At 53.0% G+C, this 113,221-nt stretch carries 113 protein-coding genes (1 of these 113 cut by a window edge); 67 read left to right on the top strand and 46 right to left on the bottom strand.

Going from position 1 to position 113,221, the window contains the following annotated elements; genetic code table 11:
• Nucleotides 1-63 precede the first annotated feature (63 nt).
• The 18 genes from rpmH (at nt 64) to H2508_RS11030 (ending at nt 16,161) form a co-directional block, all read left to right on the top strand.
• Nucleotides 64-198, top strand: a complete 135-nt coding sequence (gene rpmH, locus H2508_RS11115) for a 50S ribosomal protein L34 (protein WP_182173285.1) — start codon at nt 64-66, stop codon at nt 196-198.
• A gap of 19 nt (nt 199-217) precedes the next feature.
• Nucleotides 218-625 (top strand): ribonuclease P protein component, encoded by a 408-nt coding sequence (gene rnpA / locus H2508_RS11110; RefSeq protein ID WP_182173282.1) that lies wholly within the window; start codon nt 218-220, stop codon nt 623-625.
• On the top strand, nt 625-852 hold the full coding sequence (yidD, locus tag H2508_RS11105; protein WP_182173279.1) for a membrane protein insertion efficiency factor YidD: 228 nt from the start codon (nt 625-627) through the stop codon (nt 850-852). The genes rnpA and yidD overlap by 1 nt, the downstream gene beginning before the upstream one ends.
• 13 nt (nt 853-865) lie before the next feature.
• On the top strand, nt 866-2,557 hold the full coding sequence (yidC, locus tag H2508_RS11100) for a membrane protein insertase YidC (RefSeq protein WP_182173276.1): 1,692 nt from the start codon (nt 866-868) through the stop codon (nt 2,555-2,557).
• Between the two features lie 8 nt (nt 2,558-2,565).
• Nucleotides 2,566-3,951, top strand: a complete 1,386-nt coding sequence (mnmE, locus tag H2508_RS11095) for a tRNA uridine-5-carboxymethylaminomethyl(34) synthesis GTPase MnmE (RefSeq protein WP_182173273.1) — start codon at nt 2,566-2,568, stop codon at nt 3,949-3,951.
• A gap of 601 nt (nt 3,952-4,552) precedes the next feature.
• A complete protein-coding gene (mnmG, locus tag H2508_RS11090; protein ID WP_182173477.1) occupies nt 4,553-6,454 on the top strand; it encodes a tRNA uridine-5-carboxymethylaminomethyl(34) synthesis enzyme MnmG in 1,902 nt (633 codons plus the stop codon).
• The gene (gene rsmG / locus H2508_RS11085; protein WP_235965188.1) at nt 6,429-7,121 is read left to right on the top strand and encodes a 16S rRNA (guanine(527)-N(7))-methyltransferase RsmG; all 693 of its coding nucleotides are present in this window, start codon (nt 6,429-6,431) and stop codon (nt 7,119-7,121) included. Before mnmG ends, rsmG begins: the two co-directional genes overlap by 26 nt.
• A gap of 36 nt (nt 7,122-7,157) precedes the next feature.
• Nucleotides 7,158-7,979 carry a ParA family protein gene (locus H2508_RS11080; protein ID WP_182173270.1) on the top strand — a complete coding sequence of 274 codons (822 nt, stop codon included), beginning with the start codon at nt 7,158-7,160 and terminating at the stop codon, nt 7,977-7,979.
• On the top strand, nt 7,976-8,878 hold the full coding sequence (locus H2508_RS11075; RefSeq protein WP_182173267.1) for a ParB/RepB/Spo0J family partition protein: 903 nt from the start codon (nt 7,976-7,978) through the stop codon (nt 8,876-8,878). Before H2508_RS11080 ends, H2508_RS11075 begins: the two co-directional genes overlap by 4 nt.
• Before the next feature lie 252 nt (nt 8,879-9,130).
• Nucleotides 9,131-9,535 (top strand): ATP synthase subunit I, encoded by a 405-nt coding sequence (locus tag H2508_RS11070; protein ID WP_182173264.1) that lies wholly within the window; start codon nt 9,131-9,133, stop codon nt 9,533-9,535.
• Between the two features lie 12 nt (nt 9,536-9,547).
• A complete protein-coding gene (gene atpB, locus H2508_RS11065) occupies nt 9,548-10,426 on the top strand; it encodes a F0F1 ATP synthase subunit A (protein ID WP_182173261.1) in 879 nt (292 codons plus the stop codon).
• Nucleotides 10,427-10,473: 47 nt separating this feature from the next.
• Nucleotides 10,474-10,713 carry a F0F1 ATP synthase subunit C gene (atpE, locus tag H2508_RS11060; RefSeq protein ID WP_182173258.1) on the top strand — a complete coding sequence of 80 codons (240 nt, stop codon included), beginning with the start codon at nt 10,474-10,476 and terminating at the stop codon, nt 10,711-10,713.
• A gap of 66 nt (nt 10,714-10,779) precedes the next feature.
• The gene (locus tag H2508_RS11055) at nt 10,780-11,250 is read left to right on the top strand and encodes a F0F1 ATP synthase subunit B (protein WP_182173255.1); all 471 of its coding nucleotides are present in this window, start codon (nt 10,780-10,782) and stop codon (nt 11,248-11,250) included.
• A gap of 12 nt (nt 11,251-11,262) precedes the next feature.
• A complete protein-coding gene (locus H2508_RS11050; RefSeq protein ID WP_182173252.1) occupies nt 11,263-11,799 on the top strand; it encodes a F0F1 ATP synthase subunit delta in 537 nt (178 codons plus the stop codon).
• Nucleotides 11,800-11,815: 16 nt separating this feature from the next.
• The gene (atpA, locus tag H2508_RS11045; RefSeq protein WP_182173249.1) at nt 11,816-13,360 is read left to right on the top strand and encodes a F0F1 ATP synthase subunit alpha; all 1,545 of its coding nucleotides are present in this window, start codon (nt 11,816-11,818) and stop codon (nt 13,358-13,360) included.
• A gap of 16 nt (nt 13,361-13,376) precedes the next feature.
• Nucleotides 13,377-14,240, top strand: a complete 864-nt coding sequence (gene atpG / locus H2508_RS11040) for a F0F1 ATP synthase subunit gamma (protein WP_182173246.1) — start codon at nt 13,377-13,379, stop codon at nt 14,238-14,240.
• A gap of 72 nt (nt 14,241-14,312) precedes the next feature.
• On the top strand, nt 14,313-15,710 hold the full coding sequence (gene atpD, locus H2508_RS11035; protein WP_182173243.1) for a F0F1 ATP synthase subunit beta: 1,398 nt from the start codon (nt 14,313-14,315) through the stop codon (nt 15,708-15,710).
• 22 nt (nt 15,711-15,732) lie between these two features.
• Nucleotides 15,733-16,161, top strand: a complete 429-nt coding sequence (locus H2508_RS11030; protein ID WP_182173240.1) for a F0F1 ATP synthase subunit epsilon — start codon at nt 15,733-15,735, stop codon at nt 16,159-16,161.
• A 170-nt stretch (nt 16,162-16,331) separates the two neighbouring features.
• On the opposite strand, the gene H2508_RS11025 is transcribed toward H2508_RS11030, so the two are convergent.
• Complete coding sequence (locus H2508_RS11025; RefSeq protein WP_182173237.1) at nt 16,332-17,081, bottom strand: TrmB family transcriptional regulator; 750 nt, start codon at nt 17,079-17,081, stop codon at nt 16,332-16,334.
• A 132-nt stretch (nt 17,082-17,213) separates the two neighbouring features.
• Here H2508_RS11025 and glmU point away from each other — a divergent pair, with 132 nt between their 5' ends.
• The 5 genes from glmU to H2508_RS11000 all read left to right on the top strand — a co-directional run bounded on the left by glmU (nt 17,214) and on the right by H2508_RS11000 (nt 22,931).
• Entirely contained in the window at nt 17,214-18,584 is a 1,371-nt protein-coding gene (gene glmU, locus H2508_RS11020) for a bifunctional UDP-N-acetylglucosamine diphosphorylase/glucosamine-1-phosphate N-acetyltransferase GlmU (protein ID WP_182173234.1), read from the top strand.
• Nucleotide 18,585: 1 nt separating this feature from the next.
• A complete protein-coding gene (gene glmS / locus H2508_RS11015) occupies nt 18,586-20,415 on the top strand; it encodes a glutamine--fructose-6-phosphate transaminase (isomerizing) (protein ID WP_182173231.1) in 1,830 nt (609 codons plus the stop codon).
• A gap of 101 nt (nt 20,416-20,516) precedes the next feature.
• Nucleotides 20,517-21,263, top strand: a complete 747-nt coding sequence (locus H2508_RS11010; RefSeq protein ID WP_182173228.1) for an AraC family transcriptional regulator — start codon at nt 20,517-20,519, stop codon at nt 21,261-21,263.
• Between the two features lie 184 nt (nt 21,264-21,447).
• The gene (locus tag H2508_RS11005) at nt 21,448-21,780 is read left to right on the top strand and encodes a tRNA-binding protein (RefSeq protein ID WP_182173225.1); all 333 of its coding nucleotides are present in this window, start codon (nt 21,448-21,450) and stop codon (nt 21,778-21,780) included.
• Between the two features lie 137 nt (nt 21,781-21,917).
• Nucleotides 21,918-22,931: a zinc-dependent alcohol dehydrogenase family protein gene (locus H2508_RS11000; protein ID WP_182173222.1), complete on the top strand. Its 1,014-nt coding sequence runs from the start codon at nt 21,918-21,920 to the stop codon at nt 22,929-22,931.
• Between the two features lie 72 nt (nt 22,932-23,003).
• On the opposite strand, the gene H2508_RS10995 is transcribed toward H2508_RS11000, so the two are convergent.
• Together H2508_RS10995 and H2508_RS10990 are read right to left on the bottom strand one after the other, a co-directional pair.
• Nucleotides 23,004-23,711, bottom strand: a complete 708-nt coding sequence (locus H2508_RS10995) for a TetR/AcrR family transcriptional regulator (protein WP_182173219.1) — start codon at nt 23,709-23,711, stop codon at nt 23,004-23,006.
• 129 nt (nt 23,712-23,840) lie between these two features.
• Complete coding sequence (locus H2508_RS10990) at nt 23,841-26,129, bottom strand: TonB-dependent receptor (RefSeq protein ID WP_182173216.1); 2,289 nt, start codon at nt 26,127-26,129, stop codon at nt 23,841-23,843.
• Between the two features lie 479 nt (nt 26,130-26,608).
• Between H2508_RS10990 and H2508_RS10985 the strand changes: the two genes are divergently transcribed.
• Together H2508_RS10985 and H2508_RS10980 are read left to right on the top strand one after the other, a co-directional pair.
• Nucleotides 26,609-27,475: a TIGR03619 family F420-dependent LLM class oxidoreductase gene (locus tag H2508_RS10985; RefSeq protein ID WP_182173213.1), complete on the top strand. Its 867-nt coding sequence runs from the start codon at nt 26,609-26,611 to the stop codon at nt 27,473-27,475.
• A 70-nt stretch (nt 27,476-27,545) separates the two neighbouring features.
• A complete protein-coding gene (locus H2508_RS10980; RefSeq protein ID WP_182173211.1) occupies nt 27,546-28,037 on the top strand; it encodes a VOC family protein in 492 nt (163 codons plus the stop codon).
• A gap of 53 nt (nt 28,038-28,090) precedes the next feature.
• On the opposite strand, the gene H2508_RS10975 is transcribed toward H2508_RS10980, so the two are convergent.
• Entirely contained in the window at nt 28,091-29,473 is a 1,383-nt protein-coding gene (locus H2508_RS10975; RefSeq protein ID WP_182173208.1) for a class II fumarate hydratase, read from the bottom strand.
• Nucleotides 29,474-29,760: 287 nt separating this feature from the next.
• On the opposite strand from H2508_RS10975, the gene H2508_RS10970 reads away from it, so the two are divergent.
• Entirely contained in the window at nt 29,761-30,132 is a 372-nt protein-coding gene (locus H2508_RS10970; RefSeq protein WP_182173205.1) for a DUF805 domain-containing protein, read from the top strand.
• A gap of 48 nt (nt 30,133-30,180) precedes the next feature.
• Here H2508_RS10970 and H2508_RS10965 read toward each other — a convergent pair whose 3' ends face one another.
• From H2508_RS10965 to H2508_RS10955, 3 genes are all read right to left on the bottom strand, one after another.
• Nucleotides 30,181-30,555 carry a hypothetical protein gene (locus tag H2508_RS10965; RefSeq protein ID WP_182173202.1) on the bottom strand — a complete coding sequence of 125 codons (375 nt, stop codon included), beginning with the start codon at nt 30,553-30,555 and terminating at the stop codon, nt 30,181-30,183.
• A gap of 62 nt (nt 30,556-30,617) precedes the next feature.
• Entirely contained in the window at nt 30,618-31,502 is an 885-nt protein-coding gene (locus H2508_RS10960; RefSeq protein WP_182173199.1) for an SPOR domain-containing protein, read from the bottom strand.
• Nucleotides 31,503-31,598: 96 nt separating this feature from the next.
• The gene (locus tag H2508_RS10955; protein WP_182173196.1) at nt 31,599-32,459 is read right to left on the bottom strand and encodes an SIS domain-containing protein; all 861 of its coding nucleotides are present in this window, start codon (nt 32,457-32,459) and stop codon (nt 31,599-31,601) included.
• A 103-nt stretch (nt 32,460-32,562) separates the two neighbouring features.
• Here H2508_RS10955 and uvrD point away from each other — a divergent pair, with 103 nt between their 5' ends.
• Both uvrD and H2508_RS10945 read left to right on the top strand, forming a co-directional pair.
• Nucleotides 32,563-34,713 carry a DNA helicase II gene (gene uvrD / locus H2508_RS10950; protein ID WP_182173193.1) on the top strand — a complete coding sequence of 717 codons (2,151 nt, stop codon included), beginning with the start codon at nt 32,563-32,565 and terminating at the stop codon, nt 34,711-34,713.
• Nucleotides 34,714-34,783: 70 nt separating this feature from the next.
• Nucleotides 34,784-35,965, top strand: coding sequence for a TRAP transporter substrate-binding protein (locus H2508_RS10945; RefSeq protein ID WP_182173190.1), 1,182 nt, complete (start codon nt 34,784-34,786; stop codon nt 35,963-35,965).
• Here H2508_RS10945 and H2508_RS10940 read toward each other — a convergent pair whose 3' ends face one another.
• The 3 genes from H2508_RS10940 to H2508_RS10930 are packed head-to-tail and all read right to left on the bottom strand — an operon-like array spanning nt 35,966 to nt 38,268.
• On the bottom strand, nt 35,966-36,358 hold the full coding sequence (locus tag H2508_RS10940; RefSeq protein ID WP_182173187.1) for an acyl-CoA thioesterase: 393 nt from the start codon (nt 36,356-36,358) through the stop codon (nt 35,966-35,968).
• A 33-nt stretch (nt 36,359-36,391) separates the two neighbouring features.
• Nucleotides 36,392-37,756 carry a TRAP transporter large permease gene (locus H2508_RS10935; RefSeq protein WP_182173184.1) on the bottom strand — a complete coding sequence of 455 codons (1,365 nt, stop codon included), beginning with the start codon at nt 37,754-37,756 and terminating at the stop codon, nt 36,392-36,394.
• Nucleotides 37,753-38,268 (bottom strand): TRAP transporter small permease subunit, encoded by a 516-nt coding sequence (locus H2508_RS10930; protein WP_182173181.1) that lies wholly within the window; start codon nt 38,266-38,268, stop codon nt 37,753-37,755. The genes H2508_RS10935 and H2508_RS10930 overlap by 4 nt, the downstream gene beginning before the upstream one ends.
• Nucleotides 38,269-38,374: 106 nt before the next feature.
• Here H2508_RS10930 and yaaA point away from each other — a divergent pair, with 106 nt between their 5' ends.
• Genes yaaA through H2508_RS10915 form a run of 3 tightly spaced genes read left to right on the top strand, consistent with a single transcriptional unit; the run spans nt 38,375 to nt 41,276 of the window.
• Nucleotides 38,375-39,154 carry a peroxide stress protein YaaA gene (yaaA, locus tag H2508_RS10925; RefSeq protein ID WP_182173178.1) on the top strand — a complete coding sequence of 260 codons (780 nt, stop codon included), beginning with the start codon at nt 38,375-38,377 and terminating at the stop codon, nt 39,152-39,154.
• Between the two features lie 42 nt (nt 39,155-39,196).
• Nucleotides 39,197-40,663, top strand: coding sequence for a flavin-containing monooxygenase (locus H2508_RS10920; protein ID WP_182173175.1), 1,467 nt, complete (start codon nt 39,197-39,199; stop codon nt 40,661-40,663).
• A gap of 13 nt (nt 40,664-40,676) precedes the next feature.
• Entirely contained in the window at nt 40,677-41,276 is a 600-nt protein-coding gene (locus H2508_RS10915; protein WP_182173172.1) for a DUF938 domain-containing protein, read from the top strand.
• On the opposite strand, the gene H2508_RS10910 is transcribed toward H2508_RS10915, so the two are convergent.
• From H2508_RS10910 to H2508_RS10900, 3 genes are read right to left on the bottom strand one after another with little or no spacing between them, the layout of a single operon-like run.
• Nucleotides 41,273-42,433 (bottom strand): GNAT family N-acetyltransferase, encoded by a 1,161-nt coding sequence (locus tag H2508_RS10910; RefSeq protein ID WP_220463691.1) that lies wholly within the window; start codon nt 42,431-42,433, stop codon nt 41,273-41,275. The two genes, H2508_RS10915 and H2508_RS10910, sit on opposite strands and share 4 nt — an antisense overlap.
• A 5-nt stretch (nt 42,434-42,438) precedes the next feature.
• Complete coding sequence (gene ubiA / locus H2508_RS10905; protein WP_182173169.1) at nt 42,439-43,305, bottom strand: 4-hydroxybenzoate octaprenyltransferase; 867 nt, start codon at nt 43,303-43,305, stop codon at nt 42,439-42,441.
• Between the two features lie 37 nt (nt 43,306-43,342).
• Nucleotides 43,343-43,966: a chorismate--pyruvate lyase family protein gene (locus tag H2508_RS10900; protein ID WP_182173166.1), complete on the bottom strand. Its 624-nt coding sequence runs from the start codon at nt 43,964-43,966 to the stop codon at nt 43,343-43,345.
• A 264-nt stretch (nt 43,967-44,230) separates the two neighbouring features.
• Between H2508_RS10900 and H2508_RS10895 the strand changes: the two genes are divergently transcribed.
• Together H2508_RS10895 and H2508_RS10890 are read left to right on the top strand one after the other, a co-directional pair.
• The gene (locus H2508_RS10895) at nt 44,231-45,601 is read left to right on the top strand and encodes an FAD-dependent oxidoreductase (RefSeq protein WP_182173163.1); all 1,371 of its coding nucleotides are present in this window, start codon (nt 44,231-44,233) and stop codon (nt 45,599-45,601) included.
• Nucleotides 45,601-46,176 carry a DUF1415 domain-containing protein gene (locus H2508_RS10890; protein WP_182173160.1) on the top strand — a complete coding sequence of 192 codons (576 nt, stop codon included), beginning with the start codon at nt 45,601-45,603 and terminating at the stop codon, nt 46,174-46,176. Before H2508_RS10895 ends, H2508_RS10890 begins: the two co-directional genes overlap by 1 nt.
• Nucleotides 46,177-46,216: 40 nt before the next feature.
• On the opposite strand, the gene H2508_RS10885 is transcribed toward H2508_RS10890, so the two are convergent.
• A complete protein-coding gene (locus H2508_RS10885; protein WP_182173157.1) occupies nt 46,217-48,151 on the bottom strand; it encodes a sulfatase-like hydrolase/transferase in 1,935 nt (644 codons plus the stop codon).
• Between the two features lie 80 nt (nt 48,152-48,231).
• A complete protein-coding gene (recG, locus tag H2508_RS10880) occupies nt 48,232-50,301 on the bottom strand; it encodes an ATP-dependent DNA helicase RecG (protein WP_182173154.1) in 2,070 nt (689 codons plus the stop codon).
• A gap of 196 nt (nt 50,302-50,497) precedes the next feature.
• On the opposite strand from recG, the gene H2508_RS10875 reads away from it, so the two are divergent.
• Entirely contained in the window at nt 50,498-51,382 is an 885-nt protein-coding gene (locus H2508_RS10875; protein WP_182173151.1) for a Rossmann-fold NAD(P)-binding domain-containing protein, read from the top strand.
• 4 nt (nt 51,383-51,386) lie between these two features.
• On the opposite strand, the gene H2508_RS10870 is transcribed toward H2508_RS10875, so the two are convergent.
• The 4 genes from H2508_RS10870 to gmk all read right to left on the bottom strand — a co-directional run bounded on the left by H2508_RS10870 (nt 51,387) and on the right by gmk (nt 55,068).
• The gene (locus tag H2508_RS10870; RefSeq protein WP_182173148.1) at nt 51,387-51,770 is read right to left on the bottom strand and encodes a RidA family protein; all 384 of its coding nucleotides are present in this window, start codon (nt 51,768-51,770) and stop codon (nt 51,387-51,389) included.
• A 26-nt stretch (nt 51,771-51,796) separates the two neighbouring features.
• Nucleotides 51,797-53,911, bottom strand: a complete 2,115-nt coding sequence (gene spoT / locus H2508_RS10865) for a bifunctional GTP diphosphokinase/guanosine-3',5'-bis pyrophosphate 3'-pyrophosphohydrolase (protein ID WP_182173145.1) — start codon at nt 53,909-53,911, stop codon at nt 51,797-51,799.
• Between the two features lie 39 nt (nt 53,912-53,950).
• Complete coding sequence (rpoZ, locus tag H2508_RS10860) at nt 53,951-54,211, bottom strand: DNA-directed RNA polymerase subunit omega (protein ID WP_182173142.1); 261 nt, start codon at nt 54,209-54,211, stop codon at nt 53,951-53,953.
• 239 nt (nt 54,212-54,450) lie between these two features.
• The gene (gmk, locus tag H2508_RS10855) at nt 54,451-55,068 is read right to left on the bottom strand and encodes a guanylate kinase (RefSeq protein ID WP_182173140.1); all 618 of its coding nucleotides are present in this window, start codon (nt 55,066-55,068) and stop codon (nt 54,451-54,453) included.
• Between the two features lie 387 nt (nt 55,069-55,455).
• On the opposite strand from gmk, the gene rnk reads away from it, so the two are divergent.
• A complete protein-coding gene (gene rnk / locus H2508_RS10850) occupies nt 55,456-55,845 on the top strand; it encodes a nucleoside diphosphate kinase regulator (protein ID WP_182173137.1) in 390 nt (129 codons plus the stop codon).
• 272 nt (nt 55,846-56,117) lie between these two features.
• On the opposite strand, the gene H2508_RS10845 is transcribed toward rnk, so the two are convergent.
• Entirely contained in the window at nt 56,118-56,339 is a 222-nt protein-coding gene (locus H2508_RS10845) for a hypothetical protein (protein WP_182173134.1), read from the bottom strand.
• Nucleotides 56,340-56,526: 187 nt separating this feature from the next.
• On the opposite strand from H2508_RS10845, the gene H2508_RS10840 reads away from it, so the two are divergent.
• The 6 genes from H2508_RS10840 (at nt 56,527) to H2508_RS15340 (ending at nt 59,657) form a co-directional block, all read left to right on the top strand.
• On the top strand, nt 56,527-57,372 hold the full coding sequence (locus H2508_RS10840) for a hypothetical protein (RefSeq protein WP_182173131.1): 846 nt from the start codon (nt 56,527-56,529) through the stop codon (nt 57,370-57,372).
• Nucleotides 57,369-57,782 (top strand): hypothetical protein, encoded by a 414-nt coding sequence (locus H2508_RS10835; protein WP_182173128.1) that lies wholly within the window; start codon nt 57,369-57,371, stop codon nt 57,780-57,782. Before H2508_RS10840 ends, H2508_RS10835 begins: the two co-directional genes overlap by 4 nt.
• A gap of 70 nt (nt 57,783-57,852) precedes the next feature.
• On the top strand, nt 57,853-58,242 hold the full coding sequence (locus H2508_RS10830) for a hypothetical protein (protein WP_182173125.1): 390 nt from the start codon (nt 57,853-57,855) through the stop codon (nt 58,240-58,242).
• A gap of 120 nt (nt 58,243-58,362) precedes the next feature.
• Nucleotides 58,363-58,995: a recombinase family protein gene (locus tag H2508_RS10825; protein ID WP_182173122.1), complete on the top strand. Its 633-nt coding sequence runs from the start codon at nt 58,363-58,365 to the stop codon at nt 58,993-58,995.
• 48 nt (nt 58,996-59,043) lie between these two features.
• Nucleotides 59,044-59,202, top strand: a complete 159-nt coding sequence (locus H2508_RS10820) for a hypothetical protein (RefSeq protein WP_182173120.1) — start codon at nt 59,044-59,046, stop codon at nt 59,200-59,202.
• Nucleotides 59,203-59,390: 188 nt separating this feature from the next.
• Nucleotides 59,391-59,657, top strand: a complete 267-nt coding sequence (locus H2508_RS15340) for a DUF7673 family protein (RefSeq protein WP_456238868.1) — start codon at nt 59,391-59,393, stop codon at nt 59,655-59,657.
• On the opposite strand, the gene H2508_RS10815 is transcribed toward H2508_RS15340, so the two are convergent.
• Complete coding sequence (locus H2508_RS10815; RefSeq protein ID WP_182173117.1) at nt 59,624-59,782, bottom strand: hypothetical protein; 159 nt, start codon at nt 59,780-59,782, stop codon at nt 59,624-59,626. The genes H2508_RS15340 and H2508_RS10815 overlap by 34 nt on opposite strands.
• A 220-nt stretch (nt 59,783-60,002) precedes the next feature.
• Here H2508_RS10815 and H2508_RS10810 point away from each other — a divergent pair, with 220 nt between their 5' ends.
• From H2508_RS10810 to H2508_RS10780, 7 genes are read left to right on the top strand one after another with little or no spacing between them, the layout of a single operon-like run.
• Nucleotides 60,003-60,953, top strand: coding sequence for a helix-turn-helix transcriptional regulator (locus tag H2508_RS10810; protein ID WP_182173114.1), 951 nt, complete (start codon nt 60,003-60,005; stop codon nt 60,951-60,953).
• Complete coding sequence (locus H2508_RS10805; RefSeq protein WP_182173111.1) at nt 60,950-64,522, top strand: helicase-related protein; 3,573 nt, start codon at nt 60,950-60,952, stop codon at nt 64,520-64,522. The genes H2508_RS10810 and H2508_RS10805 overlap by 4 nt, the downstream gene beginning before the upstream one ends.
• Nucleotides 64,519-66,195: an AAA family ATPase gene (locus tag H2508_RS10800; protein WP_182173108.1), complete on the top strand. Its 1,677-nt coding sequence runs from the start codon at nt 64,519-64,521 to the stop codon at nt 66,193-66,195. The genes H2508_RS10805 and H2508_RS10800 overlap by 4 nt, the downstream gene beginning before the upstream one ends.
• On the top strand, nt 66,195-69,086 hold the full coding sequence (locus tag H2508_RS10795) for a DUF1156 domain-containing protein (RefSeq protein WP_182173104.1): 2,892 nt from the start codon (nt 66,195-66,197) through the stop codon (nt 69,084-69,086). The genes H2508_RS10800 and H2508_RS10795 overlap by 1 nt, the downstream gene beginning before the upstream one ends.
• A gap of 11 nt (nt 69,087-69,097) precedes the next feature.
• Nucleotides 69,098-71,878 (top strand): TrlF family AAA-like ATPase, encoded by a 2,781-nt coding sequence (locus H2508_RS10790; RefSeq protein ID WP_182173101.1) that lies wholly within the window; start codon nt 69,098-69,100, stop codon nt 71,876-71,878.
• Nucleotide 71,879: 1 nt separating this feature from the next.
• Nucleotides 71,880-73,151 (top strand): ATP-binding protein, encoded by a 1,272-nt coding sequence (locus H2508_RS10785; protein ID WP_182173098.1) that lies wholly within the window; start codon nt 71,880-71,882, stop codon nt 73,149-73,151.
• A complete protein-coding gene (locus H2508_RS10780) occupies nt 73,148-76,003 on the top strand; it encodes an ATP-binding protein (protein WP_182173095.1) in 2,856 nt (951 codons plus the stop codon). Before H2508_RS10785 ends, H2508_RS10780 begins: the two co-directional genes overlap by 4 nt.
• 61 nt (nt 76,004-76,064) lie before the next feature.
• Here the strand turns inward: H2508_RS10780 and mobI are convergent, their stop codons facing one another.
• Nucleotides 76,065-76,667: a conjugative transfer protein MobI(A/C) gene (gene mobI / locus H2508_RS10775; RefSeq protein ID WP_182173092.1), complete on the bottom strand. Its 603-nt coding sequence runs from the start codon at nt 76,665-76,667 to the stop codon at nt 76,065-76,067.
• Between the two features lie 751 nt (nt 76,668-77,418).
• On the opposite strand from mobI, the gene H2508_RS10770 reads away from it, so the two are divergent.
• Genes H2508_RS10770 through H2508_RS10760 form a run of 3 tightly spaced genes read left to right on the top strand, consistent with a single transcriptional unit; the run spans nt 77,419 to nt 79,590 of the window.
• The gene (locus H2508_RS10770) at nt 77,419-77,619 is read left to right on the top strand and encodes a helix-turn-helix transcriptional regulator (RefSeq protein WP_328799354.1); all 201 of its coding nucleotides are present in this window, start codon (nt 77,419-77,421) and stop codon (nt 77,617-77,619) included.
• Nucleotides 77,619-79,355 carry a DUF927 domain-containing protein gene (locus H2508_RS10765; RefSeq protein ID WP_328799353.1) on the top strand — a complete coding sequence of 579 codons (1,737 nt, stop codon included), beginning with the start codon at nt 77,619-77,621 and terminating at the stop codon, nt 79,353-79,355. Before H2508_RS10770 ends, H2508_RS10765 begins: the two co-directional genes overlap by 1 nt.
• Nucleotides 79,348-79,590 (top strand): helix-turn-helix transcriptional regulator, encoded by a 243-nt coding sequence (locus tag H2508_RS10760; protein ID WP_182173086.1) that lies wholly within the window; start codon nt 79,348-79,350, stop codon nt 79,588-79,590. The genes H2508_RS10765 and H2508_RS10760 overlap by 8 nt, the downstream gene beginning before the upstream one ends.
• Nucleotides 79,591-79,599: 9 nt before the next feature.
• Here H2508_RS10760 and H2508_RS15255 read toward each other — a convergent pair whose 3' ends face one another.
• Nucleotides 79,600-80,841, bottom strand: a complete 1,242-nt coding sequence (locus H2508_RS15255; RefSeq protein ID WP_182173083.1) for a tyrosine-type recombinase/integrase — start codon at nt 80,839-80,841, stop codon at nt 79,600-79,602.
• A 186-nt stretch (nt 80,842-81,027) separates the two neighbouring features.
• On the bottom strand, nt 81,028-81,885 hold the full coding sequence (locus tag H2508_RS10750) for a YicC/YloC family endoribonuclease (protein WP_220463689.1): 858 nt from the start codon (nt 81,883-81,885) through the stop codon (nt 81,028-81,030).
• 156 nt (nt 81,886-82,041) lie between these two features.
• On the opposite strand from H2508_RS10750, the gene rph reads away from it, so the two are divergent.
• Nucleotides 82,042-82,764: a ribonuclease PH gene (gene rph / locus H2508_RS10745; RefSeq protein ID WP_182173081.1), complete on the top strand. Its 723-nt coding sequence runs from the start codon at nt 82,042-82,044 to the stop codon at nt 82,762-82,764.
• A 4-nt stretch (nt 82,765-82,768) separates the two neighbouring features.
• Here rph and H2508_RS10740 read toward each other — a convergent pair whose 3' ends face one another.
• Nucleotides 82,769-83,536 carry an exodeoxyribonuclease III gene (locus H2508_RS10740; protein WP_182173078.1) on the bottom strand — a complete coding sequence of 256 codons (768 nt, stop codon included), beginning with the start codon at nt 83,534-83,536 and terminating at the stop codon, nt 82,769-82,771.
• 226 nt (nt 83,537-83,762) lie between these two features.
• Here H2508_RS10740 and pyrE point away from each other — a divergent pair, with 226 nt between their 5' ends.
• Together pyrE and H2508_RS10730 are read left to right on the top strand one after the other, a co-directional pair.
• The gene (pyrE, locus tag H2508_RS10735) at nt 83,763-84,407 is read left to right on the top strand and encodes an orotate phosphoribosyltransferase (RefSeq protein ID WP_182173075.1); all 645 of its coding nucleotides are present in this window, start codon (nt 83,763-83,765) and stop codon (nt 84,405-84,407) included.
• A gap of 74 nt (nt 84,408-84,481) precedes the next feature.
• Nucleotides 84,482-85,153 carry a hypothetical protein gene (locus H2508_RS10730; RefSeq protein WP_182173072.1) on the top strand — a complete coding sequence of 224 codons (672 nt, stop codon included), beginning with the start codon at nt 84,482-84,484 and terminating at the stop codon, nt 85,151-85,153.
• Between the two features lie 11 nt (nt 85,154-85,164).
• Here the strand turns inward: H2508_RS10730 and slmA are convergent, their stop codons facing one another.
• The 4 genes from slmA to coaBC all read right to left on the bottom strand — a co-directional run bounded on the left by slmA (nt 85,165) and on the right by coaBC (nt 90,782).
• Entirely contained in the window at nt 85,165-85,800 is a 636-nt protein-coding gene (gene slmA, locus H2508_RS10725; RefSeq protein WP_182173069.1) for a nucleoid occlusion factor SlmA, read from the bottom strand.
• Between the two features lie 97 nt (nt 85,801-85,897).
• A complete protein-coding gene (argB, locus tag H2508_RS10720; RefSeq protein ID WP_182173066.1) occupies nt 85,898-86,800 on the bottom strand; it encodes an acetylglutamate kinase in 903 nt (300 codons plus the stop codon).
• Between the two features lie 42 nt (nt 86,801-86,842).
• Complete coding sequence (locus H2508_RS15025) at nt 86,843-89,416, bottom strand: phosphomannomutase/phosphoglucomutase (protein ID WP_182173063.1); 2,574 nt, start codon at nt 89,414-89,416, stop codon at nt 86,843-86,845.
• A gap of 163 nt (nt 89,417-89,579) precedes the next feature.
• Nucleotides 89,580-90,782: a bifunctional phosphopantothenoylcysteine decarboxylase/phosphopantothenate--cysteine ligase CoaBC gene (gene coaBC / locus H2508_RS10710; protein ID WP_182173060.1), complete on the bottom strand. Its 1,203-nt coding sequence runs from the start codon at nt 90,780-90,782 to the stop codon at nt 89,580-89,582.
• A gap of 130 nt (nt 90,783-90,912) precedes the next feature.
• On the opposite strand from coaBC, the gene radC reads away from it, so the two are divergent.
• The 5 genes from radC to H2508_RS10685 all read left to right on the top strand — a co-directional run bounded on the left by radC (nt 90,913) and on the right by H2508_RS10685 (nt 93,672).
• The gene (gene radC, locus H2508_RS10705) at nt 90,913-91,587 is read left to right on the top strand and encodes a RadC family protein (RefSeq protein ID WP_182173057.1); all 675 of its coding nucleotides are present in this window, start codon (nt 90,913-90,915) and stop codon (nt 91,585-91,587) included.
• Nucleotides 91,588-91,877: 290 nt separating this feature from the next.
• On the top strand, nt 91,878-92,114 hold the full coding sequence (gene rpmB, locus H2508_RS10700; protein ID WP_182173054.1) for a 50S ribosomal protein L28: 237 nt from the start codon (nt 91,878-91,880) through the stop codon (nt 92,112-92,114).
• A 26-nt stretch (nt 92,115-92,140) separates the two neighbouring features.
• Nucleotides 92,141-92,296, top strand: coding sequence for a 50S ribosomal protein L33 (gene rpmG / locus H2508_RS10695; RefSeq protein ID WP_182173051.1), 156 nt, complete (start codon nt 92,141-92,143; stop codon nt 92,294-92,296).
• Nucleotides 92,297-92,429: 133 nt separating this feature from the next.
• Nucleotides 92,430-93,245: a bifunctional DNA-formamidopyrimidine glycosylase/DNA-(apurinic or apyrimidinic site) lyase gene (mutM, locus tag H2508_RS10690; protein ID WP_182173048.1), complete on the top strand. Its 816-nt coding sequence runs from the start codon at nt 92,430-92,432 to the stop codon at nt 93,243-93,245.
• Between the two features lie 64 nt (nt 93,246-93,309).
• Nucleotides 93,310-93,672, top strand: a complete 363-nt coding sequence (locus tag H2508_RS10685; protein WP_182173045.1) for a hypothetical protein — start codon at nt 93,310-93,312, stop codon at nt 93,670-93,672.
• 18 nt (nt 93,673-93,690) lie between these two features.
• On the opposite strand, the gene coaD is transcribed toward H2508_RS10685, so the two are convergent.
• Together coaD and rsmD are read right to left on the bottom strand one after the other, a co-directional pair.
• Entirely contained in the window at nt 93,691-94,182 is a 492-nt protein-coding gene (gene coaD / locus H2508_RS10680) for a pantetheine-phosphate adenylyltransferase (RefSeq protein WP_182173042.1), read from the bottom strand.
• Between the two features lie 80 nt (nt 94,183-94,262).
• Entirely contained in the window at nt 94,263-94,862 is a 600-nt protein-coding gene (gene rsmD / locus H2508_RS10675) for a 16S rRNA (guanine(966)-N(2))-methyltransferase RsmD (protein ID WP_182173039.1), read from the bottom strand.
• Nucleotides 94,863-94,938: 76 nt separating this feature from the next.
• Between rsmD and ftsY the strand changes: the two genes are divergently transcribed.
• The 6 genes from ftsY to trmB all read left to right on the top strand — a co-directional run bounded on the left by ftsY (nt 94,939) and on the right by trmB (nt 99,913).
• The gene (gene ftsY / locus H2508_RS10670) at nt 94,939-96,141 is read left to right on the top strand and encodes a signal recognition particle-docking protein FtsY (RefSeq protein WP_182173036.1); all 1,203 of its coding nucleotides are present in this window, start codon (nt 94,939-94,941) and stop codon (nt 96,139-96,141) included.
• On the top strand, nt 96,138-96,800 hold the full coding sequence (ftsE, locus tag H2508_RS10665) for a cell division ATP-binding protein FtsE (RefSeq protein WP_182173033.1): 663 nt from the start codon (nt 96,138-96,140) through the stop codon (nt 96,798-96,800). The genes ftsY and ftsE overlap by 4 nt, the downstream gene beginning before the upstream one ends.
• Nucleotides 96,797-97,774, top strand: a complete 978-nt coding sequence (ftsX, locus tag H2508_RS10660; protein WP_182173030.1) for a permease-like cell division protein FtsX — start codon at nt 96,797-96,799, stop codon at nt 97,772-97,774. The genes ftsE and ftsX overlap by 4 nt, the downstream gene beginning before the upstream one ends.
• A gap of 135 nt (nt 97,775-97,909) precedes the next feature.
• Complete coding sequence (gene rpoH, locus H2508_RS10655; RefSeq protein ID WP_182173027.1) at nt 97,910-98,764, top strand: RNA polymerase sigma factor RpoH; 855 nt, start codon at nt 97,910-97,912, stop codon at nt 98,762-98,764.
• A 49-nt stretch (nt 98,765-98,813) separates the two neighbouring features.
• Nucleotides 98,814-99,191 (top strand): DUF423 domain-containing protein, encoded by a 378-nt coding sequence (locus tag H2508_RS10650; protein WP_182173024.1) that lies wholly within the window; start codon nt 98,814-98,816, stop codon nt 99,189-99,191.
• 83 nt (nt 99,192-99,274) lie between these two features.
• Nucleotides 99,275-99,913 carry a tRNA (guanosine(46)-N7)-methyltransferase TrmB gene (gene trmB / locus H2508_RS10645; protein WP_220463745.1) on the top strand — a complete coding sequence of 213 codons (639 nt, stop codon included), beginning with the start codon at nt 99,275-99,277 and terminating at the stop codon, nt 99,911-99,913.
• 11 nt (nt 99,914-99,924) lie between these two features.
• Here trmB and hemW read toward each other — a convergent pair whose 3' ends face one another.
• From hemW to H2508_RS10605, 8 genes are all read right to left on the bottom strand, one after another.
• Nucleotides 99,925-101,064, bottom strand: coding sequence for a radical SAM family heme chaperone HemW (gene hemW / locus H2508_RS10640; RefSeq protein WP_182173021.1), 1,140 nt, complete (start codon nt 101,062-101,064; stop codon nt 99,925-99,927).
• Nucleotides 101,064-101,675, bottom strand: a complete 612-nt coding sequence (gene rdgB / locus H2508_RS10635) for an RdgB/HAM1 family non-canonical purine NTP pyrophosphatase (protein ID WP_182173018.1) — start codon at nt 101,673-101,675, stop codon at nt 101,064-101,066. Before rdgB ends, hemW begins: the two co-directional genes overlap by 1 nt.
• A gap of 3 nt (nt 101,676-101,678) precedes the next feature.
• Nucleotides 101,679-102,122 (bottom strand): DUF4426 domain-containing protein, encoded by a 444-nt coding sequence (locus tag H2508_RS10630; RefSeq protein ID WP_182173015.1) that lies wholly within the window; start codon nt 102,120-102,122, stop codon nt 101,679-101,681.
• 1 nt (nt 102,123) lies between these two features.
• Entirely contained in the window at nt 102,124-102,714 is a 591-nt protein-coding gene (gene metW / locus H2508_RS10625) for a methionine biosynthesis protein MetW (protein ID WP_182173012.1), read from the bottom strand.
• Nucleotides 102,714-103,862 carry a homoserine O-succinyltransferase MetX gene (gene metX / locus H2508_RS10620; protein ID WP_182173009.1) on the bottom strand — a complete coding sequence of 383 codons (1,149 nt, stop codon included), beginning with the start codon at nt 103,860-103,862 and terminating at the stop codon, nt 102,714-102,716. Before metX ends, metW begins: the two co-directional genes overlap by 1 nt.
• Before the next feature lie 11 nt (nt 103,863-103,873).
• Nucleotides 103,874-104,461 carry a YggT family protein gene (locus H2508_RS10615; RefSeq protein ID WP_182173006.1) on the bottom strand — a complete coding sequence of 196 codons (588 nt, stop codon included), beginning with the start codon at nt 104,459-104,461 and terminating at the stop codon, nt 103,874-103,876.
• Between the two features lie 14 nt (nt 104,462-104,475).
• Nucleotides 104,476-105,297 carry a pyrroline-5-carboxylate reductase gene (gene proC / locus H2508_RS10610; RefSeq protein WP_182173003.1) on the bottom strand — a complete coding sequence of 274 codons (822 nt, stop codon included), beginning with the start codon at nt 105,295-105,297 and terminating at the stop codon, nt 104,476-104,478.
• A 104-nt stretch (nt 105,298-105,401) separates the two neighbouring features.
• Nucleotides 105,402-106,085, bottom strand: a complete 684-nt coding sequence (locus tag H2508_RS10605) for a YggS family pyridoxal phosphate-dependent enzyme (RefSeq protein WP_182173001.1) — start codon at nt 106,083-106,085, stop codon at nt 105,402-105,404.
• A 159-nt stretch (nt 106,086-106,244) separates the two neighbouring features.
• On the opposite strand from H2508_RS10605, the gene H2508_RS10600 reads away from it, so the two are divergent.
• Together H2508_RS10600 and H2508_RS10595 are read left to right on the top strand one after the other, a co-directional pair.
• On the top strand, nt 106,245-107,279 hold the full coding sequence (locus H2508_RS10600; RefSeq protein ID WP_182172998.1) for a type IV pilus twitching motility protein PilT: 1,035 nt from the start codon (nt 106,245-106,247) through the stop codon (nt 107,277-107,279).
• Between the two features lie 53 nt (nt 107,280-107,332).
• On the top strand, nt 107,333-108,439 hold the full coding sequence (locus tag H2508_RS10595; protein ID WP_182172995.1) for a PilT/PilU family type 4a pilus ATPase: 1,107 nt from the start codon (nt 107,333-107,335) through the stop codon (nt 108,437-108,439).
• A gap of 31 nt (nt 108,440-108,470) precedes the next feature.
• Here H2508_RS10595 and ruvX read toward each other — a convergent pair whose 3' ends face one another.
• The 7 genes from ruvX to metF form a co-directional block, all read right to left on the bottom strand.
• Complete coding sequence (gene ruvX / locus H2508_RS10590; protein WP_182172992.1) at nt 108,471-108,914, bottom strand: Holliday junction resolvase RuvX; 444 nt, start codon at nt 108,912-108,914, stop codon at nt 108,471-108,473.
• 5 nt (nt 108,915-108,919) lie between these two features.
• On the bottom strand, nt 108,920-109,510 hold the full coding sequence (locus H2508_RS10585) for a YqgE/AlgH family protein (protein WP_182172989.1): 591 nt from the start codon (nt 109,508-109,510) through the stop codon (nt 108,920-108,922).
• A 49-nt stretch (nt 109,511-109,559) separates the two neighbouring features.
• Complete coding sequence (locus tag H2508_RS10580) at nt 109,560-110,372, bottom strand: energy transducer TonB (RefSeq protein WP_182172986.1); 813 nt, start codon at nt 110,370-110,372, stop codon at nt 109,560-109,562.
• 68 nt (nt 110,373-110,440) lie between these two features.
• Entirely contained in the window at nt 110,441-111,394 is a 954-nt protein-coding gene (gene gshB, locus H2508_RS10575; RefSeq protein ID WP_182172983.1) for a glutathione synthase, read from the bottom strand.
• Between the two features lie 78 nt (nt 111,395-111,472).
• Nucleotides 111,473-111,934, bottom strand: coding sequence for a PaaI family thioesterase (locus tag H2508_RS10570; protein ID WP_182172980.1), 462 nt, complete (start codon nt 111,932-111,934; stop codon nt 111,473-111,475).
• A 14-nt stretch (nt 111,935-111,948) separates the two neighbouring features.
• Complete coding sequence (locus tag H2508_RS10565) at nt 111,949-112,686, bottom strand: 16S rRNA (uracil(1498)-N(3))-methyltransferase (RefSeq protein ID WP_182172977.1); 738 nt, start codon at nt 112,684-112,686, stop codon at nt 111,949-111,951.
• A gap of 15 nt (nt 112,687-112,701) precedes the next feature.
• Nucleotides 112,702-113,221 carry the 3' portion of a methylenetetrahydrofolate reductase [NAD(P)H] gene (gene metF / locus H2508_RS10560; protein WP_182172974.1) on the bottom strand. The gene runs 320 nt beyond the window's last position, so only the last 520 of its 840 coding nucleotides appear in the window; its start codon lies off the right edge, out of view; the stop codon is at nt 112,702-112,704.

Raw genomic sequence — 113,221 nt, 5'->3', positions numbered from 1 at the left:
ACTAAGGTGCGTTGGCGCAGCCGGCTTGCCGAAGTCGTTTACTATCATTATGGAATCATTGTCATGAAAAGAACTTTTCAGCCCAGTGTTATCAAGCGCAAGCGTACTCACGGTTTCCGTGCGCGCATGGCAACCAAAGGTGGCCGTCACGTCCTGAATCGCCGTCGCGCTAAAGGTCGCAAGCGTCTGGCAGCTTAATCGGTGGGTTGCCACCGCGATGGTAGACGTAGAGCAAGCACCGCCGGATTACCGCTTTAGCAAAGCTAGTCGACTACTCACCGCGGTAGATTACAGCCGGGTTTTCGACGGCTCAGAGGCTAGAGCCTCACACAAACATGTTTTGCTCCTAGCAAAACCGACTAATGAACCCAGGCATCGCCTGGGTTTAGTCGTGGCTAAAAAAAATGTTCGTTTAGCTGTTCAGCGCAACCGGGTAAAACGATTGGCACGAGAAATGTTTCGCCACGCTGATCCCTCAACGCCAGCCATGGATGTTGTGCTACTAGCTAGACGAGGTATCGACCAGTTGGATAATGCACAACTATCCTCTATATTGCGCGAGCAATGGCGGAAACTGGCAAAGCGTGTTTCCAACCAAGCAAACCGTAGCAGCCAGGAATCCTAATGCGTCGCATATTGATACTGTTGATCTCTGTCTATCAGGCTTGTTTGAGCCCATTTCTGGGTAATCGCTGCCGTTTTTTTCCCAGCTGCTCATCCTACGCCCAGCAGGCTATTGCCGAACACGGCGTAATAAAGGGTACTGGTTTAACATTGCGCCGCTTGTCCAAATGCCACCCTTGGCACGAAGGTGGTCTGGACCCTGTCCCTCCCTGTAAGCACACACACTAAAACGACCTTACTTATGGATTTCCAACGCTCACTGCTCATAGGCGCCTTCGCCGTACTATCTTTCATGCTACTCAGCGAATGGGTGGCCTTTAAAGATCAACGTAGCCAGGCCACAGCCCAAGTCACCACACGATTGACTGAAAACGCTGCGCCCCAAGTTCTTGAACTACCAGAGGTCGCAGGAACAACAGCGTCTGACTTGGCAGAAGATATTCCCGCAGCGCCCTCTACCGGCCCGCAAATACAACCTGAATCACCCACCGAAAGCACTCACAGTGGGCGAATCGTGCAGGTCTTTACCGACGAGCTACAGCTCGCAATTGACTTACAAGGCGGTGATATTGTTGAGCTTGCTCTGGTCAAGCACTTAGAAAAGCTAGAGGGTGCCCCCTTTGTCTTGCTGGAGCAGAATAGCAACAGAGTATATGTAGCACAGAGCGGCCTCATTGGCAGCGATGGTATCGACAGCCAAGGCCGCGCCACCTTTACTAGTAAACAGGCGCGCTACACCCTAGAAGAGGGCCAAGATAGTCTGCAAGTAGATCTGCACTGGTCTAATGACAATGGCGTCAATATTATCAAGCGCTTCACATTTCATCGTGAAGAATACCTGATCTACGTCGATTACTTAGTCGAAAACCGCAGTGAGCAGCGCTGGCAAGCCAACTTCTTTGGCCAACTGAAGCGCGATAGCAGCCCAGCACCCAACGCTGATACCACCGGCATGGGGCTAAAACCCTTCCTCGGCTCAGCCATTACTCAGCCAGATGAGCGTTTTACCAAATTCGACTTTGGCGATATGAAGAAAGAGCCCTTTAAGAAGAACCTGCCAGGTGGTTGGATAGCAATGATTCAGCACTACTTCCTCAGTGCTTGGATACCCAACCCAGATTTGAGCCACACCTACAGCACAAGAGTGACCTCAAGTGGCTTTAATATTGCCGGTTTTACCAGTCCAGCACTGGTGCTCGACCCGGGCCAAAGTGGCCAAGTGGGCGCCCGTTTTTATGCCGGCCCTAAAGATCAATACCGCCTAGAAAAAATATCTCCTTATTTGGATCTCAGCGTTGATTACGGCTGGTTATGGTGGATTGCACAGCCATTGTTCTGGCTGCTGACTAAAATTCATGCACTCGTTGGCAACTGGGGTGTCGCAATTATCTTGTTAACCGTTTTGATTAAAGCGGCATTCTTTAAGCTATCAGCCACTAGTTACCGTTCAATGGCCAATATGCGGCGAGTTCAACCCAAAATGGTTGAAATACGTGAGCAATATGCGGATGACAAACAAAAACAGTCTCAAGCCATGATGGAGCTGTACCGCAAAGAAAAAATTAACCCCATGGGGGGCTGCCTACCGATTCTGGTACAGATGCCCGTTTTCATCTCACTTTACTGGGTGCTGATGGAGAGTGTTGAGCTGCGCCACGCGCCCTTTATGTTGTGGATTAACGACCTTTCCGTTATGGACCCCTACTTTGTGCTACCCGTATTAATGGGTGCAAGTATGTGGTTTATGCAGAAGCTTAACCCGCCGCCACCGGATCCAATGCAAGCCAAAATCATGCAGTGGCTACCCATTGTCTTTACCTTCTTCTTCCTGTGGTTCCCAGCAGGTCTAGTACTATACTGGGTAGTGAACAACCTGTTGTCCATGGCGCAGCAGTACGTCATCACACGGCAAATTGAGAAGGGCGCTAGCTGAGCAGTGCTGTGATAAGCGCAGGGCTCTCAAAGCTAGACAATGACACCATCGTGGCCATCGCTACCGCGCCTGGCCGCGGTGGGGTGGGCATCATCAGGTTATCCGGCAAAGACGCTAAAGCGATTGGCGAGCGTATCAGCGGACGATCGCTAAAGCCACGCTATGCCCATTTCTGCCAATTCTCCGACCACTCTAAAAACATCATCGACAGCGGTATCGCGCTGTATTTCCCAGGCCCCAACTCCTTTACCGGTGAAGATGTGGTGGAACTACAAGGCCATGGCGGCCCGGTAGTTTTAGATCTATTAGTCAAAGCCGCCTGTGCAGTAGGGGCACGACCCGCTAGAGCTGGCGAATTCTCCGAGCGAGCCTTTCTCAACGACAAGATCGATTTAGCACAGGCTGAAGCCATTGCCGACCTTATCAATAGCACCACTGAGCAAGCTGCCCGCAGCGCCAGTCGCTCATTACAGGGTGCCTTTTCTAAAGAAGTCGACGAACTGGTCAATGCTATTACTCGTCTGCGGGTCTATGTCGAAGCAGCAATCGACTTTCCAGAAGAAGAAATTGATTTCTTGGCCGATGGCAAAGTCGCCCAGGAACTCGATGCGCTAGAACAACGCCTGCAGTCTGTTTTACAGCAAGCTCGACATGGAAGCCTACTGCAAGAAGGGATGAAACTGGTGATTGCCGGCAAACCCAACGCTGGTAAATCAAGCCTACTCAACGCCCTCTCCGGCCAAGATCGCGCAATTGTGACTGCCATAGAAGGCACTACTCGAGATGTCTTACACGAACATATTCAACTCGATGGCATGCCGCTGCATATCGTTGATACAGCAGGCCTACGCGACAGTAGTGATGAAGTCGAGCAGGAAGGTATTCGCCGTGCTTGGAACGAGATAGCCACTGCAGACAGGATTTTACTCGTAGTTGATAGCACTTCAGCAGACGTGAAGCTCAGCATTGAGCAGCTATGGCCAGAGAAAGAAGAGCGTCTTGGTCCCGACACCCCAGTCACCGTGATTCACAATAAAATAGATATCTCAGGTCGCAAGCCTGGACTGCATGCCCAAGGCAATGATGTAAGGGTAGCACTGTCAGCCCGCAGCGGCGCAGGTATGGATGCACTGCGCGAGCACCTTAAAGAATGTATGGGTTACCAAGTGGCTAATGAAAACACCTTCAGTGCCCGCCGCAGACATATCACCGCACTGCAACAAGCCGCCGAATATTTAGCTGCTGGGCAAGCTCAATTGCTTGATGCTGGCGCTGGCGAGCTGCTTGCTGAAGACCTCCGCCAGTGCCACAACACACTTGGTACTATTACCGGTGCTCTGAGTAGTGACGAATTACTCGGTGAAATTTTCTCCAGTTTCTGCATCGGCAAATAGCACTCGCAAAATAAGTGGCTTAGCTAAGCCTACTCCCCCGCCTTGTAACAAGCTCTGCACAACTTAAACAAAGACCTATCCACAGCCAAAAGCCGCGCACAGCTTAGGCATTACTTATCCACAAAAAACCCACAAGAAAACGCAAAGCAATCAGATACAAAAACCCTCATGTAGACAAAATCTGCATATAAGCTGTACGAAAGTGGGACAGAAACTGGATAAGTCAGCACTTATTGGCTCGAGCCGATTTGATCCACAATTCCTCCCAGCTCCAAACACCGCTTGTCACGCTTAGGAACAGTGCTTGTATCCATAGTTTGCTCATCTCTAAGTCATTGAAAAAAAGGTATTTTTAAGACTTATCAACAGCGAAGTGCTTGCTATATAACAATAACTACAATAAACATATCTATATATAAGTATTTAATTAAAACTATTTAATAGAGATAAAAATAAAAAAGCTTAGTGCACGAAACACTTTTGAAGCCTGACCGGCTTCTGGGTAAAAATGGCACGATCATTTTTTGTACAACGGCGCCCAGCCACGTATAATCGCCGCCCATTTCATGCTCTGCCCACTTGGGCACAAGAGGCTTACTCCGTGGAGTACCAACAACAGTTTGACGTCATTGTGATCGGTGGTGGCCATGCCGGTACGGAAGCCTGTTTGGCAGCCGCACGTATGGGCTGTCGCACACTGCTGCTAACTCACAGTGTTGATACTCTGGGGCAGATGTCCTGTAATCCCGCTATTGGGGGTATTGGTAAGAGCCATTTAGTGAAAGAAGTGGATGCTCTTGGTGGAGCCATGGCTCGCGCTACTGACCGTGCCGGAATCCAGTGGCGGGTACTCAACGCTCGCAAGGGCCCGGCAGTAAGAGCAACCCGAGCGCAAGCAGATCGGGTGTTATACCGCAACGCAATTCGAGAAATTCTGGAATCCCAGGAAAATCTGAGCATTTTTCAGCAAGGCGTAGATGACCTGCTCATCGAAGGTGGGCGAGTTGCTGGCGCCGTTACTCAGATGGGGCTGATTTTTCGGGCGCCGCAGGTTGTGTTAACCACCGGTACATTCCTAGGTGGCAAGATACATATCGGATTAGAAAATAGTGCCGGCGGCCGAGCCGGTGATCCACCCGCGATAGCATTGGCTAATCGACTGCGGGAACTGCCTTTTCGAGTTGAGCGCCTGAAAACAGGCACTCCGCCACGCATCGATGCACGCAGCGTAGATTTTTCCCAACTTGAAGAGCAGTGGGGCGATGAGCCGGTGCCGGTGATGTCCTATTTGGGCCGTGCTGAGGAACACCCTGAGCAGCGTTGTTGCTGGATTACCTATACCAACGAGCGCACCCACGAAATAATACGCGGTGGATTAGATCGCTCTCCGATGTACTCAGGCGTAATTGAAGGAATTGGGCCACGTTACTGCCCCAGTATTGAAGATAAAATTCATCGCTTTGCCGATAAAAGCTCCCACCAAGTGTTTATCGAGCCAGAAGGGCTTAACACCAGTGAGCTATACCCCAATGGTATTTCCACTAGCTTGCCCTTCGATGTGCAGTACGAATTAGTGCGCTCGATCGTCGGTTTTGAAAATGCGCATATTACGCGTCCGGGCTATGCCATTGAGTACGATTTCTTTGATCCAAGAGACCTCAAATACTCGCTAGAAACACGCGCGGTACCCGGCTTGTATTTTGCCGGCCAGATCAATGGTACGACCGGTTACGAAGAAGCCGCAGCTCAAGGTATATTGGCTGGCCTCAATGCGGCACTGGCCTCACGTGGTGAAGCAGCTTGGTGCCCGCGCCGCGATGAAGCTTACATTGGTGTGTTGATTGATGATCTCATCACGATGGGTACCTTAGAGCCCTACCGTATGTTTACCTCGCGGGCTGAATACCGTCTGCTGTTGCGGGAAGATAACGCCGATTTGCGACTCACCGAACAGGGCCGTAAATTGGGCTTGGTGGACGATCAACGCTGGCAGCGCTTTCAAGAAAAATGTGAAGCTATCGAATTGGAAAGTGCACGTTTGGCAAGTACTTTCGTCCACCCGACAACGCCAGAGGCCGAAGCGCTCAACAGCAAACTGAAAACGCCTTTGAGCCGTGAATACTCTCTGGCAGATTTGTTGAAGAGACCAGAACTTAGCTATCAGGATGTTGCCGCAGTCAAAGGTCAGGCCCTTGCTGACTCACAGGCTGCTGAACAGGTTGAAATACAGGCTAAGTACTCTGGTTATATCGCGCGGCAGCAGGAAGATATTGAGCGTTTGCGTCGCTATGAAAATGCCCAGCTACCTAAAGATCTGGATTATGCAACAGTCGATGGTTTGTCCAATGAGGTGACACTGAAGCTCAACGAGGCTCGTCCCGAGACTCTTGCTCGCGCTAGCCGTATTCCGGGTGTCACAGCGGCAGCTATTTCACTGCTATTGGTCTACCTGAAAAAACGTGGCGCGCTGGAACGACATGCGCAAGACCGACAAACTGCCTGAGCCGAAAAAGATGTCGACTATTTTGCGTGACGAGCTATCTTCTGAACTCTCAGCTGGCTGTGCTGAACTAAAGCTCGAGGTATCTGAGCAGCAAGTGGAGGCGCTTTGTGACTACTTGGAATTACTGGCGAAGTGGAACAAAGCTTACAATTTAACCGCAGTGCGTGAACCTAGTGCTATGCTGCGCAAGCACCTACTCGATAGTTTGGCCATTGCCCCTTTGCTTGTCGGTGAGCGCTTGATCGATGTTGGCACTGGCGCGGGTTTACCTGGCGTACCACTGGCCATTTTGTACCCCGAGCGCGAGTTTCACCTGCTCGATAGCAATAGCAAAAAGACCCGTTTTCTTTTTCAGGTGAAAACTGCACTGGGCTTGGATAACATGAGCGTGCATCACGCGCGGGTCGAGAGTTTCCAAGCAGCCCAAAAATTTGATGCCGTGCTGTCACGAGCTTTTGCTTCCTTGGATGATATGGTCAGTGGATGTCGCCACTTACTGGCACCCAAAGGGCAATTCTTGGCGATGAAAGGTATTTGGCCAGAAGAGGAGCTAGCGGCAGTAGCCAAGGTGTGCGACATTCTTTCGGTCACAGCAGTAGCTGTTCCCGGTCTGCCGGACCAGCGTCACCTGGTTGCTATGGTTTTGCGCGATCAGCCAGCCGCCTAAGAGGGGCTGTTTAATACAACACCAGGGGCAAGTTTAGTGGTAAAAATAATAGCGATTGCGAATCAGAAAGGCGGCGTCGGTAAAACAACCACCAGCGTTAATCTCGCGGCATCGCTAGCAGCAATGAATAAGCGTGTTTTGCTGGTGGATTTAGACCCACAAGGCAATGCCACCATGGGCAGCGGCGTTGATAAGCACAACATCGAACGCAGTATCTACGATGTGCTAATTAACCAAGAATCGGTGTCAGCAGTGGCTATCGCTGTTTCGGAAAGTGGCTTTTCGGTGTTGCCCGCAAATGCCGACCTCACTGCTGCTGAAGTCGAGTTGCTGGATATAGATAATCGCGAACGGCGCTTAGCTACAGCTTTGGCTAAGGTAGCTAATAGCTATGATTTTATCTTAATTGACTGCCCCCCCTCACTGAACATGTTAACGCTCAACGCACTGGTTGCCGCGACCGGCGTTATTATTGCTATGCAGTGTGAATACTATGCACTTGAGGGTTTATCGGCTTTGCTCGATACCATTGCCAGCGTGCGCGAGGCAGTGAACCCAGATCTTGAGCTGCAGGGTATCCTTCGCACCATGTATGACCCGCGCAATAGTTTGACTAACCAAGTATCGAATCAATTACACCAACACTTTGGTGAAAAAGTATACCGCACGGTTATTCCGCGTAATGTGCGATTGGCAGAAGCGCCAAGTCACGGCCTGCCGGTTATGCATTACGATCGCTATTCCAGAGGTTCTAAGGCCTATATGGCTTTAGCAGGCGAAATTATTCGTCGTGAAGAGCAGCTGGCAAATTTAGATCAGGCTGCTCATTTAGTTGAGAAAAACGGTGAAACACAATGACGGCCAGAAAACGCGGACTCGGTCGAGGCTTAGATGCTTTACTTGGTGCTTCAGCGAGCGCCAAACAAGCAGTGACAGAAGCAGAGCAGAGTGCTTCGCTTGCTAGTGACGATTCTGAACGCCAACAGTTAAAAGTAATACCCGTAGACCGCATTCAGCGGGGTAAATATCAGCCGCGGCGTGATATGGACCCAGAGTCGCTGCAAGAATTGGCGGATAGCATCACTGCCCAGGGTGTTATGCAGCCGATCGTCGTGCGGCCAATATCAGATCGTAAGTTTGAAATTATTGCCGGTGAGCGCCGTTGGCGAGCCACCCAGTTGGCGGGGCTAGATAGCATTCCTGCTGTGGTGCGCGATGTTTCGGACGAGGCAGCCATCGCGATGGCGCTGATTGAGAATATTCAGCGCGAAGACTTAAGCCCGATGGAAGAGGCCATGGCCTTGCAGCGACTGCAGCAGGAGTTTGAACTCACTCAACAAGAAGTTGCAACTGCGGTCGGTAAGTCGCGCACTACCGTGACCAACTTATTGCGTTTGATGAGCTTGGAGGATGATGTTCGGGTACTGTTGGAGCGCGGTGATCTAGAAATGGGCCATGCTCGAGCACTCTTGGGCTTGAACGGTGCAGACCAATCGCAAGCTGGCCGCACAGTAGTGGGTAAGGGTTTATCAGTTCGCCAGACAGAAGCCCTAGTACGTCATATTTTAGCCAGCAAAGATCGTAAGCCCGCCGATAAAACAAGCATGGATCCAAATATCCGCCAGTTGCAGGATGATTTATCGGAGAAGCTCGGTGCTAAAGTGCAGATCCAGCACACTGCTAAAGGCCGCGGTAAACTAGTACTCAGTTATAGCAGCCTCGATGAATTGGACGGAATTCTCAGCCACATTAAATGATTGCCTTGAGCTCAAACCCGCTATCTAGTGCTGAAATAAATGCTTGCTACCAGATAGAGTATAAGCAAAGCTGTTGGCATGGGATCGCGCAGTATTTGCTGCGATCGTGTCCACAACTTGTGGAGTATCACCATGTCGATAGTCGGTTTGCGCGGTTGAACCCCATCCCTAATGACCCTATAATGCGCGCGCCCAAAAGGATGAAACAATCCTTGTGGCGCAAAGTGCAGGATGCGATGGTGTGGGCCTGAAATGAAGGGCGTAGCAAACATTGCTAAACCTCCAGTGTTCCGAATTACTCTGGCACAATTCATCGTGCTGCTGCCATTGAGTCTTTTACTTGGCGCATGGAACATCAATCTGGGATATTCTGCCCTCTGTGGTGGCTTAGTCGCCATATTGCCGCAAGCATATTTTGCGGCACAGACTTTTCGCTACAGTGGTGCTAGATCAGCGCGAGTAATCGCACGATCAAGCTATACTGGCGAAGTGGTCAAATTTCTGCTGAATGCAGTGGGCTTTGCCGCAATTTTTATCCTGCTGCAGCCCGTTTCAGGCGCAGCCGTGTTCGCCATGTATCTATTGATGATGGCAATACAAATAACTGGAAGTTGGTGGTTGCTACGGCGAGCATCAACAAAAAGTGTACTGACTTAAGAGTTGGATTAGATGGCAGGCGAAAACCAGACCGTTTCTGAATACATTGTCCACCACCTGACAAACATGACCTATGGTGAGCTCCCTGGCGGTTTTGAACGTCATGATGGCTCGATAATTAGTGAGGGTGGAGCCTGGGTTTTAGCTCGCAGTGGCGAAGAAGTCGCTGCCATGGGCTTCAACGCTATTCACGTTGACTCTATGCTGTGGTCGGTTGGCTTGGGCATACTGTTTTGCTGGTTCTTCCGCCGCATGGCCCTGAAAGCGAGCACTGATGTACCGACAGGCTGGTTAAACGCTGTAGAAGTGATTGTTAGCTTTGTCGATAACACGGTCCGCGATACCTTCCATGGCCACAATAAAATGATCGCCCCCTTGGCCCTGACGATTTTTGTCTGGGTGTTCTTGATGAACTTGATGGACTTGCTACCGGTGGATTTGATTCCCTACACCCTGTCTTTGATGGGTGTGGAATACCACAAGATTGTTGCCTCCACTGACCCCAACATTACCATGGGTATGGCCCTGGGCGTCTTCATCTTGATGTTGTACTACTCAATTAAAGTTAAGGGTTTTGGTTTTGCTAAGGAATTGAGCATGACCCCCTTCAATCACTGGCTGTTTATTCCAGTGAACCTGTTTATGGAAGTGGTTGGTCTGTTGGCTAAGCCCTTCTCTCTTGGCCTGCGTTTGTTTGGCAACATGTACGCTGGCGAGATGATTTTTATCCTGATTGCAGCCTTGTTTAGTGCTGGTCTGGTCTGGGCTATTCCCGCCGGATTGCTGCAGATGGCCTGGGCGATATTCCATATTCTGATTATCACCCTGCAAGCATTTATCTTCATGGTGTTGACCATTGTGTATCTCAGCATGGCCCACGAAGACCATTAATTTACCTTTAACTTTAACCTCTAGTTCGAAACGTTAGGAGAAAAATCATGGGATTAATTCTAGTTGCTGCCGCCATTATGATGGGCTTAGGTGGTCTGGGTGCTGCCATCGGTGTTGGTTTGCTGGGTGGCAAACTGATCGAAGGTTCTGCTCGTCAGCCTGAGCTGGCACCAAAACTGCAGGTAACCTTCTTCTTGGGCGCTGGCCTGGTAGACGCGATTCCCATCATCGGTGTAGGTATTGCTATGTACCTGATCTTCGTTGTGGCACCGGGCGTGGCAGTATAAGAAAGCAAACAGCAAGAATAGGGGCTGCATTAACGCGGCCCCCAAGTAAATTGCGAGGAGCACGGCGTGAATTTTAATCTTACGCTCATCGGACAGATGATCGCATTTGTCTGTTTTGTTGTTTTCTGTATGAAGTTTGTGTGGCCACCCTTGTTGGCCGCGATGCAGGAACGCGAAAAGAAAATTGCTGATGGCTTGGCTGCTGCCGACCGCGCCAATCACGATCTGGAATTGGCCAAGGAAAAGGCAGTCGAACGCCTCCGTGAAGCCAAGAATGAGGCGGCCGGCATTGTCGATTCAGCCAATAAGCGCGCGAGTCAGATAGTCGAGGAAGCTAAAGCAGCTGCCACCGTTGAGGCGGATCGTGTTAAAGCGGCTGCTCAAGCGGAGATTGAGCAGGAAACCAACCGTGCTAGAGAACAGTTGCGCGGCCAGGTTGCAGCCCTGTCATTGGCCGGAGCAGAAAAGGTATTGGGCAAAGCAATCGACCGACAAGCCCATTCCGAGTTGGTTGATAAGCTGGCTTCAGAGCTTTAAAGCGAGGATCCAATGGCTGAATTGAGCACACTGGCACGGCCCTACGCAAAGGCGGCTTTCGAGTATGCCCGAGAGCACAACGCTCTTGATGCGTGGGCACAGCAACTCGCCACAGCGGCGGCAGTCAGTGCTGCCGACGGTATGGAAGCAGTGCTGAACAACCCTGCCTTGACGAATGAACAGCAGGCTAAGACCCTGACTGATGTCTGTGGCGATACACTCGATGAGCCGGCGCGCAATTTTATTGCCATTCTGGCCAGTAATAAGCGCATTAGCTTGTTGCCTGAGATTTATTCGCAGTTTGCACTGTATAAAGCCAACCAGGAAAAATCGGTAGAGGTTGAAGTGATATCGGCCTTCGACATGGCTGATGATGTTCGCGATAAGCTGGCTGGCGCACTGGGCAAGAGACTTGAGCGTGACGTAAAGGTCACCACATCCACCGATGAAAATCTTCTGGGTGGCGTATTAATCAGGGCCGGCGATCTGGTGATCGACGGGTCCGTGCGCGGCAGGCTGAACAAGCTAGCCGAAGCAATGAATTTGTAGGATTGAGGAACAGAGCATGCAGCAACTGAATCCATCAGAAATTAGCGAGATTATCAAGCAGCGCATCGACCAGCTCGACGTGTCCTCTGAAGCTCGTAACGAAGGTACCGTAGTCTCAGTTAGTGACGGTATTATCCGTATCCACGGTCTCAATGACGTGATGTACGGCGAGATGATCGAATTTGACGGCGGTGTCTACGGTATGGCGCTGAACCTTGAGCGCGACTCAGTGGGTGCCGTTGTTCTGGGTGACTACAAGAGCTTGGCCGAAGGTCAATCTTGCCGCTGCACCGGCCGTATTCTGGAGGTACCGGTTGGTCCGGAACTGCAGGGTCGTGTGGTAGATGCGCTGGGTAATCCCATCGATGGTAAGGGCCCGGTCAACACTAAACTGACCGACGCACTGGAAAAAGTAGCGCCGGGTGTTATCGCCCGTCAATCGGTTGATCAGCCAGTACAAATTGGTATGAAGGCGATTGACTCGATGGTGCCAATCGGCCGCGGACAGCGCGAATTGATCATTGGTGACCGTCAGGTAGGTAAAACAGCGATTGCTGTTGATGCCATCATCAACCAGAAAGGTAGTGGCATTAAGTGTATCTACGTAGCCATTGGCCAGAAAGCTTCTTCAGTTGCTTCCGTAGTTCGTAAACTGGAAGAGCACGGCGCAATGGAGCACACCATTGTTGTTGCAGCGACTGCTGCTGATCCCGCTGCGATGCAGTACCTGGCACCTTTTGCGGGTTGTACCATGGGTGAGTACTACCGTGACCGCGGTGAAGATGCTCTGATCATTTACGATGACTTGACCAAGCAAGCTTGGGCATACCGTCAAATCTCACTGTTGTTGAAGCGTCCTCCCGGCCGTGAAGCTTATCCCGGTGACGTGTTCTACTTGCACTCTCGTTTACTAGAGCGTGCGGCACGTGTTAATGCCGATCACGTTGAAAAGATCACTAATGGTGAAGTTAAAGGTAAAACAGGCTCATTGACGGCGCTGCCAGTGATTGAAACTCAGGCGGGTGACGTATCAGCTTTCGTTCCGACCAACGTGATTTCTATTACCGATGGTCAGATCTTCTTGGAAGCGGATATGTTTAACGCGGGTATTCGCCCTGCGATGAACGCCGGTATCTCTGTATCGCGTGTTGGTGGTGCGGCGCAAACCAAGATCATGAAGAAGCTGTCCGGTGGTGTTCGTACCGCACTGGCACAGTATCGTGAGTTGGCTGCATTCTCCCAGTTTGCTTCCGATTTAGATGATGCTACTAAGGCACAGCTAGACCACGGTGAGCGCGTTACTGAGCTGATGAAGCAGAAACAGTATTCTCCCCAAAGTGTGGCGGAAATGGGTGTTACCCTGTTCGCTGCTAACGAGGGTTATTTAAACGACGTCGAAGTGAACAAGATCAGCGACTTTGAATCCGCTCTCTTGTCTTACATGCATGCTGAACACGGCGAGCTGATGAAGAGCATTGTCGAAACCGGCAAGTATGATGACGAAGTTGAGTCCACCTTTAAGGCGGCGCTTGAGAAATTCAAAGCCACCCAAACCTGGTAGGGCCGAGGACCACTAGATGGCAGTCGGAAAAGAAATACGGACCAAGATCTCGAGCATCCAGAGTACGCAGAAGATCACCAGCGCCATGGAAATGGTTGCGGCGAGTAAAATGCGTAAAGCTCAGGAGCGTATGCAGCGTGGTAAGCCCTACGCTCATCGTATGCGTGCAGTAGTTGGTCACATTGCCAATGCGGCGCCTGAATATCGCCATATGTATATGGTGGAGCGGGAAGTTAAGCGCGTTGGCTATATTGTGGTGTCTACCGATCGCGGACTTTGCGGCGGCCTAAACATTAACCTGTTTAAGTCCACCGTAAAATCGATGAAGCAGTGGGCTGATCAAGGCATCGAGATTGAGTTAAGTCTAATTGGTGCTAAGGCAGCTAGTTTCTTCGGTAGTCACGGCGGTAATGTTACAGCGGCGATACGCGATATCGGCGAAGAGCCTAGCCTGTCCGATTTGATCGGCGGTGTAAAAGCCATGCTAGATGCTTACGCAGATGGCCGAATCGATCGCTTGTTCTTGGTTAGCAATGAATTTGTTAACACCATGACGCAATCCCCAGAAGTGCAGCAATTGCTGCCTCTAGTGGCAGAAGACTCTAGTGACATGTCCCATCACTGGGATTACATCTACGAGCCCGACGCCAAGGAATTGCTGGAAGGACTGCTGACTCGTTATATCGAGTCTCAGGTCTACCAAGCCGTGGTAGAAAATGGTGCCTGTGAACAGGCCGCACGGATGCTGGCGATGAAGAACGCCACAGACAACGCCGGCGAATTAATCGATGACCTGCAGCTGATCTACAACAAGGCGCGGCAGGCTGCGATTACGCAAGAATTGTCAGAAATTGTCAGCGGTGCAGCTGCGATTAGCTAAAGCACTAACCAGATTCGGCAGGGCGCGATGCGCCTGCCAGCCAGAATTGATTATGAAACTGAGGATCCGAACATGAGCAGCGGACGAATCGTACAAATTATCGGAGCGGTAATCGACGTGGAATTTCCACGTGATTCCGTGCCGCGCGTTTACGATGCCCTGATAGTGACAGAGAAAGACCTGACCCTGGAAGTGCAGCAGCAGTTAGGTGATGGTGTAGTTCGTACCATTGCTATGGGTTCTTCCGAAGGTCTGAGCCGCGGCTTGGCTGTTAGCAATACTGGTGCGCCGATTTCTGTGCCAGTGGGTGTTGAAACCCTGGGCCGTATCATGGACGTATTGGGTAACCCAATTGATGAGCGTGGCCCAATTGGTGAAAAAGAGCGTGCCTCTATTCACCGTAAAGCTCCCACCTACGAGGAACTGGCAGCATCGGAAGAGCTGCTCGAAACAGGCATCAAGGTTATCGACTTGGTTTGCCCCTTCGCTAAGGGTGGTAAGGTTGGTCTGTTCGGTGGTGCCGGTGTCGGTAAGACCGTAAACATGATGGAACTGATTAACAACATCGCCACCGAGCACAGCGGTCTGTCCGTATTTGCCGGTGTGGGTGAGCGTACTCGTGAAGGTAACGACTTCTACTACGAGATGCAGGAATCCAATGTTGTAGATATCGAAAACCTAAGTAACTCTAAAGTAGCGATGGTTTACGGCCAGATGAACGAGCCGCCAGGTAACCGTCTGCGTGTAGCGTTGACCGGTTTGACCATGGCTGAGAAGTTCCGTGACGAAGGTCGTGACGTGTTGCTGTTTATCGACAACATCTACCGTTACACCCTAGCGGGAACCGAAGTATCGGCTCTCTTGGGTCGTATGCCTTCTGCGGTGGGTTACCAGCCAACACTGGCCGAGGAAATGGGTGTACTTCAGGAGCGTATTACGTCGACTAAAGTCGGATCTATTACCTCTATCCAAGCGGTATACGTACCAGCGGATGACTTGACTGACCCATCGCCAGCTACCACCTTTGCTCACCTCGACTCAACGGTAGTACTGAGCCGTGATATTGCTTCTAAAGGTATTTACCCTGCGGTAGATCCTCTGGATTCGACTTCACGTCAGCTGGACCCGCTGATCATTGGTAACGAGCACTATGAAGTTGCCCGTGGTGTGCAGACGGTACTGCAGCGCTACAAAGAGCTGAAAGATATTATTGCCATCCTCGGTATGGATGAGCTGTCTGAAGAAGACAAGCAAACCGTAAACCGAGCACGTAAAATTGAACGCTTCCTGTCACAGCCTTTCCACGTGGCGGAAGTATTTACCGGCTCACCGGGTAAGTATGTTTCTTTGAAAGATACTATCGCAGGCTTTAACGGTATCTTGGCGGGCGAGTATGACCACCTGCCAGAGCAGGCGTTCTATATGGTTGGCAGCATCGACGAAGCTGTTGAGAAAGCCAAGAACCTGTAATACCGGGACGAGGGCCCCATAAATGGCTATGACAATTCATTGCGACATCGTCAGTGCGGAAGAAGAAATCTACTCTGGTTTGGTAGAGCTCTTGGTCGCCACCGGTGAAATGGGCGAGCTCGGTATTAACTACGGGCACGCCCCCTTGTTGACGGCACTGAAGCCGGGTCCTGTGCGTATTGTGACCCAGAACGGTGAAGAGCAAGTGTATTACGTCTCTGGTGGTTTTCTAGAAGTACAGCCAGGGGTGGTTTCAATTCTGGCCGACACCGCGCTGCGCGCCGACGACGTCGACGAAGCCGCTGCGGAAGAAGCACGTAAAGAAGCTGAGCAGGCACTGGCCAACCAGTCAGGAGATTTCGATTACGGTCGAGCTTCCTCACAATTGGCGGAAGCTGCCGCTCAACTGGCGACCCTTCGCAAGATGAGAAACCGCGCAGGTCGCGGTTAATCACAGAGAACTTTTTCTGCTCTATCTTCGACTGAGTGATCCCTGGGCACAGGGATCACTCTAGTCTTCAAGCATCCCTTCTCTCAATCACAAGCTATCCAAAGAGCCCAATGTCAGGAACTAGCCTTAGACAGTGGGGCGCTTTTTCACAGTATTTAATGATTTGAGGCCTAAATTAAGCCCCACAAAGTATCAAACAGTAGCTGCTGAGTGTAGGCAATTGCTGCGGAGTCGATAATCACTACCACCGGGTAGTTTTGCGCGGCCAGGCTGATCATGGCGACTTTAGGTGGATAGATGGCAATGTAAGAGGCATCAGAAGCTGTACCAGCAGGTAGCCATTTACGTTCAGCTAATTCTGCTTCATCACCGCCCTCTCCCATCGCTAATACCCGTACTTTAATGCCCCGTTTAATGCGTTCTCGAGTAAAGTTCGGGAAGGGACGGTAGAGGTGCTCACGCAGTGATTTGGTGGAAATTACCGAGTAGCCTCGCTCGGGATCTTTAGCCGTGCTTTCCAGTAGATCGCGCAGGACTAACTCAATGCCATCATCTCCTTCATAGAAGCGCACGTTGCCAGGGCTGAGGGGACTTTGCGTTTGTTTGAGGCTTGGGATGATCTCGCTGCGCAATTGATCGACAGCCTGCTTAAGAGCTTGCTGCTTGCTCTCGGCAAGGTTTAGTAAGCGGTCTGGGTCTTCGGCTTGAAATACCCGGCGTTTGCCTTTTGGAAAATAGCTCACCACACCTTTTGTAGCTAATTGCTTCAGTGTTTCGTAGGTACTGCCGCGATTGATGCCCGATTCAGCGGCTATATCGCGGATTGAAGCCGGTCCTAACTTTAGCAGTGCTAAGTAGGTTTTTACTTGGCGCTCATCTAGGTCAAGATGGCGCAGTGCTGCTATTGCTTTTGTTGTCATTTATTCTATGACAATTACTGTTGTGTTGAGAAATGTGAACACTAATATGTGCCCCCCCTAATTCAATATGTCAAAATTATAGTGACAGTAAGCTGTATGGTAGCAGTGGCTGCGGCCAAGGAAACCCTTAACATGAATCTCGAAGTAATTATTTTAGCTGCTGGCCAAGGCAGCCGTATGCAATCCGATTTACCTAAAGTATTGCACCAGGTAGCAGGGAAAGCGATGCTGAGCCATGTACTCGATACTGCTACTGGCCTCGGTGCTTCGCAATTGCATGTGGTGGTCGGTCACGGCTCTGAGCAGGTGCAGGAAGCGCTGGCAGACAGAGAGGTAAATTGGGTACTGCAGGAGCAGCAGCTCGGCACAGGACACGCGGTTCTTCAGGCCCTGCCCCAGGTGGCTGAAGACGCAGTGGTGCTAGTACTGTATGGCGATGTGCCTTTAATCACGGTCGATAGCTTGAAACCACTAGTGGCCGCAGCAAGGTCTGGACCGGCTTTGTTAACAGCAGTGCTGCCTGATGCGACTGGCTATGGACGGGTGGTTCGAAATGCCGCTGGAGATTTGCAGGCAGTAGTAGAAGACCGCGATGCCAGCGCTGAACAGCGCCTTATCTGTGAGATTAATACCGGCGTGTTAGCTGCACCAGCAAGTTTCCTGCGCGATTTTCTGCCGCGAGTGCGCAATGAGAATAGCCAGAATGAATACTACCTTCCGGATGTGCTCTCTATGCAGGTAGAGGCTGGCGCTAAGGTGGCTACTTGTGAATCACAGACAGCCGTAGAAATTGAAGGTGTCAATAACCGCTTGCAGCTCAGTCGTGTAGAGCGGGAGTTCCAGCAGCGACTCGCACAGCAACTCTTGCTTCAAGGTGTGGGCATTGCTGACCCAGCACGGCTGGATGTGCGCGGTTCACTGCGCTGTGGGCGCAATGTATTTATCGATGTGAATGTGGTGATTGAGGGTGATGTGGTGTTGGGTGATAACGTCAGCATCGGCCCTAACTGCGTAATAATCGATTCAGTCATCGAAGCAGGCAGTACGATTCATGCCATGAGTCACCTACAAGAAGCCAAGATCGGCAGTGATTGTAATGTTGGCCCCTATGCGCGTTTGCGTAGCGGCACAGACTTATCGACTGGCGCCAAAGTGGGTAATTTCGTGGAAACGAAAAAAGCTAAAATCGGCCAGGGCAGTAAAGTAAATCACCTCTCCTATATTGGCGATTGCAACATGGGCGCAGGGGTGAACGTGGGTGCCGGAACCATCACCTGCAATTACGATGGCGTCAATAAATACCAAACAGAGCTAGGCGATGGGGTTTTTATTGGTTCAAACTCGACCTTAGTCGCGCCATTAACCGTCCAGGCACAAGGCTTCGTAGCGGCTGGATCGACCATTACTAAAACAGTAGAGGAAGACGAGCTCGCGGTGGGACGCGGTCGACAGCGCAATATTCAGGGTTGGCAGCGCCCACAAGCTAACAAAGGACAGTCATAATATGTGTGGAATTGTAGCGGTAACAGCCCGGCGCGAAGTGTCGGAAATTTTGCTAGAGGGCCTGCGTCGATTAGAGTACCGCGGCTATGATTCCTCGGGTATGGCACTGATTGATAATGAAAAACGCCTGCTGCTACACAAGCAGTTAGGTAAGGTGGCGGAACTGGAAAAAGCCCAAGCGATGTCACCGCATTACGGTTGCGTGGGTATTGCTCATACACGCTGGGCAACCCACGGAAAGCCTTCGGCAGCGAATGCCCATCCACACACCTCGAGCGATCGTATTGCCTTGGTACACAACGGCATTATTGAAAACCATGCCAGTCTGCGTAAACAGTTAGCCGAGCAGGGCTATGTATTTTACTCCCAGACAGATACCGAAGTGATAGTGCATTTGCTGCACTCTAAGCTTGAGCAAGGTTTGAGTCTGAGCGATGCTTTGCGTGAGACGGTTGCTCAGTTAGAGGGTGCCTACGCATTAGCGGCAGTCGATAAAGAATCGCCAGATGAGGTGGTAGCGGCACGGGCTGGCAGTCCTCTAGTGGTCGGCGTGGGTATTGGTGAAAATTTTCTAGCCTCCGATCAGCTCGCTTTGCGTCAGGTCACTGACCGCTTCATCTTCCTGGAAGAAGGTGATTTGGTGAGAATGACCGCCATGACACTGGAGATCTGGGATCAATCAGGCAATGTGGTTGAGCGCCCGCGCAGAGATGTAGCAGAAGCTGTTGAAAGCGTAGACTTAGGTCAGTTTGAGCACTATATGCTCAAGGAAATCTACGAGCAGCCAAAGGCCCTAGCGGATACTTTCAAAATTGCCGACGAAACAGAACTTAGCGATGAGCGCTTCGGTGCAGAAGCTGCGGCAGTTTTTGATCAAGTTAAATCAGTGCAAATTGTTGCCTGCGGTACCAGTTTTCATGCAGGCTTGGTGGCGCGTTATTGGCTGGAAGAGCTGGCGGGTATTCCCTGTGAGGTAGAGGTGGCTTCCGAATTTCGCTATCGCAAGCGCGCTCCGCAGCCTGGCACCCTGTTAGTGACAGTATCCCAATCTGGTGAAACAGCCGATTCCTTGGCAGCTCTGCGGGGGCAAAAGGATGGTGAGTTTATCGCCAGTTTGGTAATAGCCAATGTCGATCACAGCTCTCTGGTGCGAGAATCCGATCTGGTTTTTCTTACACGGGCTGGTGCTGAGGTCGGTGTTGCGTCGACTAAGGCATTCACCACTCAGCTCGTCGCTTTCTTGATGTTGACCTTGCTACTTGGGCGTCGTCACGGAATGAGCGAGCAAGATCAGGACAAGATCACTGATGCTTTGCACGCTTTGCCGAGCCATGTTGAGCAAACCTTAGCTCTGGACGCATCGATTAAGAAACTGTCCGAGCACTTTATTCAAAAACAGCACGCACTGTTTTTAGGTCGCGGTATTCAATACCCCATTGCGATGGAGGGTGCTCTGAAGCTCAAAGAAATCTCCTACATTCACGCCGAGGCCTATCCCGCGGGTGAGTTGAAGCACGGCCCACTGGCCTTAGTCGATGCAGATATGCCAGTGGTCGCGGTAGCACCGGGTGATGAGCTCTTAGAAAAACTCAAATCCAACCTAGAGGAAGTGCGCTCTCGCGGCGGCGAACTCTATGTTTTCGCCGACAAAAAAGCGGGGTTTGTCGATGAGCCTCTGTTACATGTACTGCAAATGCCCAGCTGTCCAGAAATGCTCAAGCCGGTGATTTACACCGTGGCGCTGCAACTACTGGCTTATCATGTAGCTGTACAAAAAGGCACGGATGTCGATAAACCTCGAAACTTAGCTAAGTCGGTCACGGTGGAGTAAGTCGTTGTACATCTTTGGGTAGCGATGACTGCGAGTACAATGAGTAAGCACTAGAGGCTGTCATAAAGTCGGGCGATTCTTTTCAGGAATCTAAGGAATGTATGGATACATCCGAGCTTAAGCTCGACCTGAGAAGCTATGGTGATGAAAGGACACATCACTCCCATACTCATCACCAACTGGTGTTGCCTCTGCAAGGTAAGCTTTCGCTGGTCGTAGAGCAAACAGAGGGCGCTGTTGAGGGGAACTGGGCCGCTACAATTCCATCTGGCAGTCTTCATGGCTATTTCGCAAGCGATGAAAATCGATTCCTGGTAGCTGATGTACCAGAGGCTCTTAGCCCTGCATTTGAGCGACTCCCTTGCTTTGTTGAGCTGGATTCAGCATTACTTCATTTTATCCAGTTTCTGCATGCTCAATTGGCAAAGGGAGCTAGCTCATCTCGCACAAAATATCAGATGTTGCTACTGTTGATTCAACTTCTACAGGAACACCACGGTGACAAACTGAAGCTGGACCGAAGGGTATCGGCAGCGAAACAATTCATTGACGATAACTTTCGCAAGAAAATCACTACTGCTGAACTCGCGACGGTTGCCCACTTGAGCGCTAGGCAGCTTAACGAGTTGTTTCGCACTCAGGTGGGTATGACACCACACCAATATCTGATCGATCTACGCATGCAGGAGTCTTGGCGCTTACTGGAACAGTCGGAGCTCAATATCCAGCGAATTGCTGATGCTGTTGGATACGCTTCACTATCGTCTTTCAGTGATCGTTTTGCGCGCCACTTCGGAAAATCACCCAGTTATTTTCGCCGAAAATCGAAAGGACTCTGCCGTCATTAGAAAGCAGACGACTCCCGACTGATCATAAACTTCCTCTTCCATAGCTGATGAGCTGCTTATTTTCAGGGGGATAAGTCATGGCAACATTCACTAGCTTGGTACTCTGTCTTGTAGCACTGTGCGCATCTCGCTGCCCGAAGCTGAAGGCGCTGATTAATTAATCTTTGTTTTGGAGCAAGTGAATATGATTACTTGGGATGACTTTGAAAAGGTAGAACTAAGGGTTGGTACGATCATCGAGGTAGAGGACTTTCCTGAAGCACGAAAGCCTGCCTACAAGTTAAAAGTAGATTTCGGCGCAGAAATTGGCGTTCGTAAATCCAGCGCACAAATCACCGAGCTATATGACAAGGAAACACTTAAAGGCAAACAGGTGCTAGCTGTTACCAATTTTCCTCCCAAACAGATCGGTCCATTTATGTCTGAATGCTTGGTTACCGGAGTGCAAACTGAGGCGGGTGCTGTAGCATTACTAAGGCCAGATATTCCGGTTGAAAATGGTAAGCGGCTGTATTGAACATCGGCAGATTGCTGAGCCCATGGAGTTGGCGTTTGAGACAGCACAAGCCTTGCTGGGCTTGAATAAGCACTAGCTGATAAAATTTTAAGTAAAGCTTAGTTGGCCGGTCTATTAAATAAAGTAGAGGAATCATTATGAAAGCAGCTATTCTTCGGGCCCCAGGTGGACTGGATCAATTGGAGATCAGTGATCTGCCCGATCCCGGTGCACCTGGACCGGGACAGATACGTGTGGCAATACATGCCAGCTCCCTAAATTACCACGACCTATTGGTCGCTAATGGCAGTATCCCTACCGCTGATGGGCGGGTTTTGATGTCTGACGGTGCAGGCGTAGTCGAGGCTGTTGGTGAAGGGGTGACTGAGTTCGCCGTTGGCGATAGTGTGGTGTCTGGTTTTTTCCCGCAATGGCAGGATGGTTTAGCCTTTTCTGCTGTGGGCAATTTCCGCGGAACACCAGGTGATGGAGTCGATGGCTATGCTGCTGAGTATGTTGTGTGCTCAGCCAACAACTTTAGCCATGCGCCTTCGGGTTGGAGCCATTGTGAAGCGGCGACTATCACTACAGCTGGCCTGACCGCTTGGCGTGCACTGGTCGTTGAGGGCGGGCTTAAGGCCGGTGATAGCGTGCTTTTGCTTGGCACAGGCGGAGTATCCATTGCGGCCTTGCAGATTGCTAGAGCTATGGGTGCGCGTGTCATCGTTACCTCTTCCTCTGACAAGAAACTTGAAAGGGCTCGGTCTCTTGGTGCCAACGATACTATTAACTATCGGACTACTCCGGACTGGGGCAAGGAAGTCCTCGCATTGACCAATGGGCGAGGTGTTGACCACGTTGTTGAGGTGGGTGGACCTGGTACCCTCGCTCAGTCCTTGCAGGCTGTTCGCGTTGGCGGCTTGGTCGCATTGATTGGTGTATTGACTGGGCGCGGTGGCCAAGTTCCCACTTCTTTGTTGATGGCTAAACAAGTTCGTTTGCAAGGCTTAGTTGTCGGCAGCCGTCGCCAGCAGCAGGAATACATTGCTGCGCTGGAGCAAAATAATCTTCGCCCGGTGATTGACCAAAGTTTCCCTCTGGATCAGTTAGCGGAAGCTTTCCGCTTGCAGGAAAGTGGCGGCCACTTTGGAAAAATCGTGGTTGAGTGGTGATAGGAGTGGACCCTAATTGTAGGGTCCACTGCTGTATTTCGCTGCACACAAGGCTCGGAGAAGCTGATTGGGCTACTCGCTAGCGGGTTGATTCGAGCTGCTCACTGGGGCAGACAGCAGTGCGAGAATGCCATCTTCTAGTGTGCGAAGGAAAAGCTCGGTGTTCACCACTTGCTCGCTTGTGTTAACGCTTTTACGCATCTTGGTATGATCTGAAAGGCCGTGAAATAACAACACTGCAGCGAGCATGGTGCGTTGTTTTAGTATGGCCTCTGGCAAACCAAGTGGTGCCATAGCGTCGTGGAGTGCTTTGCTGAGTCGATCTGGACGCGGTAGGTTTAGCGGCATAGGGCCCATATTTTGAGCCGATGCCGTGTGCAAGGCCACAAGTTGGGCGTTGATGCGGATAAAGTCTTCGCCGCCATCTTTATCCAATAACTTTTCAGCGACTGGGTAAATAAAGGCGCGTACGACTTCACTGAGCTGCAAGTTCTCCGAGTGTTCTAGCTGGTCTAGCATAGTGTGGCGCCGCGCTGCGATGCCGGGAACATGCTTGTCCATAACCGCCTGTAGCAACATTTCTTTATCACCAAAATGGTATTGGCATACCGCTGCATTACGCTGTCCAGCGGCTTTGCCAATCTCATTGAGTGTCACGCCATCGATACCTTTTTCAGCAAATAGACGTTCGGCAACGGAAATTATTTTGGCGCGGGTTGCAGCACTACGGGTGCTAATTCGTTTTGAGCTGGCCTTCTTAAGTGAGCTAGTGCTCGACATAACTTGTAACCTATCTGTAATAAAAGTGGAGCAGCCTAACTATCGCTGACCCGAGAAAGTAACTCCTTATTATATAGACATAAAAAAAAGCTGGGTGCCTACTCTGTGGCACCCAGCTTACTTGGAACGTTAAAATTGGTAACTGAGATCTACGCCATAGGTTCTAGGGTCGCCAAAATAACTCGCGGTCCATAAACCGAAGGGGATGGTGTTGACGCGGTAGTCCTCGTTAGTCAGGTTTTTGCCCCAGATAGACAACTGCAGGTTTTGTCCCTCACTGCTGAGAGGAATCTCAGCAAGGCTTAAGCGTGCATTAAGCAGTTCATAACTAGCTGTCTTGGATACCCGGTTTTGATCAGGATTTACGTAGGGAACATAGCTGCCTTGGTAGCTCCAATCGAGGCGTGCCGTGACTTCACCCCAAGCAAAAGAGCCCATAAAGTACTCTAAGCTAGCGCTGGTATTATTTCGCGCGGCATAAGGGAAGTCCCGTTCTTTTTTGAAGTCAGTGAGCTGGTTAGTGGCTGGGTCAACCTCCAAGAATTCATCGTACTTTGGATCTAGGTGGCCATAGTTCAGACTGATAGTGAGGTTGTCGCTAGGACGGGCGAGCAGTTCTAACTCGAGTCCGCGGATGGTGGCTTCACCCGCATTGTCCACAGTGGACACAGCAGTAGCTCCCCCTTGGAACACACTAAATTGCATTTCTTCCAGATCGTTTTGGAATATTGCAGCGTTAATTTGCAAACGGTTATCAAGCCAACGGGACTTGATGCCTAGCTCATAAGAGGTGACTTCTTCAGGGTCATAGGACTGATAAAAAGATTCTTGTGTTGCTGCTTCGCCATTAAAACCACCGGATTTCCAGCCGTTGGCAATTTTTCCATATATATTGGTGTCATCGTTTAATTCCCAGCTCGCAGTAAATGATGGAGACACGTTGGTCCATGACTTATCTGCTTCGGTGTAGGGAAGAACAGGTGAGGAATCGGGGTGGTAGATGTACTGCTCTTTTTCTTCTTTAGTCCAGCGCAAGCCCAAGCTAAGGGTTAGACGGTCATTAAACAGGGCAGCTTCAGGCCGCCAATCGACGTTGGCAAAGGCCGCTACTGTTTTATTCTCCATGCCAAATTCACTATTAGTGGTAGGGAAACCATAAATAGGCATAAAGCTATTGATGTTTAATACATCGCCTTCTTCACTAAAGTAATACAGACCCAGTACATAATCTGTGCGTTCGGTTTGACCCACTATTTGGAACTCTTGAGAGAACTGGTCGTAGGTGATGTCTCTGCCTGAATGGAAAAAATCCAGTGGCGAGCCATCGATATCGATGCGATCTGAAAAATCGAGTTTGCGGTAGGCGGTGATAGATTTTGCTGTCACCTCACCGAATGTAGCAAGCTCACCGAGATTCCAGTCAAGGTGTAAGGCATGACCGCGAGTTTCAGAGTCTTCATAAAAAGACTTGTCGTTGCTGATCGCGCGGGCGCGTTTTTTATCACTGCTTAGGTAGTCGCTTAAGACGCCATCAACGGGTAAAAACACGCCGCCACCGATATCGAGGCCAGAGCCCGCCGGTACATCAGTGAGTTGCGCAGCAGTAGGTGTGGCCTTGGTATCACTGTGGTCGTAGCTGTAGTGGAGGTCAACATCAGAGCCTTCCCAAAGTAAGGAGAGACGAGCAACCTTACTGTCTTTAGACTTAAACTCTTTGCTAGAACGGGGGTTGGCTAAAGGGTTAACAAAGGGGTCAGGCTGGTTCTTGGTAAAGCCGTCTCGCTCTTGTTGAAATGCAGAAATGTTGGCGCTTAGGCTGCCACCTGCCAAGTCCACAGCAGGTGTATCGATGCTGGCTGACACTGAGTACATATCAAAGTTACCAGCGGAGGCCTTTAGTTTTCCACCAAACTCGCCACTGGGTTTGCGAGTAATCATGTTAACCGCCCCACCAATGGTGTTTTTACCGTAGAGAGTGCCTTGAGGGCCGCGCAAAACTTCGACGCGCTCAAGCTCGACGATATCAAAAATACTGCCGATATTTTTGCCAATGAATACACCGTCTAGGTACATCCCGACCGGTGATTCCCAGGTGATAGTTGGGTTGAATGTCACGGAACCGCGAATGGCAATAGTCGCCTGGGTGCCACCACTGGGTGATTCAACAACTTGGACGTTAGGCGTAAAGGGGCCTATGTCAGAAATATCGCTAATACCTTGTTGCTCGATCGCAGATGCGTCAAATACAGAGGTGGCAATAGGCACTTCTTGCAGTGATTGAGCACGTTTTTGCGCGGTAACCACTACCTCTTCAAGTGCGGCGCCTTGAGCCAAGGCTGTAGATGCTGCAAGGATATTGGCTGCCGCAAATGTAGAAACAAGTCGGCGCTTTCTAAACACAGGCGTCTTTATTGTCATCGAAGTGAGTCCTTTTAAACTTATGGATTATTGAATGTTATTGCATTGCTTATTTGAATTGGTCCGCTGTGCCAAAGTATTTCGATAAGAGCAGCACTTGTCCTAGCCGTACATGCCTGCCCGCATAGCTCGCTTTCTTATTAGCTATAAATACCGAAAATCGGGCTCAAAATTGATACAGATAGCTAGAGCACTAAGTGCAGATACAGTGGATTGCTGGCGGCTTGTTGTTGCTGGCCAAGGGCTTTGTTTTTATTCCTCGAAAAGCAAATAATAATTAATGAGTTGTCATTGAATCAGTCTTGGGTTAGCTTTTCAATCTATTGTGATAAGCATTTCTATACCATAAAACATGATATATATAAGCATACCGCTTGCTTATTAATTAAAACCTAATAGACAAATAGTATTTCAAATAGTAATTCTTGTGGGCAATCTAGGCTTTTAGTACAGAGTGTTGTTACAACACAGAGGTGTTTATGAAGTTCTGGCAGTCGGTTTCTTGGATGGAAGCAGAGCAATTGGTTCCCGTTGCAGCTTTTGCTGAGGAGATGGGTTTTGAAGGAGTGCTAAACGCTGATCATGCGGTGTTCCCGGAGCAAGTGGAGGCGCGCTATCCCTACTCTGAAGACGGCAAACCACCGATGACAGCCGACTCGCCCTATCCGGATTGCTGGGTCAGCATAGCGTTTATGGCAGCGGCTACCACACGTTTAAAGTTTTCTACCTCGGTCTATGTCTTGCCACTGCGCAACCCTTTCGAAGTTGCTAAGGCTGCCGGCTCCCTATCCATTTTCAGTGGCAATCGTTTTGCGCTTGGTATTGGCGCCGGTTGGATGAAAGATGAGTTTGATATCTATGGTGTTGAGTTCCGTGAACGCGGTAAGCGCATGGACGATATGATTGATGTGATGCACAAACTCTGGGATGGCGGTATGGTTGAGCACCATGGGCCATTTTATGATTTTCCCCGACTTCAGATTGAGCCTGCGCCAGAACAGCGGGTACCTATCTATGTTGGAGGGGGCAATTTGGCGGCACTAAAGCGCGCCACCTTACGCGGTGACGGCTGGATTGGTGCTGGTAATAGTGCTGATGAGGTGCCCGGAATTATGTCTACCATTCAGCAGCTGCGCAAAGAAGCTGGGAGAGAGAAAGAAGCATTTGAGACTATCGTCGGCCTGAATGAGCCGCTAAAACTAGACACACTAAAGCGCCTGCATGATCAGGGTATGAGCGCAGGTGTCAGTCTGCCATTTTACTTTACGCTGGGTAAAACCTCGTCACTGGACGATAAAAAACGCGCTATGGAGCAATTTGCCAAGCAGTTTATTAATCACTTTTAGTTTGTTGGGCTAATTAGCCCAGGATGTTCGCATCCCTTAGCACAAGGGACTATTTAATAAGGAGAAAGCGATGCATAAGGAAACAGTAGAGCGTTTGGGATTACCTCCCATAGACCAAATAGGCTTTGTGGTAAAGGATTTAGAAGAGTGGACACGTCGTTACGATGCGGTATTTGGCCCTTTTGTACTGATGGAGGAGTCAGTGGTAAGCGACGCCACCTTTCGTGGTAAGCAAGCCGATACCTCATTAAAGCTGGCCTTTGGCAGCAGTGGTGACATGGAGATTGAGTTCATTGAGTGCTGCAGTGGCGAAGGCCCACACAGCGAGTTCATCCAGTCAGGCCGAGAAGGCTTACATCACTTGCGTTTTCGGGTTGATGATACCGATCACTGGATAGAGAAACTGCGCAGCGCCGGCTATGAGCCAATCTGGTATAAAAGATGGAACAAGGACACCGTTTTCGCTTACTTAGAAAACCCAGATGATCCGGTTATTTTAGAGTTGTTACAGATGCCTGCAGAGTCCGATGGGCGCAGCAAAATCGAGCAGGATACTGACTAAGCAGTGTTTGCTAGGCAGGCAGTGGTACTTGTAAGCTGCCTGCCAGTTGGGTCTCAGTGTCTACTGCCGTCAGCTAGTGTGGCGGGGTCTAGTAAGTGCTTGAGCTGATCCCGCGATAGTCCGCTGTGTTCTTCTGCCACATCAATGATTGGCCGGCCTTCTTGATAAGCCTGTTTAGCGATGGCCGCAGCCTTCTGGTAACCGATGACCGGGTTGAGAGCGGTGACCAAAATGGGGTTGCGCGCGAGGGCCCGTTTCAGTGTCTCATCGTTGACAGTGAAGGTGGCGATGGCTTTATCGGCAAGCAGTACACTGGTGTTGGCTAAAAGCTCAATACTGTCCATGAGCCGATCTGCAATAAGTGGCAACATCACATTCAGCTCAAAGTTGCCGGACTGACCCGCTATGGCAATGCTGGCATCGTTTCCAATAACTTGAGCGGCCACCATTGCTGCGGCTTCGGGTAGTACTGGATTGACTTTGCCCGGCATGATGGATGAACCAGGTTGAAGAGCTTGTAGTTCGATTTCCCCAATACCAGCAAGAGGGCCAGAGTTCATCCAGCGCAAATCATTGGCGATTTTAGTCAAGGATACTGCAGTGCAGCGCAGTTGACCTGATAGCGCAACAGCGGCATCTTGCGAGCTAATAGCGGCAAAAAAATCATCACTGGGACTGAGCTTTGTCTGGCATAGCTCTGATAGCTCTAGACAGAACTGCTGGGCAAATTGCGGGTGTGCGTTAATGCCGCTGCCTACCGCTGTGCCGCCCTGTGCCAGTTGGCGTAAATCACCTTCTGCTTGCTTGATCCGCGCTATATTCTGCTGCATCTGCGTTGCCCAGGCAGACAAACTATCGCTCATGCGCACGGGCATGGCATCCATTAGGTGGGTGCGGCCGGTTTTTATTGAGCTGTGGACAGTCTGAGCTTTGTCCTCAATAACCCTTACTAAGTGCTCTAAGGCGGGTTTAAGTAAGTCCTCTAATGCCAGAATAGCGCTCAGGTGAATAGCGGTGGGAATCACATCGTTGCTGCTCTGCCCGCGATTGACGTGATCGTTAGGGTGAACCGCTGCGCCCCGCTGTTGGCTAGCTAGGCTGGCGATGACTTCGTTGGCATTCATATTTGAGCTGGTGCCTGAGCCTGTTTGAAATACATCTACAGGAAAATGCGACATCAACTCAGGGTCTTGTTGTAAGTGCTGTACAGCTTTGACGATAGCGCTGCCGATTTCACTGTCGAGTTCCCCGAGCTTCACGTTGGCTGTGGCAGCAGCTTGTTTAATCAATAACAGGGCGCGAATAAAGCGCTGGGGCAGGCGTCGACCACTGATAGGAAAATTATTAACAGCGCGCTGGGTTTGGGCGCCGTATAGCGCAGCTTCAGGCACCTCTAGCTGGCCCATGCTGTCGGTTTCAATGCGAGTATTGCTCATAGCTAGCTCCTGTGATGCCTCACTCAGAATATAGCTGCTATCGTAGAAAAGCGCCTGAGAAGGACTATCGACAGTAGAACAATGCTGCGCTTACAACAAGAGGATATACACTAGCAGTGCTGCTGTTGTGGATATATGCCTACTGGCTTTGACCAGTATAGCGGCTTGGTCTAGTGTTTAATCGCTAGTCCGGCTGGCTTACATTAGTACTAGGTTTAAGTACTGTCTTTTGTCATTATACTTGGTAGCAGTTTACTGCAGATAAATAAATAAAAGAGGATTTTGCTATGGAGTGGTACCTAAAAGTTCTTAAAAATTACCTAGGCTTTTCGGGGCGGGCACGACGTGTTGAGTTTTGGATGTTCGTGCTGATTAACTTTTTGATCTCGGTGGTCTTGAGTTTTGTCGACGGAGTACTTGGCCTGAGGGGAGCTGAGGGCGCTACGGGAGTACTACAAGGTTTGTATATGCTGGGCGTGTTCTTACCTAGTATAGCGGTGGCCTTCCGTCGTCTACACGACACAGGGCGCAGTGGCTGGTGGCTACTGATAGGTTTAGTACCAGTAATCGGCTGGATAGTTCTGCTGGTGTTTTACTGCTTCGACAGTGAAGAAGGGGACAACGCTTACGGACCCAACCCTAAATTAGAGGAAGCCTAAGCGGCAAAGAAGGGCAGCGCGCAACTCTGTAGTTGCGCGCTGTAGCTATTAATTGGGGTTAGCAGCTTTGAATTCGCGAACTTCAGTATTGAATTGTCCGGCAACGGCTTCTTCGGAGGATACCGCTGCGTTGTAGGCTTCGACAGCTTCAGCGTAACTCTTCTTAGCCGCTTCAATAGTGGCTTTGTCTGCTTTACCTTCCTTCACTGTTGCTTCGGCACTAGAGAAAGCTTCTTCTAAGCACTTCATGTACTCAACGTTGCTGGCCTGGAAGGTTTTGACAGCTTGCTGTCCAGCTAGCATGTCTTCCATTTTAGCAGTAGCACCATCGGGCAACTGAGGTTGTTCTGGCTTAGTGCACTCGGCCATTGCCGCGGTGCTCGAGAGTAGCAGTGCTGCGATTGCACAGGAAAGTTTGTTCATAACACAGTCCTTTTTAAAATTAGGATAGCGCACATTAACAGCCCTGCTGCGTGCTGCCAAGCCTACTGTTGACCCACCCAAAGCTTAGATAAGCCGAACTCGGATTCTAGCTTAGTAGCTACGCTTTGGGCTGCGCTTTTGTCTCCTAGGCCAATAATGCGCACTCGAAATAGCTCGCCACCAGGTGCCGCAATAACGACAACTTTACCGGCTGAGGGCTTGAGCCGTCCGGCCCAGCGCTCGGCGTCTGAGCGCTGGCGATAGGAGCCAAAGTTCACAAACCAGTCACCCTCAGAGCTGCTGCTTGCTAAGGGTTGTTTTGCCGGTTTTTGGACCGCGGCCGCAGTGCTGCTTTCAGCTTGGCTGGCCGCTTTACTAGCGGCGGCTTGTTGGGCTTCAAGTTGTTGCTCAAAGCCGCGAACCGTATCCTCAAGGCGGCGGTTTTCCAGTTCAAGTTGCTGAATCTGACGATTTAGCTCGCGTTGCTTTTCTAGCGATTCAAGTCGCGCCTCGCGCTCTGTTTCCAGTTGCTTGGGGTCGGCGGCCAGTGCGAGCTGTGATTGCAGGTCGTCAATTCGGTCCTGCAGTGAGGCGCGCTCCTGCATAACCCCTAAGCCACCAATCGCTAAGAGCAGTACCGCGACAGCTGCAATGGCTAAAAGGCCGACAGGCCAAGAGTCAAAAAACTTGGATTCTTCGTCGCTGTCCTCTTCGTCCTCTTCCCAGTCAGAGAGCAGACCTTCATCATCATCCTGCAAAGACTCAGAGTCATAGTCGAATTCATCATCCTCATCGTCATAAGAGTCAAAGCTAGGATCCCTGCGCTCGTCCGCAGAAAACTCGTCTTCTGGGATAGGGTCGCCAAGTTCCCAGGGTGTTTTTTCTTCAGCTTGGGGCGTGTTGCGCGAAGCAAAAGGGTTGGTATTATCGCTGCGGTCGTTGTGCATAGTCTGCGCCTAAAAATGCCCTGAAATATGTTTGAGATACTATCAAAGGAAGGCAGTGCTGTCCGAAATCGGCCAGCTTTGCTATTGGCTAGCGCTTTAGTCGTGGCTGCGCAGTGATTGCAGACCGCGGTTGAGCTTGTTTAAGTGCCGGTTTACTTCATCGCCTTTCATTTTCGATACTCCCACTGCGAGTATATCGATTACCGTCAGGTGGGCAATGCGTGAGGGCAGTGGTGTATAACTGTCTTCATGCGGCGACTCAACATCAATAGGAATTGGAATGGTCGCGCGAGCTATTACTGGGGTGTCTGCTGGTGCGAGGCCGATAATGACAGCGCCCGATTCGCGCGCATAATCCATAGCTTCAAGTAGCGCTGTACTGCGTCCAGACTGTGAGATTGCCACAACCACATCATCAGGTGTTAAGGACATCGCAGACATCGCTTGAATATGGGGGTCTGAGAGAGCAGCGCTGGCAATTTGTAGGCGGAAGAATTTGTGCTGGGCGTCAATTGCGACAGGGCTGGAGGCGCCAAAACCATAAAACTCCACCCGCCGTGCATTGCACAGCGCATCTACCGCCACTTCAATAGCGTCGGGGTCGAGGGTGTGTCGCACCTGTGCCAAAGTTTCCATGGTGGCGTCGAAAACTTTATAGGTGTAGTCACGAGCAGTATCGAGCTCGCTGAGCACAAAGGGCTCTTGATTGGGACTTTGGGCCAGGGATTGGGCCAGTGCTAGTTTGAAGTTTTGGAAGCCTTTGCAGCCAATCGCGCGACAGAAGCGCACCACGGTAGGTTCACTGACCTCGGCGGCAGCGGCCAGATCAACGATGCGCATATGAATAACCCGCTGAGGATCGGCGAGTACTAGCTCAGCCACTTTGCGCTCGGAGCGCCGCAGCTGCTCGAGTTCAGAGTCGATGTCGCGAAGAACTGATCTGCTTGTATTGGTCACCAATAGCGCCACATTCGTTGCAAGGGTGCCCACATTATACAGCTCGCGAGAAGATCGCACAGACAACGGTGAGCTAGGGCGGGAATTTAGGTAGAATGCGGCGATGGACGTATCAGATATTCTTTCCCCCCTAAATGACGCCCAACGCGAAGCCGTGGCCTCTGAAAGCCCCAACCTATTGGTATTGGCTGGAGCAGGTAGCGGCAAGACACGCGTGTTGGTGCATCGTATCGCCTGGCTAATCAAGGCCCAGGCTTACTCCCCCTATTCCATTTTGGCAGTGACTTTTACCAATAAAGCGGCCAAAGAGATGCGGCAGCGTATTGAAGATATGCTGCATATCCCGGCACATGGGATGTGGGTGGGGACTTTTCATGGCCTAGCCCACCGGCTGCTTAAGGCGCATTGGAAAGAGTCCGGCCTGCCGCAGAACTTTCAGATTTTAGATTCGGATGATCAGCTGCGCTTGGTGAAGCGGGTCTGTCGTGAATTGGCCCTGGATGAGTCTCGCTGGCCTCCCAAACAGGCGCTGTATTACATCAATGCTCAGAAAGATGAAGGTCTGCGTGCGGCCCATATCGAGGCGCCTTATGGCGACCTGTATGCCCAGACCATGCTGCGAGTCTATCGCGCCTATGAAGAGGCCTGTGAGCGCTCCGGCCTAGTCGATTTTGCCGAGCTCTTACTGCGTGCCCATGAGTTGTGGTTGAAGAGCCCTTCGGTATTGGCGCACTACCAAGGGCGCTTTCGTCAAATATTGGTCGATGAGTTTCAGGATACCAACACGATTCAGTATGCCTGGTTGCAGGTTTTGGCCGGCAAGCAGATTCCAGTAGTGGCGGTGGGTGATGACGACCAGTCCATCTACGGCTGGCGCGGCGCTAAAATTGAGAATATTCAGCGCTTTAGCGAAGATTTCAGCGGCTGCCAAACGGTGCGCCTAGAGCAAAACTACCGCTCTACACAGACGATTTTGCAAGCTGCCAATGGCGTCATAGCCAATAACTTCGGCCGTTTGGGCAAAGAGTTGTGGAGTGACGGTGATGCGGGGGAGCCCATTACCCTCTATGCCGCCTTTAATGAGCAAGATGAGGCGCGCTTTATTGTCGAACAGGCTCAGTCTTGGATAGATGAAGGTAACGAGCGGCGCTCAGTGGCTATTTTGTATCGCTCTAATGCTCAGTCGCGAGTACTAGAAGAGGCCTTGATTCGCAGCGGGATTCCCTATCGTATTTATGGCGGGCAACGTTTCTATGAGCGCTTGGAGATTCGCAACGCGCTGGCGTACCTGCGCCTGCTGGTCAATCGCAGTGATGATGCGGCAGCCGAACGGGTGATCAACACGCCACCCCGGGGCATTGGTAGCAAAACCTTAGAGACCGTGCGGGAGGTGGCCCGTAGCCGGGAGGTCTCTCTGTGGCAAGCGATTGCAATGGCCTGTGAGGAAAAACTCCTGCCAGCTAGAGCAACGACGGCTTTGCAGGGTTTTACCAGCTTAATTGATGAGCTGGATTCTGGTACCGACGATATGGCGCTGGAAGAGCTGGTTGAGCATGTCCAGCACGGCTCGGGAGTCCTTGAGTTTCATAAAAAAGAAAAAGGGGAAAAAGGTCAGGCAAGAGTAGAGAACCTTGAGGAGCTGGTGTCAGCGGCCAAGCAGTTTTCAGCTCAGGGCGATGAATTGTCACCTTTGCAACAGTTTTTGGATAACGCGGCGCTCGATGCCGGCGATGCTCAAGCAGATCCCCACGAAGATGGCATTCAGTTAATGACTCTGCACTCGGCCAAGGGTTTGGAGTTTCCTCTGGTGTTTTTAGCGGGCATGGAAGAGAACCTCTTTCCACATCGTATGTCCCTAGAAGAGCCCGGCCGTCTAGAGGAGGAGCGGCGCCTGTGTTACGTAGGCATTACCCGCGCCATGCAGCGCTTAGTTATCACCTATGCCGAGACTCGCCGTATCCATGGCAGTGAGTCCTACAATAGCCCTTCGCGCTTTATTCGAGAAATACCTGCTGAGCTGCTACAGGAAGTGCGGTTGAATAATACTATCAGTCAACCGGTGAGCAGCCTGTCTCAAACCTCGGTGCCCGATACAGGAATTGTGCTTGGTCAGCGGGTTTACCACCAGATTTTTGGCGAAGGTGTGGTGTTAAATTTTGAGGGTAGAGGCAATAATGCCCGGGTCGAAGTTAATTTTGATACCGAGGGCAGTAAGTGGCTGGTGTTGCAGTATGCCAACTTACAGCTCATGTGAGCACTATCCACTAAAAATCTTCTGCTGACGCGAACAGCAGCCTGGGGCAAGCAGGACAATAAGCAAAACTATGAGCAGTCATTATTCTACTACCCGTTACTCAAACCTGTGTATTTTGTTGTTGGTTAGCGCTCTTGTAGTGGTGATTGGCCTATGGGCCACAGAGCGAGGCCGAGAAGCGGGTGTGCAACATGCCTACTCGGATGATGGCGCTGTGCAGCAGGCGCAATATCATTGGAAAATTGTCACCACCTGGCCCAAAAATTTTCCGGCTCTAGGCTCAGGCCCAGAGAATTTTGCACGCATGGTCAGCGAGATGAGTGGCGGAAGGCTCACCGCCCGTGTCTATGGCGCCGGAGAAATTGTGCCTGCTTTTGAGGTCTTTGATGCCGTATCCCAGGGGGTGGCCGATATGGGGCACGGTGCATCCTACTACTGGAAGGGTAAAGTCCCTGCTGCGGTGTTTTTCGCTGCTATTCCTTTTGGCATGACCGCTCAAGAAGTTAATGGCTGGTTGCATTACGGCGGCGGCTTAGAGTTGTGGCGTGAAATATACGCCCCATCCAATGTTATTCCTTTTGCTGGCGGTAACTCAGGCGTACAAATGGCGGGTTGGTTCAGGCATGAAATCAACTCGGCGGATGATATAAAAGGCTTGAAAATGCGTATCCCGGGCCTAGCGGGTGAGGTCTTTACGCGGGCAGGGGGCACCTCGGTACGTATTCCCGGTGGCGAGGTATACACCTCTTTGCAAACAGGTGTAATCGATGCTGCAGAATGGGTGGGGCCCTATAACGACTTAGCACTCGGACTCTATGAAGTAGCGCCTTACTACTATTACCCGGGTTGGAATGAGCCCGGCGCAGTGCTGGAGTTTTTAGTTAATAAGTCCTCTCTGGAAGCACTGCCACCGGACCTGCAAGCGATTGTGAAATACGCTACACGGGTAGTGAACCAAGATATGCTCGATGAGTTCACTGCGCGTAACAATACGGCGCTGCAAGAGCTGGTGAATGAGCATGGAGTACAGCTGCGACGCCTACCAGATGACGTATTGCAGGTACTTTTTGAAGCCAGCGAAGAGGTGATGCAGGAGCTGATAGCCGGAAATCCTTTAGCGGCTAAAGTGCATGCCTCGTTTAAAGCTTTCTACGATGATGTGCGGGCCTACCATAAGATTTCAGAGCAGGCCTACATCAATGCTCGAGAAGTGGTACTGCCCGCGGTGCTTACCTCGGAAGGTAAAGACTGATTAGGTATTGATGGTACGGGTGCGGCCTTTTTCATCAATCGCAACGAAGACAAATTCACCTTCGGTGACTTTTATCGGCTCACCATCGTGTTTGGAGTTAATCCACACCTCAACCACTATGCGAATTGAGCTGCGGCCAATTTCCAGCACATCACAATAGCAGGTCACTACGGCGCCGACGTGCACCGGAGTCAAAAAGGCCATGCCGTCAACAGCAACAGTGGCCACGCGGCCACCGGCTACGTCAGCGGCAGTTATCGCGCCTGCAAGATCCATTTGAGAGAGAAGCCAGCCACCATAAATATCGCCAGTGGCGTTAGTGTCTTTGGGCATGGCAATAGTTTGTAAAGCAAGTTCACCTTGCGGAATTGGTGCTGAATCAATGTCACTCATGGCATGGGCCTGATCGGAAATTATATTAATGTGTTAATGGTTTAGTTGGGCTGGCAGCCAGGTGGCTAGCGGAGGCCATATCCATAGCGCTGTCAGCACCAGCAACTGAATGATTATAAAGGGTATAACCCCTCGGTAGATAGCACTGGTAGCTAAGGAGTCCGGGGCCACGCCGCGCAAGTAAAACAAGGCAAACCCAAAAGGCGGCGTGAGGAAGGAGGTTTGCAGGTTAATAGCGATCATGATGCCGAGCCAGATCGGGTCGAGGCCCATGGCTAGCAAGATGGGGCCCACGATAGGCACTACCACAAAGGTTATTTCGATAAAATCGAGAATAAATCCCAACAAGAAAATCAGCAGCATCACGACTAGCGTGGCGGCAAAGACTCCGCCAGGAAGCTGATTGAAGAAACTGTGGATCAGCTCTTCACCACCAAAACCGCGAAATACTAATGAGAATACTGCCGCGCCGATCAAAATCATAAAGACCATGGAAGTGACCTTCATGGTATCTAGCGCAACTTCGCGCAGGCGCTCTAGGTTCATTTGGCTTTTACTGTAAGCCAGGATCAAGGCGCCAACTGCGCCCACACCGGCAGCTTCGGTGGGGGTCGCGGCACCGGCGAGAATCGAGCCGAGCACTACAGCGATCAGTAATAGAGGCGGTAGCAGGCCACTAAGCACTTGGGCAAGAGGCAGTGGTGCTTCATCGGATGGCGGTGCGCTAGAGGGCTTGAGCCAAGCGTAGAGCAGCACGTAGGCGGTATAGAGCGCTACTAGCAGTAAGCCAGGGATCAGTGCGGCAACGAATAAATCGCCCACTGAAACCGTTTTAGGGTTAAAGATATTGAGGTTTAACTGGGCTTGCTGGTAAGCATTAGAAAGCACATCGCCCAGTAGCACCAGTGCTATCGATGGGGGAATAATTTGGCCTAGAGTGCCTGTCGCACATATGGTCCCTGCGGCGAGAGAGGGGCTATAGCCACCGCGCAGCATACTTGGCAGAGACAGTAGGCCCATCGTGACCACGGTGGCACCGACAATACCGGTACTGGCGGCCAATAACATACCCACTACGATAACCGATACGCCCAAGCCTCCACGTGTTCGGCCAAAGACACGGGACATACTCGATAGTAGCTCTTCGGCTATCTTCGACTTTTCTAGTACCACTCCCATTAGCACAAATAGCGGCACCGCAATCAGAGTAGTATTACTGATCGTGCCAAAGAGTCGCCCGGGTAAGGCCGATAGAAAAGATGGGTCAAATACGCCGGCAATAATGCCTCCGGCAGCGAAAGCCAGGGCTGTGCCAGCGAGGGTAAAAGCGACGGGATAGCCCAGCATCAGTGTTAAGCACACCACAGCAAACATCAGCAGCGCAATATAGCCGGTCACTCTGAGCGTCCTTTGATGAGCTGTTCGGCGCTGCGCAGGGTTTCAGCTAGGCCTTGTAAAAATAGGCAGGCGGCCATAAGAGGCAATAAGCTTTTCAATAAGAATATCGCAGGTATTCCGCCGGTCTCCGCTGAGCTTTCTCGAATGCTCCAAGACTCAACAACATAATTCCAACTGATGGCAAAGAGAAAGGCGCAAAGCGGCAGTAAAAAGATGATGCCACCGAGGCTGTTGATCCAAGCTTGGCTTTGCGCTGAAAAGCGACGATAGAAAATATCGACGCGCACATGACCACCGTGGCGCAAGGTATAAGCGCTGCCCAGCATAAAAAGCGTGCCGTGCATGTAGGTAATGGCTTCTTGAGAGGCAATGGAGCCGATGTTAAAGCCGTAGCGAAGGATCACCACTAGCGTAGTTAAGAGCGCCATGCCAATGCTTAACCAAGCAAGGGCGCGGCCGCAGAACTCGGTAAATTGATCGATGGCGTGGACAGTAGCCTGCAAGCGCGTCATCTGTGTATTGATCTTATGTGTCTTTTGCAACGGAGGGGGCACAGAGTATCATAGCCCGTTATATCACGCGAAAGCTTCTGTGCAAGCTCAGCTTTGAGGTCACTTCATGCTAACAGTTATTTCACCAGCTAAGACGCTGGACTTCGATACTCCTCCTCATATTAAAAAGGCTACTCAGCCAGAGTTTCTTGAGCGCTCGGCGCAGCTAGTTGAGGACGCACAGGCACTGAGCCAGGATGATATCCGTGAGTTGATGGGGGTGAGCGAAGCTATTGCTGAGCTTAACCATCGGCGCTTCATGAACTGGTCTCAGCCTTTCACCAAGGATAATGCGAAGCAAGCGCTATTGGCTTTTCGCGGAGATGTCTATACCGGTCTAGATGCCGATACCCTGAATGCGAGTCAGTTTGACTTTGCGCAGCAGCATTTGCGCATTCTCTCAGGGCTTTATGGCTTGCTGCGCCCGCTCGACTTGATGCAGCCCTATCGCTTAGAAATGGGGCTTAAATTTGAAAATCGCGGTGGCAAAAACTTATATGAGTTTTGGGGCGATGAGCTGACCAAGCAGTTGAATAAGCAGTTGCGCAAGCTAGACAGCAAGACCTTAGTCAATTTGGCTTCCCAAGAGTACTTCCGTGCAATAAAAACTCGTCACTTAGAAGCCGAGGTTATTACGCCAGTATTTAAAGATCTTAAAAATGGGAAATATAAAGTCATCAGTTTTTACGCCAAAAAGGCCAGAGGCCAAATGGCGCGCTACATCATTGAGGAACAGCTCAGCAATGTAGAGGACCTGAAAGATTATCGTGTTGATGGTTATCGCTACGATGCCAGGCTGTCTACAGCTCGAGAGTTAGTATTTACCCGCGACCAAAGCGACACATAAACATTCATAAAAAAGATATAAGACCAATAAGAGGCAGCATTGATGAGCAAAGTTGAACCCCATAGTGTGGTGATTATTGGCGCCGGTATGTCCGGCCTTTGTATGGGGATCAAACTGCTTGAACGCGGCATTGATGATTTTGTGATTCTGGAGAAGTCCGCAGGAGTAGGCGGCACCTGGTATGACAACAGCTATCCAGGTGCCTGCTGCGACGTGCCCTCGGTGATGTACAGTTACTCCTTTGAACCCAACCCCTTCTGGTCACGCAAATTTTCCCCGCACAATGAGATTCGGGCGTATTTTGAGCACTGTGCAGATAAGTATGGCCTGCGGCCGCGACTGCGTCTCTCGACCGCCGTGTGTGCAGCTGAGTTTGATGAAGCAGCGGGTTTGTGGACGGTCCATCTCGAGAGCGGTGAGAGCCTCCAGGCTCGCGCCTTGGTCAGTGGCCTAGGCCAGTTGAACTTGCCTAACATACCGGACTTTCCAGGGGCAGAATCCTACCGCGGTGACAGCTTCCATTCAGCTCGCTGGAATCACCAGATTGACTTAAGTGGCAAGCGCGTCGCGGTGATTGGCACCGCAGCTAGTGCCCTGCAATTTATCCCCCATGTGGCACAGCAAGCATCACAGCTCTATGTCTATCAGCGCAGTGCTAACTATGTGCTTAAACGCAATGACTACGCCTATAGTGAGGAGCAAAAGCGCCGATACTCTCGTTACCCTTGGCTACAAAAATTGCAGCGCCTGTCGGTGTATTTGCAGAATGAACTCATTTTCTTCCCCATCATGCGAGCGCGAAACATCTGGCGGCCGCTGTGGAAAAAATGGTGTGAAAGCCATATGAAAGCACATCTCGAAGACGCCACTCTCAGGGAGCAATTGACCCCTGATTATCCCGTTGGCTGTAAACGTGTGCTGGTCTCAGATGACTACTACCAAACCTTCGCGCGCGATAATGTGGAGCTGGTGTGCTCTGAAATTAAAGCCTTCTCCGAGCATGGTATAGAGACTGAAGACGGGATAAATCGGGACGTCGATGTCATTATTTATGGCACCGGCTTTCGCACTAGCGATATGCTTTCTGGTGTTCAGTTTACTGGCAGTGGCGGTGTTGCATTGCGCGAGGCCTGGTCCGATGGTGCAGAAGCCTATCGCGGGGTATGTGTTTCGGGCTTTCCTAACTTCTTTATGCTCTATGGCCCCAACACCAACCTTGGCAGCAATTCCATAATTTTCATGGTGGAGCGCCAAGTAAACTATACGCTGTCATGTATCGAGAAGCTGCTGAGTCACGAGCTGAGCAGCTTAGCGGTCAAGCCCTCGGCGATGCGCGAATACAATGACTGGATGCAGGCCGAACTAGCTAAAACCGTGTGGGTGGCCAGCTGTGATAGTTGGTATAAAAACGCCGCGGGCAAAGTGGTTAATAATTGGCCTAAATCCACCATGTTTTATTGGTGGCACATGCGCTCACCGGACTTCTCCGACTTTGAGATGCGCTCCTAAGGGTTTTAAGCGTATGGATAATCTGCCTTTTTCTCAGGCCTGCGAAAACAACAAGCAGGTAATTTTAGAGCGGCTACAAAAACATTTTAGCCATAGCCAGAAGGTCTTGGAGTTGGGGGCCGGAACAGGTCAGCATGCCTGTTGGTTTGCCCAGCACATGCCCCACCTACAGTGGCAGCCCAGTGATGTGGCGGCCAACCTAGCCCTACTGTCGCTGCGCTGTGATGCCTACCCTGGCGATAACCTGCTGCCGCCGGTGGCTCTTGATGTCTGTGAGCAGCCTTGGCCGCTTGCGATACCGGATGCAGTTTTTAGCGCGAATAGCTTCCACATTATGCCCTTTGCCGCGGTAGAGCTTTGTTTCGCTGAGTTGGGGCGTCGCGCGGCCAAGGGCACTTTGCTCTGTGTCTATGGGCCTTTCAATTACCACGGCGCCTACACCAGTGCTAGCAATCAGCGCTTTGATCAGTGGTTGAGTCAGCAGCACCCAGACAGTGCGATCCGTGACTTTGAAGCGGTTGACGCCCTGGCTCAGGCAGCGGGCTTTGTGCTGCTAAATGATCATGCCATGCCGGCTAACAATCGGCTGCTAGTTTGGCAGCGCCAAGCCTAGTTAGAGCCGCGCTTGAAGGGCAGTAACTCGGCGGCCTGTTGTCGATAGTGCTCTACTTGTACCGCCTCGCGGCGGGTAAAGTCAGCCACCGCTGCCGCCAGTTCGGGCTCGGCTACCCAATGATTGGAGTAAGTTAAAATCGGCGTAAAGCCGCGCTGGATTTTGTGTTCGCCTTGGGCGCCAGGGTCGAAGCGCTTTAAACCCCGCTCGATACAGTACTCAATGCCCTGATAGTAACAAGCTTCAAAATGCAGGCAGTCAAACTCCTGCTCACAGCCCCAGTAGCGCCCGTAAAGCGTATCACCTGAGTGAAAGTACAGGGCGGCGGCGACCGTTTCACCGTTGAGCTCGGCCACAACCATCAGCACTTGCTCGCCAAGGCTCGGGGCAACTTCAGTAAAAAACTCGCGACTTAAATAGCCGCCATGACCACTGCGCTTGGCATAGGTGAGTTGATAAAAACGGTGAAACTGTTGCCACAGCTTGGGGCTGATTTGTGTGCCCTGTAAACGTTGCAGTTTGAGGCCCTGTTCACTGACTCGGGCGCGCTCTCGGCGCAGTGACTTGCGTTTGCGGCTGCTAAATGTAGCGAGAAAGTCATCGAAGCTCTGGTAGTTTTGGTTGAGCCAGTGAAACTGGGTGGCTAGGCGCTGTGGCAGGCCTAGGCTCTGCAGCTTTTGGGAGGTAGCAGGCTCGGGAAACAATAAATGCCAGGAGGACAGGCCGCGCTCTTGTGCTAAATCTTTGATGGCCTGAATGAAAATGGGCCAGGCTTGGTCTTCAGTGATTGCTGCGCTGCAACGCAGGCGCGGGCCGCTGGCGGGGGTGAAGGGGATGGCCGACAGCAACTTGGGATAATAATCCAAGCCCAGGCGTTGCCAGGCATCAGCCCAAGCCCAGTCGAAAACATATTCACCGTAGGAGTGAGATTTTAAGTACAGCGGTAGCACAGCACATAAGTTGCTGTCCTTGCGCAGTAGTGCGTGGCAGGGCTGCCAGCCAGTCTTAGCGGTGGTGCAGCCACTGCTTTCAAGGCCGTAGAGAAACTCGTAGCGTAAAAAAGGGTAATCGTCACCGACAACGGCTTGCCACTGGCCTGCCTCAACTTGGCTTAGGCTGCTGATGAACTCAATCGAATAGCCGGCTTGCTTAGTCAAGGTTGCTATTGTCCCACTGCGAAGTGTAGGGCGATACCGGCAAAGATCAGTGCGCCGACCCAGGTGTTGTGCAGGAAAGCTTTGAAGCAAGGGGCGCGTTCTTGGCTATAGATCAAACGTTGGTGATAGATAAATACAGCGGCCACTAGTAGCAGTGCTGCATAGTAGTAGCCACCCAAGTCAAAGCCTCGCCCGACCATCACTAAGCAGCCCAGACACGCGGCTTGAAACAGTGCAATAAAGGCCCTGTCGTAGCGGCCAAACAGAACGGCGGTGGATTTTATGCCTAATTTGAGGTCGTCATCGCGGTCTACCATTGCGTATTGAGTGTCAAATACGATAGTCCAGAGCAAGTTAGCGGCAAATACCCACCACAGGGCCGCGGGTAGCTGACCCAGTTGCGCGGCGAAAGCCATGGGAATACCCCAAGAAAAAGCGGCGCCAAGTACCAGCTGGGGCCAGTGGGTATAGCGCTTCATAAAAGGGTAGGTCGCGGTGAGGGCGACGGCAACAAAAGACAGCATGACAGTGAAGGTATTGGTTAGCAATACCAAAGCAAAGGCTGCCAGACAAAGTACAGCGAAGAAAATCCGTGCTTCTAACACGCTCACTGTGCCAGTGACCAAGGGGCGCTGTTCGGTGCGCTGTACGCCGCCGTCCCAGTGGCGATCTGCCAGATCGTTGATGATGCAGCCCGCGGAACGCATCAAAAATGTTCCGAGGCAGAAGATAAGCAATAGGTCGAGGTCGGGCAGGCCAGCAGCTGCCAGCCACAGGGCCCATAGCGTGGGCCACAGCAATAGCAGGGTGCCGATTGGCTTATCAAAACGAATTAACTGGAGTAGGGCTTGCGCCTTGGAAACACTGGTCATGAGTACTTAGAGGAGCCGGAGAAACAAGCCTAAGAGCTTACTGCTTTGCTCGCAAAATTGCAGCGCTGACTTTGCCGCGCTGACTGCGATGAATGGGTAGGAGGGCCTGCCAGGGCTGAAAAGCAGACAGAAACACTTCACTAACCAGCAAGCGCTTACCCTTGATGTCAAAGCATGAACGGCGGCCCCAGACCGCTTGCTCCTGGCGCAGGGTGGCCGGCAGGAGATCATTATCCCCCGGTATATGAGCCAACTCAAAAGGACTGCGTTGCATGCTGGGATAGCGGAATAAAATGGCCCCTAATGGCCGGTTTTGTAAGTGACGCAAGTGGCGCAGCTCCCCGGCCAGACTGGCGGCGGGAAAGATACTGCGGCCGAAAACCACGGCTTGGCCATTGATTTGCAGGGCCACTTCTCGAATCAAGGCTTTTTGTCGAAGGCCAATGCCGAGCAGATTCCGCTCTGAGCGGTAGGGAGTAGCCCAGGACTGGCGCAGACGCTGGACCGTGAAATCGCCCGCTTGGGTAGTAATCAGGCGTTCAGTGAGAGAGCCATCATCGAGCAGCCAGCTGCGCTGCTTTTGAGGCAGGTCTACATTGGAAAAAAGTTGCGCCGAGCGCCAATGGGGCTCGGTATCAGGGGCTGATGGTGTGCCTGACACTGGGGGCTCTCACAGTCGAATGCAGGGCGAGCATGAAGCAAGCCACGATCTGGTGCAAGATGCATGGCCTGCAATGTCAGTATAGATTGGTACAAAACTCTAGTAGGAAGGCCACTCTAAGCCCCTAGGCAGCCCGCTAGGGCAGGAAAAACCTTGCACAATTTTCATACAACTCTATAGTGTTGCGTCTCTAATTCTATCCAAAAGCCCTGTGGCAAGGCTCAGCGGGCTTCACCAACAAACGAAATAGTAGCGAGTTTTAGTATGAGTAAGTGGGAATGCATAGTCTGTGGCCTAATTTACGATGAAAAAGAGGGCTGGCCCGACGACGGCATTGCGCCGGGTACCAAGTGGGAAGATGTGCCAGAAGACTGGCTGTGCCCGGATTGTGGTGTCGGTAAAGAAGACTTTGAGCTGCTCGAAGAAGAAGAGGTCGATGAGGTGCCTCACCATGACGAGGCAGCGGTCGATACCAAGCAAGACCCAGTCATCATCTTGGGTACTGGTTTGGCCGGCTATGGGCTGGCGCGAGAGTTTCGCAAGCACGATAGCGATACTCCGCTGATCCTGATTACTTCAGATGATGGCCGCTCCTACTCCAAGCCAATGTTATCCACTGGCTTTACTAAAAACACCAGCGCTGATGACTTAGCCCAGCAGGATGCGGGCTCCATGGCCAAACAGCTTAAAGCCAGTGTCTGGACCATGACGGAAGTCAGTGAAATTGACACGGACAAGCAAGTCATCAAGATCGGCAATGCCGAGACCTCGATCCACTATGGCAAGTTGGTGCTGGCAGTTGGGGCCCAGGTTATTCAGCCACCCATTGAAGGCGATGGTCTGGATCGCGTTTATTCAGTCAACGACCTGCTGGACTACGATGACTTCCGCAGCGCAATCAGCCAAAACAATGTGAAGAAGGTCTGCATCATTGGTGGCGGCCTGATCGGCAGTGAATTTACTAATGACCTGCTCAATGGTGGCTTTGAGATAGAGGTGGTTGATCCTCTGGCCCATTGTTTGCCGACGCTGCTGCCTGAAGTAGCCGGTAAGGCGGTGCAGGCGGCACTGCAAGCCAGTGGTGCGAAATTCCACTTTGGCCCGCTAGTAACAGCCGTTAATAAGGCCGATGTAGGGGTGACGGTGAGCCTCAACACCGGTGAGACAATTAGCGCTGACTTAGTGCTATCGGCTGTCGGTGTGCGCCCACGTATCGATTTGGCACAAGCTTCTGGCCTGCAGACCAATCGCGGTATCGTCACCAACCGTTTGTTGGAAACGAGCGCGCCTAATGTATACGCCCTAGGCGACTGCGCTGAAGTTGATGGCCACGTGCTGGTCTATGTAGCGCCGCTGATGGCCGCGGCCCGTGCACTGGGTAAAACACTGGCTGGCGAACCGACGGAAGTTCAGTACCCCGCTATGCCGGTAACCATCAAAACACCGGCGTGTCCGGTGGTGGTAGCGCCGCCAGCCGCGGGTGCTCGAGGTGAGTGGACTGTGCAGGCAGATGGTAATAATGTGCAGGCCGAGTACCGCGATAGCAGCGGCAACTTACTAGGCTTTGCGCTGACTGGCGAGGCAACTAAAGCCAAGCTAGCGCTGCAGAAAGAACTGCCTCCGATCATCGGCTGATGTCGAGCTTAGTCACGCCCGAGCATGCTCAAGCGCAGACTCGGGCGTGGTTATCACGCTGCGTTGTGGCGATGAACCTATGCCCCTTCGCCCGCCCTTTCCTCGACTCCCCGAGTCTGCGCATTGCTGTTTGCGATGCCGATACTAATGAGGGCCTGCAACAGGCATTTCTCAATGAGCTAGACCGCCTGCAGTCCAGCAGCGAAAGTGAAATTGCCACTACCTTGCTGGTGTTTAATCGCGCCTTGGCAGATTTTGATGATTATCTCGATTTTCTTGATGATGCCCAGTATCTGCTCGAGAGTGCGGGTTTACTGGGGGTGATACAGCTGGCTAGCTTTCATCCTCAGTATCGCTTTGAGGGCGAAGCTGCAGATGCCGCCAGTAATTACAGTAATCGCTCACCTTGGCCGACCCTGCACTTACTGAGAGAGGCCATGGTGACGCGTATGGTGGCTGCCTACCCCAATGTGGCTGGTATCCCGGCAAAAAATATTGCCTTGCTGGAATCACTGGGCTCGGAATATTTGCAGGATATGCTTAGCTTAATTGCCGCCACGCAAGGGAGTGACTGATCACGCTGCTGTGCACAGTTGCTGTTGCCTGTAAGCCTGCTTAATTGACAGGCTGATCCATTTGATAAACCGCAGTTTCCCACCGATGAATGAGTTCTAATTTTTGTTGTTCGCTGATTGGGCCGGAGCCGCTAAATTGGTTTTGGCGCACGGTATACACTAAGGGGGCTTGGTCGGCGCCGCATAGTTGGCCAATTTGCCCCGGCTTTTTGAATGGCCCTGTATACATCAGTACACAATCGCCCCGCTTAGTGAAAGGCTGGCTAGGGTCATTGATAAAAGCGCGCAACCAAGACGCCAAATCGTACAAGCCCACTGGCTTTTTAAAATCCAGTCCAGACGCGGAAAATACCAAGGGTATTTGTAGCTGCTCACTGTTAATGGTCTGACCATGGCCCAGAGTGCCATCGTGAAATAGTGACTCACCGTGGTCGCCAAGAAAAACGATGAGCGTCTCATCAAGCTTGCCTGCCTGCTGCAATGCAGCAATGGTTTCTCCAACATAGTTGTCCATGTAGGCCATCGCGTTCCAATAAGTGCGGCGTAAACCTGCTACGTTTTGCGGAGTAATCTGAGCTCTTGTAAGCGGCTTATCGATCACTGTGGTGGTCATTTTTTTGTGGTAGTAGGGAAAGTGACCGGCCTGAAAGTTGAGGTAAAACAGTTGTCGTTGTTGCCAGTCGACTGCGCTCAGGCGGGCTTTCAATGCCACTAGTAAGTCTTCTTCGGCAAGTTTAATACTGGAGGGAAGACGAGAGGGAAATACCCGTTTTTCTGGGTCTTCCTGAGGGTCGTAGAAAAAGTCGGCATGTTGGCGCGTATTTAACTTTTGATCTAGGCCACCCCAGCTCTCATCCTGACCAGAAATTATTGAAATTTCGAAGCCCTGCTGTTTGGCTTCATCAAACAGGCTCGGGCTAGCTTCGCGGTAGCTGTAGCGCCCAGAGAAAAGTGTGTAGAGACTAGTGGCGGTAAAACCAGAGTGGCTATAGGCCCGTGGCATAAAGCTGCCAGTTTGTGCCAGTTGAGTGATATTTGGGGCAACTAAAACACCGTCAATTGTTTTGCCAACAATATCGGCACGGGTGCTTTCTGAAACAATGATGAGAAGGTGTTGGTATGCTGAGTTGAGACTGTATTGTTCGCTAATGTTCTGTCGGCCCCAGTTAGCCGGTAAGTCGCCCCCGAGACCGTTTTCATCGATTTGATTGCCGGGGATTTCTACCGCTCCCCAGAAAATAGAGCTATCGAAAGGCGCCGGATCAGGCGGATCACTAAAAATAGAGCTTCCATCGCGGTCAATATCAGTGACTTTCATCAGGGCGCTTTGTAACCATCCATAACCAATTGCACGGCTTAAGTTATGTTTAAGGGCATAGCTACCACCCGACTGCACAGTGATAAAACCGACTGTGAATAGAACACACAAGACCAAGCGAATATGGCGTTTAGAGTAGCCCAAGCCGGTCCCGGGTTGAATCCGACGATAGAGCAGAATAAAGATAATAACTATGACTAAGATTGGCGCAATAAACAGGCCGAGTTCGTTGCTTGCGTAAGATACGGCGGATTGTAAGCTGCCACCGGCAATTTCACTGATAATCGTCATGTCGATATGATCAGCGAGGTAACGGTGAAGTTGGAAAAAGGCGAGCACTGCGACGCCGTAGACTGTTAAAAATAAGATGCCGGCAGTGAAAGATGCTCGTGCGGGTTCTTGCCCAGCCCGCTTAGCGAAGCTAATGAAGCAGTAGCTAAATAACCAATAAAGCGTGAGTACACTAAATAGATACAGCAGTAGGAAAAGTGCCTTCTCCGGCAGTCCATTGAGCGCTGCGGACTGTAAAAAACCACCGCCACTCATTACCTGATACTTGTACTCTAAAAGGCCCAGCTCAATAACAACCAGTAGGCCTAAGCCCAGGGTGATGATTGTTTGTCCGTTATAGAGGCGTTTATTCTTATTTGGACCCATAGTGTTAATGTCCGCGAAAAATAGCCTAGGGTGGTAAGCGCTGCCCTTTAATGCGCAAGACAACATTCACCTTGGTTTTTTTACACATTAGCAAAGCGCTGCTTTTCGCCGGTCCAACGTCTTATCAAGTGTAGTTCTAGCTCTGGCTGTTGTCGAAGTGTATTGCCAATAGTCTGAGCTTGCTCAAGCAGGTCGGCATGGAGTTCAAGATTGGCAATCCGAAAGGAGATGTCGCCAGTTTGGCGGGTGCCTAGCACTTCACCGGGGCCGCGTAGGGCGAGGTCCTTTTCGGCAATGTAGAAACCGTCGTTGCTTTCTCGCATAGCACTTAGGCGCTCCCTGCCATTGGCAGATAAGGGAGATTGGTACAGCAGCACGCAGTGGCTTGCGGTATCGCCTCGTCCCACACGTCCTCGCAGCTGGTGCAATTGAGCCAAACCCAAGCGCTCGGGATTTTCTATGATCATCAGGCTGGCATTAGGTACATCGACGCCGACCTCTATCACGGTCGTGGCCACCAATAAGGCTAGCTGACCAGATTTGAAGGCCTGCATGACGGCTTCTTTTTCTTTGCTGGGTAGGCGGCCGTGTATCAAGCCTATGCCTAAGTGCGGTAAAGCTTCTCTGAGTTCGGCGGCTGTCGACTCAGCGGCTTGTGCCTGCAATACATCACTTTCTTCTACTAGGGTACAGACCCAGTAGGCTTGCCGGCCGCTAGCGCAGGCACTGGCGATACGCTCTATCACTTGTTGCCGTCGCGCTGCATCAATTAGGGCGGTACTGACGGCCTGTCGTCCCGGGGGGAGCTGGTCAATAATCGAGCAGTCCAAGTCGGCATAGGCCACCATTGAGAGTGTGCGAGGAATGGGTGTTGCGGTCATGACCAACTGGTGGGGACGGCCGCTTCGTGCAGTGGCTTTTTCAGTTAATGACAGACGCTGGTGCACACCAAAGCGGTGCTGCTCATCGACCACGACCAGCCCTAGCTTGTTAAACTGCACGTCACTTTGAAATAGAGCGTGTGTGCCAATCACTAATTGAATGTCACCGCTGGCAAGTTGCTGGAGTAAGGCTTCACGTGACTTACCTTTAAGCCGCCCCGTTAAGACTGCTGGGCTGATGGCCAGTGGCGCCAGCCAGCTACTGAAGTTTTGGCGATGTTGTTCGGCCAGAATTTCAGTGGGTGCCATCACTGCCACTTGGTAGCCGTTGCTGATCGCCTGTAGTGCAGCGCTGGCGGCAACGAGAGTTTTACCTGAGCCGACATCGCCCTGTAGTAGCCGCAGCATAGGTTTGCTTTGGGCCATATCTTGGGAAATTTCAGCTATTACCCGTTGCTGTGCTGCCGTTGGCTGGAAAGGCAGTGCTTTCAGTAAAGCCTGGTGGCTCTCTGGGCATTGTGGCAGAGCTGGAGATTCGACACTCTGTTGCTGGCTGCGTAAGCGCAGTAGGGCTAAGTGGTGGGCGACGAGTTCTTCCATCGCCAAGCGCAGTTGCGCTGGGTGTCGACCCTCCTGCAGTAAGCCTAGAGCTGCGTCTGGCGGTGGTTTGTGTAGATAATCGAGCGCTTCGATGAGGCTAAAGCCATAGTTGTATTGGGCCGGTAATAGGTCAGTGGGTGCGTTGCGCGCTAATAGCGTTAAGGCTTGAGCGCAGAGACTGCGCCATTGCTTCTGACTAATTCCTGTGGTGCTGGGGTAGATCGCGGTCAGGCGCTCCTCGACTACAGGCTCTGCTGACTCGCAATGGCTGTACTCTGGGTGAAACATTTCCAGACCACTGCTGCCGCGCCGTACACTACCGAAACAGCGTATCCTACTACCGGGGCTGAGCTTATTTTTTTGCGCCGCGGAAAAGTGGAAAAAGCGCAGTGTGATGGTACCGCTGCCATCCTGTAGACGAGCAACGAGACTGCGCCGACGGCCGAACACAATATCGGCGGCGCGTATTTCACCTTCAATCACTGCTTCACTGTTCATCTGCAGCGCGGCGATGGGCGTAATGCGAGTTCGGTCCTGATAGCGTAGAGGAAGGTGAAACAGCAGATCTTCAACGCTTCGCACGCCGTAGTCAGATAGCTTCTCCGCTAGCTTAGGACCTACACCGCGCAGCGACTTTAGCTCTAATTGTGGCAGTACTGTCGTGCTCACTAACTGTTGTTCTCAAAGTTGATGGCTAGCCAGCGAGCTGGCACAGAGAAAGATAAAAGTGGCCTTAAGCCTCGCTTGCTAACAGTCATCGGCTGATACACTGGCTCAATGACACAGTAACAACTCCCTAGTGTAACGAGATCGGCCGCCGGTGTAGAACATCGAATGCAGCTAATAATGGAATTGGAGAATTTTGATGGAAGCAAAACAGCATAAGTCTAAAGCCGCTTCGCGGCATGTGGCGGTGCTCGGTTGCGGTGATTTGGGTTTGCGCTTGCAAGCAAGTTTAGCGCAGGACTGGCACTTTACTGCTTTGCGGCGCAACACAGCGGCTCTGCCGGCGGGGATTGCAGGCTACTCGGTGGATTATACTGAGCCTGGCGCCTTATCTGTATTGGAAGACTTGGCGCCGGACTATCTCATCACTACCTTAAAGCCGCTCGGACGCGATGCGGCGGGCTATCGCAGAGGTTTTTTACAGGCCACAGAGCATGTTCTGCAAGGTCTTGGTGGGCACCGGCCGAAAGCGATATTGATGGTATCGAGCACTCGAGTGTATGCCGAGCAAGAGGGCGCTTGGGTCGATGAAGACAGTGCCGTGGACACGGTTGAGCCTGCGGCGGCGGCCATTGTAGCAGCGGAAAACTTGCTACTGGAGTCAGCGCAGCGTGCCCTGATATTGCGCTGTGGCGGAATTTACGGCGCAGCGAATAGCCGTTTACTGTCCCGTATCGCGGCAGGTGAGTTGTGCGCAGCGGAACCGCTGCGCTACAGCAATAGAATTCACCGTGAGGACGTGGTGGGCTTTTTACAGCATCTAATAGAGCAAGTGGAGCAGGGTGAAAGCCCTAGGCAGTGCTTCAACTGTGTCGATGATGCTGTGGTACCTCAATACGAGGTGGAGCAGTGGCTGGCGGAGCACTTAGGTGTGAAGCCTAAGAGCGAGAGAGCAGCCAGTAAAGGGCATAAGCGCTGCAGTAACGCGGCGCTTAAAGCCAGTGCTTATGTGTTGCGTCACCCCAATTACCGCAGTGGATACAGGGCGCTATTGGCAAAGTTCGGTGGCGCAGAGGGCAAGTAGACGCTTACAGCGCGAGAATAGCCTCGACTTCAATGGCCACGCCTCTTGGCAAAGCGGCCACCTGCACGCAGGCTCGAGCGGGGTAAGGCTGCTCAAGGAAGCGCGCCATAACTTCATTCACAGCAGCGAAATCGTTCATGTCAGTCAGTGAGATGTTCAGTTTGACCGCTTTATTCAGATCGCCGCCGGCGGCCTCTGCTACAGCAGCTAGGTTGCGAAATACCTGTTCCGCCTGAGCGCTAATGTCACCCTCAACTATTTCCATGGTGGCTGGCACTAGCGGAATCTGGCCTGATAGCCAAACAGTGTTGCCAACTTTAACGGCCTGGGAGTAGGGGCCGATTGCCTCGGGCGCATCGGGGGTGGAAATAATGGCGCGGTTTTTCACAGCTGCTCCTAGGGAAGGTAATGGTCTTAGTTTTTACTTCGAATTACGCGACGCACGGAGGTGATGCCGCGCAGTCGCTTGATGATATTGGCTAGGTGTACTCGGTTTTTAACCATGAACTCAAGGTCGACCAAGGTGAACTGATAGTCTTTGTCATCAGTTGAAATGCGTTCTATATTGATCCCCATGCTATTCATGCGGGTGGCCAAGACGGCGATCATGCCGCGGCGGTTTTCAACTTCAATACGCAAGTGAGTGAGATACTCGCCCTCGACTTGTTCGTCCCAGCGCAGTGCCACAAGGCGCTCGCGGTTTTCACGCATCTCACCTAAGTTTCGGCAGATTTCACGGTGTACCACCATGCCTTTTTCCGAACTCAGGTAGCCCTCAATCGGGTCACCGGGTATTGGGTGGCAGCACTTGGCGTAGCTCACCATAAAGCCCTCTGTGCCGCAAATAGACATGGGTGAACGATCGTCGACATTGTTGGGCTGGGGATCGAAGGAGCTGCCTAAGAGCTGTTGAGCCGTGATCGGTGGCAGGCGGTTGCCCCTAGCTATATCAACCAGTAGATCCTGCAAACTGGGGTATTCATTGCGGCCTAAGTAGTCTTGCAGCTGCTGCTTGGGCAGCTTATCAAGGCTGCTGCCATTGGCGACCAAGGCCTTATCTAATAGGCGCCGACCTAAGGTCACGGAGTCGTCGCGAGTCTGATGCTTGAGGAAGTGGCGAATATTGGTTCGCGCCTTGGCGGTAACCGCGTAGTTAAACCAGCTGGGGTTGGGTTGTGCACCTCGAGCGGTAAGAATCTCAACGGTTTGGCCACTTTCCAAAGGCTCGGACAGCGGCGCTAGACGCCGGTTGATGCGACAGGCGACGCAACTGTTGCCGACATCGGTATGCACGGCGTAGGCGAAATCCACTGGCGTGGCACCACGGGGTAACTCAAGAATGCCGCCCTTGGGCGTGAATACGTAAATCTCATCTGGGAAGAGGTCAATTTTGACACTCTCGATAAACTCTAAGGAGTTGCCGGCCCGCTGCTGCATTTCCAGCAGACCTTGGACCCATTGGCGGGCCCGAGCGTGACTGACATTAGCACTCTGGCCGTTGCTTTTGTAAAGCCAGTGGGCGGCAATGCCATTGTTGGCCATCTCTTCCATTTCTTGGGTGCGGATCTGGATTTCGATTGGCACACCGTGCATGCCCATGGTGATAGTGTGCAGTGACTGGTAGCCATTGGCCTTGGGGATGGCGATGTAATCTTTGAATTCCCCAGGGACTGGTTTATAGAGGCTGTGGATGCAACCGAGTACGCGGTAGCAAGTGTCCACGGAGTCGACAATGATGCGAAAGGCGTAGATATCCATGATTTCCGCGAAGGATTTCTTCTTGGACTTCATTTTTTTATAGATTGAATAGAGGTGCTTTTCGCGTCCTGTGACCTCGGCCACGTGGCCCTCTTGGGCTAGGGTGGATTCAATCTGATTGCGCACTTTGTCGATCAGCTCTTTACGGTTCCCTCGCGAGGCGTTTCTAGCCGCTTCAATGCGGCGTGCTCGCATTGGATGCAGGGCGCGAAAGCCAAGATCCTCAAATTCCATGCGCACGGTATTCATGCCCAGACGCATGGCGATGGGAGCGTAAATTTCTAGGGTTTCTCGGGCAATGCGCCGAGCTTTTTTCGGTGCCAGCACACCCAAGGTGCGCATGTTGTGCAGGCGGTCAGCCAACTTAACCAGAATGACGCGAATATCGCGGGCCATGGCGAGGGCCATCTTCTGGAAGTTTTCCGCCTGTTTTTCGGCGAGGGAGTCAAACTCCATCTGGGTCAATTTGCTGACGCCGTCAACTAGATCTGCCACGGTGGCGCCAAACTGGCTGCCAATGGCTGACTTGTCGATACTGGTGTCTTCAATAACGTCGTGCAGCATGGCTGCCATCAGACTCTGATGGTCCATGTGCATTTCGGCGAGAATGCTCGCTACAGCTAAGGGGTGGGTCACATAGGGCTCACCGCTGCGGCGCAGCTGCCCGTAGTGTGCTTGCTCGGCGAAGTAGTAGGCCCGTCGGACCTGCTGCGTCTGCTCGGGATTCAGGTAGCTGCGTAGAGTGGAATCTAAGGCATCAATGGTTTGCATAAAGGGGCTGCGAACGGACCGGGGATGCCGCGGGCGGAATTACACCGACTCGCTGGACTCCATTACTTCAGCCAGCTCGTCTTCCGCGTCCATTTCTTCTTCGCGGGTAAGGATGTCGGCTGTGACAAAACCCTCGGCGATTTCTCGCAGAGCGATAACAGTGGGCTTGTCGGACTCTTCCTCTACCATAGGCTCTTTGCCGCCGGTAGCAATTTGTCGCGCGCGCTTGCTGGCAACCATCACCAGCTCAAAGCGGTTGTCTACGTTTTCTAAGCAATCTTCAACTGTAACGCGTGCCATCTATGCTTTTTTCCCATGCCGTATGCAGCTGCGCTAATGTCGAGCTGCAGGCCAACTGATGTGGCCGAATTGAGTAAAGGGGAGCAGCCTGCTAAGACTCGCTGCTCGCTGCCCGAGCGGCGGAGCCACGCGGGTTGACCGATTATTATACCCCATCGGGGTGGGGGTTAGTCTAGCCTTGTAGCGCGGCTCAGGGCGTGAATATTGCCGATAGGGATAGACTTAGAGCCTTGTTGCTGCTATTTGAGTAGCTCTGACAAAAGTGCCGCTAAGTCGGTGGCTTGGCGCTGGGTTCGCAGCCGGTGAGCGTTAATAATGGCTTTGAGCTCGTTTAGGGCTTGTTCAAAGTCGTTGTTAACTACGAGGTAGTTCGACTCAATATAGTGCGACATTTCCTCTTTAGCCTGAGCCATTCGGGCAGCAATCACATCCCTGCCATCTTGGCCGCGCTGGGTCAGGCGCTGCTCAAGAGTTTCGCGAGAAGGCGGCAGGATAAATATTGATTGGGCCTCGGGCAGCAAGCGCTTAACTTGCTCGGCACCCTGCCAGTCTATTTCCAGAATGACGTCTGCGCCGCCAGCTAGTTGTTCTTCCACCCAGTGCTGGGAGGTGCCGTAGAGGTTGCCAAACACCTTAGCGTGCTCCAAAAAAGCAGCCTCACTCAGCATCCGGCTAAATTCACTTTCACTGACAAAGTGATAGTCGATGCCGTCTTGTTCGCCTGGTCTGATTGGTCGAGTAGTATGTGATACAGATACTTGTAAGCCCTCTACTTGCCCCAACAATGCGCTAACTAAGCTGGTTTTGCCGGCGCCGCTGGGGGCCGAAATTGTAAATAAAGTGCCTTTTCCGCTCATTGTGACAGAGGGTCCTGCGCTGATAAGTGTGTATCGTTAGGTGGAGGGGGATTGTAACCAGAATACGCCCATAGGTGTGAGCGCTTGGACTGAATTCATGGCAGGGGCTTGAGAGGGCGCGCTGGGCGCCGAAACTCGTCGATCTTAGATGTATTGCTTTGGGCGGAACAAGTGTTACAGTTCAAGTATGACTTTTTCAATCACACAGGCAATATCCCTTAACGCGCGCATCCTGCGTGCGTGGATGCTCTGCGTCTGCCCTGTGTAGGGCGATTAAGCATAGAGTCTAGCTCAGCTTAATCGCCCATTCTCGTACCGCTTTAAAAATGTTTGTTAAATTGTTTGCGCCGGCGCTTGCTGGCCGCTTTGTTATGGAAGGATTCTTATATGGCCACTGAACGCAGTACTATTTATCTCAAGGAAAGTGATTACGCCCGTTTGTCGACCCTGCTGGAGAATAACAGCACTGCACCCGCTGCAGACTTGCTCGACGACGAGTTAAGCCGAGCAGAGCTGGTCGATGATGCTAGCTTGCCGGAAGATACCGTTGCCATGGGCTGTAAAGTCACTTTCTCTGATGTGAACGGAAAAGAGACCACAGTCACCCTGGTATATCCGGTTGATGCAGATGTAGCGCAGATGAAGATCAGTGTATTGACGCCAGTAGGCAGTGCACTGATCGGTCTGCGTGAAGGCGATAGCATCGATTGGCCAATGCCTGGTGGTGCAATCCGCAGCCTGCGTATTGTGTCGGTTGATGCCGTAGAAGAAGAGTAAGTTTGTGCTGGGGCCTTAGCGACAGTGGAGCTTGGGCCCTGCAAAGTATCAAGCGCGGTTATTTTCAAATGCCCAAAGGCTTATTCAATATTCTGGATCTGCTCAAAGAGTGCAAAGATTTTATTTAATAAAAACAACTGGTTAACAATAATTTCCGGCGTATCAGCAGCAGTTACTACCCATTTCACTACCCAGAGACAAAACCTTTAGGTCTGAGTAGACCTCACATTACCGCCACTGATTATAAACTGGGATAGATGGGAAACTGGGAATCACTGACTGTTTTCCGGTTTCCAGACGCCATTCTTGACCAGGAAGTCCTCCAGCGTCTCTCCAGGAACACTCGGCCCAATATTACTTTCCAGTTTTGCCATACCAGCGCTGATGAATCGTTTGATGAGTTGTTCCGGTGTCAGGTCCAACTCTCTGGCAATCGCTTCAAGCCGATCAGGCAGCGTCTCCCTGCTTTGGAAAGTAATGGTGTAGGTACTCATGCCCGCGCCTCGCGCCAGAAAAATTCTGCTGATAAGTCTACCAGTTGGCTATACGGGTGTAGACACGCTGATAGAGGGCAAGTTTGTACCGATAGCACAAACTATTGATTTTATTAGTTATTTTTGAACTCCCCTCTTGCATATTTGAAACTTCGTGCGAGTATCTTAGAAAACTCAGGAGTTCAAAATGACCAAATTGAAGACCATTAGTTTTGTTGTAATTACCGCCACACTCGCGGGTTGCGCTGCTACGCCTCGACACTATGACGAGAAATCATCCCTCGCACTGAACCTGGCCCGTGCCGGGGGCATCTACGATCAGGACTTACGGGACTCGCCAGACGGAACGCGCTCTTATCGTAAGAGCCTGTTGATGAGCGCCCTCAACCTGACCAGTCTCGCCACCTCATTAGATGCGCCGCTTCGTCACCTTAGCGGCACCCAGACACTGCTATTCAACGCCACCGACATCATGATGTCCCCGGATAAGCCATCGGCACGACCCAGCCTGATGGGCTGGATGCCGGAGTCATTGGCGGCGAACGAGGATGCAGCCTACGACCGTTATGTCGCCATCGTGGATGAAGCCATCACTCAGGCCGCCGAATCGTTGGCAATTACGGCGACGAAACTTACAGACGTGAAGACGCCAGAGATTGAAGGGCATCCGCTCATGCTGTGGTCAGTAAAAGCGGAGCGATATGGCTGCAGCGACGATAACTGCATCATCGCCTACAACATCCAGCAGCCGAATCACTGGAAGACGCCCGACTACGTCATCGGTGGCGAAGCAGCCAGTCACAACATTACTGCCAACCATCCGAAGGAGTACTCACGCCTGATATTCCGGCAGTCGGGACAAGAGCCCGCCTTTCCCTCAGGTGAATTCTATGGCGCTGTCAGTGCCGCGATGCCGTCCTGGATGGTGATGTACTTTCCGCCGAACACAGTGATTCAGGATGGTAAACCCGTCCCCTACCCGGTGTTGTACGAACAGGGCAACCAACTGTTGTTCAAGGAGCCACAGTCATGAGCGACTGGCACGATGAGCTTGAATTCACATTGTTACAGCTGGAGGACGCCAGAATCGATAGCGACTGCATGACTTATATAATCAGCAGAATTCTGCAAGAGCATGGCACTTTCCATCAGTGCCGGATCGGATACGCCGAGGACCGGCTGAGCGGCATGATCACTTCTCCCCATTGCTGGATTGAACTCGAACAAGGCTGGTGTATTGATTTACGAATCAGACAGTGGCTGGGCGATGAAGACGACCTTCCTCACGGTGTATTCCAGCCATCCGATTATCCAAGGGTGCGATACCAGGGCACGGCATTGCTGACCCCACATTTTGATCTGGAAGACCTGATGGCGATGACAAACGATACCTACAGCAAGGTGAAGCTAACGTGGCTGGCTGAGCAAGCGACTGCGGCCTAACGCTGAGCAGACCTTGCATTTCCTCAGGCATTGATAGCATCGAAGTAAACAACTATTAGGGACTATGGTCATGATGAAAATGACAAGAATCGTGTCGGTTGGGCTTCTCGTTGTAGGCATTGTAGAAATTGCCTTTATGGGCGCGGGTGCAGGGCTTTACGGCTGGTATCTATTGCTCGCGCTCTGGGTGATGGCACTTTTCATCCGTTTTATCCTGGCAGGAGTTGATGCTTTTAAAGCTGTTTTCGCTATGGGACCAGATGGGGCCATTGCCCTACCTGAGTACGAGAAAAAGATGGCGTCGTTTGCTCGAACTAGTAACAGGGAAGATAAAGGTCCAAGCAGTAGGAATACTTTCGGCAACGGAAATCAAAATGGTACTGAGAATTTCATTGATGACGACATAATCATTCCGATTTGTCCGGAGAAGGACCCGTTCGGGGAGCTTTACGGCTTTTGAGGTGGTTCCTTTTCGGTACAGATCAGGAGAACCAGAGGTTCGAACCCGGTAACGGCCACCAGAACCACCTAAACCAGACCGGCCCGAGAGAACCATTTATAACAGACCGAGGAGCGGACGATGTTTATTCGAGCCTACCTGCGAGCATCCACTCAGGAACAGAATGCGGAGCGAGCCCGGGAGTCACTGGTACAGTTCGCAGCCAACCACGATCAGCGCATTGCAGCTTTCTATGTGGAGAACGTATCCGGAGCCACCTTGCACCGCCCCGAGCTAATGAAGCTGATTGCGGATTCCGGCGAGGGCGACATAGTGCTGGTCGAACAGATCGACCGGTTGGCTCGCCTCAAACAGAATGATTGGGATTCCCTCAAGCAAAAGCTGGCCACCAAACGGCTGGCCATTGTCTCGCCGGAATTGCCGACTAGTTGGCTCGCCCTGGAGAAGAAAGACAACACCGGCTTTACGGACTCTATTCTTCAGGCAGTCAACGCCATGATGCTCGACATGCTGGCTGCGGTGGCCCGAAAAGACTACGAAGATCGCCGGCGCCGCCAGTTCCAAGGCATCAACAAAGCCAAAACGGAGGGCAAGTATCAAGGGCGGCAGCCAGATCTGAAGCGCAGGCAGCACATCGCCAGCCTTCTGCGCAGCGGCCACAGCTACAGCGAGATCCAGGAGATGCTGAGCTGCTCGCGGCACTTGATCGCGTCTGTCGCCAAAGAACAAAGACAGGCCGACGCTGCGGCCTGAAAACAACAAAATGCCCTGGTAGGACAAACAACGATTGGAGATCTGAACATGCTGAACTTATCCGCCACCCTGATTGCATTCCTGAGCTTTGTCGCAGTTGTGCTTTTTATCTGCGTCATGGCCTACCGCAACGCTGACCGCCTGGAAGTGTTCTTAGAGCGCAAGTTCCGGAAAAGAGCAGCTCGCCACAATGGCGGTCCGAAATAAATTGGGGCAAACCGGCGTTCTTGCCCAAATTGGGCAATTAGAGACCCGTGCCTTCCTGTGGCCCCGTGGCAGCATAACCACGAACTCACAACGAGGTAATGCCCACGATGGACAGACCAATGGTGCTCCCCGACTGCTTTCTCGCCTCCTTGGAAGAGCAGGAAAAACTCAGGCAGCAAAGATAACAGTTGGGGCTTCCGGCCCTCCGGGTATTGGTAGACGCGGCTCACAGCGGTGGCGGCCAAGGTCGCCATATCCGCCGTTTCCTGCTTGGCCTTTATAACGCCAGCCACTGGCCGTTCGAGCTGGACCGACTGAGGGCATTGGATACCGAACTGCAACAGGCTGCGTTGCGGGTTCTGGCGCTGGATTGGAATGGCCGGGAGGTTCATACCTATTTGCCAGATGGTGACGCGTTGTTTCAGTCTTGGTGGGAGCGGGAATCGGAAGCCTGACAACCCTCTGCCTGTTGCGCGGCGCCGTGCTCCAGCTCTCTCAGTATCTCATTCGCCCGCCGAAAGGCGCGTAAGACCACTTCCGGCTTTTCCTCCTCGAGAACTTCTTCCAGCGTCTTCGCCATAATCCCTCCTTTCACTCAGATGCCTCAGCCCGCGCTTGTTAAGCTCCAAAAGCCAGAATAATGTGAAAACAACATATAATTAGTTATTTTTCAATAACCTGAATGAACCTCAGCATCTTTTTGATGATAACCTATATCCAAAAACGGTCTGATATGGCACACTTTCTACCATTGTGTGTTTTGCAATGCCTTTATACCTCATTCACTGATAGGTGCGTAGATGGCCAAGGCCAAACTGGAAGACATCAGCCAGGCCCAGAAGGAACGCCTGTTTCATATTGATTTTAAACTCCGTTTCCTCGGTACGGTGTCCCGTGCTGACTTGGCAAACCGGTTTGGCGTCAAGGCAGCTGCGGCAACAAGAGATCTGTCGCTGTATAAAGAATTGGCACCCGACAACCTTAAATACGACACCAAGGCCAAAATCTACAATCCATCGCTGGAATTCACACCTCTGTTCAGCTATTCGCAAAACCAGGTATTAGCCGCGCTTGGCCAGGGCTTGGGAGATGATTATGTTGGCACCCATCGCCCACTGGTTACAGCGGAATCTCCCACTCAGCTCAATCCTCCGCAACTTGATGTTCTGGCCACCGTTAGCCAGGCGATTCATCAAAAAAAAGCACTGCATATTCAGTATCGCTCTCTCTCCAGCGGACTAACCAGCCGAGAAATATCGCCTTTTGCGTTGGTGGACAACGGCCTGCGATGGCACGTTCGAGCGTTTGACCGCAAACGGGAGCGCTTTACCGATTTCGTCATTAACCGCATCACCAAGCCTCGCCTGCTAAAAGGCAAACTGCTAGGCAATCACGAAAGCAAAGAAGCTGATATTCAGTGGAACCGCATTGTGGAGATGCACCTGGTCCCTCATCCGCAGCTCAAGCACCCAGAAACCATCGAGCAAGAATACGGTATGCAAAAAGGGATATTAAAGGTGCAAGTCCGCGCTGCCGTTGCTGGCTACGTCCTGCGTCGCTGGAATATCGACTGCTCTGAGAACCACGAACTGAACGGTGCCGAATACCACCTTTGGCTCAAAAATCATCAGACGTTATATGGGGTGGAAAACCTGCTCATTGCGCCCGGCTTTAAGCGAACCACCGACACAGCGACAGGCAGTCATGGAGAAGCTGTACTGACAACCATGGAATGGGGAGACGTTGAATGATCAAACTGGAAGACATCAAAAAAGATGCCCAAATTCGCGGCATACAAGGCAACGAAATTGTCCGGGTGGTACAAACTGAACCGGTCGGTGAGCATGCGCTCACGATCTACTACAAGGACAGCCAGGGCCGCCTGAACGAGCAGATGCTTTTCCGTTCCGACGAAGCACGCCTGGAACTAGCGGAAGCAGGCCGCCCCTGGGCCTTTGACGCTCCGGGCGCTGACTTCAAGCTTGGCCTGGAAGCCTATCGCATCACCCAGGCCGCACTGTTCGATCCCATGATGGCCGTGCATACCTCCAACGTCGAGCCGTTGCCGCACCAGATTTCAGCAGTGTATGAGGCCATGCTGCCCCGTCAGCCCCTGCGCTTTGTACTGGCAGACGATCCCGGTGCGGGTAAAACCATCATGGCTGGCTTGCTGATTCGTGAGCTGCTCATGCGTGCGGATGCTAAGCGGATCCTCATCGTTTCTCCTGGCGGGCTCACCGAACAGTGGCAGGACGAACTGCTAGAGAAATTTAGCGTCCAGTTCGAGATTTTCAGTCGCGAAAAACAGGAACAATGTGCCTCCGGCAACTTCTTTGATGAAGCCAACCAGCTTATCTGCCGCCTGGACCAGCTTTCCCGCAACGAAGACTTCCAGGAAAAGCTCAAGAATACCGAGTGGGATCTGATCATTGTTGACGAAGCACACAAGCTCTCCGCCAATTATTTTGGCAACAAGGTCAACAAAACCAAGCGGTTCCAACTCGGTGAAATGCTGGGCTCCATAACCCGCCATTTCCTACTGATGACCGCAACGCCCCACAACGGTAAGGAGGAAGACTTCCAGATCTGGCTCTCTCTGCTGGATGGCGACCGCTTCTACGGCAAATTCCGTGAAGGCGCACACAAGGTCGATGTCTCCGACATGATGCGTCGCATGGTCAAGGAAGAGCTGCTCAAGTTCGATGGCACTCCGCTCTTCCCGGAGCGGCGTGCCTATACCGCCAACTATGAGCTGTCCGATGCCGAGGCCGAGCTTTATGCCGAAGTGACCAACTACGTCCGCAACGAAATGAACCGTGCGGACAATCTCGACGGCAAGCGCAAAGGCACAGTTGGCTTCGCTTTGACCATGCTGCAACGTCGTTTGGCGTCAAGCCCCGAGGCTATTTATCAGTCGTTGAAACGCCGCCGCAAGCGCCTGGAAGCCCGTTTGGACGAAATGAAGCTGGTTGCACGGGGCGAAGGGCTTAAAAAAGCTGGCCAGAATGGCGTGGCGGAAACCCTTGGCGAGTACCAAGTCACGAAGAAAATCGATGTGCCAGACAACATCGATGAGATGGATGAAGAGCTGAGCGCGGAAGAGTACGAACTCATCGCCGATCAAGTCGTAGACCAAGCCACCGCCGCCGAGACCATTCCCGAACTGGAAGCCGAAATCGTCATCCTCAAAGACCTGGAATATCAGGCAATGACCGTGGTGCAGTCTGGCAATGACAAAAAATGGGAAGAACTTTCCCACCTGCTGCAAGACCGGCCGGAGATGTACACCTCCGGCGGTAACCGCCGCAAGCTCATCATCTTTACCGAACACAAAGACACCCTGAATTACCTCGTACAGCGCATCAGTGGATTATTGGGTGACCCCGGTGCCGTGCTCACCATTCATGGCGGTACCAACCGCGACGCCAGGCGCAAAGCGCAGGAAGAGTTCCGCAACAACCCAGACGTGCTGGTATTGGTGGCGACCGATGCTGCCGGTGAAGGCGTGAACCTGCAAAACGCCAGCCTTATGGTCAATTACGACCTGCCCTGGAACCCCAACCGGCTGGAACAGCGCTTTGGCCGCATTCACCGAATTGGACAAACCGAAGTCTGCCATCTGTGGAATCTGGTCGCCAATGAAACCCGGGAAGGCGATGTATTTCAGAAGCTGTTCGACAAGCTGGAAATCGAAAAACAGGCGCTGGGCGGCAAGGTCTTCGATATTCTTGGTGAAGCCTTCGAAAACAAATCCCTGAAAGATCTGCTCATCGAGGCAATTCGCTATGGCGAGTCGCCCGAGGTGAAAGACAAGCTCAACCAGGTGATTGACGGGGCACTGGATACTGATCATCTGAAGGAAATCCTACGCCGCAATGCCCTCGTCGAGCAGCATATGTCACTGGAAGACCTTTACGCTGTGAAAGAGGAGATGGAGAAGGCCGAAGCCCGCAAGCTCCAGCCCTACTTCATCCGCGCTTTCTTCACTGAGGCGTTTCAGACACTGAGCGGAGAAATGCGCCCCAGAGAAGCAGGTCGCTACGAGGTACGCCATGTACCGGCAGCTATACGTGAGCGGGACCGTATTATTGGCGAGAGCCGTACTCCGGTACTGAAAAAGTACGAACGAATCTGTTTTGAAAAGCAGCTTGTCCGGGTGCCGGGCAAGCCCATGGCCGATTTAATCCACCCAAGTCATCCGCTGATGCACGCTGCAACGGACCTGATTCTTCAGGCGCACCGCAGCAAACTCAAGCAGGGTGCCGTGCTTGTAGATCCGAACGACGAGAGCACTGAGCCAAAAATTCTGTTTATGGTGGATCACACCATTCGCGAGAGCATGAGCGACGGCGGCGACAAAGACAGCGGTAAGTCCACTGTTGCCTCCCGCCGACTGCAGTTTGTGGCGATTGATCAGCATGGCAATACTACCCATGCCGGCTGGGCGCCTCATCTCGACTTACAGCCCATCGACGACTACGACCACAAGCTGGTTCAAGACATCCTGAACGCCCCCTGGGTCACTGGCAACCTCGAAGGCCTGGCCCTGAATCATGCCTCCCAGCATCTGGTGCCGGAGCACTATCAGGAAGTAAAAACCCGCCGGGAGCGGCAAGCCGACAAAGTGCTGGCCGCCGTACACGAGCGGCTGGTTAAGGAAATCAGCTACTGGTCTGATCGCTACATCAAACTCACCGACGATGTAACCGCAGGCAAACAGCCCCGCATGCAGCCAGAGATGGCCCGCCGCCGGGTGGATGAGCTGACCGAGCGCCTGAACCAGCGCAAGCGGGAACTGGAAGCCATGAAAAGCGTGGTCTCCAGCACCCCGGTCGTAATCGGCGGTGCTTTGGTTATCCCCCAGGGCTTGTTGGCCATGCGCAAGGGCGAAACCACCTTTACCGCCGATGCGCAGGCCCGCGCTCGCATTGAACAGGTGGCCATGAAGGCCGTTACAGATCATGAGCGGGCACTGGGACACACAGTCAAGGATGTCTCAGCCGAGAAATGCGGCTGGGACATTACGGCCAGGCTCCCAGCGAAGCCAGATGGTTCATTGGTGCCGGATCGGCATATCGAGGTCAAAGGCCGCGCCAAGGGACAGGAAACCATTACTGTCAGCCGTAACGAGATTCTGTACGCCCTCAATCAGGCCGACAAATTCTGGCTCGCCATCGTCATTGTGGACGGCGACAGCCATGAAGGCCCTTTTTACGTAAAAAACCCATTTACAACCGAACCGGATTTTGGCGTGCCTTCGGTGAATTACGAGCTCAAATACCTGCTATCAAAGGCAGAGCAGCAGGAGACAGGCTTATGAAGCTAGAAAAAATTACTATTAGAGATTTCAAGCGCTTCGCGAATCTTGAAATTTCGAATATTCCTTCGACCGCCAAATTGGTACTACTTACCGGACCAAATGGAAGTGGGAAAACCTCGCTTTTTGAAGCCTTTAATTATTGGATGAAAATATCAGCGCGCCAAGACTGGAACTACGATCCTGACTACTATCTGAGACCAATAGACAGTCTTGCGCTGACTCCAGAAAGGGCGAAAAGAACTAGAAACTTGGCTCAGGAAACGTGGGACAAGATTACTCCGAATTTTCATGGATTGAATGAGGAAATAAAGCACGATCAAGAGGCTTGCAGAAAAGCTTTTTATATCCGATCAGCGTATCGACATTCTCCGGATTTTACTATCGATGGGCTTCAAAAGCTTGATGACATCCTCAATGACTCAAGTAGAGCTTCGAAGCTAGTGCTCTCCGAGTCCCGAGTTCAGGACAACTATCAACGCCTTGTCGGCATGAGTTTGGAAAGTTTATACGACAATGAGCAAAGAGATAGAACAGCCGGACAGATTACTGATGAATTAATCGGCGAAGTAAAGAAAGCCATGCTCAAAGTTTTTGATGGACTAGTTCTTGAAGGACCTGGTAATCCATTAGAGGGTGGCACATTTCGTTTCACAAAAGGAGACTCTTCAAATTTCCACTATAAAAATTTGTCAGGTGGAGAAAAAGCTGCATTCGATCTTCTTCTAGATTTCATTGTTAAACGTAAAAAGTTTGACGACACCATATTTTGTGTTGATGAGCCAGAGTTGCATATGCACACGAAGCTTCAAGCGACACTACTCGAAGCAATGTTCGATTTAATCCCAGACAACTGCCAGCTATGGCTCTCAACGCACTCTATCGGCATGGCCCGCAAGGCCGCTGAACTCAATTCAGCCAACCCAGGGCAAGTAGCGTTCATTGACTTCCATGAACAAAATTTTGATCAGCCCGTGAGGTTAGAACCAATAAAACCTGGCAGGCAGTTCTGGCAACAAATGTTCCACACTGCCCTTGATGATTTGGCAGAGCTTGTTGTACCTGAGTATGTCGTTTTTTGTGAAGGCCGAAAAGTTAATCAAACGGGAAAAAAGCCAAGCTTTGACGCAGCTGTATATCAAAAGATATTTAGCCCCTGGCATCCACAGATTGAGTTTATTCCTTTAGGCGGCACCAATGAAGTTCAACTTGATGGGAAGGCGTTTGACTATCTACTTACCAAACTCGCCCCTGGCATAAAAACCTGGAAAGTTCTTGACCAAGATGATCGAAATTCAGTCGAAATTGATCAATTAAAGGATGAAGAAACATACGTCCTATCTCGCAGGGATATCGAAAGTTTTCTGTGGGATGACGAAGTTTTACTGAAACTTTGCGAAATTCACAACTCGCCTGAAGCTTTTTCAGAAATACAGCTAGAGAAACAGTCACAGATTCAGTCTCTCCCAGGGCGAGGCAAGCCCGCTGATGACATTAAGGCCATATCCGATAGTTTATACAACAAGTGCAAGCGAGTACTCAACCTGCACGGTTGCGGAAACACAGCGGAAGCCTTTTCTATAGAAAAGCTTGCACCGTTGATTCAACCCGGAATGGCCGTTTATGAAGAGCTGGCTGAAGCGGTATTGGCACCTTTGAGAATACAGGATAAATAATGGTTCAAGTTAAATCTCCTAGAAAATTAATAGAAGTAGCGCTGCCGCTCGATGACATAAATGTCGCTGCCGCTCGCGAGAAATCCATCCGCCACGGCCACCCCAGCACGCTGCATCTGTGGTGGGCGCGCCGGCCTTTAGCTGCTGCGCGGGCGGTGTTGTTTGCCCAGTTGGTGAATGACCCCGGCTATCAGCGCGAGTTGGGTTATGGGGTGAACAAAAAAGAGGCGGAGATCAAGCGGGAGAAGCTGTTCCAGATCATTCGCGACCTGGTGAAGTGGGAGAACACCAACAACGAAGAGGTCTTGAACCGCGCCCGTGAAGCGATCTGGGAAAGCTGGCGAGAGACCTGCCACCTCAACCGCAACCACCCGCAGGCTGCGGAGCTGTTCAACCCCGACAAGCTGCCCGCTTTCCACGACCCTTTTGCCGGAGGCGGTGCCATACCGCTGGAGGCCCAGCGTCTGGGGCTGGAAAGCTACGCCAGTGACCTGAACCCGGTGGCGGTGATGATCAACAAGGCGATGATCGAGATTCCGCCCAAGTTTGCTGGGCAGCCGCCCGTAGGCCCCTTGCCGGAGGGCGAAAAGCAACAAAAGATGATGGAGAACTGGGCCGGTGCCAAGGGCCTGGCTGAAGACGTGCGCCGCTATGGCCACTGGATGCGTGAAGAAGCCTTTAAGCGCATTGGTCACCTCTACCCAAAGGTTGCGATCACCCCGGAGATGGTGTCAGAGCGACCCGACTTGAAAGCCTATGAAGGCGAAGAACTGACCGTAATCGCCTGGTTATGGGCCAGAACGGTGAAAAGTCCCAACCCTGCATTTGGCGATGTGGATGTCCCCTTGGTGCGCTCGTTTGTGCTTTCTTCCAAAAAGGGCAAGGAGGCTTGGGTGGAGCCGGTTATCAAGGATAACAATTATCGCTTTGAAGTCAGGATGGGACTGCAACCCGCCGGAGCAATTGAGGGCACGGTGAAGCGCACCGGCGCGACTTGCATCATGTCACAGACAGCGATGCCATTTAAATATGTCAGGGAAGAAGGTAAAGCCGGTCGCATGGGCGAGCGGTTGATGGCCATCGTGGCGGAGGGTACTCGAGGTCGGGTTTACCTCTCGCCAACTGACGAGATGATTCAGGTCGCCCGATCAGCTCAGCCCGATTGGAAACCAGAACACAAACTGCCGGTGAACCCACGGGACTTCAAAACACCGAACTACGGACTTAACACTTTCGGCGACCTCTTTACCCCTCGCCAACTGGTGGCCTTAACCACCTTTTCCGATCTGGTGCAAGAAGCCCGTGAAAAAGCCATTGCCGACGCTAAAGCCGACGGCCTGCCGAATGACGGCCAAGGTCTGGCCCAAGGCGGCTCAGGGGCTACGGCTTATGGGGAGGCTGTGGCTGTGTATTTAGCGTTCGTAATAGAGCAGGTTGCAAATCACAGTTCAACTGTTTGTGGTTGGAATTCAGCGAATACACAAATGCGGAGTGTTTTTGCACGTCAAGCGATTCCGATGACGTGGGATTATGCCGAAAGTAATATTTTCTGCTCTTCTTCAGGAAGCTTCAACAATCTATTCGAAAGAATGATCAAGGGCTTTGTCGCTTTGGGATGTGGCCATCCAGGAATTGCTCAACAAGCGGATGCGGCTGTTCAGGACATTTCAAGCCATAAGGTTATTTCTACAGACCCGCCTTACTACGACAATATTGGCTATGCTGATCTTTCAGACTTTTTTTATGTTTGGATGCGAAGAGCACTGCGCGGCGTTTATCCGAGCTTGTTCGCGACCATGGCTGTACCAAAAGCGGAAGAACTCGTTGCAACACCATATCGCCATGGCGGGCGGGACAAGGCCGAAACTTTCTTCATGGATGGCATGACACGCGCTATCCACAACATGGCGGAGAAGTCCCACCCCTCCTTTCCAACAACTATTTATTACGCGTTCAAACAGTCGGAAACCCAGGATGGCAGCACAACCAGTACTGGGTGGGTGACCTTCCTAGAGGCAGTTATTCAGGCTGGATTTTCTATTGACGGCACATGGCCCGTACGAACAGAGAAACAGGGTCGGGTTATCGGTAATGGCACCAACGCACTGGCGTCTTCAGTGGTTCTAGTCTGCCGCAAACGCGAAACCAACGCCGAGTCCATCTCCCGTCGCGATTTTCAGCGTCAACTGCGCGAAGAAATGCCCGAGGCCCTGGAGACCATGATCGGCGGCCAAACCGGCCAAACGCCCATCGCGCCGGTGGACCTGGCCCAGGCCGCCATCGGCCCCGGCATGGCCATCTATTCCAAATACGAAGCGGTGCTAAACCAGGACGGCACCCGTATGAGTGTTCACGATGCCCTGGTACTGATCAACCGCGCCATAACCGAGTATCTGAGTCCAGATTCCGGCAGTTTCGATGCCGATACTCAGTTCTGCTCCAGTTGGTTCGAACAGTATGGCTGGAGTGCAGGCCAATTTGGCGAGGCCGATACCCTAGCGCGCGCCAAGGGCACCAGCGTGGATGGCGTCAAAGCCGCTGGTGTAGCCGAATCCGGGAGCGGCAAAGTACGTTTGCTGAAATGGTCCGAGTACGAATCCGATTGGGACCCCACCAGCGACGCCCGAACGCCCGTGTGGGAAGCTTGCCACCAAATGATCCGCCGGCTCAATAACCAAGGCGAATCCGCTGCAGGTGAATCGCTGGCCAAAATGCCGGAAAAAGGCGAAGCCATCCGCCAACTGGCCTATCACCTTTATACCCTGTGCGAGCGCAAGAAGTGGGCCGAGGAGGCACGCGCCTACAACGAACTGATCGGCTCCTGGCACGCCATCGTCGCCGCCTCTCATGATGTGGGGCACAAAAATGAACAACGCGGTCTGGACTTTTGAGGACGCATTCGATGACAAGCACTGATTGGCCCTATCCCGGCTCGCGTTGGTGGAAATTTGATTTTCACACCCATACACCACAGTCCCACGATACGCCTTGGTATAAACAACGCCTATCCTTCACTCCCGAGGACTGGCTTCTGCGCTATATGTCAGCGGGGATCGATTGCGTCGCCGTTACAGACCATAACTCTGGTGCCTGGATCGATACCCTGAAAACTGCCTACGCGCGGATGAAGGCTCAGGCGGATCAGGGAGAACCGCCCGAGGGATTTCGGGAGCTGACGTTATTTCCAGGCGTCGAAATCTCAACACAGGGCGGCGTACACATGCTGGCGTTGTTTGATCCTGCCGCATCAACCAGCGATGTCGACTCCCTGCTCGGTGCTGTTGGATACCAAGGTACGAAAGGTGACAGCAATGGTGTTACAAGCAAGGGCATCGCCGAGGTCCTTAGCGCCATACTAACCGCAGGCGCTGTCCCGATTCCGGCTCATGCCGATCAAGAAAAGGGACTACTAAGATGTCAGCCAGAGTGCAAAAAGAGCCAGCTTGACGCCAATACACTTCGCCAGGCCATTGGTGTAAAAGGACTGTTGGCCGTGGAGTGGTGTGACGGCAGCAGCCCCTGGCCGGAGTGTGTGGCAGATGCAGAAAATCGTCTCGCCCGTGTGGTGGGTAGTGACTGTCACAGCTTCCAGGGCAACGCCGTACCGGGCAGTCGGTTTACCTGGGTCAAAATGGCTAGTCCCACTCTCGAAGGGCTGCGCCTGGCACTTCTTGACGGTAATGGTGTGTCGATTCGGCGCAGCGATGACGGTGAGTTTAACCCGTTCCGGGTGCCACCTCATGCAATTACCGCCATAGATATTGAAGGGGGCCGCTATATTGGCAATGGCCGGATCGCACGACTTGAATGCTCGCCTTTTTTCAATGCCATTGTGGGTGGCCGGGGTACGGGAAAATCCAGCGTGGTGCATGCCTTACGCCTGGCTGCACGTCGCGAACAGGAATTAACGCAACTCGGGCCAGATAGCGAACCCCGTGCCCAGTTTGACGATTTTCGCAAAACTGCCAAAGGACGCGATGACAAGGGGGCGTTGCGGGACAACACCGAAATTCGCGTGGAATGGAAACACGATGAGGCCCAGTTACGTTTGCGGTGGCGTGCCGATGGCGAGGGCGTCGTCGTTGAGGAAAAGGATGGCGACCAATGGCAAGCATCAAGTAGCCAGAGTGTGAACGCGGCACGCTTTCCGTTGCGCATTTTCTCTCAGGGGCAAATAGCGGCAATGGCCGGAAGTGGTCGGCAAACCTTATTGTCGATTATTGATGAAGTCGCCAATGTGGAGCCTTTGAAGCAGGCCTTTGAGGAGGCAAAACGCACCTTCTTTACCCAACGCGCCCGGCTGCGCGAGTTGGATGGCAAACTCGCCGGAGAGCCTGAGGTTAAACGCAAGCTGGAGGAAACCAGCAAGAAGTTGGCCGCTCTGTCGCAGACGGACCAGGCTTCCGTACTAAAGGCTTATGGTCAATCGCAACACCAGTCCCGGGAGGTAAAAACCCTGTTCGAGCAGTTGCAGGATGACGCAGGCCGTATCTCCGCGCTGGCCGAGCAAATCATACTGGATGATTGGCCGACGCAATACTTCACAGAGCAGGACACGGATATCCTGGCTCTGCGCAAGGAAATTGACGCCCAGATCGTACAGGTTCGCACTGGGTTGCAGGAGCAGGCAAAAAAGGTCAGTGCCATTGTTGAGTCCGTTGAGAAAGACCCACGCTATTCGCAATGGACCGCACGTGTTCAGGCTACGCAGCAAGCACATACAGAATTACAGCAGAAACTCGCAGCCCAGGGTGTTAGCGATCCGCAAGCTTTTGCCCGATTGACGCACGAGAAGCAGCAACTTGAATTGCAGTGCAAGGCTTTCACGAAAATGCGTAGCGACCGTGAGGAGTTGTCCCGTCAAATAGGTGCGCAACAAACATTGTTGAGCGAGAAACGGGTGGCTCTCACTCAGGCGCGCAACACCTTCGTGCAACATACTCTGGCCAACAACACCCATGTGAAAATCGCTGTCGTGCCTTATGGTTATGACGAACGTCAGCTGGAGCGCGAGGTGCGCGAATTGATCGACGTAGGAAATGATCGCTTCGCGGAAGATATTTTGAGATTTGATAACGAAGAGCCTTCCGGGGGGCTCGCGTTTGATCTGGCGAAAGCGGTTGAAGCTGAAAAAGAATCCGCCGTTGAAGCCGTCAAGGAGCGATTAATCAATATGGATGGTGTGGGTGGACACTTTCGGAATGCGCTGCAACGTAAGCACGAAAAGCCAGAATTCGCAGACCATATTGAGGCCTGGTTTCCAGAAGATGACCTGCGCATCGAGTATCAGCGCGAAGGCAGCTGGCACCCGATTAGCCGAGGGTCACAGGGTCAACGCTCTGCAGCATTATTGGCATTCTTACTTGCGTTTGGTGAGGAACCCATTGTTCTCGACCAGCCTGAAGATGACCTCGACAACCACTTGATATACGACCTGATCGTGCGACAGATTCGCGAAAACAAGTTGCGTCGTCAGCTCATTATTATCACCCACAATCCCAACGTAGTTGTAAATGGCGATGCCGAACTGGTGCATGTGATGGAATTTGGGCGCGGGCAGTGTTACGTGCAGCAAAGCGGCGCTCTCCAGGAGGTCGAACTGCGCAATGAGGTATGCAGGGTGATGGAAGGGGGGCACGAGGCCTTTTCTCGGCGCTGGAAGCGATTAGGAGCGGAGTTTTAGTATGTTTGGCACACGTAGCGAATTGCTTGAAAAAATCCGGCTGGGCGAAGACGGCTTTCTTGAGCTTAAAGAGGTCCGTTTTGCGGGCGACAAAATCCGGGGACCTTCGCAGGCAGACCTTGCCGACGAAATGGCAGCCTTTGCGAACAGCGCCGGCGGTGTGGTGATGCTCGGCGTTGAGGACAGAAGCCGTGAAGTTGTAGGCATTCCACTGGAACGGCTGGATGCTGTGGAAACGTTGGTGCGTGAAGCATGCGAACAATCCATCAAGCCACCCTTGGCCCCTATTATTGAACGCATGACGTTGCCGGATACCGGCGGTAGTGAACAGCCAGTCATTCGTATTGATGTTTCTCGCAGCCTGTTCGTGCATCAAAGCCCTTGCGGCTATATGCAGCGAGTGGGGTCGTCGAAACGCCCGATTCCGCCGGACCAACTTGCGCGACTGTTTCAGCAACGCAGCCAGTCCCGCCTGATCCGTTTCGACGAAACACCGGTGACCAAAGCAGCAATGGCGGACCTGGATGAAATCCTTTGGAAGCGGTTTGTACCGGCGCAACACCACAACGCGCCCGAGACTGTGCTGGATAAGCTGGCGATGGCCGCTCGTGATGATCAGGAAGTATGGCGGCCCACCGTTGCGGGATTGCTGATGGCTAGCCATGAACCGCAACGTTTTTTGCCGGGGGCTTTTATTCAGGCCGTGGCTTATCAAGGCACACACGCCCTGCCTGAAGCCGAAAAGGCTTATCAGCGGGATGCTCAAGACATCACGGGGCCACTGGACCAGCAAATACTGGGTGCCTGCGCTTTTGTGCGTAAGAACATGCGGGTTGCGGCTCGAAAGCGCGCTGAGCGCGGACGTGAAGATTTGCCCCAGTTCGATCTCCTCGCCATCTTTGAAGCGGTTACCAACGCCGTCGCCCACCGGGATTACTCAATGGGCGGTGCCAAAATACGGCTTCGCTTGTTTGATGACCGGCTGGAGCTGTACTCACCCGGTATGCTGCCCAATACCATGACGCCTGAGAGTTTGCCATTCCGTCAGGCCGCACGAAATGAGGCGCTTACCAGCCTATTGGCTCGCTGCCCTATCGACGATGACACCTTGTCATCACACCGACAACACATCATGGATAAACGTGGTGAGGGTGTCCCCATTATTCTTGAAATCAGTGAGCGTCTATCCGGAAGACGCCCGGAATATCAGCTTAATGACGAGAGTGAGCTGAAGCTGACGATATACAGTGCACAGATGGAGAGCGAGCTATGAGCCTGAAACCCTGGCGCGAAATCGCCCAACCTCATAAAGATGTTCTGGAAGGCTCTTTTAAACAGTCTGAGTTCGCCGCCGACATCTCACAGGTAGCCGGTGGAACCGCACCTGACGAGTATCAGAATGCCGAGAAGTTTTTCTCTCGGACCTATATTACTGAGGGGATGCGCCTTTTGCTGATCTCCGTGGCCCAGCGTCTGGCAGGTCATGGTGGTGATCCAGTCATTCAGCTTCAAACGGCATTCGGTGGCGGCAAAACACACACCATGCTGGCCGTTTACCACCTGGCCAGCCGTGAAGTCAGCACCGACAAACTGATGGGCATTCCCCCAGTGCTGGATGAAGCTGGCATCAGCGAGTTACCCCGAGCGCGTATAGCGGTGATCGATGGTATTCGCCTGTCGCCCAGCCAGGCCCGCACCTACGGCTCTATAACTGTAAATACAATTTGGGGCGAACTGGCCTGGCAGTTGCTCGGCGAGGAAGGGTTTGCCCTGGTCGCCGACAGTGACACCGACGGGACCTCACCGGGCAAGGACGTGCTGAAAGAACTGCTAAGCCGCGCCGCGCCCTGCGTCATTCTGATCGACGAACTGGTGGCGTTTACCCGACAGCTGGAGCTGGGCAAGCAATATAAAGCCGGCACTTTTGATAGCAACATCAGTTTCATTCAAGGACTTACGGAGGCACTCAAGGCCGTACCCAATGCAATTCTGCTTGCCTCTCTGCCCGAATCTGAGCTGGAGGTGGGCGGTACCATGGGTCAGCGTGCTCTGGAGTCGCTGGAAACGTATTTTGCCCGTGTGGAGTCTGTTTGGAAGCCGGTGGGCTCTCGTGAGGCCTTCGAGATTGTTCGCCGCCGATTATTCGAGAGTTCTGGTGAGCGAGCCGAGATCGAAGGCATCAGTCGACAGTTTTCAGACTTCTACCGGCAGCACGCCGACAAGTTTCCGGTGGAGACCCAATCCAACGAATACTTTGAGCGACTGTGCTCTTCATACCCGATTCACCCTGAGGTGTTCGATAGACTTTATGAAGACTGGTCCACTCTGGACAAGTTTCAGCGAACCCGTGGTGTGCTGCAGTACATGGCGATCGTAATTCATCGCCTGTGGAACTCCGACAATCGGGACGCGCTTATCATGCCCGGTTCGTTGCCGCTGGAAGACACCAATGTGCGCAACAAGAGCATTCACTATCTGCCCCAAGGCTGGGAGCCGGTTATTGAAAAAGAAGTGGATGGGCCGCGTTCTATCCCCGCTGACATTGATGGCCACCACACCTTGTTCGGTGGAGTCCAGGCTGCCCGGCGCACTGCACGCAGTATTTTTCTGGGCAGTGCCCCTTCCAGCCAGGAACAGATGATACGCGGCATACAGGCCGAGCGGGTTTTACTGGGCACTGTGCAGCCGGGACAAACTATCGGTGTGTTTGAGGATGTACTCAAGCGGCTACGGGACCGTTTGCACTACCTGTACGCCGAGCAGGACCGCTATTGGCTGGACACCAAGCCCAACCTGCGCCGAGAGATGGAAAGCCGCAAACAAAACATCAATGAGCGCGACGATCTGATTCCCCTGTTGAAAGAACGAGTGCATCGATCGTTCGGGAGAAATCACCACTTCGGCGGCATCCATGTATTCACGCCGTCCGTGGATGTGCCCGATGACTACGGCTCAGGCCCTCGCTTGGTGGTATTGCCCGCTCAGGCTGGTTATAGCCGCACTGACACCAACCAGGCCTTTGGCGAGGCGGAAAAAATTCTGCGCAACCGTGGCGAGCAACCCCGCCAGAAGCAAAACCGCCTGATCTTCCTGGCACCCGACTTTGACGTGGTCAGCCGCCTGAAGGAACAGGGCCGGATCTTCCTCGCCTGGCGTTCAATCGTGGCAGATATTGAAAGCGGTACGCTCAATCAGGATCTGTCGCATCTGAACCAGGCCAAGCGCAATCGTGACGGAGCAGAACAATCGCTTACCCAGCTCATCCGCGAAACCTGGAAATGGCTGCTGGCTCCTGTTGAAAACTTTTTGAAGGGACGCCCCGAGTTGAACTGGGAAGTGGTGTCTATTCCGCCGACCGCTCCGAATCTCATTCAAAGTATTGAAGATAAACTGCGAGAAGAAGAGTGGCTGGTGTACGAATGGTCGCCGATTCATCTACGCAAGGTGCTAAATGACTGGTACCTGAAGGACGGTGTGACAGAAGTCAGTGCGCTGAAAGTCTGGCAAGACAGCTGTCACTATCTCTACCTGCCCCGGTTGGTCAACGACCAGGTGTTTCGCAACGCCATCAGCCAGGGTGTGGAAACCGAAGATTATTTTGCGTACGCCTCCGGAAAGGAAGGGGATCGATACCTGGGCTTTAGCTTCGGACGAGGATCAATTGCCCCGTTGGACGATTCATCGCTACTGATAGAGCGTGAGGCAGCAGCTTCCTATGCTGAGAAGCAACGTCAGGCGCAACAGCCTCAGCCTGGAGAAGACACGGGGAGCAACACAGGCAGTGCAGGCGGAAGCGGCGGCATACAAACCGGTGGTGGCGTTCCTGTCTGTACTCCACCTAGCGTTGTTGATGACAATGGGAGTACTGGCGCCACCGGCTCCGACGCGGTAAAAACCCACTTTTACGGGACCACCGCGCTCGACCCCGTTAAGGCTAAAATGGATTTTGCCACCATTGTGGATGAAGTGGTTCAGCAGTTCACTGCGCAACTGGGTGTTGAGGTGACAATCTCGGTCGAAATCGAAGCCAAGAAGAAAGATGGTTTCGACGAATCATTGCAGCGAACCATTAAGGAAAACTGCAACGTACTGAGGTTCCACTCTTCGGAGTTTGAAGAGGATTGATCCAGTAAATCGTGAAGGCCGTGACCCACTTTCGGGTGCGGCCTTTCGTGTCTTCCTGATCCTACCTTTTAGAGGTACCCTCAGTTTTGGCAGCCTTGGCAAGCGGGGCCAGTGTTTCCTCCAGATAAGCCTCCAGTTCAGCCACTAGGTGGGCGCTGGATTTCAGTGTTCTCCTGAGTTGCGTCAGATTAGCGTTGAGCCTGCGAATCAGTTCAAAACCATCTTCGATATCTGCAATGACGGGTTTTTCCCAGTTCTGGGCACGCACGAATGCCGACTTGAAATGGCGGTACCGACCTTGTTTAGAAATATGTTCGCTGTAAACGGCGTATCCGGTTCCGTTTTTCTTTAGCACGAATGAATTGTAAAACCAGGACAGTTCCAGTTTTCTTCCCCTTAACCTTACCCGGCAGCCATGATGGCCCGGGTAACCCTCCGTCTGGTCCGTCCGGTGGGCAATATTGTGCTCCCAATGCACATCACAGATGCGCTGGGCGATGTATCGGTACCTGGCTTGCTCAACGTCAATCAAGTCAATAAGCGTCTGCAAAAATGCTTTAGATTGCTTAATCGCGGCCTGCGTGCCTCGGGTGTGGTCAACCCCTTCTAACCGACTTACCTTACACCACTGTTCGACCACTTGCCGTTTGTTCATTCGCGTCATTTGCTTACTCCTCTCGTTCTGAACGCATGAATGATGCTAACCGGACTTGGTCATTTTGATGGGCCGTGCTTTTGCCTTTTTCGGGCGCAACAAGCATCTGAATGAAAAAACGTCTTCCGTTGCCAAGGGACTTTCCAGTTTCTTTCCACATAACTATCTGATTTGGGACCTTCCCGATTCGCTCCCAGACGGCCCGTCATTGGCCGCCTGGGCTTTGAGTGCCGGTTACCATAATTCATTTGGGACCTTAAGCTATCCGCCGCGACCAGGCCTTTACTCACCACTATTTAGCATGGGCCACACATCCCCCCATGGCTGTGGAACGATTCCTCAACCACATCGGTTAACGCAAAGGGGCTTGGAAAGGACCTTTCGAAGGTTGTTTACGATTCGGGAGCATGTGGCAGGTTTACCGGGTCTCGAAAAGCGACTTTGTGAGGCTGTCCTGATCAGTGCGCGGTAGCTGACGCCAAAAACTTTCACATGTGAAAGTCACTCGACGTTACCGTTCCGTGAACCGATACCGTGATGGTATCGGGCACCAAATACTGCTCAAGTTTTCATCAGAAATGCATTGAAAACCGCCTATTCCAACGAAAAAAAGCTCAAACTAAGAATATTTAGTATTTAAATTCAGCTGGTTACAGATATATTTCTCTTTGCGCCCGAATTGGGCAACTCCAGAGTTCTGGTCCAGACTGCGGATTACTCACAATACTCCTGAAATTTAAAAACGCACCAGGAGTATTCAATGAGACCCATGTTTTCCAGTGAAACCAACGAACGCTTACTCACCTACGAGGAAGTTTGCGCCGTCACCCAGCTTTCTCAGGCCACGCTGCGGAGGTATGTACAGGCCGGTCGTTTTCCGTCTCCCATTAAACCTAACCCACAGGGACGAGCTGTCCGATTCCGGATCCAGGATGTTCGTGACTGGCTGGACCAGCTGTGATGGGGGCACAAATGACATTTCAGTTGAGGGATTCGGGCTTGTACTGCTATAGCTCGGAGCAGTGGCAGCGCGTTGGCGGGTGGATTGAGGTTATTGCCAGAACGCGCCTCTCGAATAAGACTCACGGTCACGGTGCGCTGCTACAGTGGAAAAACATGGACAGCGTTCTGCTGAGAGAGGTGGTTTATGCACGGAATTTGAATGGGGACAACGCGCGCCAAATACGAGAACTGCTGGTGGATACCGGTTACCCGCTGGAACCCGGCAACCTTAGCTGGACACGACTGCAACACTACCTACTAGAGGAGATGGCAAAAGCGCCGCCCGCGATCACGGTTGATCGCACAGGCTGGCATGATACCGTCTTCGCGACGAGCGGCTGGACGGCAGGTCAGGCGAATGAGCAACATCATTTTGTCGGGCAACTCTTAACGTCACCCATTCTGCAAGAAATGGGCTCTCTGCAGGACTGGCAAGTCCACGTAGGCCGGCTCTGTGCGGGAAATCCCCTGGCGATGTTCAGTGTCGGCGTGGCTCTGGCTGCGCCAATGCTGCAGCCCGCCGACCTGGAGAACGGTGCCTTCCACCTTGCAGGCCCCTCCGGATCTGGGAAAACCACAATGCTTCAGGTGGCCACCAGCGTTTGTGGTGCACCGACGTTCATGCGAAGTTGGATATCGACCTCTAACGGCCTGGCGGCAGTTTCTGCTGAGCATAATGATATGTTGCTGGCACTCGATGAAATCGGCTTGGCCAAGCCCGAAGACGTCGATACAGCCACATACCACATCATGAATGGCGCAAGTAAACTTCGCGCTAAAATCACCGGAGACCTCGCGCCTCAGACTCACTGGCGCACGTTGGTACTAAGCTCAGGTGAAATCTGTCTTTCAGATATTTTTCAGCAACTTGGGAAGCAGGTGAAAGCGGGGCAAGAAAACCGCCTTGTTGAAATTCCCGTTTTCGGGCGCTTTGGCGCATTTGATGATTTGCATGGGCTTTCAAGCTCTCAGGAGTTGGTCGATACGCTAAAAAGCCACACCAGACAATACTACGGCACTTTATTTCGCGAATGGGTCGAGCGCCTGACCGACGACATTGATGAGCTGCCCGCTTACATCCAGCGGGAAACCAGGAAACTGCTGAATTTGTGGGTTACCCCACATATGGCCTCTCAGGTAATCCGTGTGCTCAAGCGCTTTGCACTCGTAGCCGTAGCACTGTGCCTCGCATGCAGGAACTATATCGTGCCCTGGACGGAAGCAAGCTCAGTGCAGGCCGTGGAGAAGGTCATAGCGGCTTGGTTACAGAATCGTGGCCACTTTTTTGATACCGAAGAACATCGTGTACTAACCCGCCTACATCGCGCAGTTGTTGGCTGGACCCATCGCTTCGCCAAAATCGAGCTTGGGGATTACGGAAGAATGATCGGCCTTAGGCGTGACGTGAACGGCGAAAGACAGTGGCTGATTCCGAAAAATACCTTTCTAGAAGAGCTGGGCTTACCAAGTCGCTATATGCGGCACATCGCACCGCTCTTTCAGAAGGGCTTCCTGGAAACAAATGAAGAAAGTCGCGGAACCGTGAAAATTAAGTTGCGGGATCGCTCCGAGAGATTTTTTGCACTATGGCCTGATCGGGTACGAGCATTCTGGAAGGAGCTACCCGATACTGACGAGCTTTCCCAGTTTCCCAGTATTCCCACTGATGATTCGGAGGTAGCAGAGGATGAGTGATAAAAGCTTCTGCCCGCCCCCGGAAGAACTGCGAACCAAGTTGCTGGCCCGTTCCGGGCAGTGCGAACGACTGGTCCGGGAACCAGATCGCCGCGCGATTACCGGCGTCAGCCGCACTCAATGGTGGTCGTTGGAACGAAAGAAAATTGCTCCGGCGCGACTAAAGCTGGGCTGTAATTCGGTAGCCTGGCGATTATCCGATCTGCTGGCCTGGATTGAACAGCAAGGGGCCTGAGTGGCCCCTTTACTCTCCAGAACTGACCTCACCTCTCACGATGGGCGCTAACCATTCACAGAGCGCCTCGTGAGCTGCCCTCCGTTCTTCAAAATATGCATGCTTGTTATACACACGGTCCGTCCGGTTGCCGGGTAACTGATTCAGGCAGCGCTGGGCCAGATTGTCATCAAAGCCAAGTTCCCCCAGCTTCGTTCTGGCCGTACCACGCAAATCGTGGACACGGCGCTTGTCGAATGAGAAGAAATTCTTCTCAAAGAGTTTCTTGAGCGCGTGGTTAAGCGTATTTTCACACACGTGCGGAGTCCGGGCCTTTTTGCTGATCCTGCGGGCTGGAAAGACCCACTCACTACCGCATGAGCGCACCTTCAGTTCGTTCAGCCATTCCACTGCAGGCTCCGTGAGCGGAATATCGATGGCTCTTCTCTTTTTTGTCCTCTCTTCGGGCAGATACCAGATGCGGTTCTCCAGGTCGAATTCCGACCAGGGTGCTGCCAGAAGCTCCATCTTTCGTGTACAGGTCGCTATCAACAGGGCGCAGGCCAGGTAATTCTCTCGGCTGAACTGCGCCGGAATCACCCGAAGCCTGGTGAAGAACTCGATAACCTCTGGTTCCGTCATTGGGTAGTTGGCGGCCTTCTCCTCCCCACCGGCATCTCTGGGGCGAAATGGCGAGGCGGGATTGAACCTGGTGACATCCAGTTTGATGCCATGGTCGAACAGGTTCCTCAGCAGGCGCATCAGGTCGTTTGAAATGGTCGGGCGAGGCTTATTGTCGTCATAGCCGTTGGCGACATCGCGCAGGATCTCACTGACATCCACTGGCCGAATTTTATCCAGCTCCACCTTCCCAATACGCCAGGCGACCTCGCGCTCGTACAGGCTCTTCTCTTTCTGGTGGGACGCTATCTCGCGCTTGCGAAGCTCGTAGTAGTCGGCGTAAAGGTCATTGAGTGTTTTGAAGGGGTTCTGGTTGACCTTCTGCCGCTCCTGCACCGGATCGGCCCCCTCCCGCTTAATCGCCAACCTCAGCTTCGCCGCCTCATCGCGGGCGTCTGCCAGTGACCAGTCTTCTACTTTCCCGATGGTGTATTCACGCCGAAGCTTGGTCGCTGTTGTGGTGTAGCGCAGCATCCAGTAGGCGTCGCCACGCTTGGGGGTCATGAGATAGAGGCCGTTGCCATCGGCATGCCGCACGGATGGCTTCTCTTTGATTAATTTCTTGACGGTTTTGTCGTGTAGCTTGCCCACCTTCCTGCCTCAAAACAAATTGGGGAGTACAATCTCGCCGACACAATATAGCGAGAAAATACTCCCCAATCTACTACCCACCACTACCCAAACTTGGCAGAACTTACACGAACACGTTGGTCATCAAAATTTATTAAGTCTCTGAATTTAAAGACAACAAAGAACACTTCTGAACAGCCAAGAACATCATTCAATATTCTGCACCTGCTCCCGCATCTGCTCAATCAACACTTTGAGCTCCACCGCACTCTGAGTGGTGCTGATCGCCGTTGATTTGGAGCTGAGTGTATTGGCTTCGCGGTTAAATTCTTGCATCAAAAAATCGAGCCGCCGGCCGCAGGGGCCGCCTTTGTTGAGGCTGTGGCGAACTTCTGCGATATGGGCATCTAGGCGGTCGAGCTCTTCGTCGACGTCAGCCTTTTGAGCCATAAAGACAAGCTCTTGCTCTAAACGCCCCTGGTCAATGTCCACCTCTAAGTCTTGAATACGCTTAATCACCCGTTGGCGCTGCTGCTCCATTAGCTGTGGCAACTGCTGACGCAATTGGGCGAGCTCGCTAGCGACTTGCTCAAGCCGCTCTAGAATCATTTGTTCGAGCTTCTCCCCCTCTCGGGCTCGATTTTCGCGCAGGCTATCTAGGGCCTGCTTAAAAAGCGCTGTTGCCGACTGCTGCAGTGCCTTTTCACTGTCTTCGGGGCTTGTGCAGACACCGGGGAAAGCCAAGACCTCCAGCGGGTTCAGAGCTTGGCTCTCTGGAGAGAGCTCGGCGATCTGCTGCGCCGCACTCAGCACTTGCTGAAGTCGTGCCGAGTCAATATTGAGTGCGCTGCTGGCGGTTACCCCCTGGCTCTGCAGGCGCACGAAACAATCGAGCTTACCTCGGGCCAGGGCTTTGCTGGCCTGCTCTCGGAAGCCGCTCTCCAGTGAGCGCAGGCTGTCGGGAAGTTTAAAGTTGCAGTCCAAATAGCGGTGATTGACCGTGCGAATTTCTACGGTGAGGGTGCCCATATCGGTACTCATCGACTCTCGAGCAAAGGCGGTCATGCTGTGGATCATTGGCAAACAAACATCTCTGACATAAGTAAACGAATGAGTGTAGCAGTTTGATATCGCCCCTCACAGCGGCTGCGCAGACTATCCTGCAAGTGATATCCCGCTGGCGTATACTTCGCCCCCTTTACCAATAGGAGTTAGCCCCTCATGCAGCGTCCCAGTGGCCGAGCGCCCAATCAACTTCGAGATATAAAGATTACTCGCAACTTTACCTGCCACGCCGAGGGTTCAGTGCTGGTCGACTTTGGCGCCACCCGAGTGATTTGTACCGCATCGGTGGAAGCTGGGGTGCCGCGATTTTTGCGTGGTAGCGGCAGTGGCTGGGTCACGGCGGAGTACGGCATGCTGCCGCGTTCGACGGGCTCGCGGATGGGGCGCGAGGCGGCTCGTGGTAAGCAAGGTGGGCGCACGGTTGAAATTCAGCGCTTAATTGGCCGTTCTTTGCGTGCTGCGATTGACCTTAAAAAGCTCGGCGAACACACCATTACGATTGATTGCGATGTGATTCAGGCCGATGGTGGTACCCGCACAGCCGCAATTACCGGTGCCTGTGTGGCGCTCGTTGATGCGCTTAACTATTTGCAGCGCAAAAAACTGATTGTACAGGATCCTTTGCGGCAGCTGATTGGCTCGGTGTCAGTGGGTGTGTATCAGGGAGTGCCAGTATTGGACCTGGACTACCCAGAGGACTCCTCTGCCGATACCGATATGAATGTGGTGATGGGCGAGGACGGCGGCCTGATCGAAGTGCAAGGCACTGCTGAAGGTGCGCCATTTCAGCGCGAAGAGTTAAACGCGATGCTAGACCTCGCCGCAGCGGGGGTCAGCGAGCTGATCGGCCTGCAGAAGCAGGCCTTAGCAGAGGGCTGAGCTTTTAGCTCAGCTCGATGTCGTAATCCATGATGACTGGGGCGTGGTTGCCAAACTCTCGTGCTTTGTAAATCACGCCGTAGTCCACATTGTATTTCAAGCCTTTGGAGACAATGTGGAAGTCGCTGCGCCAGCCATTAGAGCCGCGCTCGCCATCGGGCCACCAGCTGAACTCGTCATTGTCTGAGTTGACCTCGCGGAAGGCGTCGACATACCCCCCCTCGATCAGCTCATCCATCCACTGCCGCTCTTCAGCGAGAAAGCCAGACTGAGTGCTGTTGCGCTCAGTGTCCTGAACGTCTGCGGCGGTGTGAGCAAACTGCCAATCACCGCAAATAATGAACTCGCGGCGCTTGTTGCGGATTTTGAACAAGTGGCCTTGTAGCAGCTGATAAAACTCGGCTTTGCGAGCGAGTTGTTCTGCATTACCGGTCTCGGCACTGGGCGCTAATAGGCAGCCTACACTCAGGTTTTCGTAATCGGCCTGGATGTAGCGTCCTTCCATGTCGAAATCGGCAAAGCCCAAGCCGGTCATAATGGCTTTGGGTAGCTGACGGCAGTAAATAGCCACGCCATTAGCCTTGCCGTTGACGTCATCAAAGAAGTAGGCGTTGTATTCCGGAGGGAAATACACACTGTCCTGTAAATCGTATTCACTGCACTGAAGGTTTTGGATGCAGACGAAATCAGCATCCTGCTCGCTCAGCCAGTCGTAAAAGCCCCGCTTGGCAGCATTTTTGATGCCATCGGCGCTGAAACTGATAATCCTCATTCATGATCCCTTATTAGGCGAGGGTGTATGATACCTGAGCCTCTCAGGTCAAAGCACTTTGCGGGACGTACAAAACCCACTCCCACACTGATACACACAAAAGAGCTGGATAAAAAACACAGCCTAGTTGCCGAGCCTGTTATTATAGACGCTCAAATCCCCACCTTATACAGCAAAAAGCGGATTGGTGGAATCCGCAAACCTCGCGAAAGGACATTTCTCTATTATGCAAAGGTATCAGACTGAGTTTATCGAGTTGGCGCGTCACTACGAGGTGCTCCGTTTTGGCGAGTTCACTTTGAAGTCGGGGCGCAGCAGTCCCTACTTCTTTAACGCAGGTGCTTTTAACAGCGGCAAAGCGCTGGCGGCACTGGGTCGCTGCTATGCCCAATGTATTGTTGATTCAGGCTTGGAATTTGATGTCTTACTGGGGCCGGCCTACAAGGGCATTCCACTGGCAGCGGTTACCGCAGTTGCCTTGGCTGAGCAGCACAATCGCGATGTGCCCTTTGCTTACAACCGTAAAGAAGCCAAAAATCATGGCGAGGGCGGCGTCTTGGTAGGCGCTCCGCTTAAGGGCCGAGTATTGGTGATTGACGATGTCATCACTGCTGGCACTGCCGTGCGTGAGGTGATTGCTATGATTGAGAGCGCCAATGCGACCCTTGCAGGGGTGGCGATAGGTCTCAACCGGGAAGAAAAGGGCGCCGGTGAGTTGTCCGCTATTCAGGAAATCGAGCAAGCCCACCAGATCCCTGTGCTGAGCATTATTAATATGAGCCATATTATTGAATACTTAGAGCAAGCTGGTGATTCTGCCGAAGCTTTAGCTGCGATGAGACAGTATCGCGAGCGCTACGGCGTGAGCTAAGTGGCTATTGTTCAGCTGCGATGCTCTGCGGTCGCTACTTGTGCCCACTAACTGAGCGACTTATATTTGAGCCTATGATCATTCAGCGCATTATTGTCAGGCAGCTAGTATTGTTGCCTCTGCTGTTTTGCTCGGCGCTATCGGCGTCCGAGCAGCGCTATTATCGCTACATTAACCTTGAAGGGAATGTAGTGATAGATCACCGTGTGCCGACTGATTACGCCGGTCATGGCTATCAGGTGATTAATGCCAAAGGTGCAGTACTAGAAGATGTGCCGCGACTGCTTTCGGCGGATGAGCGCGCAGCGCGAGTCGCACAGATGATTGAGGAAGAGCAGGTCAGAGCGGCGCAGCAGCAAGCGCAGAAACGAGATTCGAATCTTCTGCTGCGCTATAGCAGTGTTGAAGACATAGAGGCCGCTAAAGCGCGAGCACTGCGCGACTTGCGAATTCGTATCAGTATTCTCCAGGGCAAGTTGAGAAGTTTGAAGCAGAAAATAGAGGCTTCTCAAGTCCAGGCCGCTGACTTGGAGCGCCAGGGGCGTGAGGTGGATAGTGCTTTGCTCAAAGTGATGGACGACTTGCGACATGAGCTGCGCAGCACAGAGCAAAATATAGCCTCTCGCAAGGAGGAGGTAGCTAAGGTGGCGGCTGAATACGACAGCGACATTAAGCGCTTTGAAGAGTTATTGGTGCTGGTTGAATTGCGCCGTCGCAAAGAGCGCGGCCAGTTAACTGAGCGCTGAGCGCTGCGATCCTAACCTGCGAAAGTGCTGTTTCTTCCCGCTAAAGGCTTGCTGAGCGCCTCGCGGAAAAAGCCTTCCATAAGTAAGCACCACTGGTCTTGCCAGCCCTCAGTGGGCGAGCGACTAAAGCCACTGCGGACAAACTGTGAGATTCGCCCTTCAGCGCTGGCCATTAGTAAGTTGGCAGCTTCGGCTAAGGGAATCGCAGGGCGCAGCCCCTCGCGGACTTCAGCTTCGCGAATGACCTGCCTCAGCTGTGTTTCGTAGCGGTCGAATAATTGTGCCACCCGCTGGTGGAGGCGCTCGGTTTCACCGGCGAGGGCGTCGCCGGTCAGAATGCGGGTTATCCCAGGGTTGCGCTCGCTAAAGGCTAGCAGCAGTGAAAGCATTTTTTCGCAGCGCTGGGCAGCAAACTCTTCTTCATGAAGAATAATACTGATGCGACTGAACAAGGTGTCTTCGATGAACTCGATCAGCGCTTCAAACATCTTTGATTTGCTGGGAAAGTGACGATATAAAGCCGCCTCGGATACGCCGACTTGCTGGGCTAGACCAGCGGTGGTGATCCGATTGCCAGGGTTTGCCTCCAGCATCTGGGCTAGGGCTTGCAGGATTTGTTGTCGGCGTTGTGATTTTTTTTGTGACATTTCGCTCACAGTCGCGTCGTGTGGCAAGTCATGCTAGCCCTAACGCGAGGGCCCTGCAATACAAAGCCCTGGCTTTATCGCTAGGTGGAGACTAGGCCTAGGGTGTGCGGTTAGAGATCAGCGTGCCGATACCTACATCGGTAAAAATTTCCAGGAGCACAGCATGTGGCACCCGGCCATCGATGATGTGCGCGCTAGAAACGCCACCTTTAACCGCGTCCAGTGCACAGGCAATCTTAGGTAGCATACCGCCGGTGATGGTGCCATCTTCAATCAGCGCATCCACTTGGGGGGTGCTCAAGCCGGTGAGGATTTTGCCGTCTTTATCTAACAGCCCCGCTACGTTGGTTAGCAGCATTAGTTTTTCCGCCTGCATTACCTCGGCGATTTTGCCGGCAACCAGATCGGCGTTGATATTATAGGTGTTGCCTGCACTATCGACGCCAATAGGCGCGATAACGGGGATGAAGTCACTGCCTATCAAGACCTTCAAAACAGCGGTATCAATTTTTTCTACTTCGCCAACCTGGCCAATATCGACAATCTCCGAGGCGCCAAGCTCGGGGCTATAGCGGTTAACCTTTAACTTGCGCGCCTGAATGAGTCCGCCGTCTTTGCCGGTCACGCCGATAGCTTTGCCGCCATTGCGACTGATAGAAGACACGATCTCCTTGTTGACGCTGCCGCCTAAAACCATTTCTACCACATCCATCGTTTGCGAGTCGGTGACACGCATACCATTAATAAAGTGGGATTGGATGTTGAGTTTTTCTAGTAGCTTACCGATTTGTGGGCCGCCACCGTGGACTACCACTGGGTTCATGCCTACCAGCTTCATTAGCACCACGTCGCGAGCGAAGCTCTCGTGCAGCGCCGGATCGACCATGGCGTTTCCGCCGAATTTGACCACCACGGTACGACCGCTGAAGTTTTGTATGTAGGGCAGGGCCTCAGTGAGAACTTCGGCAACGTTAAGGGCTGATTCGCGATTCAGTGACATAGTGCTTCCATCAGGGCAGTGCCGAGCCAGTGGCTCGGCGGATCAAAACGGTAATTGAAGGTCTGGGGCTACCTTGGCTATTTGCTCACGAAATACTTGCTGAATCGCCAGTAACTCTTCATGGGAGTCAGCTTCAAATCGGGCTGTGAGTGCGGCACTGGTGTTAGAGGCTCGCAGCAGGCCCCAGCCGGAGCTGAAGTCTACCCGAATCCCGTCTATGGTGCTGGTTTTACCATCCTCAAAGTGCGCTTCACGAGCGAAATTTTGCATCAAGGCAAACTTTTTCTCTTCGGGTACAGGCAGCAATATCTCGGGGGTGCTCACTGAGCTGGGGAGGGCATCCAGCGCCTCGTCCAAACTTTGGTCCTGGGTGCTTAGTATCTCCGCTAAGCGGGCAGCGGCATACATGCCATCGTCATGACCAAACCAGCGCTCACCAAAGAAGATATGGCCACTGAACTCCCCTCCAAGCAGGGCCCCGGTTTCGCTAATCTTTTGTTTCATCAGGGCGTGTCCAGTTTTCCACATAATGGGGCGGCCGCCGTGTTCTGTAATGAGTTCTGCCAGGTGGCGCGAGCATTTCACGTCAAAGACTACGTCGGCACCGGGATTGCGCGACACCACATCCTGAGCCAGCAGCATCAGTAAGCTGTCTGCCCGAACGATGCGGCCAGTGCGGGTAACTAAAGCCACTCGGTCGCCGTCACCATCAAAGGCCACGCCTAAGTCCGCGTTCTCTGCCTGCACAACTGACACGAGTGAGTGCAGGTTGTCTTCGTTACTGCTATCTGGTGGATGGTTCGGGAAGTGGCCGTCAATTTCACAAAACAGTGGTATCACTTCGCAGCCGAGCTCTTGGAATAAGCGCGGCGCCAGCTCGCTAGTTGCGCCGTTGCCTGCATCGATAACTATTTTTAAGGGTACGGCGATAGCGATATCGCTCACTATCCGCTCTATGTATGCCGGTCTGAGATCTTGCTTGATGATACGCCCGGTTTGGCCGTTTTTGCTAAGGGGCTTAGTGCTGGCTGCAGCGTTGATGCGCCGACGAATATCCTGAATAGCGCCAGCGGCGAGTGTTTCACGCTGCAGTACAATTTTCATACCGTTGTCGCTGGCGGGGTTGTGGCTGCCGGTGATCATGATGCCCGAGTGGCAATTCAGATGCTGGGTGGCAAAATACATGACTGGTGTGGGTATTAGTCCGATATCGATGATATCGAGCCCAGCCTCTAATACGCCTTTGCTAATGCCATCGCGGATGCGTGGGCTGGATAGGCGTCCGTCGTAGCCGACAATGAACTGTTGCTCGCCATGCTCTAAGGCAAGCTCGCCCACTGCACGGCCGATCCCCTGTACTAGCCTGTCGCTTAATTCACCGTCGGCATTGCCGCGGATATCGTAGGCCCGAAATACATGTTCGGAGAAGGCAAACTCTGCATCATCGGCATGATTTGACCTGGTTTTGTGTGTTTCATCATCGGCTTGAGCTTCATCGATGAAGTCGATTTTTTGGTACAGCAAGCTACTAGGCTCGGAGCTGTCTCGGGAGCTGCTTGCCTTCTGAGTTGGCTTGGTCTCGCTAATAACATGCATATTCTTGGTGAGGCGGCGAAGCTGGCGGCCAAGTGGAGCGAGTTCGGCCAGAGTCAGTGACAGCGGCCGTCGCGATTCGGCAGTAGCCAGCAGCAGTTTGCTTTCCTTGCGTAAGCGGCCTTGCAGTAATAGCGCGGTGCTCAGTAGGCCAAGAATAACGCCAGCTATTGTCACTGCGGCCATGCTATAAAAGGCTTTACGATTAATGCGCAGTGAGTCCAGTAGTGAGTCAGAGGGTGTAAAGGCGATGCGCCAGTGAGTGTCGGGCAGGGTGGCGAAAGCTTGATAAGCTTCACCACGGCTGCTGGCTTGGCCGCTAGTGGCAATGTCCTGGCTGCTTTGGCTACCGCTGTGGCTGGTATATAGCTGCTGTAATACGGACTTTCCATGGGGCTCAACTAGGCCCAATTGCTTGCTGAACTCGGCGTTGTCGAAGCTCACAATGATGACCGCTTGGCGGTCTTGAATGTGTGGGTGACTGATCACTTGTGCCAGCGAAGTGAGCCACCTGCCGTCAAACTGGAAGGACTCAGGCGCTGTTTTTTCTCCTTTACTGGCGCGTCGTACCAGGTCAATCTCAATGTGGTTACGCAGTCCGTGCTTACCTTCCCTAAGGTTCGCGGTGCCCATTGAATCAAGCGGCAGCAGTCGCAGGCTAAGTGCCTCTGGGAAAGCGTTCATCATGGCTTTTTCAGCCACGCGAAGATCCATATCGCTGCTATCGGCAATGGACTGAAGGGCCAGAGGCGACAATGCAGCACTGGCGATGCGAAAGTGCAGGCGCGACAGTAGATTGTGCAGGCTGCTAGCCTCTTGGACGGCGTAGGCTTGCGCAATATGTCGGATCTGGCGAGCTTCTTGTTCAGGGAGCTCTACCTTGGCCAAGTAAGCAAAGGCAAGAGCAGTGCTCAGCACAGCCAGGGACAGGCCAAGGCCAATAAATAGGGCCAGAGCACCACCGGCTGCGGCGATATTTTGCGAGGCTTTAGCGCCTATTTTTTGTTTGTTGGGTTTTACCATTGGAGCCGAGCTGTGTTGTTTTGAACTATCATATTATGCGCGGCTCTCGGTATAAACGTTTGTTGGGCCAAATAAAAGCACTGCTGCTGAGCAGGCTCAGCAGCAGTGCCTGGGTTTGGGCCTAAGAAAATAGGCTTTATTGCTAGTTATCAGCTATTAAAGCTCAGCTACTTTCACTGACACGGCTCGCTATCAGCTTGATAATTTGCTGTGCTAAGGCCAGCTTGGTGGCGCGGGGCAGGACTTGTTGGCCACTGTCCCAGACCACCGTGACCTCATTGTCGTCACTACCAAAGCCTAAACCCTTTGTGGAGACATCGTTGGCCACAATCATGTCCAGTTTTTTGCGCTGCAGCTTATCTCGTGCGTAAGCCAGTAAGTCCTGGGTTTCGGCTGCAAAGCCCACGGTGAAAGGAGGCACTTCGCTGGCTGCAATGGTGGCGACAATATCTGGGTTGCGCAGCAGTTCGAGTTGGGCCTGCTCCCCCCCTTTTTTGATTTTCTGTTCGGCGATATTGGCTGGTCGATAGTCGGCGACCGCGGCACAGGCGATAAAGATGTCGCACTCCGCCACTCGCTCTTGACAGGCTGCTAGCATGTCGCGGGCGCTTTCAACATTCACCCGGGTCACATGGGGCGGAGTCTCTAGACTGACGGGTCCCGCTATCAGGCTGGTCAAAGCGCCTGCTTCAGCGGCAGCTCGGGCCAGGGCGAAGCCCATTTTCCCGGAGCTGTGGTTGGATAGGTAGCGCACCGGGTCGAGGGCCTCCCGGGTGGGGCCTGCCGTTATGATCACGCGCTTGCCGCCCAGTAGGTTGCTGCCAAAGAGAGCGGCGGCCCGCTCGGCTATGAGGGGGGGCTCAGCCATGCGCCCGGGTCCCACATCGCCACAGGCTTGCTCGCCGGCGGCAGGCCCAACCAGTGTTATACCGCGCTCTTCTAAGAGCCGCACATTATCTTGGGTCGCTTGGTCGCGCCACATTTGCTGGTTCATGGCTGGAGCAAGCATCAGCGGGGCTGGGGTGGCTAGGGCCACGGTGCTGAGTAAGTCATCAGCGCGGCCAGTTGCTAGCCGGGACAAGAGGTCTGCGGTAGCCGGTGCAATCAGCAGCAAGTCGGCCCAGCGAGCGAGCTCTATATGGCCCATGCCCAGTTCTGCTTCGGCGTCCAGTAACTCGCAGTGCACCGGATTGCCCGACAGCGCTTGCAGAGTTAAAGGAGTGATGAACTCCTGCGCTCCACGAGTCATCACGACACGCACCTGAGCCCCGAGGGTTTTCAGCTGACGAACTAATTCAGCGGATTTGTAGGCGGCGATACCGCCGCTGATGCCGAGCAGGATATTGCGATTAAATAGATGTGCCATTGAGGCTTCCAAATTGCGACACTAGAGAATTCGAGTCGGCAAGATAACACTCTGCTTTGCAGCTTGTCACCGCCGCGACTTGGCTTGACAGTTGTGGGCAGGGTTTGGGCACTCAAGGAGGAGTGGTGTTATGGCAATATCAGACTGGCGGGCCGGAGAGGGCCCTCGAGATAAGTTATTGCAGCGCGGCAGTCAGGCCGTGTCAGACGCTGAGCTATTGGCCGTGCTGCTGCGCACCGGCAGCCCTGGCAATACCGCTGTGCAATTGGCCAGTGAGTTGCTAGAGCGCTTTGGCGGGCTCAATGCAGTGCTAAGTGCCGAGCGAGCGCAGCTGTTGGCTTGCCGCGGAATGGGCGAGAGCAAGTACGCTCAATTGCAGGCGGCGCTAGAGCTGGCTCGACGCTCCGTGCAGGAGGGCTTGCATAGGGGCGACCTATTAACCAGCCCACAGCAGACCCAGCTATTTTTACGCCACCATCTGGGCAGTCAGCCACGGGAGGTCTTTACCTGCTTATTTCTTGATAATCAGCATCGCCTGCTGCGCTGTGAAGATCTGTTTTTTGGCACACTCGACGGCGCTGCGGTCTATCCACGAGAGGTTGCGGTGCGCGCTTTGGAGTATCGCGCGGCGGCGGTGATTTTTGCTCACAACCACCCATCGGGGGTGGCCGAGCCCAGCGCAGCTGACCGGCGCATCACTGAGCGCCTTTGTCAGGCACTGGCCCTGCTGGATATTCGGGTCTTGGACCATATTATTGTCGGCCGCGGCCAGAGCTGCTCCTTCGCGGAGAGTGGTTTGCTGTAAGCTGGGCAGTGGCTTGCAAGGTGTTGCTAGAGCACTAGATAGCTTTAATAATTACGAAAGCAGTGCTGCGCTGGCCCTTTTGCGCTTATAATACCCCTTGGCAGCGGGAACAGCGCAGCGAACACGCCCACTTTGCACGCGCCTGCGACTGAAAATTCTTTCTGCAAATTTCTTGTTATAGGTCTTGTGTTCTGGTATAAAGTCGCGCTTCGCGCGGCTGGGTCCCATTTTTTGACCCACAAAGCCACACCAGTTCTTTTATTACCTCGTGTTTTGTGGGAGAGGCAGTCATGGCAAAAGTATGTCAGGTCACCGGTAAGCGTCCGGTCACCGGTAACAACGTATCACACGCAAAAAACCGCACTCGTCGCCGTTTTTTGCCGAATCTTCACCACCATCGTTTTTGGGTTGAGTCCGAGAAGCGTTTTGTCAGCTTGCGAGTTTCTAGTAAAGGCATGCGTATCATCGACAAAAAGGGCATTGACACCGTTCTCGGTGAGCTTCGCGCCCGTGGTGAAAAGGTCTAAGTGGCTGTTAGCCAAGGGAGAATACGATGAGAGAAAAAATCAGAATGATTTCGTCAGCGGGTACTGGTCATTTTTATACCACTGACAAGAACAAGCGTACAACACCGGATAAGCTGGAAATGAAGAAGTATGATCCAGTTGTTCGCAAGCACGTGATCTACAAAGAAGGCAAAATCAAGTAGTGATTTTCCTGCTGATGTCTGCCGCAGGCTAGTCATCAGATCTGTACTATTAAAAACCCTGGTGCTGCTGTATCAGGGTTTTTTTTGCGCTAGATTAAAGTGCCTAGATGATAGCTAGAGGGCTTGGCTAACAGTGCCAGAGTTACCTGAAGTTGAAACAACCCGCCGAGGAGTTGCGCCCTACGTTGAAGGGGAGCAGGTGGATGAGTTGCTGGTGCGCGAGTCGCGCTTGCGCTGGCCGGTGCCGGCCGATCTGCCGCAGTTGTTGCGCGGGCAGCGCGTCTTAAGTGTCTCGCGGCGTGCCAAGTACCTGCTATTTCATACTGCTGCCGGCACTTTATTAGTGCATTTGGGGATGTCCGGATCACTGCGGGTGCTGCGTCAGCCTATACCCGCAGCAGGGCCTCACGACCATATTGACCTGCGACTGAGCAGTGGCGACTGTTTGCGCTTTAACGACCCGCGCCGTTTTGGCTGTTTTCTGTGGTCAGAGCCCGGTGAGACGCATCCGCTGTTGGCTCATTTGGGTCCAGAACCTCTGTCTGATAGTTTTGACGGCTTATTGCTCCACCGCCTCTCTCGTGGTCGGCGTGGCCCAGTCAAAAACTTTATTATGGATGGTCGTATAGTGGTTGGGGTCGGTAATATTTACGCCAATGAGGCACTGTACCTCGCTGGTATTCGCCCCGATCGCAGTGCAGGGCGGATATCTCTGGCCCGCTACGAGCGCTTGTCTGATTATATAAAGCAAGTACTCACTTCTGCCATAGAGCAGGGCGGCACTACCTTGCGGGATTTTGTTGGCGGAGATGGTAAGCCGGGTTATTTTGCCCAGCAGCTCCATGTCTACGGCAGAGCAGGCTTGGCCTGTAAGACTTGTGGTGGCGTGTTGCGGGAACAGCGCTTGGCCCAGCGTAGTACGGTGTATTGCGTGACCTGTCAGCGCTGATCAGGCTACACTAACTAGTAAAGATCTGTTGACGATAGGGGCGGGCTTGCCCTCGGGAGTAAGCATGACAATAAAATATCGCGTGCGCCGCCAGGCACTAGTCGCGGCAATGTTAGCTACACTAGTCGCTACGCCGCAGACCCTGTGGGCGCAATCTGCCATCGATGATAGTCCCAACGCGGCTGAGATGGTGGGTGACTTGCTGGTCGCACGACCCATCGGCCTAGTGATGACCGCCGGTGGGCTTGCCGCTTTTGTAGTGAGTCTGCCTTTTACTCTTCTGGCGGGGCATGCTAGTGAAGCGGCTGAGACTCTGATGGTAGGTCCCGCTAAGGAGACCTTCATGCGCTGCTTGGGCTGTCGAGAGGCGGGTTATACCTACAAAGACATTGAGCGGGCTCGCGGCGAGTCAGCTAAAGTCGACTAGGCTGTTCGCCAAGCTAGCTTAGCTGGCTGTGGCGAAACGCTCCTGCAGAGCTTTGGCCACCGGTGGTGGTACAAAGGAAGTGATATCACCGCCAAGCGAGGCAATTTCTCTTACCAGTGAAGAGGAAATGTAAGATAGGTGCTCGGAGGGAGTGAGGAAGATACTCTCAAACTCTGGGTTCATAGCGCGGTTCATGTTCGCTAGCTGAAACTCGTATTCAAAGTCCGCTACCGCTCGCAGGCCGCGCAGCACACAGCGCGCACCTTGGCTTTCCACAAAGTGGGTTAGCAGTATGCCGAAACCGACGACTTCTACGTTATCCAAATGCGACAAACACTGCTGTGCTAGGGATACCCGCTCATCGAGTGTGAACAGAGGTTTTTTCTTTTCGCTGTGAGCGATGGACACCAGTACCTTGCCAAAGAGGCGGGATGCGCGCTCCACAAGATCCACATGACCATTGGTAATTGGATCGAAAGTACCGGGGTAGACAATGGTCTGATTGTTCATCTGAAAAGCGACTCGTTTTGGCGGTAAAATTGGATGGTAAACACTTGTCTGCAATGAAGCAATTCGGGCTTATCTTTAGACTAAGCTAGCGGGCAGTGATACAGCTGATAGCGCACCTCTCCCGCCCTTTTATCTCGGTGCAGCAGCCAGTTAGTTGGCACTTGCGGCAGCTCTTCCTGCATTCCAGTTTCAAGGTAAACCTGGGCATATTCCAATAGCAGCCCATTTTTTTGCAGGCTGTGGCATACACCTGTGGCTAGCCTGAGGCCAAAGGGCGGGTCGATAAATACGATATCCCAGCCGCTCTTAGCCTGTTCGAGAAAGGCATCGGCGCTCAGTGAGTGGCAGCTAGCCCGAGGACTACACTGCAGTGAGTTGAGGTGGCTGCTAATTTGGCGCAGATTGCTGGGGTTGTTGTCGACAAAATCACAATGGGCTGCACCCCGCGACAGGGCCTCTAGGCCAAGAGCGCCGCTGCCAGAAAATAGATCTAAGCAGCGCGCCCCACGAATATCAGCTGCAAGCCAGTTAAATAGCGTTTCTCGCACTCGGTCGCTAGTGGGGCGCAAACCCTCGGCGGGGGTGAAGCTGAGCTTGCGCCCGCGCCACTGGCCGCCGATGATACGCAGCTGCGAGGGCCTTGCCGTCTTGGAGTGATTGTTGTTTCTTCTCTGTGTCATTTCTCCGCCCCGTGCAAGGATGTTAGGATAGACGCTTCTGCAGACGCCCCGTCTGCGCATTTTATCGCGACATATTATGAAGTTTTTTAGACGTAAAAAAACCGCCGCTAAAGCGCCGGTCACCGCTGAGTCCGACTCAAAGCTTACAGCAGACAGCGCCGCTAGTACTGATGCGCTTGAAAAGCCTGTGGTGGAGCCCGGCCATAGGCCCTCTGAGTCAGTTCCTGAGCAGGCGCCGGTACCTGCTGCTGCAGCGCAGGTGCCACAGCCTCCTGCTGAGCCCCCACCCATTGAGGCGCCAGCTGAGCCACAAGCCAAGCCCAAGCAGGCCCAAGACAAAGAGGCTGAAGCAGGCTTTTTCCGCCGCCTGCGCCGCGGTCTCGGTCGCACCAGTGATAATTTGGTGCAGGGACTGGGCAGCATGTTCCTGGGCAGCAAAGAAATTGACGACGAGCTGCTCGAAGAGCTCGAGTCGCGTTTGTTGTTAGCCGATGTGGGTGTAGATGCCACGGTAGATATTATTGACCGCTTGACTCAGCAAGTGTCGCGCAGGGAACTGACCCGGCCTGAGGCCTTGGAGCAGGCCCTTAAGCAAGAACTGCAGGATCTGCTGGTGGCTTGTGAGAAACCCTTGGACGTAAGTGGTCACAAACCCTTTGTGATCCTTGTCGTGGGCGTCAACGGAGTAGGTAAGACCACCACCATTGGTAAAATGGCGCGCCGCTACCTCAGTGAGGGGCGCTCGGTGATGCTGGCGGCTGGGGATACTTTCCGCGCAGCTGCGGTGGAGCAACTGCAAGTTTGGGGTGAGCGCAATGATGTGCCAGTGATTGCTCAGCACACCGGCGCGGACAGTGCTTCGGTACTATTTGACGCGCTGCAAGCGGCAAAGTCTCGAGGCACAGATGTGCTGATTGCCGATACGGCGGGGCGCTTGCACAACAAAGATCACCTGATGGAAGAACTGAAGAAAGTGGTGCGAGTCCTGCGCAAGCTAGATCCGGAGGCTCCGCACGAGGTGATGTTAGTGCTGGATGCGGGTACCGGTCAGAATGCTCTGTCCCAAGCAGGTCATTTCCAGCAGGCTGTTGGTGTGACTGGCCTTGCGCTGACCAAGCTGGATGGTACTGCTAAAGGTGGGGTGATTTTTGCCATCGCCAAAAAGCTGGGCCTTCCGATCCGTTTCATTGGCGTTGGGGAGGCGGTTGAAGACCTCCGGCCATTTGAAGCAGAGCCCTTTATTCGCGCACTATTTGAGCGAGACGACAGGGCAGCATGATCAGTTTTGAGCGGGTAACTAAGCGCTACGAGGAGGGCCATGACGCCCTGCGCGAAGTGAGCGTAGATATCGCCCGTGACGAGCTGGTTTTTCTCACTGGTCATTCTGGCGCCGGTAAAAGTACGCTGCTCAGGTTGATCATGCTGATGGACCGGCCTACCCGCGGCAAGGTGATAGTGGATGGGCAAGACTTGGCCAAGGTCTCCTCGCGGGGTATCCCGCGGCACCGCCGCAATATTGGCGTGGTCTTTCAAAATCACAAATTATTGTTTGATCGGACGGTATTCGACAACGTTGCGCTGCCACTGATCATCGCCGGCTACGATCACCGCGAGGTGGCCCGTCGTACCCGGGCGGCTCTTGATAAAGTTGGCTTATTGTCCCGGGAGCGGGCGCTACCTATTACCTTGTCAGGCGGTGAACAGCAGCGGGTGGGTATTGCTCGCGCGGTAGTGGCTAGGCCGCGTATTCTGTTGGCGGATGAGCCCACAGGTAACTTAGACCCCGCGCTATCGGCGGAAATTATGCAGCTATTTGAAGCTTTTAACCAAGTGGGGGTGACGGTGCTGATTGCTAGCCACGATCTGGCTCTGATTTCCCGTATGCAGCATCGGATTTTAACCCTGCGCGACGGGCGCTTGCTGGGAGCTGCCTCGTGAGAGCTAAAGCTTCTGGTGCGGCCCAGCGGCGCGAGGGTGCTAGCACGAGTCGAGCGCGTTTTCTCGACCGCTATCGCAGCTGGCGCGATCACCACAGTTTGTCGGCCGCCGATAGCTTGCGCCGAGTGCTGGACAATCTTGGTTCAAGTCTGCTGACCTGGCTGGTAATTGGGATTGCAATGGCCCTGCCAACGGCCTTGAGTGTGGCCCTTGATAATGCCCGCGAAGTCAGTGGTAGCTGGGACAGTCCGGCGCAAATATCGCTATTTTTGCTGAAATCTACTGGGGCGGAGGCCGCCCAAGCCCTGCAAGCAGAGCTGCAGGAGCGCGGCGATGTGGCCGAAGCAGTACTGGTGGATAAAGTTGCCGCGCTGGAAGAGTTTGCCGAGCTCTCTGGTTTTACTGATGTGGTGGCTAGTCTCGATGAGAACCCCCTGCCGCACCTGCTGTTAGTGAGCCCCGCTACGGGTGTTGAGCCTTCAGTTTTACAAGCTGAGCTACTGGCACTGCAGCCCGTCGAGCAGGCGGTTGTCGATATGGCTTGGGTACAGCGCTTAAATAACCTGATGGATTTGAGTCGCCGCCTAGTGCTGGGCTTGGCCGGCGTTTTAGTGCTCGGGGTGGTGCTGATTCTCGGCAATACTATTCGCTTGGCAATTGAAAACCGCCGCGATGAGATCATTATCGTCAAGCTAGTGGGCGGCAGTAATGCCTTTGTGCGCAGGCCATTTCTCTACACTGGTCTATGGTATGGCGTGGGCGGTGGCTTTATTGCTGCCCTGCTAGTGCTGGCGGCGCTGTTCTTTTTGGAGCAACCGGTGAGCAATTTAGCTAGCCTATACCAAAGCAATTTCCAGCTGAGTGGGATCGGCTTAATTGGCAGTTTACAGCTGGTTTTACTCGGTGGAGCTCTGGGTCTGATCGGTGCTTGGCTGGCGGTATCGCGCCATCTTGGAGCGATTGAGCCGCGCTGAGGCCTTAGTAGCTTAAGCCACTGATAAATAATGAATATTCTCTGTTTATTTAGAGCCTATCAGGGAACTTTTGCAGGATTAGCACTCTAATATCAGGAGTGCTAAACTTGGCGGCTTGATTATGGAGACCATCATATGAATACAACCCTACAGCCTGTAGACCAGATGGTACCGGGAGCGAATCTTGGGGCCTACGTGCAGGCCGTAAGCAGAATTCCCTTGCTGACTCCGGAGCGAGAGCGGGAATTGGCCGAGGACCTGTACTACAACGACAATGTAGAAGCAGCCCGCGAGCTGGTGATGTCACATCTGCGCTTCGTAGTTCACATTGCGCGCAGCTACACCGGTTATGGCTTGGCTGAGGCCGATTTGATTCAGGAAGGTAACGTCGGTTTGATGAAGGCCGTTAAGCGCTTTAACCCTGAAAAGGGAGTGCGCTTGGTGTCTTTTGCGGTGCATTGGATCAAAGCTGAAATGCACGAATTTATTCTGCGTAACTGGCGCATCGTAAAAGTGGCCACAACTAAGGCACAGCGCAAGCTGTTCTTTAACCTGCGTAGTGCCAAAAAAGATCTGGCTTGGCTCAGTGCTGAAGAGACTCGCGCTGTGGCGGAAGATTTGGGCGTAGATGTCAGCGAAGTTCAGCGTATGGAAGGACGCTTGAGCAGCCGCGATGTCGCTTTTGACTCGCCGGTAGACAGTGATGACGATGATGCTTGGCATGCGCCTCAGTACTACTTAGAAGATCAGCGCTCCGACCCAGCAGAAGCTGTGGAATCCAGCGATTGGCAGGCTAATAGCGAGCAGCAGCTGCATATGGCTTTGGCAGATTTAGATGAGCGTAGCCGCGATATCCTAGCCCAGCGTTGGCTGGCAGAGGAAAAGGCCACGCTACACGAGCTGGCTAGCCACTATGGCGTATCTGCAGAGCGCATTCGCCAGCTAGAACAGAACGCGATGAAAAAATTGCGCGCCGCAATCGCTGCTTAATTCGACCTTGGGGCGGGCTCTCCGCCCCAGCTTGCGCTACACTTCCCCTATGAACAATATCTTTCTTCCCCTAGGTGCCTTAGCTGGTTTTTTGGCCGTGGCCTTTGGTGCCTTTGGCGCCCACGCACTGCGCAATCGCCTAGATGACTACGCTATGGGCGTATTCGAGACGGCGGTGCAATACCATTTTTACCATGCCCTAGCCTTGCTTGCGGTGGGTGTTCTGGCTTTACATCATCCGCAAACCACGCTGCTGCGCAGTAGCGGCAGTTTGTTTCTAGTGGGTTTACTGCTGTTTTCGGGCAGCCTTTATCTACTGGCTTTAACAGGCCTTCGCTGGCTTGGTGCCATCACGCCACTGGGGGGCTTAGCCTTTATTGCAGGTTGGGCTTGCTTAATGGTCGTGGGCTGGAAGATGGCCCAGTGAGTGATGAGACAAGCGTGTTAGACACAGAGAAGAAAGCGCCAAAGGAGCGCCGGATTCGCAGTTATGTGCTGCGCACTGGGCGCATGACGGAAGCGCAAAAGCGCGCCTATGATGCGGGCTGGGAGCGTTGGGGCTTGGATTACTCAGCTCAGACTCTAGACCTTGATGCGGTGTTTGGCCGCCGGGCGCCACGGGTATTAGAAATTGGCTTTGGTATGGGGCAGTCTCTGGCTGAGATGGCTGCTGCCGCGCCAGAAAAGGACTTCATTGGCATCGAAGTGCACACCCCCGGTGTGGGGCGCTTGTTGCACGATATTGATGAGCGCAAGCTGAGCAATTTGAGGCTCTACCGGCACGATGCAGTAGAAGTGCTAGAGCACTGTATTGCGCCAGATTCACTGGATACACTGCAAATATTCTTCCCTGACCCTTGGCACAAAAAGCGCCATCATAAGCGCCGCTTGATCCAGGCTCCTTTTGTCGAGCTACTGGTATCTCGCTTAATACCCGGTGGTCGCTTGCACTTGGCGACCGACTGGGAAAACTACGCCGAGCAGATGATGGAGGTTTTGTCAGCCAATACAGCTTTGCGCAATACCGCAGGCCCAGGGCAGTTTGCCCCACGACCGGCGCATCGGCCGCTGACTAAGTTTGAGCAGCGCGGCGAGCGACTAGGGCATGGCGTTTGGGATTTGCTCTTTGAGCGCTTAGACAGCGATTGAAACTAGTGTTGCTAGAAAAACTCTGCCACCACCGTATCTAGAAAGCGCCAACCAACGGCACTACAGCGTAACTTTCCATCAACAATTTCGATCAGGCCGCGCTGGCTTAGTGCGGCTAAAGGTGCCTCGATAGTCTCTAAGCTGAGTCCGGTGCGCTGTGTAAAAGCCTGAAGTTCAGTGCCCTCTGCTAAGCGCAGGGCATTCATCATGTATTCTCCAGGCAAGTCCTCTGCCGACAGCCAGCGCTGGCTGCCGGTGAAAGCACCCGCTTGAGCTTGCATATATTCCTTGGGCTGCTTGCGCTTAGCGTAGCGCTCAATGCGGCCATCGGGCCAAGTAATTTTGCCGTGGGCGCCAGCCCCGATGGCTAAATAATCCCCGAAAGACCAGTAGTTGAGGTTGTGGCGACACTCCCGTCCGGGCAGTGACCAAGCTGATACTTCATAAGCACTCAGCCCTGCTGCCACTAAAATATCCTCCCCACCTTCTTGAATGGCTGCCAGGGTGTCCTCTACTGGCAGGGTGGGTGGCCGCTTGTGGAACAGCGTGTTGGGCTCAATGGTCAATTGATACCAGGAGAGGTGGGTAGGTTGGTAGGACAGAGCGCTGCGGATGTCGTCTAGGCCGCGCTCACTTTGTTGGCCGGGAAGGCCGTGCATGAGATCGATATTGAGGTTGTCGAAACCAGCGCGGCCAGCCATCGCGATTGCTGCATGGGCCTGTGCCGCGGAGTGCACCCGGCCCAGAGCCTGTAATTGGGCATCATTAAAGGACTGTACTCCCAGTGACAGGCGGTTGATGCCGGCCGCGCGAAAGCCCGCAAATTTGTCCGCTTCGGCACTACCGGGGTTGGCTTCCATAGTGGCTTCGAAGTGCTTTGCCAAGGGCAGGCGAGCAGATATGCCTGCCATCAATGTCGCAATGGCAGCAGCACTGAATAGGCTGGGGGTGCCACCACCGATAAAGAGGCTGCTTAGTTGGCGGCCTTGGGCCCGTGCCAGCTCCCCATCGAGGTCCTGTAGCAGCGCTTGGATATAGGCCTGCTCCGGTATGACTTGCGCTTCGTGAGAATTAAAGTCGCAGTAAGGGCACTTGCGTTCGCACCAGGGTAGGTGAATATAGAGGCCCAGAGGGGGCAATTCTGTCAGCATCAGCGTTGCGGCTGTAAGGCCTCAGCTAGCAAGGCGCAGGCTTGAGCGCGGTGACTGATGCGATTTTTTAGGTCGCGGGGCAATTCAGCGGCACTGCAGCCCTCGGCTGGAACGTAGAACACAGGGTCGTAGCCAAAGCCTTGTTCACCGCTGGGGGCATCGAGAATAAAGCCCTCCCAGCTGCCCTGACAGATAATGGGAGTGGGGTCATTGGCGTGGCGCATAAACACCAGTACACAGTGGAAGCGGGCACTGCGCTGCTCCTGCCCTAGGCCCTCCAGCGCAGCTAGTAGCTTGCGGTTGTTGCCTTCATCGCCTTCGCCAGAGTAGCGTGCAGAGTGGATGCCGGGGGCTCCCTGAAGTGCATCGACCTCCAGTCCAGAGTCGTCAGCAATGGCGGGCAAGCCGGTGTGCTCGGCAGCGGCGCGGGCTTTGATTAGGGCATTCTCAACAAAGCTCAGACCTGTCTCGGCCACTTCCGGCACATCAAACTCGCCTTGTGAGCGCAGCCTGAAACCCAGTGGCGCGAGAATACGATCCAGTTCTTTTAGCTTGCCGGCATTGCCGCTGGCCAGCACCACGGTGCCGGCTGTGGTTGAGGAGTCTGTCATACTTTAGTGAACATACAGTTGATGTTTGAATTCGAAAGTATAGGTTTCAGTCGCCCCTTCGGGGCGGAAGTGCAGCTTAAAAAAGCGCCATTCGCGATTGATAAATTTGAAGGGTGCTAGGTAATAAATAGCTGGGCCCTCGCGCACTTCCTGAAAGCTTAAGTCCTGAGCTTGTATCAGGTCCTTGGTGTGCCCTTTAATCAGCATAGTTCTAGCTTCGCTAGCACCACCTTCGACATGCTCGCGAACGGCGAGGTTTAAAATGGCGCGCTTTTTGCCGCGGACAATACCGTACTGGGCGGCGACTTCAGGCGCTAGAAAGCTGGTGTTGACCACGCTGTAATGCAGCTCGTAAGGGCCGAAGCGCTCTGATTGCTGAGCCATAGCTCCGACACTGGCAAGTACTGCTGCAGCGAAGAGCAGTGCAGCTGATAGTGGGCGCGACATCTTAGCGGGTGATCCTGTAGACCGCAGTGAGGGCGAAGAGGTTTGGCCAAAGGCGGGCCAGCAGGGGGCGTCGCTGGGTGTTGCCGACCATTTCACGATCCAATATGCGTATGCCTTTATCGCGGCAAAGTGCTTCAAAGTCTGTCACCGTACAAAAGTGGATGTTGGGGGTATCGTACCAGCTATGGGGCATAAACTTTGAGACCGGCATGCGACCGCGAAATGCCAAGTAGATGCGACAGCGCCAATGGCCAAAGTTGGGGAAGGTTACTACGCCTTCGCGGCCAATACGCAGCATTTCGTCGAGGACCCTGTCGGGATAGTGCACCACTTGGAGTGCGTGAGCCATTACCACAGTATCAAAGCTTTGGTCGGGGAAGTTATCCAGGCCCAGATCCATGTTTTGCTCAACAATGTTCAGCCCGCGGCCAATGGCGGCGCTAATGTTGGCGGGGTCAATTTCTAGGCCCATGCCGCGTACATTGCGAGTGTCCTGCAGTTGGCGGAGAAACACGCCGTTACCACAGCCTAAGTCTAATACCTTGGATCCAGGAGCGATCCAGCGTTGAATATGAGTGAGATCTAAGCGCATCAGTCACTTACTCCAACACGCTGCATATAGGCGTCGAACACTTCCATATAACGCGGCAGCGGCAGTAAAAATGCATCGTGCCCTTCGTGGGCTTCTATTTCACAGTAGCTGACTGGCCGGTCAGCGGCGATCAATGCATCGACTATTTCGCGGGAGCGCTGGGGTGAAAAACGCCAATCAGTTGAAAAAGATATCACCAGAAAGCTGCACTTGGCCCGACGGAAAGCCTCTACTGGGTCGTCGCCATATTCTCTGGCCAAGTCGAAGTAATCCAGCGCCCGGGTCATCAGAATATAGGTGTTAGCATCAAAGCGGTTTGAAAACTGGCTACCTTGATAGCGCAAATAGCTTTGCACCTGAAACTCTACTGAGTTTTCATCGCCCTGATCCAAGGTGCCGCGGCGTAAATCGCGGCCAAACTTTTGCGCCATGGCATCGTCTGATAGGTAGGTGATATGTCCCACCATGCGGGCCAAGCCTAGGCCTTGTGCGGGTACAGAGTCTTGCTCCAAGTAGTGGCCATCAGCAAAGTCGGGGTCGGACTGAATGGCATGACGAGCAATTTCATTAAAAGCGATATTTTGTGCACTGAGCTTCATGGCCGAGGCAATGACCACGCAGTGTTGCAGCATGTCGGGATACTCTAAGGCCCAGCGCATGGCTTGCATGCCCCCGAGACTGCCACCAATAACCGCCGCCCAGCAAGTAATTCCGAGCCGCTCAGCGAGGCGTTTTTGGCTGTGAACCCAGTCCCGCACTCGCAGCGGTGGGAAATCAGGGCCCCAGGGCTTGCCGGTATCTGGGTTGATGGAGGTCGGGCCAGTGGAGCCGTGGCAACCACCGAGGTTGTTCAGGCAAACGACAAAAAATCGCTCTGTATCAATCGGCTTGCCCGGACCTATATAGGCGTCCCACCAACCGGGCTTGCGATCATCTTCACTGTGATAGCCAGCAGCGTGATGGTTGCCGCTGAGCGCGTGGCAGATCAATACGGCATTCGAGGCCTCGGCGTTGAGCTGACCATAGCACTCGTATACCAGTTCGTAGCCTGCGAGCTCGCGGCCACAAGCCAGTAGTAGGGGCTCATCAAAGTAGGCACTTTGAGGCTCTACAATTCCCACGGAGGATTTAGCTTTGGTCTGAGACATAGTTAGCCGCCTTATAGACCGATGACCAGAGCCGGATGAAGGCCCGCCCCTACGGCCATGTGTCGCAGGGCAATTTGAATCACGTTAATTAGGATAAAAACAATGATCGGTGAGAAGTCCATGCCGCCCATTGGAGGCAGCATCTTGCGAAAAGGCGCCATCACTGGCTCAGTAATTTGATGCAAGAGCAGCAGTGCTGGGCTATTGCTGTTCGGCGCTATCCAGCTCAGGATAATGACTGCTAACAAAGCGAAAAAATATATGTTAACCAGCAGTGATAATAAGCCGATAAAGCCCCATACGATAAGTACAAAAGGGTTTGGCAGAGGCAGACCGTTGAGCAGTAAAATACTGGCAATGGCCAATATTTGTAAGAGTAATGCCAAGCTTAGTGAGGCCAAGTCTAGCCTAGCCACATTGGGTAAAACGCGACGCAGGGGCAGCACCAGTGGGTTGGTGATCTTGACTAGAAATTGACTAATCGGGTTGTAAAAATCGGCGCGCACGAGTTGCAGAACTAGGCGCAACAGCATCGCCAAGAGGTACAGGCTGATAGCGGTCTGTAGCAAATAGCCCAAAATGTCACTAAACGCATTCACGCAGGGAGTCTCCTTTATTCAGTATCGCCGGCTAATTCTTTAGCCCGTATTGCCGCGGCCTGCATGGCGCGCTCAATAATGTCTCGCAGGCCGTCGCGCTCAAAACTTTCTACGGCAGCTTGGGTGGTACCGCCGGGGCTAGTGACCTGCTGTCGCAAAGTGGCCAGGTCGGCCTCGCTTTCGAGGGCCATGCGCGCTGCGCCGAGGGCGGTTTGCTGGGCCATGGCGGTGGCAGTGTCACGGTCTAAGCCAAGTTTACAGCCACTGTCTATCATGGCTTCCATAAATAAGAAGAAGTAAGCCGGACCACTGCCAGATAGTGCGGTGATAGCATCCAGCGCAGCTTCATTGTCCACCCAGCTGACGATGCCGACAGCAGCCAAAATATCTTCGGCGTATTGACGCTGTGTGGCGCTGACCTGCTGGCTGGCGAATAAGGCGCTAGCACCGCAAGAGAGCAGCGCCGGGGTATTGGGCATGCAGCGCACAATAGCAGTCTGTTCGCCGAGGTATTTTGCCATGCTATCAATGGTGACGCCTGCAGCGATGGAGATAATCAGCGCGTCGGCTTCTTTGACCGCGGCTGAGATGCTAGTCAAGGCCTCTGTCATCAGCTGTGGTTTGACCGCCAGAATAACAACGTCAGCACCTTTTACTGCAGCGGCATTATCTTCAAAGGTCTCTACCGGCGCGATGCGGCGGAGCTTGCTCAGGCTATCTGGGTAGGGGTCGGCGGCGCGAATAGCGCTGGCCGGATGACCGCTTTCAATCAGCCCTCCGACAATGCTGCTAGCCATGTTGCCGGCGCCGATAAAGGCGATATTCGGTGTGCTCAAGAAAGTGCTCCAGAACTGATGGCTGCGGCTGATAGTTAGCCAGCAGCGGTGAGTTTGTTACGAGTATTACGAAGCGCCAGTATACACGCCGCCGCCGGCCAAAATCACCCGCGGGGGCCGAAGATATCAGTCCCTACACGGACAATGCTGGCCCCTTCGGCAATCGCAGCTTCAAGGTCCCCTGACATGCCCATCGATAGGGTGTCGAGTCCAGGCAGCGAGAGCTCTGACATAGCTTCCCGCAAAGCACGGAAGGCTCGGCGCTGGACTTGTGGATCATCGCTAGCTGCGGGGATGGCCATAAGTCCGCGCAATTGCAGATTGGGCAAGCTCGCGACGGCTGCTGCCAGTTCAGGCAATGCCTCCAAGCTGACGCCCGATTTGCTGGGCTCGCCTGAAATGTTGACCTGTAGGCAGATCTGCAAGGGGTCTAGGCTAAGCGGTCTCTGTTCGCTCAGGCGCCGGGCAATTTTCAAGCGGTCGACGCTGTGTACCCAGTGGAAGTGCTCGGCAATAGCACGGGTTTTATTGGACTGAATAGGGCCAATAAAGTGCCAGCAGAGATCGAGGTCTTGCAGCTGAGTGATTTTATCCAGCGCTTCCTGAAGGTAGTTTTCGCCAAATTGGGTCAGGCCCAACTCTGCCGCAGTGCGGATATCCTCTGCTGGACGGGTTTTGCTTACCGCTAGTATGCTGACTGCCTCAGGCGCACGCTGGTTTTTCTGGGCCGCGCGGCTTACTCTGCAAGTCAGTTTTGCTATATTGTCTGAAAGTTGATGTTGGTTCATGGGCTGCATAGTAGCCGAAGCAGGCTAAGCGGGCGACTCCCCTTTGCCTTATATAAAGACTATAACTAGGCCGCAGTCGCTGACCTTGATGCTAACTCGTCACAGCTTTTATGGGGTCAGGATGCAGTAGTTTTACTGCAGCGCTAGGGGAGAAAATCCTTGGATATCACAGAACTACTTGCCTTCAGTGCTAAACAGGGCGCATCTGACCTGCACTTATCGGCAGGCCTACCGCCGATGATTCGTGTCGATGGCGATGTGCGCCGTATTAACCTGCCGCCGATGGAGCACAAGCAGGTGCACGAGCTGATCTACGACATCATGAACGACAAGCAGCGCAAGGATTTCGAGGAGTTTCTAGAAACCGATTTTTCCTTTGAAGTGCCAGGCGTGGCGCGCTTTCGGGTCAATGCCTTCAACCAGAACCGCGGTGCTGGCGCGGTGTTCCGAACGATTCCTTCTAAAGTGCTGACTATGGAAGATCTGGGCATGGGTCAGGTGTTTCGGGACATTGCTATGATGCCCCGAGGCTTGGTGCTAGTGACTGGCCCGACCGGCTCCGGTAAATCCACCACGCTGGCTGCAATGATGGATTACATCAACGACAATAAGTACGAGCACATTCTGACTATTGAAGACCCGATTGAGTTCGTGCATGAGAGTAAAAAATGCCTAATTAACCAGCGCGAGGTGCATCGCGACACCTTGGGCTTCTCTGAGGCGCTGCGCTCAGCACTGCGTGAGGACCCAGACATTATTTTGGTCGGTGAGATGCGCGACTTGGAAACCATTCGCTTGGCATTGACTGCGGCAGAGACCGGCCACTTAGTATTTGGTACCTTACACACCACCTCGGCGGCAAAGACCATTGACCGAATCGTCGATGTCTTTCCTGCCGCAGAAAAATCGATGGTGCGATCCATGCTCTCGGAGTCGTTACAGGCGGTGGTGTCACAAACTTTGATGAAGCGCATCGCGGGTGGCCGGGTCGCCGCCCATGAAATCATGCGTGGCACTTCAGCTATTCGCAACTTGATTCGTGAAGATAAAGTGGCTCAGATGTATTCGGCGATTCAAACAGGTCATGCACTGGGTATGCAAACGATGGATCAGTGTTTGCAGGGCCTAGTAGAGAAGCGCATTATTAGTCGTGAAGTGGCGCGCGAAAAAGCCCGCATGCCAGAGGATTTTTAGGCTGGAGTGTTATAGGGCTAGCCCTTCGCTCTGCTCAACAGGGAGTTGGAGCCATGAATATTGAGTATTTGCTGGAGCGCGTCGTCAAAGAGGGGGCCTCAGATGGCTTTATCTCTGCTGGGGCTGCCCCAAGTATTAAGGTCGATGGGCAACTCTACCCAATTAGCGATCAGCGCCTGAGTGCCGAAGAGGCCCGCGAACTGGTTTTATCGACCATGGACGAGGATCAGCAGCGCGAATATTTGGCACACAATGAGTGTAACTTTGCGCTCTCTAAGGGGCAGTTAGGGCGTTTTCGTATCAGTGCTTTTGTGCAGCGCGGCAGCTTTGGCCTTGTACTGCGCCGAATTCAAACACATATCCCGCATATTGAAGAGATTGGCCTGCCCCCGATTATTAAAGATTTGGCCATGGCCAAGCGCGGCCTAATCATTTTTGTGGGCGGTACCGGTACTGGTAAGTCGACCTCCTTGGCTAGCATGGTAGGTCACCGCAACCGCAATAGCCGCGGCCATATTATTACCATCGAAGATCCGATCGAGTTTTTACACCGGCACGAAGGCTGTATTGTTACCCAGCGCGAAGTGGGTGTGGATACGGAAACCTTTGATGTCGCACTGAAAAACTCATTGCGTCAGGCGCCTGATGTAATTTTAATTGGCGAGGTGCGCTCGGCCGAGACCATGCGCCAGGCCCTGGCTTTTGCCGAAACCGGACATCTGTGTCTGTGTACGTTGCACGCAAACAATGCCAACCAAGCGCTCGATCGAGTGCAGAGCTTTTTTCCAGCTGAGCTCCATACCCAAGTGTGGATGGATCTCTCGCTCAACCTGAAGGCCATTGTGGCGCAGCAGCTGCTTCCGCTTAAGGATGGCAGTGGTCGCACGCCAATCGTCGAGGTGCTCTTAGGCTCGCCATTGGTTCAAGACTACATTCGCAAAGGCGATACTCACCTCATCAAAGAAGTGATGGGAAAATCCACCGAGCTGGGGATGCTAACTCTCGACCAGTCTTTGCTTGAAGCTTATCGGAAAGGGCTTATTAGCGCCGAAGATGCAATGCGCTATGCCGACTCTGAGAACGATGTGCGCCTGGCGATTAAAATGTACGACCGAGGTCGACAAAGCGAGGCTAGTGTTCAGAGCTTGACTTACGAGTAGAGCGCAGCAGCGCAAATGCTGTTTAGGCTGCTCAGCTCGCGCTGAGCGCTGAGTGCTCAGCTAACCATGTTTGCAAAATGAGCTCGGCGGCATAGCTATCGATAGGCCGAGCTTTGTAATCACCGCGATGACCCAATTCACGCTGTTGTTCTTTTGCTTCAAAGCTACTTAAGCGCTCGTCTGCCATGGCGATAGGCAAGGCAAAACGGCCCTGCAAGCGGCGCGCAAACTTATTGGCGCGCTCACTCAGCTCACTGGCCGAGCCGTCCATATTGAGTGGCTCTCCGACCACCAGTAAATCGGGTCGCCATTCATCGATTAGCTTAGCGATGGCGGACCAATCGGGTATACCATCTCGTGCGCTTAGCGTGGTGAGCGGCTGGGTGGTGCTCAGCACGCAGTTACCAACCGCCACGCCAATCTGGCGCAGGCCGTAGTCGAATGCCATGACGGCTTTAGGTGATACTTGGCTCATGGCTGCTAAGCGTGTCCTGCCTGGGCTGAAATTAGATTCATGTCGATGCCTAGTTGTGCCGCTGCGGCGTGCAAGCGCTGCTCATGGGGAGTAGAGAAAATAATCTCGCTGTCTGCCGGCAGCGTGAGCCAAGCGTTTTCAGCCAACTCTTGCTCCAGCTGTCCAGCGGACCAGCCGGCGTAGCCTAAGGCAATGAGGTAGTCGCGCGGGCCCTCTTGCATGGCAATGGCGCGAAGAATGTCGCGTGAAGTGCTTAGCGTGATGGAGTCTGTGACTTTGATGCTGGCTTCCCACACAGTTGCTGGATCGCGGTGCAGGACAAAACCATGGTCGACTTGCACTGGGCCGCCCGCCATCACTGGCAGGGAGCTGAAGTCGCTTTCGGCATCAATTTGCAGGTGTTCGAAGATCTCAGCGACGCTAAGTTCCAGCGGCTGATTAATCACGATACCCATCGCGCCACTCTCGCCGTGCTCACAGATGTAGGTGATGCTCTGGGAGAAAATACCCTCCGATAAACTGGGCATAGCCAGTAGGAAGTGATCCCGCAGACAGTCACTGCTGCGGGCTATATTAGCGCTCTTAGTCAGGGGCATTAGGATTTTACTCAGCTTTTGGCAAAGGTAGAGGAGTTCAATAAGCGTGTTAGCCTGAGCTTAGCCGATTCTGTTGAAATTGCCATGTACGGATAATTTCCAAGCGGTCCGTAGTGGCCCGTAACTCCGCTGGAAAGGGGGCATAAGGTGCCGCCATACGGACAATTTTGATGGCTGCCTCATCTAACATGGCATAGCCGGAAGACGACAGCACCCGAATATCTTCTAGCTGTCCATTGGCTTGGATCACCACTAACAAGCGCAGGCTGCCATAAATTCCGTAGCGAATTGAGGCTTCCGGATAGTACTGGTTGCCCACAGTTTCCACCCGGCGGCGCCAGGCATCGAGGTAAGCAGCGTCTACCGCTGCCTGGGCTGACAGTGAGTTGAGCCGCCGCACTCGGGGCTCCTTGGCATGGGGCTGGCTTTGTTCATCTTGCAGGCTGTCGATCACGGGCAGCGCTGTACTGTATTGCTCAGCTTCTTGGCTAATGCCATCGAGGGTGAATTCTTGCTGCGCCCTAAAAGCTTTATTGCGAGCTTGTTGGCGCTCGCTATCTGCTTGAGTCGTTAGGCTGTGTTCGCTCAGAGCTTGCTGATCTTGCTGTTGCTGCAGTGCCTGTTCTTCTGCCGGCGGAGCTGTAACCTTCGCTGCTGAGCCCTGGGAGCTAAAGTCGGGCTGCTTTGAGTCATCGCCACTGCCAAGCTGATTCACTTGAGCGTGATGGCTGGCCTGTTCAGGCGCGGTGTTGCTTGCCTGGTAGGCCAGGGTGACATCGAGTTGCGGCCGGTAATGGGGCTCTTGCTCGATGTCGAAAGTGATAGCAATGATGAGCCCCGCATGTAATAGCAGGGCGATCAATAGCGCTCGCCTAAAGAGGCGATCCGGTTGTCCAGTACTCAGGTAAAGCACCCTCGCCACCTAAGTCTTTATGCTGCTTGCAGGGCCTGTTCGATAGCATCCATCAGCTGGGCGCCGATATCGAGGTCGTACTGATCATTGATTTCTCGCACACAAGTGGGGCTGGTCACATTAATCTCAGTGAGGTAGTCGCCGATCACATCTAAGCCGACAAACATCAAGCCGCGCTCGCGCAGCGAGGGGCCTACCTGTTCTGCAATCCAGCGATCTCGGTCTGAGAGTGGCTGTGCCCGGCCGGTGCCACCGGCAGCCAAGTTGCCTCGGGTTTCTCCCTGAGAAGGGATGCGCGCCAAACTGTAGGGCACTGCTTCGCCATTGATCATAAGAATGCGCTTATCACCATCCACAATTTCTGGCAGGTAGCGCTGCGCCATGATCGAAAACTTGCCGAAGCCGGTGAGTGTTTCAAGAATCACGTTGAGGTTAGGGTCGCCCGGCTTGACTCGGAAGATGGAGGCTCCGCCCATGCCATCTAAGGGTTTAAAGATAACGTCTTCCTGCTCTTGGTAGAAAGCTTTTAAGCGCTCAGGGTCGGCACTGACTAAGACCGGTGGACAGCACTGGGGGAACTGGGTGGCAAATACTTTTTCGTTACAGTCGCGCAGGCTGTGGCAGCGGTTGACGATTAGCGTGCCTTGGCGCTCTGCGGCTTCGAGTATGTAAGTGTTGTAGATAAACTCATTGTCAAAGGGAGGGTCTTTGCGCATCAATATGACATCGAGATCTGCCAGTGGCAGATCTTGTGCTGCCTCAAGTTGATACCAGCACTCGGGGTCGCGAAATACTTTGAGTGGCGCGACGCTCGCGCGGCCTTCCCCCTGTCGTAAGTACAGGTCGGTAGGCTCCATGTAATAGAGTTCCCAACCGCGATCTTGAGCTGCCCAGAGTAGGGCGAGAGTGGTGTCTTTCTTGTATGTGATGTTGGCGATGGGATCCATCACCACACCGAGCTTGATTGTCATGCTTGAATTCCGAACTGGATAAATGGGCTTGGTTAAACTACGCAAAGCGGCAGTGCTGTGCAAGCAGTGTGGCTTAGCTCAGGCTTCGCCCCAGCTGGCTGGGACTCTAATTGCGACCAGTTCAGCTTTGGCGCAGAGCTCGCCATTGACCGAGAGCGTGCAGAGCACAACGGATTTGCGCCTGCCGGCTTCGCTAAGTCGCGCTTCTAAGACTAGTGGCCCGGCAATCGGGGTGGCTTTCAAATAGCTAATATTGAGTGAGCCGGTCACATAAAAAATAGTCTCGCCCTCGCCGATGGCTCGGCCTTCGCGCTGGTAGGCTTCGGCGATAGCGGTGCACACAGAGTGGCAATCGATCAGAGAGGCAATAAGCCCGCCATAAACATAGTGGGGCGAGCCGGCACAGTGCCAGGGTTTGGGGCTAAAGTGGCAGATGCTGCGCTCACCATCCCAAGTACTTTTGATGTGGTGGCCATGGGGGTTGTCTGGACTACAGCCAAAACAGTGATTGTCTGCTAACTGATCTTGGATAAAAGTCATGCCGGATCCTTGGTTTACTGTTCGGGGCTCATATCACCCCAGCGGGCCTGTAAAATAGCAATCGCTGCCAGCGGTGCTGTCTCAGTACGTAACACACGGGGCCCTAGGGTGAGTGGCTCGAAACCAAGGGCTTGTGCGGCCTCAATCTCCACTGCACTCAGGCCACCTTCAGGACCGACAGCCAGTGCCACGCTAGTAGGCGCAGGGCAGCCACTGTCGGCAGCTGTGCCGCGATGATGCAAGACAAAGCGGCGCTCAGCTTGGCAGTGTTGTAGCCATTGATTGACGTCAGTGGGCAACTCAAGCGCGGGCAGTCGATTGCGGCCACACTGCTCGCAGGCACTGATAATCACTTGCTGCCAGTGTTGCTGTTTTTTCTGCGCCCGCTCGCCTTTTAGCTTCACTTCGGTGCGCTCGGTAAACAGTGGCACCACTCGTGTCACGCCCAATTCCGTGGCTTTTTGCAGTACCCAGTCCATGCGGTCACCACGAGAGATGCCGATACCGAGCTCGATAGCTAGCGGCGACTCTACATCCCGCTCTAGCTCGGTCTCAAGACTTACCGTGACGGCACGTTTATCTAAGGCGACAATGCTGGCGGAGAACTCTTTACCTTCGCCATCAAATAGCCGCAGCGGCTGCCCCAAGGTCATGCGCAGCACGCGTGCGATGTGAGCGCTAGGACCGGGCTCGAGCGTCAGCTCGCGCTGGGGCTCGAGTACTTGGGAACTGTAAAACCGTGGAATACGCATGATGGGCAGCCTAGTTTAGAGTCCCAGATTATTGCGTATTGTGCGCGTCGGCTCTAGCTGATTCATGGTGTAGAAGTGGATGCCCGGGGCGCCGCTCTCAAGCAGGGTTTGGCACAGTTGGCTAACAATCTCGATACCAAACTTGCGAATGCTCTCCTGATCTTGGCCATAACCCTCAATGCGCTGGCAGATCCAGCGCGGAATCTCTGCGCCGCAGTTGCGTGAGAAGCGCGCCAGATTGGGAAAGTTAGTGATTGGCATGATGCCGGCGTAAATCGGTTTGTCGATACCCGCAGCGCTGCACTGATCGAGGAAGTAGAAGTACGACTCGACGTTGTAGAAGTACTGGGTAATGGCGCTATCGGCGCCAGCATCCAGCTTCTTTTTTAGGTAGTAAACGTCGGCATCGTAGCTATCGGCCTGGGGGTGAATCTCAGGGTAGGCCGCCACTTCAATATGGAAGTAGTCGCCACTATGCTTGCGTACAAACTCGACCAGCTCATTGGCGTAAACGAGCTGTCCTAGGCCGCCCATA

Source organism: Sediminihaliea albiluteola (assembly GCF_014077625.1).
Classification (GTDB): Bacteria; Pseudomonadota; Gammaproteobacteria; order Pseudomonadales; family Halieaceae; genus Sediminihaliea; species Sediminihaliea albiluteola.
Note: the sequence above shows the minus strand (reverse complement) of the source record. Positions and strands in the feature narration are given on the sequence as shown.

Bases quoted from the DNA above. Each gene is read 5' to 3' on its own strand.
- rpmH (WP_182173285.1), top strand. From the start codon at position 64: ATGAAAAGAACTTTTCAGCCCAGTGTTATCAAGCGCAAGCGTACTCAC.
- rnpA (WP_182173282.1), top strand. From the start codon at position 218: ATGGTAGACGTAGAGCAAGCACCGCCGGATTACCGCTTTAGCAAAGCT.
- yidD (WP_182173279.1), top strand. From the start codon at position 625: ATGCGTCGCATATTGATACTGTTGATCTCTGTCTATCAGGCTTGTTTG.
- yidC (WP_182173276.1), top strand. From the start codon at position 866: ATGGATTTCCAACGCTCACTGCTCATAGGCGCCTTCGCCGTACTATCT.
- rsmG (WP_235965188.1), top strand. From the start codon at position 6,429: ATGCGCAAGACCGACAAACTGCCTGAGCCGAAAAAGATGTCGACTATT.
- H2508_RS11075 (WP_182173267.1), top strand. From the start codon at position 7,976: ATGACGGCCAGAAAACGCGGACTCGGTCGAGGCTTAGATGCTTTACTT.
- H2508_RS11070 (WP_182173264.1), top strand. From the start codon at position 9,131: ATGAAGGGCGTAGCAAACATTGCTAAACCTCCAGTGTTCCGAATTACT.
- atpB (WP_182173261.1), top strand. From the start codon at position 9,548: ATGGCAGGCGAAAACCAGACCGTTTCTGAATACATTGTCCACCACCTG.
- atpE (WP_182173258.1), top strand. From the start codon at position 10,474: ATGGGATTAATTCTAGTTGCTGCCGCCATTATGATGGGCTTAGGTGGT.
- H2508_RS11050 (WP_182173252.1), top strand. From the start codon at position 11,263: ATGGCTGAATTGAGCACACTGGCACGGCCCTACGCAAAGGCGGCTTTC.
- atpA (WP_182173249.1), top strand. From the start codon at position 11,816: ATGCAGCAACTGAATCCATCAGAAATTAGCGAGATTATCAAGCAGCGC.
- atpG (WP_182173246.1), top strand. From the start codon at position 13,377: ATGGCAGTCGGAAAAGAAATACGGACCAAGATCTCGAGCATCCAGAGT.
- atpD (WP_182173243.1), top strand. From the start codon at position 14,313: ATGAGCAGCGGACGAATCGTACAAATTATCGGAGCGGTAATCGACGTG.
- H2508_RS11030 (WP_182173240.1), top strand. From the start codon at position 15,733: ATGGCTATGACAATTCATTGCGACATCGTCAGTGCGGAAGAAGAAATC.
- H2508_RS11025 (WP_182173237.1), bottom strand. From the start codon at position 17,081: ATGACAACAAAAGCAATAGCAGCACTGCGCCATCTTGACCTAGATGAG.
- glmU (WP_182173234.1), top strand. From the start codon at position 17,214: ATGAATCTCGAAGTAATTATTTTAGCTGCTGGCCAAGGCAGCCGTATG.
- glmS (WP_182173231.1), top strand. From the start codon at position 18,586: ATGTGTGGAATTGTAGCGGTAACAGCCCGGCGCGAAGTGTCGGAAATT.
- H2508_RS11010 (WP_182173228.1), top strand. From the start codon at position 20,517: ATGGATACATCCGAGCTTAAGCTCGACCTGAGAAGCTATGGTGATGAA.
- H2508_RS11005 (WP_182173225.1), top strand. From the start codon at position 21,448: ATGATTACTTGGGATGACTTTGAAAAGGTAGAACTAAGGGTTGGTACG.
- H2508_RS11000 (WP_182173222.1), top strand. From the start codon at position 21,918: ATGAAAGCAGCTATTCTTCGGGCCCCAGGTGGACTGGATCAATTGGAG.
- H2508_RS10995 (WP_182173219.1), bottom strand. From the start codon at position 23,711: ATGTCGAGCACTAGCTCACTTAAGAAGGCCAGCTCAAAACGAATTAGC.
- H2508_RS10990 (WP_182173216.1), bottom strand. From the start codon at position 26,129: ATGACAATAAAGACGCCTGTGTTTAGAAAGCGCCGACTTGTTTCTACA.
- H2508_RS10985 (WP_182173213.1), top strand. From the start codon at position 26,609: ATGAAGTTCTGGCAGTCGGTTTCTTGGATGGAAGCAGAGCAATTGGTT.
- H2508_RS10980 (WP_182173211.1), top strand. From the start codon at position 27,546: ATGCATAAGGAAACAGTAGAGCGTTTGGGATTACCTCCCATAGACCAA.
- H2508_RS10975 (WP_182173208.1), bottom strand. From the start codon at position 29,473: ATGAGCAATACTCGCATTGAAACCGACAGCATGGGCCAGCTAGAGGTG.
- H2508_RS10970 (WP_182173205.1), top strand. From the start codon at position 29,761: ATGGAGTGGTACCTAAAAGTTCTTAAAAATTACCTAGGCTTTTCGGGG.
- H2508_RS10965 (WP_182173202.1), bottom strand. From the start codon at position 30,555: ATGAACAAACTTTCCTGTGCAATCGCAGCACTGCTACTCTCGAGCACC.
- H2508_RS10960 (WP_182173199.1), bottom strand. From the start codon at position 31,502: ATGCACAACGACCGCAGCGATAATACCAACCCTTTTGCTTCGCGCAAC.
- uvrD (WP_182173193.1), top strand. From the start codon at position 32,563: ATGGACGTATCAGATATTCTTTCCCCCCTAAATGACGCCCAACGCGAA.
- H2508_RS10945 (WP_182173190.1), top strand. From the start codon at position 34,784: ATGAGCAGTCATTATTCTACTACCCGTTACTCAAACCTGTGTATTTTG.
- H2508_RS10940 (WP_182173187.1), bottom strand. From the start codon at position 36,358: ATGAGTGACATTGATTCAGCACCAATTCCGCAAGGTGAACTTGCTTTA.
- H2508_RS10930 (WP_182173181.1), bottom strand. From the start codon at position 38,268: ATGACGCGCTTGCAGGCTACTGTCCACGCCATCGATCAATTTACCGAG.
- yaaA (WP_182173178.1), top strand. From the start codon at position 38,375: ATGCTAACAGTTATTTCACCAGCTAAGACGCTGGACTTCGATACTCCT.
- H2508_RS10920 (WP_182173175.1), top strand. From the start codon at position 39,197: ATGAGCAAAGTTGAACCCCATAGTGTGGTGATTATTGGCGCCGGTATG.
- H2508_RS10915 (WP_182173172.1), top strand. From the start codon at position 40,677: ATGGATAATCTGCCTTTTTCTCAGGCCTGCGAAAACAACAAGCAGGTA.
- ubiA (WP_182173169.1), bottom strand. From the start codon at position 43,305: ATGACCAGTGTTTCCAAGGCGCAAGCCCTACTCCAGTTAATTCGTTTT.
- H2508_RS10895 (WP_182173163.1), top strand. From the start codon at position 44,231: ATGAGTAAGTGGGAATGCATAGTCTGTGGCCTAATTTACGATGAAAAA.
- H2508_RS10890 (WP_182173160.1), top strand. From the start codon at position 45,601: ATGTCGAGCTTAGTCACGCCCGAGCATGCTCAAGCGCAGACTCGGGCG.
- H2508_RS10885 (WP_182173157.1), bottom strand. From the start codon at position 48,151: ATGGGTCCAAATAAGAATAAACGCCTCTATAACGGACAAACAATCATC.
- H2508_RS10875 (WP_182173151.1), top strand. From the start codon at position 50,498: ATGGAAGCAAAACAGCATAAGTCTAAAGCCGCTTCGCGGCATGTGGCG.
- spoT (WP_182173145.1), bottom strand. From the start codon at position 53,911: ATGCAAACCATTGATGCCTTAGATTCCACTCTACGCAGCTACCTGAAT.
- rpoZ (WP_182173142.1), bottom strand. From the start codon at position 54,211: ATGGCACGCGTTACAGTTGAAGATTGCTTAGAAAACGTAGACAACCGC.
- gmk (WP_182173140.1), bottom strand. From the start codon at position 55,068: ATGAGCGGAAAAGGCACTTTATTTACAATTTCGGCCCCCAGCGGCGCC.
- rnk (WP_182173137.1), top strand. From the start codon at position 55,456: ATGGCCACTGAACGCAGTACTATTTATCTCAAGGAAAGTGATTACGCC.
- H2508_RS10845 (WP_182173134.1), bottom strand. From the start codon at position 56,339: ATGAGTACCTACACCATTACTTTCCAAAGCAGGGAGACGCTGCCTGAT.
- H2508_RS10840 (WP_182173131.1), top strand. From the start codon at position 56,527: ATGACCAAATTGAAGACCATTAGTTTTGTTGTAATTACCGCCACACTC.
- H2508_RS10835 (WP_182173128.1), top strand. From the start codon at position 57,369: ATGAGCGACTGGCACGATGAGCTTGAATTCACATTGTTACAGCTGGAG.
- H2508_RS10830 (WP_182173125.1), top strand. From the start codon at position 57,853: ATGATGAAAATGACAAGAATCGTGTCGGTTGGGCTTCTCGTTGTAGGC.
- H2508_RS10825 (WP_182173122.1), top strand. From the start codon at position 58,363: ATGTTTATTCGAGCCTACCTGCGAGCATCCACTCAGGAACAGAATGCG.
- H2508_RS10820 (WP_182173120.1), top strand. From the start codon at position 59,044: ATGCTGAACTTATCCGCCACCCTGATTGCATTCCTGAGCTTTGTCGCA.
- H2508_RS10815 (WP_182173117.1), bottom strand. From the start codon at position 59,782: ATGGCGAAGACGCTGGAAGAAGTTCTCGAGGAGGAAAAGCCGGAAGTG.
- H2508_RS10810 (WP_182173114.1), top strand. From the start codon at position 60,003: ATGGCCAAGGCCAAACTGGAAGACATCAGCCAGGCCCAGAAGGAACGC.
- H2508_RS10805 (WP_182173111.1), top strand. From the start codon at position 60,950: ATGATCAAACTGGAAGACATCAAAAAAGATGCCCAAATTCGCGGCATA.
- H2508_RS10800 (WP_182173108.1), top strand. From the start codon at position 64,519: ATGAAGCTAGAAAAAATTACTATTAGAGATTTCAAGCGCTTCGCGAAT.
- H2508_RS10795 (WP_182173104.1), top strand. From the start codon at position 66,195: ATGGTTCAAGTTAAATCTCCTAGAAAATTAATAGAAGTAGCGCTGCCG.
- H2508_RS10790 (WP_182173101.1), top strand. From the start codon at position 69,098: ATGACAAGCACTGATTGGCCCTATCCCGGCTCGCGTTGGTGGAAATTT.
- H2508_RS10785 (WP_182173098.1), top strand. From the start codon at position 71,880: ATGTTTGGCACACGTAGCGAATTGCTTGAAAAAATCCGGCTGGGCGAA.
- H2508_RS10780 (WP_182173095.1), top strand. From the start codon at position 73,148: ATGAGCCTGAAACCCTGGCGCGAAATCGCCCAACCTCATAAAGATGTT.
- mobI (WP_182173092.1), bottom strand. From the start codon at position 76,667: ATGACGCGAATGAACAAACGGCAAGTGGTCGAACAGTGGTGTAAGGTA.
- H2508_RS10770 (WP_328799354.1), top strand. From the start codon at position 77,419: ATGAGACCCATGTTTTCCAGTGAAACCAACGAACGCTTACTCACCTAC.
- H2508_RS10765 (WP_328799353.1), top strand. From the start codon at position 77,619: ATGGGGGCACAAATGACATTTCAGTTGAGGGATTCGGGCTTGTACTGC.
- H2508_RS10760 (WP_182173086.1), top strand. From the start codon at position 79,348: ATGAGTGATAAAAGCTTCTGCCCGCCCCCGGAAGAACTGCGAACCAAG.
- H2508_RS10750 (WP_220463689.1), bottom strand. From the start codon at position 81,885: ATGACCGCCTTTGCTCGAGAGTCGATGAGTACCGATATGGGCACCCTC.
- rph (WP_182173081.1), top strand. From the start codon at position 82,042: ATGCAGCGTCCCAGTGGCCGAGCGCCCAATCAACTTCGAGATATAAAG.
- H2508_RS10740 (WP_182173078.1), bottom strand. From the start codon at position 83,536: ATGAGGATTATCAGTTTCAGCGCCGATGGCATCAAAAATGCTGCCAAG.
- pyrE (WP_182173075.1), top strand. From the start codon at position 83,763: ATGCAAAGGTATCAGACTGAGTTTATCGAGTTGGCGCGTCACTACGAG.
- H2508_RS10730 (WP_182173072.1), top strand. From the start codon at position 84,482: ATGATCATTCAGCGCATTATTGTCAGGCAGCTAGTATTGTTGCCTCTG.
- slmA (WP_182173069.1), bottom strand. From the start codon at position 85,800: ATGTCACAAAAAAAATCACAACGCCGACAACAAATCCTGCAAGCCCTA.
- argB (WP_182173066.1), bottom strand. From the start codon at position 86,800: ATGTCACTGAATCGCGAATCAGCCCTTAACGTTGCCGAAGTTCTCACT.
- H2508_RS15025 (WP_182173063.1), bottom strand. From the start codon at position 89,416: ATGGTAAAACCCAACAAACAAAAAATAGGCGCTAAAGCCTCGCAAAAT.
- coaBC (WP_182173060.1), bottom strand. From the start codon at position 90,782: ATGGCACATCTATTTAATCGCAATATCCTGCTCGGCATCAGCGGCGGT.
- radC (WP_182173057.1), top strand. From the start codon at position 90,913: ATGGCAATATCAGACTGGCGGGCCGGAGAGGGCCCTCGAGATAAGTTA.
- rpmB (WP_182173054.1), top strand. From the start codon at position 91,878: ATGGCAAAAGTATGTCAGGTCACCGGTAAGCGTCCGGTCACCGGTAAC.
- rpmG (WP_182173051.1), top strand. From the start codon at position 92,141: ATGAGAGAAAAAATCAGAATGATTTCGTCAGCGGGTACTGGTCATTTT.
- H2508_RS10685 (WP_182173045.1), top strand. From the start codon at position 93,310: ATGACAATAAAATATCGCGTGCGCCGCCAGGCACTAGTCGCGGCAATG.
- coaD (WP_182173042.1), bottom strand. From the start codon at position 94,182: ATGAACAATCAGACCATTGTCTACCCCGGTACTTTCGATCCAATTACC.
- rsmD (WP_182173039.1), bottom strand. From the start codon at position 94,862: ATGACACAGAGAAGAAACAACAATCACTCCAAGACGGCAAGGCCCTCG.
- ftsY (WP_182173036.1), top strand. From the start codon at position 94,939: ATGAAGTTTTTTAGACGTAAAAAAACCGCCGCTAAAGCGCCGGTCACC.
- ftsE (WP_182173033.1), top strand. From the start codon at position 96,138: ATGATCAGTTTTGAGCGGGTAACTAAGCGCTACGAGGAGGGCCATGAC.
- rpoH (WP_182173027.1), top strand. From the start codon at position 97,910: ATGAATACAACCCTACAGCCTGTAGACCAGATGGTACCGGGAGCGAAT.
- H2508_RS10650 (WP_182173024.1), top strand. From the start codon at position 98,814: ATGAACAATATCTTTCTTCCCCTAGGTGCCTTAGCTGGTTTTTTGGCC.
- trmB (WP_220463745.1), top strand. From the start codon at position 99,275: ATGACGGAAGCGCAAAAGCGCGCCTATGATGCGGGCTGGGAGCGTTGG.
- hemW (WP_182173021.1), bottom strand. From the start codon at position 101,064: ATGCTGACAGAATTGCCCCCTCTGGGCCTCTATATTCACCTACCCTGG.
- rdgB (WP_182173018.1), bottom strand. From the start codon at position 101,675: ATGACAGACTCCTCAACCACAGCCGGCACCGTGGTGCTGGCCAGCGGC.
- H2508_RS10630 (WP_182173015.1), bottom strand. From the start codon at position 102,122: ATGTCGCGCCCACTATCAGCTGCACTGCTCTTCGCTGCAGCAGTACTT.
- metW (WP_182173012.1), bottom strand. From the start codon at position 102,714: ATGCGCTTAGATCTCACTCATATTCAACGCTGGATCGCTCCTGGATCC.
- metX (WP_182173009.1), bottom strand. From the start codon at position 103,862: ATGTCTCAGACCAAAGCTAAATCCTCCGTGGGAATTGTAGAGCCTCAA.
- H2508_RS10605 (WP_182173001.1), bottom strand. From the start codon at position 106,085: ATGAACCAACATCAACTTTCAGACAATATAGCAAAACTGACTTGCAGA.
- H2508_RS10595 (WP_182172995.1), top strand. From the start codon at position 107,333: ATGAATATTGAGTATTTGCTGGAGCGCGTCGTCAAAGAGGGGGCCTCA.
- ruvX (WP_182172992.1), bottom strand. From the start codon at position 108,914: ATGAGCCAAGTATCACCTAAAGCCGTCATGGCATTCGACTACGGCCTG.
- H2508_RS10585 (WP_182172989.1), bottom strand. From the start codon at position 109,510: ATGCCCCTGACTAAGAGCGCTAATATAGCCCGCAGCAGTGACTGTCTG.
- gshB (WP_182172983.1), bottom strand. From the start codon at position 111,394: ATGACAATCAAGCTCGGTGTGGTGATGGATCCCATCGCCAACATCACA.
- H2508_RS10570 (WP_182172980.1), bottom strand. From the start codon at position 111,934: ATGACTTTTATCCAAGATCAGTTAGCAGACAATCACTGTTTTGGCTGT.
- H2508_RS10565 (WP_182172977.1), bottom strand. From the start codon at position 112,686: ATGCGTATTCCACGGTTTTACAGTTCCCAAGTACTCGAGCCCCAGCGC.